Genomic DNA, 115,343 nt, shown 5'->3' on the forward strand with positions numbered 1-115,343 from the left:
AACAGGTTCTGTCCTCGATAACTAATGACATATCTTATATCAGTTTTTTCTGTTTACACAAAACTTGAAACGCTCTCGAACTGATAACAACTATCAGCCCTTTCATATTTGTTAATTCCATATATGTAATTTTTTTAAGATATCAGAAGTGATTTCAAATGCTTTTTTGCCAGTTGCATTAGAATCACTTTGGATATTGGTTGCAAAATAATAGCTGTTATCGGAAGTTTCTACATATCCGATAAACCAGCCGTTGATATCCTGTCCGTTGACACGACCGGTTCCAGTTTTTCCGTAGAAATTACCATTAGGTGTACTGGCAATTTTTATAGCATTTTTAACAGAAAATACATTTTGGAAATTTAGATGGAATTCATTTGTGTTAAATTTTTTTAATAATGTTACTTGCTCTAAAGGCGAGATTTTTAATGAAAAATCGGACCAGTATAAATCCAGATTTGAACTGGTTGTTTGGTTTCCATATTCTATTTTATTCAAAAATTCCTGGACTCTGTTAATTCCGAGCTGCGAATCAATTGCCTGGAAATACCAGTTAACGGAATTTTGCATAGCAGAGTTTAAATCCTGATCAGCTTCCCAGGATGGAAAAGGAAAGGCATCACCATTCCATGTCATGGAAGAGTGTTCTGGTGTGATGATTCCGGATTCCAACCCTAATAATGCATCGTATATTTTGTAGGTAGACTCTGGCGGAATACGTTTGGTGGCTTCTTCAAGATCGTATATTTTCCAGGAATCCAAATTATTGTCATACAAAACAAATGATCCATCATATGTTCCAAATGTTTCGGATATATCTAACAGGGAGATATTTTTGTCTGTATCACTAAAATGATATACGTTTTGAGTAGAGGCATCAATGGATAAAATGGGTGTACATCCAATAAAAACAGCACTAATGACCAGATAAATTATCAATGCTCTCATTTTTTGATAAAGAGTTTCTTTCCTAAAAACGGCGATGTTGAGAATACGTCGTTTCATCTGCCTGAAATTTCCGGACATTCCAACTGCCAGTGGAGAGGAAAAAGAGGATATTTTTTCTGCAAAATTAATCAGTGTAGTTCCATAAGCTTGGTATTCATCAGCAGAAATCATCTGCAATACAGCAGAATCACAGGCTATTTCACGGTCACAGAGAATTTCTTTTAAAGTGTACCAAACAAAAGGGTTAAACCAGTAGAGTATATTACTTATGACCATGAGGAAGCCAATAAATGTATCTTTGTGACGGTAATGCTGTAATTCGTGTAGCAGCATAAAACGCATATCATCAGGATTCAGTTCGGAAATTAAATGGATGGGAATGTAAATTCTGGGATGTATTATTCCGATTAAAACTGGTGATTTTAAAAATGCAGTACTGTAGACTGATACTGGGTGAGAGATTTTAAGTTCCTTTAAACAATTGTAATAAATAGTTTTTACCTGCTGATTTTGAAGCGGGAGAGCAGATCTTTTTATGGAACGTACATAGTTTAATGAATGAAGGGTGAGGACTGACATAATCATAACACCCGTTATCCATATTAGAAAGAGTATGGTATTCAAGCCTCCAGAAAATTGACTACTGATGGAAACTGAAAAATCATTCACCTGGTTTAACAAAATATTTTGTGTATTACTGGTAAGTTCGGATAGCGTGTCGGTACCAGAGTTAAGTCCTGAGTCAGTTTGAAAAAAATGTAACCATGAAAAAAGTTGTGAGCCATGAATCTGTACAGGAAAAAATGGCACGGCAAGTAATAAAAATAAAAGAAAACAGAGATGGTACTGTGTAGTCGCAGATAAATATTTTTTCAGAAGTTTTTTTGTTCCGATTATTACAAGTGTAAAAATACATATGAAGATATTACTGATTAAAAAGTGGATGATCCAGTTGCTCATTCAAAACCTCCTATTTCTGATGTTTTGATAATAAATGGCGTAAGTTATCAATTTCTGTTGAAGAGAGCTTATCGTCTTCAAGGTAAGAAGCCAGCATAGAAGAAAGATTTCCATTATAATATCGCTTTAAAAAAGAATTGCTTTCCTGGCGTATATATTCATCTTCTTGGACTAATGGAGTATAGACAAATACCCGGCTTTGTTTTTCGCAGGAAAGAGCTTTTTTGGAAACAAGTCTCTTGATAAGAGTTTGAATTGTTTTTGGACTCCAGCTGGTAGTTAGAGTAAGTTTTTCTGTAATTTCATTTGTATTGATGGGAGCATATTTCCATACAATTTTCATAACTTCAAATTCGGCTTCTGAAATCTGGGGTAGTGACATAATAAAATCCTCCTGCTAAATCCTACATATGTAATAAATATATTATATTACTTGTAGAAGAAAAAAGTCAAATGGCAGATGATATATAGAATATAAAATTAATAATGTAGAGGCAATAAAGGTGAAAAAGATAGAAATTATTGAGAGAATCACAGATGCTAATGGAAGCATAAGTGAAAACATATTGACTAGCTGGGAACATAAAAACCAATTCATACCGGAAATTATAAGGTTTGGAGAATTAAAAATATATCTACAGGAACGAATTGTTAAAAAGAATGATAGTGATGTTCATCTTTCAAAATATGAATATGATATTTTACTTTTTTTAGCGAAAAGTCCAGGTAGAATATTTGGAAAAGAAATGGTTTATGATCTGGTATGGAATGAACCTTATTCCGGTGATTATAATGTGGTTATGCGACATATCTGCAATATCAGAGAAAAAATAGAAGATGATCCTGGACAACCATTATATATACAAACAGTACGAGGTGTAGGATATCGGTTTAATGGGAATTTAGGCAGCGAGTGAAATCGCTGCCTATTATTATGGTTTTACAAAGAAGGGAGTTGGTTATGAGAAGATCTTTGTATTTCAGGAGCATCCTGTTTGAGATATTTGGACAGGTTTTGATGTATCAATTCCAACTCTTTTATTTCTTGCTTAAAAGAAACGTATTGAGTATTTAGAGATTCTTTTCTGGAAATAAGATCTGCAATTTGCTCTTGCAACTTATTGGAATTAAGATGTTTCAGGTTTATACCATTTTCCTGTAAAATATGTTCAGCACCCGCGAAAAGAATAATTTGAGATTCATATTTACGGAAATAACGATCTGGATCTTTGGAGCTTTTATAATGGTCGTCGTAAATTTTATTTTTCTGATATTGTTCGGCATATTTTAGCATTTCTCGAAGATGGCGTATCTGAGACTCGAGAGAAACAACAGAGGTATTTACCTCTTTTTGCTGCATATGTAACAAGGCTATGCGGTCTTCAAGTTCTGAAAAATTATGTAGATTATGTGTGAACATCTTGTTATATTCAGCAGAGACAATTTTTAAATTTTCCTTATTTGCCCATTTCTGAAGTCCAATGTTTCCTGCTATATTGGGAGTGTTGGTGTCTATTAACTTATTACGAACAGAAGGAACAGTAGTTCTGTGGAGCTTATTATTAATGCGTTCTTTGATACGTTCCTTAGTAAAATTTTTTCCTAAAGATTTAGCACTTCCACGCACTGGATGGGACATATCGGGAGAACGAAAGGTAATGTATTTTCTGCTGTTTTCGCCAAATTCTGCGTTTTTTATTTCATATCCTTTAGCTTCCATAAATGCAAGAAATTCTGAATAAGTGGAAACGATTCGGATTGTCTGGTTGATATCTTTTCGCAGCTGCGCTTTTTTACTGGATTCAGATTTATTTGCAGCCCATTCATTGTATTTCATTCCTTTTTTACCATCTGGCATAATTGTGGACAGGTTATGTTCCTGGCATAAAGTGTCGCTGAGATTTCGTATTTTCCAGTAATTCTTTTTACAGTCATGGTAATGAGAAAAAGTGATGTTATCTGCAGAACAGAAAATTAAATGGTTATGTACATGACCTTTATCAGTGTGTGTTGTCAGAACATAGGAGTATTTTCCCTCCAGTAAGCGATCCGCAAATTCTTTGCCAATTTGATGGGCTTCTTCATAGGAAACTTCACCAGGGGAAAATGCCTGAATCAGATGAAATGCCTTATTTGTATTGTGCGGATCTCTGCAGTCATGTGTATGATCCAAAGTGTATTTAAAGTCAAGAACGGCTGTTTCGGGAGAGCAGGCAAAGGAAGAAATATATAGATTCTGGTCAGTTTTATCTGGATTGCAGATGTATTCTATTGCTTTATCAACGGTTGTTTTGATACCATGGATTTTTGTAACTGCCATATTTTTTCCATTAACTCCTTTATATCGTCCAGGTCCTTTGGGTAAACTGTATTGGTACTGTTTATACGATGGGTGATCTGATTCAAATTGCTGCTGATATTGCCCAGCAGGGTATTCATTTTTCGGATATGAGAGTAGTCTACTTCATATACAAATCCATATAAGATCATTTTCCGTAGAAAGGCAGATTTGCTTTTCATCCTGGAAAGACGATATTTTTCTTCTAAAATGTATTGTTCGTCATCATTCAAATAAAATTGTACGGGATGAATTCTGGTACGTTTGCTCATTGAAATCCTCCAATTCGTTTTTTTCTATAAAAAAGAGTACAAAAAAACTGTCTAACCAGTTCGGCTATGACAGTTATGGTACTTGGTTTTTTGTTGGTTTGGACAGATGTATCTGTAAGTTATTTTAACAGGACTGGGTGAAAGCGTCAAATTAAGAAATTATAAAATATGAGAGGGCCAGGGATACTCCCTGATACATTTTGGTAGAATGAACCGGAAAGGGAATTTGACAAAATGAGCCAGGTGTCATGACACTGGCAGTGCTTGCTTCTTTTGGGGTGTAGCCTGCAAAGCAGGCTATGCAAAAGCTATAAAACATAAATAGAACTGTGAGAAGTGGTTGAGAATACAATCCTGATAGCGTATAATCAGAGAAAGAAATCGTAAGTGAGGGATAAATTTGAAACGTGAAGAAATTTTTCAATATGTAAAAGAGCAATATGGAACTGAACCGGAATATTTATGGAAAAAAGATCCTGATTCTGCGGTGCTTCGACATAAAAATGGAAAATGGTATGCTATAATTATGGTAGTGGAAAAGAAAATACTGGGATTAGAAGAAGATGGAAACATTGACATCCTGGATGTAAAATGTGATCCTGATCTGGTTGGGATGATTATTCAAACGTATGGATTTTTACCGGGGTATCATATGAATAAGCAACACTGGATTACGATTCTTTTGGATGATTCTGTCAGTGAAGCTAAGACGCTGGATTTTCTGGATATGAGTTATGATTTAATTGACAGTGGGAAGTAATAAAAAAGGAAGCCTTTCAGAAAAATCTCTGATCGGCTCCCAGGTATTCATTCTGGATATGTATAAGTTGATCTTTGCAACAGGATATTTTCCCAATCTCGTTCATGGCGCAACACTCGGAGAATATGAATCTCTTTTGTTTCTTCCATTATAATATAAAAAATAATAGATGGCGGAAAAGATCTTTTATGTATGGAATATCCTCTGTACAGAATTTGAGTTCGGGGAAAGGCAGTACTGAACTGGCCTAAATTCTGCATTTGTTCTTTCAGATCAGATTGAAAACGGTCAGCACGTTGCTGGCCGAATTCTTCTTCAATATAATCTGCAATGTCTGTGACATCGTAAATTGCTTCCCAGGTTAAAATAATTTTATATTCTTGCATTTCTTCGTGCATCCCTTAATTCTGTGATTTTGCGAAAAGCATCTTCTAGTGGCAATTCACGACCAGCTTCCATATCATCAATTCCCCGGTCTAACATGCGGAGAAGATGATTGTTTTCCTGGTTTTTATCGGTTGTAGGGACTTTTTTTGTTAATTCCATGAAATCACTCCAATCATACGGTTTATAAATAGTGTATGTTGTTCAGAAGTATCTATCCATAGTTTAGCATAGAATGGGCAGCAATACAATTGAATTATTTTGCAGGAGCGTCCGTCAGACCAAGAAGATATTCGCAGGAAACATTAAATACTTCGGCCAGTGCGACAACTTCGTAGTCGGGAACGAAACGTGTGCCTTGTTCAATTCGCAGGATTGCCAGATCATTAAAATCATATCCTGCAAGTTGTAATTTGGCAGCGAGTGTTTTCTGAGTAAGATTATGAGCCTTTCGTAATTCTTTTACCCGTTGTCCTATTCTGTTTTTACTGTTCGTTTTTTTATCCCAATAAATAATCATTCTGATCCTCAAAAGTTTCTAAAGATGAAGTATTATTATTGATTTTAAGGAAAAATATTGTTACTATACTTCTAAAGATGAAGTTTTTGGAAAGTTTATTTGATTTTTGAAATAAGAAAATGATAATGCTGCCTGTAATGAGAAATAATTCTAGTGAGAGGTGGAAAGAAGATGAATGAATTTTATGAAGCAGTATCGAATTTGTTTGAGGAATTGCGCTGTGACTCCGGAGAAAGAGAATATACAGTACAGCCGGAAGAATGGAAAGAAGCAGAGAAGAATTTGAAACAAATACAAAAGAAGCTGCCACTACATCTGGAAAAAATCCCAGAGCGTGAGCAGAATTTCTGGAATAAATATCTGGATCAGTTAGAACATTTCCATTATGAAGAGGAGCAGCGGGCTTATTATCAGGGAATGATGGATGTAGTTGAGTTTCTTATTAACATAGGGGCAATAAAGAAATCCACAAATGTTAAGAGAATGATAGAAAAATATGCACGTTAAGAGTGGCGGTATGGGAAACCATACCGCTTCTTCAGAATAATTCAGATAGAATTCAAATGAATTTCAGGGATCTTGTTTATCGTGATCTGTAGGAATTTTGTATGTGCGCAGGTATGCTTCTACGATGGCAAGGATAGCGGTAATTTGCTCATCGTTGCATTTTGACAGGTACATGAGCAGGCGTTGATAATCAAGATTATCTGTATGATTGTTTGGATAAAACAATGGTTCAGGAGGAACATTTAAAGCGCGTACCAGTTTTCTGATTTTATGAAAACTGGGAACTCGGCCCCCATTTTCAATTTCCTTTAAATATCGGCTGGACATTTCTGCTTTTTCAGCTAATTCTTCATAAGTCAATTTTTGCTCGTGTCGGGCGTTCTTAAAAAACAATCCCAGTTCTTTATCTGTTTGTTTTGGCATATGATACACCTCCATGTTTAGTGTATAGTTCCCTTTCTTGAAAGAAAATGAACTAATATTTCACTAAAAAAGAGGGTGATATTTCACTTTTTAAAAGACATATAAAATTCTGAATTTCCGTAAAACAGATCCGGAGGTATTGGAAAGATTAAGAATTTTATTGTCTGGTATCACATCCGTCATTACGTGACGGATGAAATAGATAAATAGTTCAAAAAAGCAAATAAATTTCTTTACCTCAAAAAGTGAATTATATACCACAAGAAATGATGGCAAAATATTATCTTTTGATATAAATAGCGTCCGATGGGCTAAAAACTACCCATTAGGACGTTTTTTATATACCTCAAAATACAGGAAAAACAATTTTCTCGTATTTATTAAGAAATTTTTTAAAAATTTCTTCCCACACCCCGACAAATGCACTCATCCGTTTGGGATATGTGTGAAGGGGAAGCAAGAACTTTGCTTATTGCCTACCGGCGGGGAAGGAGGTGAACTCTTATGGAGCAATCCTCTTTTCAAGATGAGCAGACAGTCAGACATCAGTTTGATTCTCTGTGCAAGCTGGCATTGAAAAGTGAAGTTATTAATTATGAAAAGCATATGGCATATCGCCAGAAGTATGAAGTGATGTTGTCAGAAGTATCAGAAAAGGAGTTGAGCAGACTTTTTATAATGGATGAGCATGAAATGGAAACACATCGTTTTCAGGTTCTGGGTTACGACATAGAAGTCAAAGATGCATTGATTGCTGAAGCACTGCAGACACTTACTGAAAAGAAAAGGAATGTTGTGTTATTATCATATTTTATGGATATGAGTGATGCAGACATTGCCAGAGAAATGAATCTTGTACGCAGCACAATTAATGAGCATCGTAGACGATCACTGGAACTGATGAGAAAAAATATGGAGGAATCTGCAAATGAAAAAAAGTAAAAAACAGAAATGCGCATTTGATTTGCTGCCATTCCATGTTATTGAGGCAGCATCAACTGGTGATACTGAGGCAATCCAGGCAGTGTTGAAGCATTATGAAGGGTACATAACAGTTTTGGCTACCAGAAAAATGTTTGACGAATTTGGACAGGTGCATTACTGTGTAGATGAAACTCTGCGTCAACGCCTGGAAGCAAAACTGATTACTAAGACCTTGGGATTTGATACGAAATCATATGTAAGGAAAAGTAATCAGTAAAGGGAGTATTTAATATAGATTCCTTTTCCCCTTCAGGAATTTTTGTACCTTGAAAATTGTATATTGTTTTACATACAGGACGTGAAGATATGTAGAGCCACTAGGTAAATCCGCCATGATATATCTGCTCTGTTAATGGAGTAAATACGAGGAAATGCTGAAATATAACATTGAAGTAAAGGTATGGAGCGAGAAGAATTTGACAAAATGTGCAGCAGCTGCACAGGGCGACGAAGCATATCTGTGATAATGATACTTCCAGAAAAAAGCTGGTCATATTTAATGACGGTGCAAAACCGATGTGGGCAGAGTACTGAACTGCCACCTGTATTGTAATTTTATCTGCCGATGACAGTGTATAAAATTGTAAATTGTCATGGGCAGATAAAAATGTTTTGTCCAAAGAGAAAAGGAGGAGAGAAGAGTGGCGATTAAAATTGAAAAAGGTAAGATTCCAATTTGGGAAAAATATATGCTTACGGTGGATGAAGCAGTGCAATATTTTGGAATAGGTGAAAAGAAAATAAGGATGCTTATTTCGGAACATCTAAATTCAGAATGTTGCTTTACAGTCCAGGTGGGGTGTAAGTCATTGATTAACCGTAAGAAATTTGAGGCCTTTCTGGATCAGACTACGTCTTTGTAAAAAATATACGAACAATTTAGCACTTTAAAGTGGAAATGCTAGCCCTGGTATGATATAATACCTATATCGTGCTAGGGCTTCTTCGTAGAAAGGGGCGAAGACGTTTGGGTAAAACAAAACGTGACCAAAAACGACGGGATAAAAAAGGTCGAATTTTACGAAACGGAGAAAGTCAGAGAAAAGATGGAAGATATGCGTTTGTATATACAGATTGTTATGGAAAGCAGAAGTTTTTGTATAGTTGGAAATTAGAGCCAACAGATTCTCTGCCAACTGGATGCAGACCATGCTTAGCGCTAAGGGAAAAAGAAAAGAATATCCAAAGAGATTTACATGATGGTATAGTACCTTACGGAGGAAATTTAACAGTTTTGGATTTGGTTCAAAAATACATTGGACAAAAAAAGGGGGTTCGTCATAACACTCAGGCGAACTATGATTTTGTGATCAATATAATAAAAAAAGAAGAATTCGGAACCAGAAGAATAGATAAAATAAAATTGTCGGATGCAAAAGCATGGTTTATTAAACTGCAAGCAGATGGAAGAGGATACAGTTCCATTCACAGTGTGCGTGGAATTGTAAGACCTGCATTTCAGATGGCAGTTGAAGATGATTTACTGCGCAAGAATCCTTTTGAATTTCAATTATGTACAGTTGTCGTAAATGACAGTGTTACAAGACAGGCAATTACAAAAGAACAAGAAGAGTTATTTCTGGAGTTTATCCGAAATGATGACCATTACTCAAAATACTATAATGGAATGTTTATTTTGTTTAAGACTGGACTTCGTATTTCTGAGTTTTGTGGATTGACAGTGAAAGATATTGATCTTCAGGAGAGAAAAATCAATGTGAATCATCAGCTTCAGAGAACCAGAGGAATGCAGTACGTCATTGAAGATACCAAAACTTCAAGTGGAACACGAATGTTACCGATGACAGATGAAGTTTATGAATGTTTTGAACAGATTGTGAAAAACCGTAAAAAAGTAAGGGTTGAGCCGATTATAGATGGATATAGTCGATTCTTATTTCTGGATAAAAAAGATATGCCTGAAGTAGCACTTCATTGGGAAAAACATTTTCAGTGGGCGTTAGGAAAGTATAATCGTACTCATGAGGAACAAATGCCAAAGATCACGCCTCATGTATGCAGGCATACATATTGTTCCAATATGGCGAAAGCTGGAATGAATCCGAAAGCACTCCAATATTTAATGGGACATTCTGATATAGGGGTTACGTTAAATGTATATACACATCTGGGATTAATTGATGCAAAAGAAGAGATGAATAGGATTGCAAAACTGGCATAGTATGATAAAATAATAGAAAAAAGAATTAAGAATAATCTGATTATAAGGTTCTTAGAAAGCCTGTTTTCCAGGCTGATTATTACTAAGAAGTTACTAAATTTGGATAAGAAAATATACGAATTTATGCTGTGATATACAGGAAAATGACAGGATTGAAGATTATCGGAAAATGCCTGTAAACAGCGTAAATACAGCATTTCAAGGAGTTTTAAGCAATGATAAGAGTGTTATTTGTCTGCCACGGCAATATCTGCAGATCAACCATGGCCGAGAGTGTTTTTACGCACAAGGTAAAAACGCTCGGCCTTTCAGATCAGTTTTTGATCGATAGTTTTGCAACAAGTACAGAGGAGATTGGGAATCCACCTCACAGAGGAACAGTGAACAAGCTGAGAGAAGTGGGAATACCACTGGTTCCGCACAGAGCGAAGCAGATTACGTGGGCAGATTATGAAAAATCCGATTATATTATTGGTATGGATTCTGCTAATATGCGTAATCTTAACAGGATGCTGAAGAATGACCCGGAAGAGAAGCTTTATAAGTTTCTGACTTTTGCCGGATCAGGACGGGATATTGCGGATCCTTGGTATACAGGAAATTTTGACGAAACTTATGAAGATATACAGGAAGGTTGTGAGGGATTTCTGGATTATCTGGAGAAACATGGAGAAATCCATTACTGATATTTCGGAATGAGACACAAATCTGAAACAATACAAAAGGTATGACAGCAAAAGGCAGCGGAAGCTGCTTTTTCTGTCGATGAAAACTTCTTTACAAATCTGAAAACTTCTATTATACTTGTCCATACAGCAAGCAACTCAAATTCAGCAGAGAAATCTGCTCTCTGCAATTCTACAGTGGAAGTTCTTTCCACAGAAATATCTAATCATGTTATCAGATCAGAATCATTTTGTGCGTCGTTGTGAGAGCGCACAGGATTTTGTCAGGACATTCGTCCGCTTTGTTTCGCAGAAAGGAAATTAAATATGGAAAAAAGTTATGAAACTTTTGTCACGGACCTGAGAAAGCTTCTTCTTGCGGCTATGGATCTGAAGGAAGAAGAAATTTATTTTTCAAACGATGGAGAGAAATATGGCTGTTTGGGAGATAGGCTATTTGTAGAGAGTGGTCATATGGAAAAGGCAAAAACAGTCTGCGGGTTGCATACAGAAGAACTTTATAAAAGGTACTGTCAGGAACATTCTTTTGAAAATATCGTTCATGATTGTGTTAGGGAGATAAAAAAAGTCAGTGAAAATTGTGTGCTATGTGATTTGGACGATCTGAAAGATTATGAGAAGGTAAAAAGCAGACTTTTTATTCGACTTCTGAATGCAGATAAAAACAGGACTATACTGAAGGAGTTGGTTCATCACGAAATCGGAGATATTGCTTTAGTGGTTTATTATCTTGCAGGAGAAAAAGAGGGATATGTTCTGAGTGCAAAGATCAAGAAAAGCTTTGTGGAGAAATGGGGAAAAGATGCGGATACTGTTTTCGAAGCTGCTCTAATAAATACATATTTTATCAGTCCACCAAGAATCTATCATTGGGAAAAAATGCTGTTTGATAAGACATATGAAGGAGATAATTTCATGGATATCCTTGGAACATACCATCCAAATAAAGGGATTGCCGGGAATTGCCTGAGTACAGAAAAGCGTACTAATGGAGCGGCAGCAATCTTTTTGCCCGGGGTAGCCAGACGTCTTTCTGAACTTCTGGGTTCAGACCTGTATCTGGTTTTTACCAGTGTTCATGAAGTAATGGTCCATAATGCGGATGTGGTTTATCCGGAAGATTTGAAAGAAGTTCTAAGTGATACGCTCGAGAAAGCAACTCCGGAAGAGGATTATCTGACATCTTCCATTTATCGATACAGCAGAAGGAGTGGTGAATTCTCTGTGGAATTGAAATGAGATAAAGAGAGGTGACATATGGAAGTGCTTTGAGTTTATCGTTATTTGGCATTAGAACAGAAATTAAGGCCGGAATCCATCATAAAGAATGAAATTCCGGCCAGGTTCTTTCCATGTGTTATGCTGTTTGTCTAACTATTATAAAAGTTCTTTTTTGTGGTTTAGCTGAGAAGTGCGGAATCGTTGGAAAATTCTTCACCGCTGGCTTCTTCGAATTTGTCCAGGAGATCTTTGACTGTAAGCTTTTTCTTTTCTTCGCCCTGGATATCCAGAATGATCTTTCCCTCCCACATCATGATCAGACGATTGCCGTGAGTGATTGCATCACGCATGTTATGGGTGATCATCATGGTTGTCAGATGATCGCGGTTTACGATCATGTCTGTGATCTCGAGAACCTTGGCTGCAGTCTTCGGATCAAGAGCAGCAGTGTGCTCATCCAGAAGAAGAAGCTGAGGCTTTTTTAAAGTTGCCATCAGAAGTGTCAATGCCTGACGCTGGCCACCGGAGAGGAGTCCGACTTTGGAAGTGAGCCGGTCCTCAAGACCAAGACCGAGAATCTTCAGGAGTTCGTGGTATTCTTCCCGTTCCTGGCGGGTAATGCCCGGACGGAGAAGGCGGGATTTTCCGCGGCGTTTGGCAAGAGCGAGATTTTCTTCAATTCCCATAGTTGCAGCAGTTCCGGTCATAGGATCCTGGAATACACGGCCAAGATACGCGGCTCTTTTATATTCGGAAAGTTTTGTGACATCGGTTCCACCGATAATGATCTTTCCGGAATCTACAGGCCAGGCACCTGCAACTGCATTCAGCATAGTAGATTTTCCGGCGCCGTTTCCTCCGATGACTGTAACAAAATCACCTTCGTTCAGATGAAGATCCACGCCGTTTAAAGCAACCTTTTCATTGATGGTGCCCGGATTAAATGTTTTATGTATATCGATCAGTTTCAGCATGATCATTTACCTCCCTGTTTGGCTTTTGTAAAGTATTTGCCCTTCCAGTATGGGAAAGCAAGGAAAAATGCAACGACGAGTGCGGAAAGCATTTTCAGAAGGTCTGTATCAATTCCCATCCAGATAACAATCTGAAGTACCAGATAATAAAGAATAGAACCAAATACAACGCTTAACAGCTTCAGTGCAAAGTTGCGGAAAATACGGCTGAAGATCGCTTCACCGATAATTACTGCAGCAAGACCGATAACGATAGAACCACGTCCCATGTTGATATCTGCAAATCCCTGGTACTGTGTGAGAAGAGCGCCGGAAAGAGCAACAAGTCCGTTGGAAAGCATCAGTCCCAGAACCTTATTGCGGTCTGTGTTGATACCCTGTGCACGGGACATGCTTGGATTACATCCGGTCGCACGCAGGGAACATCCGAGTTCAGTTCCGAAGAACCAGTAAAGGACTGCAATCAGAATGATGATCATAATTGCTACGATAAAAAGCGTATTCTGTGTTAGAGCAACACCCTTGACACGTCGAAGGGATACCAGAAGATTAAATTTATCAACATTGATCGCCTGGTTTGCTTTTCCCATGATCTTCAGGTTGACAGAGTAAAGGGAAAGCTGTGTCAGGATTCCGGCAAGGATAGCCGGGATGCCCATAAAGGTATGAAAAATACCGGTGGCAAGACCGGCCAGAAGTCCGGCTCCTGTTGCAACCAGCATGGACACCCATACATTGTGTCCGCTGAGCATCATCATGATACAAACAGCGCCGCCTGTACATAAAGTTCCGTCAACGGTAAGATCCGCAATATCAAGAATGCGGAATGTAATGTACACACCGATCGCCATGATTCCCCAGATAAGCCCCTGTGCGGCAGCTCCTGGAAGTGCGGTTATTAAACTCATAATCTGCATGTTAAATTATCCTCCTCTTTTTTATGCACGAACAGCGAGAAGGGGAACTCCCTTCTCGCTGTATCAGTGTATAATAGGTTTTTTACCGATTATTCAGCTGTTTTATCTGTTTCGATTGCTTCATATCCATCCGGAATTTTAATACCAAGCTCGTCACAGATGTCTTTGTTGTATTCTTTTGTGAATTTTGGTGCATATTCAATCGGCATTTTGGAGATATCTTTACCATCCTGAAGGATGCTGACTGCCATTTCGCCGGTTTTGTATCCAAGATCATAGTAGCTGATGGAAAGTGTTGCAACACCACATGCCTGGCAGATACCTTCTTCACCAGCGATTACCGGAACCTTTGCCGGAAGACAGATGTTGTTGATGATCTCAGTATTGGATGCTACAGTATTATCTGTAGGTGCATAGATCACATCACTGTCATTGGCAGCTGTGGTAACAACGGATGAAAGATCGTTGGAATCAGAGAATGCATAATCTTCACAGGTATAACCAAGCTTCTCAAGAGCATCTTTTACTGTATCTACCTGATACTGGGAGTTTGGCTCTGCTGAGCAGTAGAGAAGTCCGACATTTTTTGCATCCGGGAAAAGCTCATGGAGCATATCGGCCTGCTCATCAAGAGGAGCAAGATCGGAAGTACCGGAAATGTTCCCGCCTACTGTTCCGTCAAAGTCATCGATTCCAAGAGCGACACCATATTCGGTAACGGCTGTTCCAAGGATCGGGATATCGGAAGTTCCGGCAGCTGCAGCCTGAAGAGATGCGGTTGCGTTTGCAAGGATCAGGTCTGCCCCTTCTGAAACAAAGCTGTTGATAATGGTAGAACAGGTATTAGAATCACCCTGTGCATTTTGCTCGTCAAATTTTACGGAATCACCCATCTTTTCAGTGATGGCATCCTCAAAACCCTTAGTTGCGGCATCCAGTGCGTCATGCTGGACCAGCTGGCAGATACCTATTGTGTAAGTCTTTTCTTCTTTGGCGCTTACTGTGGCAGCACAGGTTCCTGTTACAAGAGCTGCTGCGAGTACAGCTGTTAAAATACGCTTTTTCATATTGTTTTCCTCCTCACGATGTTGCTGCATTTTTGGATTATTTAAAAATACAACACTGATTGTGTTAATATAACACTTTAACGCTTAAAAGTCAAGAAGAATTAACGTGAAAATATGTTGAATAAACAGATCCGGAAAACAAAATAAAGCATGAAATGAAATGCAGGCACAGGAAAAAACATACAGTCATATCATATTGTGAATGAAATTCTCAAGGAGAAAGAACATGGCATATAAAATCGTTCTGGATGCCGGACATGGTGGAGAAGATCCGGGTGCTGTTTATAAAGATCGCAAGGAAAAGGATGACAATCTGAAACTGACCCTTGCAGTAGGAAAGATCCTGGAAGAGAATGGCGTGGATGTGGTTTATACCAGGACTACAGATATTTATCAGACTCCTTTTGAAAAAGCGAAAGCTGCAAATGAAGCTGGAGCAGATTTTTTTATTTCTTTTCATCGCAACAGCAGTTCCAAGCCGGAACAATACAATGGAGTTGAAGTACTGATCTATGATAAGAAAGGCATTAAATATCAGATGGCACAGAATATCCTGGGAGCATTGGGAGAACTGGGGTTTCGGGAACTGGGCGTAAAAGAACGTCCGGGGCTGGTAGTGCTCCGGCGCACAAAAATGCCGGCACTTTTGATCGAGACCGGATTTATAAACTCGGAAAAGGATAATCAGCTTTTTGAAAAAAAATTCGAAGAGATTGCCAGAAGCATCGCAGATGCCATTCTGGGAACATTGAATGAGGAAACGGTGGAAGAGCCATTGTATTATCGGGTACAGACAGGAGCATTTCGAAATCGGGAAAATGCAGACAGGATGTTGTATCAGCTGACAGATCAGGGATTTCCGGCGTTTATCCTGAGAGAGAATGATCTTTACAAAGTTCAGGTAGGAGCATATATGCAGCTTGGAAATGCGGTCAATATGGAACAAAGGCTGAGGGACAGTGGATATAGCACAGTGATCGTTACAAAATAGAAAACAGATGATCTGTTAGTGCATCTGCCACGAAAGAGTGATATGATTAGGCAATACAGAAAGCTGGATAAGGGATACCTGTCAGATAAATATCTTTTGATCCGGGATTTAGCTGCAGATGGTAAAGAAAGGACATAGAAAATAATGTACGAAGAGTTTCTGAAACAGATAGAAGATTTCATGTTTATAGAAGATAAGCCGGAAAAAGCGGATGTGATCTTTGTTCCGGGAAACGGATATCCTCAAATGGCGGAAAAAGCAGCGGAGCTTTACAGGAATGGGTTTGCACCAAAGATCCTGCCCAGTGGAAGATACAGTATCACAGCAGGGAGATTTACAGGAGTTCTTGACAAGAAAGAATGTTATTGTGGGACATACAAAACGGAATGGGATTTTTTGAAAGATGTTCTGATGCAGAATGGTGTACCGGAAGAAGCGATTCTGAAAGAAGATCAGGCAACCTACACTTATGAGAACGCAATTTATTCCAGACAGGTAACAGACAGAGAATACCTGGATATCAAAAAGGCGATTCTCTGCTGTAAAACCTGTCATGCAAGACGTGCGTTGATGTATTACAAGTTGCTTTATCCGGATACGGAATTCTTTGTGAGTTCGTGTTGTGTGGATTCTATAGATAAAAATACGTGGATTATGACAAATGATGGAATTGATGAGGTAATGGGGGAAATAACTAGAATAATTAAACAATTTTCATTGATGCTCAAAAAAAATTAATTTAGGGGTGTCGTAAAAAAAAGAATTGTGTTATAATGCATTTGACGAAAAAAAGAAATATCTGTTACGAAAGATTAACAAGATATTAATTTTTGGAGAAATATTGGTTCGAGCGCATGTTACATGCGTTCGATATTTTATATAACTGAATTTTTTGACAAAAGGCAAATATGAATCTTAGATTTTGAATATAGAGGTGCAGATTATTATGAAAAAGAACACAAAGATTACATTTAGCAGAAGCTTTTCAATACTGGCAGCAGCGGCATTGTCCATGACACTGATCGGAGGACAGACCTTTCCGGCATATGCGGAGAACTCTTCAGGTATAGAATCCGGTGCTGTGATCCCGGATAATATAACTATTGACAGCCCTACAGCTCTTGCTAACATTGCGCTCCCATCTAATGCGTATGGAACTCTTTCCTGGGCAGATAGTTCTTATGTTCCGGACAAACGTGTGCAATCCTGTGGGGTAGTGTTCAAACCTGCTGCAGGTGCTGACCTTTCAGGCCTTCCGGGGTGGGACAGTAATTCAGGAACACTTACAGGTTCCGTGACAGTTGTGGTCAGCAGCATTGACAGTACAGAGGAAAATTCCGGAAGTGAGGAAAGCTCCGATTCTTCTGATTCAGATTCAGGAGAATCCTATGGAACCGATGATAAAGAGGAAAATGGAACCGACGTCAATGAGAATGATGCAGATACTTCTGTAAAAGAAACAGAGGACAGCACTGCAGAGAATGAGGAGAAGAACGAAGGTCTGCAGGATGACAGTGCTCAGGAAAATAAAGAAGATCCGGAGACAACAGGAAAAACGGAGCAGTCTTCTTCAGATTCTTCAGATACAACAGATGCAGCAGATGCCAGTGGAGAGGAAAAAAGGGATCCGGAGATAACAGAAGCTCCGGAGGTAACAGCTGCACCATCTGAGGATAATAAAACTCAGGATGGGGAAGAAGCAGAAGCTGTGGAAACTCCTGCTGTAACGATAACTCCGGCGGCAGAAGATGGTATGGATCCTGATGCAGCATCTGAGAATAGAGACGATGAGAATCATGAAAAAAATAACGATGCTGAAATTACCGCGATCCCGGAAATTACGGAGACTCCTGATACTGAAGAAAACAAGGATAATATTTTTGACAGGAAAGATGATACAGAGGATAAACGCCCTCAGAATGCAGCTACCGATCTGACAGAAACAGAAAAAGAGGAAATTGCGTCTCAAAATCATACTTGTGATGGAATAACTGTATCAGGAATCGATCTTCCGTGGTATGTACAGTTTCGTGTTTCTGGTGGTGAGGACTATCAGTTTACCAATGAAGAAGATGCAACAATCTTTAAATCCTATGAGTTTGAACTCTGGGATACACAGAATAATACAGAGTATAAAATTCCGGATGGGGAGTATATCAGTGTGACTGTACCTGTAAAGGCCGGCTATACATATTCGATTGAACACCTTCTTGATAATGGCGCAATGGAGACCATCATTCCAAGCATGGATGGTGATACAATGACTTTCAGTACACATTCATTCAGCCCATTTGGCATCGCTGGAAGTAAATCTCTGGTAGGCCCAGATGCTGAAAGCAATACAGGTGCAACGGTTACACCTGCAGCTGATGCTTCATCTTCGGATACTGCATCTTCAGGTACTGCAGATTCTGCAGAAACAGACAGTACAGACACCAATACGGCAGAGACATCTCAGAATCTGACTTCAGATAGCACAGATCAGGAACAGTCTTCTTCTCAGAACAGTGATACGGCGGAGAATGAGGCTGAAGAACAGTCTTCTGCAACAACATCTAAGAAACAGGTAAATACCGGAGATAACACTCAGATCCTTCCGTTTGTGATCTTGTTTGTGGCAGCGGCAGTTGTAGCTGGTGTAGCAGTGTTTTTTAAGAAAAGAAAGAAGTAATGAATACGAATAAGAGAAAAAGCTCTCCCATATAATGACTGTGGGAGGGCTTTTTTATGAAGGGAAAAGCAATATTACGATCATTGCTGCTAGCCTATGGAGTGACAGGACTTTTTCTTCTGATACTGGCGTTTCTGCTCTTTCAGTTTGAATTTGGAGGAGGAACGGCGGCGGTGGGGATCATTATTATTTATGTAGTATCCTGCCTGGTCGGAGGTTTTATGGCGGGAAAGATCATACGGAAAGACCGATATATATGGGGGATCGTTACCGGGCTTTCCTATTATGTTCTGCTGCTTCTGGTATCTTTTCTGGCACAGGGGAAATGGGATATGACCTTTGCCCATGCGTTGACTACTTTTTTCATGTGTCTTGGTGGCGGAGCCATTGGTGGGATGCTGTCGTAAAAGCTTACAAAAAAATGCTTTGAAAATCGATGATTTTATGCTATACTAGGCGAAGAATAGAATACATAAAGGAGGATATATCATGGAACATATCAAGACATTAAATACAAAGAACCTTCAGAACACGGTTAAGAAGGGTGGATGTGGCGAATGTCAGACATCCTGTCAGTCTGCTTGCAAGACTTCCTGTACAGTAGGAAACCAGAGCTGCGAGCATAAATAAGAAGCAGCCGTTGAATGAGTGGAAAGCAGCGGGAAATCCGCTGCTTCACTTGTTTTATCTGAAAGTAACAGGTATCCAGCAAAACGCGCCGGAGGGCGCGTTTTGTCGGGTTATAAAAGAATTTTAGAAAGGATTGCGGGAAGATGAGTCTGATTCACCGTTATCAAAGTAATGGATATAATATTGTGCTGGATATCAACAGCGGCTGTATCCACCTAGTAGATGAAGTAACCTATGAGGTGCTGCCGTATCTTGAAGAAGGCATGGAAGTGGCTGCCATTGCTGAGAAGCTTGGCGACCGTTTTAAGAAAGAGGATGTGGAAACCTCTGTAACTGAATGTAAGAAGCTTCAGGAACAGGGAATGCTTTTTACAAAAGATATTTATGAGAATATCATTGATGAATTTACCAAAAACCGCCAGACCGTTGTAAAGGCTCTTTGCCTTCATATTGCTCATGACTGTAATCTGGCATGCAGATATTGTTTTGCAGAAGAAGGAGAGTATCACGGAAGACGTGCGCTGATGTCTTTTGAGGTAGGAAAAAAAGCGTTGGATTTCTTGATCGCTAATTCCGGCTCCAGAAAGAATCTGGAAGTGGATTTCTTTGGCGGCGAGCCTCTTATGAACTGGCAGGTTGTAAAGGATCTTGTGAAATACGGAAGAGAACAGGAGAAACTTCATAACAAAAAATTCCGCTTCACATTGACAACCAACGGCGTTCTTTTAAATGATGAGGTGATGGAATTCTGCAATAAGGAAATGGGAAATGTTGTCTTAAGCGTGGACGGTAGAAAAGAAGTTCATGACTACATGCGCCCGTTCCGTAAGGGTGCAGGAAGCTATGATCTGATCATGCCGAAATTTGAGAAATTTGCGGAATCCAGAAATCAGGACAAGTATTATGTAAGAGGAACCTTTACTCATCATAATCTTGATTTCTCTCAGGATGTTCTGCATCTGGCAGATCTTGGCTTCAAGCAGATTTCTGTTGAGCCGGTCGTGGCAGCAGATACAGAAGAGTATGCGATCCGTGAGGAGGATATCCCACAGATCCTGGAACAGTATGATATTCTTGCAAAAGAAATGATCAAAAGAGAAAAAGAGGGAAAAGGATTCAACTTCTTCCACTTTATGATAGACCTTACCGGTGGTCCGTGTGTATACAAACGACTTTCCGGATGCGGCTCAGGAACCGAGTACCTGGCTGTTACTCCGTGGGGAGATTTTTATCCATGTCACCAGTTTGTGGGTGAGGAACAGTACCTTATGGGTAATGTAGACGAGGGAATCACAAAGCCTGAAATCGTAAAAGACTTTGGAAGATGTAACGTCTATACGAAACCGGACTGTAAAGACTGTTTTGCCAGATTCTACTGCAGCGGCGGCTGTGCGGCAAATGGTTACCATTTCGGCGGAGATATCCGGGGAAATTATAAGATCGGATGCGAACTCCAGAGGAAGCGTGTGGAGTGCGCTATCATGATAAAAGCCGCTTTGGCGGAATAAGAGAGGAAAAAGAAAATGAAGAAAAGTAGAGGAATTGCAGTGCTGCTTCTGACAGCAATTGTCACAGTATTCTTCTGCTATGTGGCTGCGGTAGGCATTGGTCCTACAGGAACAGGTTCGGCTAAGAATATCAACACCGGACTTGATCTTGCCGGCGGTGTCAGCATCACATACCAGGCTAAGGACAGCAATCCGAGCAAGGAAGACATGTCCGATACTGTTTACAAGATGCAGCAGCGTGTTTCTCAGTACAGTACTGAGGCACAGGCATATCAGGAAGGTTCCAACCGTATCACCATTGAGATTCCAGGAGTATCAGATGCAAATGCGATCCTGGAAGAACTTGGAAAGCCAGGTTCTCTGTATTTTATCGATCAGACAGATGCAGACGGAAACCAGAATTTTACAACAGGAAACAGTGAGAGTGGATATGTTCTTGCAAGAAGTATTGAGGATATCCAGAAAGCCGGATCTGTTGTGCTGGAAGGTACAGACGTTGCAGACGCTGAGGGAGGTGCTTATCAGGATTCATCCACAAGCTCCCAGAAATATGCAGTCAGTCTGACTCTTACAAAGAATGGAAAAACCAAATTTGCGGAAGCTACCAAGGCAAATGTTGGAAAGCAGATCGCAATCGTATATGACGATCAGGTTTTAAGCGCTCCGAATGTAAATGAGGAGATTTCCGGCGGAAAAGCTCAGATCACCGGAATGGCAAGTACAGAAGAGGCACAGAATCTTGCTTCTTACATAAGAATCGGTTCCTTAAGTCTTGAGCTTACCGAGCTTCGTTCCAGCGTAGTTGCTGCACAGCTTGGTGAAGAAGCCATCGCAACAAGTGTAAAAGCCGGAGCGATCGGTCTTGTGATCGTTATGCTGATCATGATCATCGCATACCGTATCCCAGGTCTGGTTGCATCTGTTGCACTGGTTCTTTATACAACCTTAATGCTGATCACACTGAATGCCTTTGATATCACCCTTACGCTTCCGGGTATTGCAGGTATCATCCTGGGCATTGGTATGGCAGTGGATGCCAATGTTATCATCTACGCCAGAATCCGTGAGGAGATCGCGGCAGGCCTTTCTGTCCATGCAGCGATCAAAAGTGGATTCGGCAAAGCGTTTTCCGCTATTTTTGATGGAAACATCACAACACTGATCGCGGCTTGTGTGCTGATGTGGCTTGGCTCCGGTTCTGTTAAGGGGTTTGCCTACACGCTGGCAATGGGTATCGTGATCTCTATGTTTACAGCACTGGTTATATCCAGGCTTGTTATTAATGCGGTATACGCAATTGGTGTTCGTGACCCGAAATTCTATGGCATTGCCAAGGAACGTAAGGTTGTGGATTTCGTTGGAAAGAGAAAAATCTTCTTTGCTGTTTCCATTATCCTGATCCTTTGCGGACCTGTAGGAATGCTGGTCCACAGTAATGTGATCGGTGACAAAGCCATGAATTACAGTCTGGAGTTTTCCGGCGGTACTTCTACCAATGTAACCTTCAATAAAGAGATGGATATCAAGGAGATCGATTCCGAGGTAACACCGATTGTTGAGGCAGTGACAGGTGATAAGAATGTACAGCCGACCAAGGTGCAGGGAACCAATCAGGTAGTGATCAAAACACGTTCTCTGGATCTTAAGGAACGAGAAGCACTGAATAAGGCATTGGAGGAAAATTTTGATGTAGATACAAGTCTGATCACATCGGAGAATATTTCCGCTACTGTCAGCAATGAGATGAGAAGAGACGCTATCGTAGCGGTTATCGTAGCTGCGATCTTCATGCTTCTTTACATCTGGTTCCGTTTCAAGGATATCCGCTTTGCAAGCAGTGCAGTACTTGCACTTCTTCATGATGTCCTGGTCGTACTTGCGTTTTATGTTATTTCCAGAACATCTGTGGGAAATACATTTATTGCGTGTATGCTGACGATCGTAGGTTATTCCATCAATGCTACTATTGTCATCTTCGACCGTATCCGTGAGAATATGAGAGGCAGAAAGAAAGTTGAGGATGAGAAACTGAAAGAGATCGTAAATACCAGTGTTACAGAAACTCTGACACGAAGCATTTACACATCCCTGACAACATTTGTAATGGTTGCAATTCTTTATGTGATGGGTGTTTCCTCAATTAAAGAATTTGCAGCACCGCTGATGGTAGGTATCATCGGTGGAGCATATTCTTCTGTATGCATCACTGGTGCTCTGTGGTACACCATGAAAACATTCAGAAAAAATCGTGTTGCAGCACCGGCAGCTGTAGCAGCTTCCGCAAAGATTTCTTCCGAGAAATCTGAGAAAAAGGTAAAACAGCCATCCGGACAGCAGACAACTCAGCAGCCGAAGAAGAAAAACCGTAAAAGAGTTGCTGAGCGCCTTGCAGCGCAGGAGGCAGCAAAGCAGCAGAATGATGAGGAGAAATCCGAATAAAATTGCTGAATAACAGAAACGTTCCGTACCGGGAAAGAATATTTCCTGGCGGAACGTTTTTTTGTGTGGCATAAAAAACTTGCAGCTATGCAGGAGTATGAGTTACAATACGGTTATTGTGTTGCTTTGAAGAAAGAAAGCGGCAAAGCATCAAGGAGGAAACAACATGGAACGATGGGTTGTTGCTGCAAAACGGGCGGATTTTGTGGCAATTGGAAAAGAGTTCGGAATTGATCCGGTGATCGCCAGACTGATCCGAAACCGGGATGTACAGGACAGGGATGAAATTCGCAGATATCTTTATGGAAAGGTGGACGAACTGGCTTCTCCGCATTTGATGAAGGATGTGGATAAGGCAGTGGAGATCCTGCGGAATAAAATAAAGGAAAAAAAACGCATCCGTATTATAGGCGATTATGACATTGATGGGGTAGTATCGACCTTCATTCTGATCAAAGGACTGAAGCGTGCAGGAGCTCTGGCAGATACATATATTCCGGACCGTGTGGCGGACGGATATGGAATCCATGAGCACCTGATCGAAAGAGCAGTGAATGATGGGATTGACGTAATTGTTACCTGTGATAATGGAATTGCGGCGTACAATGAAATCACTATGGCTAAAGAGAAGGGAATGACGGTGATAATAACCGATCATCATGAAATTCCCTATAAAGAAACGGAAGATGGAAGAGAACTGATCCTTCCGCCGGCTGATGCCATTGTAAATCCAAAACAGCCGGACTGTAATTATCCGGAGAAAAGATTGTGCGGAGCAGTTGTTGCGTTGAAGCTGGTGACAGCTCTCTATGAGGCATGCGGGATTCCGGAAAAAGAGCTGGAAGATTTTCTGGAATTAGGAGCCATTGCCACGGTGGGAGACGTGATGGATCTTCAGGGCGAAAACCGCATCCTTGTAAAGGAAGGCCTGAAACGACTTTCCCACACTTCTAACAAAGGTCTCCGTGAACTGATCCGTGCCAATGGCCTGGAGGATGGGCCGATCACTGCCTATCATGTAGGGTTTGTGCTGGGACCATGTATTAATGCCAGTGGAAGACTGGATACCGCTGCACGTTCCCTGAAACTGCTCTGTGCGGAGACGGAAGATGAAGCAGCAAAACTTGCCGGTGATCTGACTGCACTGAATCAAAGCAGAAAAGCTCTCACAGAAGAGGGAAAGGAAGCAGCGATCCGTATTGTGGAAGAGACAGAAATTGGACAGGACAGGGTTCTTGTGATCTATTTACCGGACTGTCACGAAAGCCTGGCCGGAATTATTGCGGGACGTATCCGGGAAAAGTACAATAAACCGGTCTTTGTTCTGACAAAAGGTGAAACAATGGTGAAAGGCAGCGGACGTTCTATAGAAAGCTATTCCATGTTTGAGGAACTGGTAAAATGCGGAGATCTGATGGAACAGTATGGCGGTCATCCTATGGCGGCAGGATTATCCATTAAAGAAGAAAATGTGGAAGAGTTCCGCAGACGGTTAAACGAAAACTGTACTCTGACAGAAAAGGATCTGGCTCCAAAGATCCTGATCGATGTGCCAATGCCGGTTTCCTATATAAATAAGGAACTTGTGGAAGAGATATCCCTGCTGGAGCCTTTTGGAAAGGGAAATACCAAACCGATTTTTGCACAGAAGGGACTTCGGGTTTTAAGCAGCCGTATTCTTGGCAAAAATAGGAATGTGGCGAAGCTTCAGCTGTCAGACAGTACCGGCTGTGTAGTGGAAGCAGTATATTTTGGCGAAGCAGATGAATTTGTTGATAGAATAAAAAACTGTGGAAGTATTGCGGTCACATATTATCCTGAGATCAACCGTTATCAGGGAAGAGAGACCTTACAGATCGTAATCCGAAATTATATTACAGAATAACAGGAGAAGGTATCACTAAAATGCAGATCCTGACAGTGAGTAATTGACTGCAAAACAGGAAAGAAGGCTCTGTACTGGGCAATATGCAGTCCAGGACCTGTCGTAATTCCACGAGTTCTGTCGGGTTGCACATTGATTCCCTACAGAAAAAGTGCTATACTATCTAACATCTGATTGACAAATTAAACCATTGGAGGTTATTATGAAAAAAATAGAAGAATATGTAAGAAGTATCCCGGACTTTCCAGAGCCAGGGATTATTTTCCGTGACGTTACCAGCGTCCTTCAGGATGCGGATGGATTACAGCTTGCCATTGATTCTATGCAGGATTGTCTGGAGGGTGAGGAGTTCGATGTGATCACAGGTCTTGAATCCAGAGGCTTTATCTTTGGTATGCCGATCGCATATAATCTTCACAAACCCTTTGTTCTGGTCCGCAAAGCAGGAAAACTTCCATGTGAGACCGTTTCCAGAACCTATGAGCTGGAGTATGGAAGTGCAACTATCGAGATGCATAAGGATTCCATCAAGCCGGGACAGAAGGTTGTTATTGTGGATGACCTGATCGCTACGGGCGGAAGCGTGGAAGCAGCCATCAAGCTTGTGGAGGAGCTTGGCGGCGAGGTTGTCAAGGTGGTTTTCCTTATGGAGCTTGCAGGTCTGAAGGGACGTGAGCGTCTCAAAGGTTATAATGTGGCATCTGTGATCTGTTACGACGGAAAATGATTTTTTGTCGGTGGAAGGGGATGTGAACTGTTGTAGTCATACGGCAGTATGAAATTGTGCACAGGCAGGTGGGATTTAATGGCAGAGACAAAAAATACGGAAAAACAAAACATTGAGATACAGAAGGAAGAAGAAAAAAGAGAGTCTGTCCGGAAGGCAGATGCGGCGGTGAAATCCATGCATGATTTTACAAGCCCTGAGGTTCTTTATCAGGAGCTGATAAAAAGTGTGAAGAAATATCATCCGTCTACAGATATTTCCATGATTGAAAAGGCCTATAAAGTGGCCAGTGAGGCACATAAGGATCAGAAACGTAAATCCGGTGAACCTTATATCATTCATCCTCTCTGTGTTGCAATCATCCTTGCGGATCTTGAGCTGGATAAGGAGACCATAGTGGCAGGGCTTCTTCATGATGCGGTGGAAGATACTTGGATGACGTATGAAGAAGTAGAAAAGGAATTTGGTTCTGAAGTAGCGCTTCTGGTAGATGGTGTTACCAAGCTGGGACAGCTGTCCTATTCCAAGGACAAGGTAGAGGTTCAGGCTGAGAATTTAAGAAAGATGTTCCTTGCAATGGCTAAGGATATCCGCGTTATCCTGATCAAGCTTGCGGACCGTCTTCATAATATGCGTACCCTGCAATATATGAGACCAGAGAAACAGCAGGAGAAAGCAAGAGAAACCATGGATATCTATGCTCCCATCGCGATGCGGCTTGGTATTTCCAAGATCAAGGTGGAACTGGATGATCTTTCTCTTAAGTATCTGAAGCCGGATGTTTACTATGATCTGGTAGAAAAGGTTGCTCTTCGCAAAAGTGCCCGTGAGGAATTTGTTAATTCTATCGTGAAACAGGTAAAGCAGCATATGGAGGATGCCAATATCAGGGCACAGGTGGATGGCCGTGTGAAGCATTTCTTCAGCATCTATAAGAAGATGGTCAATCAGGATAAAACCATTGATCAGATTTATGACCTGTTTGCTGTACGCATCATTGTAGATACTGTGAAGGACTGTTATGCAGCTCTTGGTGTTATCCATGAGATGTACAAGCCGATCCCCGGCAGATTTAAAGATTATATCGCAATGCCGAAGGCCAATATGTATCAGTCTCTGCATACAACACTGATCGGCCCTAACGGACAGCCTTTCGAAATCCAGATCCGTACATTTGAAATGCATAAAACCGCAGAATACGGTATTGCAGCTCATTGGAAATATAAGGAAACTTCCGATGGTAAGAAACCTGGAAAGAGTGAGGAAGAGAAGCTGAACTGGCTGCGCCAGATCCTGGAGTGGCAGCGCGACATGTCCGATAACCGGGAGTTCATGAGTCTTCTGAAAAATGATCTGGATCTTTTTGCGGACAGTGTTTACTGTTTCACTCCCCAGGGAGATGTAAAAACACTCCCAAACGGTTCTACACCTATTGATTTTGCATACAGCGTGCACAGTGCAGTAGGAAACAAGATGGTAGGTGCCAGGGTCAATGGCAAACTTGTTCCTATTGAATATAAGATCAAAAACGGTGATCGTATTGAGATCATAACATCCCAGAATTCTCAGGGTCCCAGCCGTGACTGGCTGAAGATCGTAAAGAGCACACAGGCTAAGAATAAGATCAACCAGTGGTTTAAGAAAGAACTGAAGGAAGATAATATTCTGAAGGGTAAGGACATGCTGAATCAGTATGCCAAGACCAAGGGCTTTAAACCAGGCATATATACTAAGCCACAGTATATGGAATCGGTAATGCATAAATATGGTTTCCGAGACTGGGATTCTGTGTTGGCAGCGATCGGACATGGCGGCCTGAAAGAAGGTCAGGTGTTTAACAAGCTGGTAGAAGCCTATGAGAGGGAGCATAAGAAGAATCTTACAGATGAACAGGTCCTGGAGGCAGCTTCCGAATCACAGGAGAAGCTTCACATTGCCAAGAGTAAGAGTGGCATTGTAGTAAAAGGCATTCATGATGTGGCAGTTCGTTTTTCCAAATGCTGTAGTCCGATCCCGGGAGATGAGATCGTAGGCTTTGTAACAAGAGGAAGAGGGATCACCATTCATCGTACAGACTGTGTGAATGTGCTCAACATGCCTGAGATTGACCGGAAACGTCTCATTGAAGCAGAGTGGCAGATGCCGGACAGAGTAGATTCCGAGAAATACGAAGCGGAGATCCAGGTTTATGCAAATAACCGTACCGGACTTCTGGTGGATATTTCCAAGATCTTTACAGAGAGGAAGATCGATCTTCGTTCCATTAACAGCCGTACCAACAAGCAGGAACGCGCCACGATTTCCATGTCCTTTAATGTATGCAGCAAACAGGAACTGAATTCTCTGATCGAAAAGATCCGTCAGGTTGAAAGTGTTCTTGATGTAGAGCGAACAACGGGCTGACCCGATAAACGGAGGAATTTTTATGAGTAAACTTGAAATGCAGCAGTGTGTGCTGGGCCAGGTGTTTACTAACTGCTATTTTCTGAAAAATAAAGAGACCGGAGAACTGCTGATCGTAGACCCGGGAGACTATGCAGAAAAAGTTTTTCAGAAAGTATCTCTTATGCAGGGAAAACCGGTGGGGATCCTTCTGACACATGGTCATTTTGATCACATCATGGCTGTAAAGGAAGTGAAGGAAAAATATCAGATCCCGGTTTATGCATGCAGGCAGGAAGAAGCAATGTTGGCAGAGCCCACGATAAATATGACTGCTGTTTATGGAAGTGCCTGTTCAATTAAGCCGGATGTTCTTCTGGATGACGGGCAGATTTTCGAAGCGGCAGGATTTTCCATCCAGATGTTCCACACACCGGGACATACCAAAGGAAGCTGCTGCTATTATATCAAAGACGAAGGTGTGCTTTTCAGCGGAGATACATTGTTTTACGGCTCTGTGGGAAGAACCGATTTTCCTGGCGGAAGTTCTGCTGAGATCGTAAGAAGCCTTCACAAGCTTGTGGATACTTTGCCAGAGGATACAGAAGTATTTCCGGGGCATGACGCATCCACAACCATTGGTTATGAAAAGAGGTATAATCCATTTGTATAAGATTGGCATTTTGTTTCAGAACAGAGATTTTGAGCATGATGTGTATGAACTGATCAAAGCGTTTTATCCCGGAAATGAGATCGTTTCTTTTTATGAAGAGGATGATGCGGATTATGATATCCGTTTCCGGGTCTCACGTGATGAAGAAGGTTATACCATCAGTTACAACAACGGAATAGAGAAAGAAACAGCTCATGGGGCTGTGATAGAAGGGCAATCCAGTGGAGAAGCTTCGGATGCCCTTATTTCTTGCAATGATGCCCATGATATCCGCAGAAAAAATAAAGACGCGATCAAATACGCTCTGTATCAGATGCTTTCCAAAGCTACAGGAAAGACACTTCCCTGGGGAAATCTTACAGGCATCCGTCCTGTGAAAATGGCTATGGGAATGCTGGAGTCCGGAATGAAGAATACAGAGATCGCCAGATATATGAGAGAACAGTATCTGGTAAGCCCGGAGAAAACAGCGCTTGCAGTTACCATTGCCAACCGTGAGCGGGATATCCTGAAGAATATTGACTATGAGAACGGTTACAGCCTTTATGTGGGAATCCCTTTTTGCCCAAGTATCTGTCTGTACTGTTCGTTCAGTTCCTATCCCCTGGAGAGATGGCGTAAATACGTAGAAGACTATCTGGATGCACTGATCAAAGAGATCCAGGCGGTTTCCAAGATGATGAAGAACCGGAAACTGGATACGGTTTATATTGGCGGCGGAACACCGACCACACTGGAGCCGGATCAGCTTCGGAGACTTCTTGGCGCGATCACGGAATATTTTCCCTGTGAGGAGCTGGAAGAATTTACGGTTGAGGCAGGAAGACCGGACAGTATAACCTTGGAAAAGCTTCAGGCGATCCGGGAGTTTCCGGTTACCAGGATTTCCGTAAATCCACAGACCATGAATCAGGAAACCCTGGATATCATTGGCAGACGTCATACAGTAGAACAGACAAAGAATGCGTTTCATCTGGCAAGAAAAGCCGGATTCGACAATATCAATATGGATCTGATCGTGGGTCTTCCCGGCGAAGATATCACAAAAGTGCAGCATACACTGGACGAGGTAAAAGCTCTCGGGCCGGACAGCCTGACCGTACATTCTCTTGCTGTGAAGCGTGCGGCAAGACTGAATATTTTCCGTGATAAATACCAGGAGATGACCTTTGAAAACAATCAGGAGATCATGGATCTGACTATGAAAACGGCCTACGAGATGGGAATGGGTCCCTATTATCTGTACAGACAGAAGAATATGAAGGGGAATTTTGAGAACGTCGGGTATTCTGAGGTTGACAAAGCAGGGATTTACAATATACTGATTATGGAGGAAAAGCAGCCGATCATCGCACTGGGTGCAGGTGGTTCCTCCAAACTTGTGTTTGATCACGGACAGCGCATTGAGCGTGTGGAGAATGTGAAGGATGTTGTCAATTATATCACACGTATCGATGAAATGATCGAGAGAAAACGCGAGGGCATTGCAAAATGGCTGTAGACGGAAAGGAGAGACGGATCCTTGAAAAGCGTACAGAAGATAAGTGAAACTACGCAGGACCGGATCCTGGAAATGGATCTTTCCGCAGAGCTGAAACATGGGGTTGTTGTCAGTAACCTTGCCTATGATGTGGCAAAGGAGCTTGGTCTTGGGGAGAAAGAATGTTATCAGCTGGCTATTGCCGGAATGCTCCATGATATAGGCAAGCTGAAACTGGAAGGATACATTAATGGCCAAGAGCAGAATCCGATGGTCATTGAAGAATTGAAGTATGTCCGCATGCACTCCACATTAGGTTATGAGATCCTGAAAGACCAGGGATATTCCGATTATGTTCTGGAAAGTATTCTTTATCATCATGAGAATTTTGACGGCAGCGGTTATCCCAGCAACAGAAGCGGAAAGGATATCCCTATGGGTGCAAGGATCCTGAGAGTATGTGATGTATATGCGGCTTTGAGTATGGACAGACCATATCGGAAAGCTCTGGAAAATGATGAAGTTTTAAGACTGATGATCGATGAGATTAAAAACTTTGACATGCAGGTGTTTCTTGCATTTCAGAGGGTGATTCATAAAGGAGGAAACTATGGCATTAAAAAAGAAACCAGTTACAGGAATGAAGGACATTTTACCGAAGGAAATGGCAATCCGTAACTATGTGATGAATATGATCAGAGAGACGTACGGAACCTTTGGTTTTTCCGCAATTGAGACTCCCTGTGTAGAACATATTGAGAATCTCTGCAGCAAGCAGGGCGGTGAAAATGAAAAGCTGATCTTCAAGATCATGAAGAGAGGCGAGAAACTGAAACTGGATACTACAAAAACAGAGAATGATCTGACAGATTCCGGACTTCGCTATGACCTGACCGTACCGCTTTCCAGATATTATTCCAATAATGCAAACGAGCTTCCGGCTCCGTTTAAGGCACTTCAGATGGGAAATGTATGGAGAGCTGACCGTCCGCAGAGAGGTCGTTTCCGTCAGTTTATGCAGTGTGATATCGATATCCTGGGTGAGCCGACCTATCTTGCTGAGATCGAGCTTGTACTTGCAACTACAACACTTCTTGGAAAACTGGATTTCCATAACTTTACGATCCGTATCAATGACAGAAGGATCCTGAAGGCAATGGCTCAGTACAGTGGATTCCCGGCAGAGAGCTTTGATACGGTCTTTATTATTCTTGACAAGATGGATAAGATCGGCATCGAGGGAGTTGCAGAGGAGCTTGAGAAAGAGGGCTTTGAGAAAGAGAGCATTGACACCTATCTTGGACTTTTCCGTGAGATCACCAACGATGTTGAGGGTGTTCGTTATATTAAAGAAAAACTTTCTGATGTTCTGGAAGCAGGTATTGCAGAGGATCTTGAAACGATCATCAATACTGTAGAATCTGTAAAAACAGCAGACTTCAAAATGTCCTTTGACCCTACACTGGTACGTGGAATGTCCTATTACACAGGTCCGATCTTTGAGATTTCCATGGATGAGTTCGGCGGAAGCGTCGGTGGAGGCGGACGTTACGATGAGATGATCGGCAAATTTACAGGAAATAATACCTGTGCTTGTGGTTTCTCCATTGGATTTGAGAGAATCGTTATGCTGCTTCTTGAGAGAGGCTATGAGATTCCAACCAAGAATGGCAAGAAAGCATATCTGATCGAGAAGAACATGCCGGCAGACAAGCTTCTGAACATCCTGAAACAGGCAACTGAGGAAAGAAGTGCAGGTACACAGATCAATATCTCTATTATGAAAAAGAACAAAAAATTCCAGAAAGACCAGCTGGCAGCAGATGGTTATACAGAGTATGTAGAATTTTTCAACAGAGACTGAAACTGCCCGTCTGAAAACGGAGATAGCAGAGTAAATTAAAACGACTATGAAAAAAATAGTCAGAGGAGGATAAAGAGATGGCTGAAAGCATGCAGGGACTGCACAGAACTTGCCGATGTGCAGAAGTGACCACAGAGATGGTTGGAAAAGAAGTAACATTAATGGGATGGGTGGCAAAAGCCAGAAATAAAGGAGGTCTTGTATTTGTGGATCTTCGTGACCGTTCCGGGATCATGCAGCTGATTTTTGAGAATGGCAGCATTGACGAGGAAGGCTTTACAAAAGCAGGTAAACTGCGTAGTGAGTTTGTTATTGCTGTAACCGGTACCGTAGAGAAACGTGGAGGAGCAGTAAACGAGAATCTTGCAACTGGCGAGATCGAGCTTCGTGTAAAATCCCTCCGTGTTCTTGCTGAGGCAGATGTTCCTCCATTCCCGATCGAGGAGAATAGCAAGACAAAAGATGAGATCCGACTTAAATATCGTTATCTTGATTTAAGAAGACCGGATCTTCAGAGAAATATCATGATGAAGAGCAAGGTTGCCCAGCTTACAAGACAGTTCTTTACAGAAGAGGGATTTCTTGAGATCGAGACACCGATGCTTGGAAAGAGTACTCCTGAGGGAGCCAGAGACTATCTGGTACCATCACGTGTTCATCCGGGAAGCTTCTATGGCCTTCCACAGTCTCCGCAGCTGTACAAGCAGCTTCTGATGTGCTCCGGATTTGATCGTTATATCCAGATCGCAAGATGTTTCCGTGATGAGGATCTTCGTGCTGACCGTCAGCCGGAGTTCACACAGATCGATATGGAGCTTTCCTTTGTTGATGTAGACGATGTTATCGATGTTAACGAGAGATATCTTGCATTCCTGTTCAAAGAAGTTCTGGATATCGATGTAAAACTCCCGATCCAGAGAATTACCTGGCAGGAAGCTATGGATCGTTTTGGTTCCGACAAGCCGGATATGCGTTTCGGTATGGAACTTCATGATGTCAGTGATATCGTAAAAGACTGCGGATTTGGTGTGTTCACAGGTGCGCTTGAGAACGGCGGAAGTGTTCGTGGTATCAATGCAGAAGGTCAGGGCGCAATGCCGAGAAAGAAGATCGATAAGCTTGTTGAGTTCGTAAAAGGTTATGGTGCAAAAGGTCTTGCATACATTGCCATTGCAGAGGACGGAACCAGAAAGTCTTCTTTCGCCAAGTTTATGACAGATGAAGAGATGGATGCTCTTGTAAAAGCTATGGACGGCAAGCCGGGAGATCTTCTTCTTTTTGCAGCAGATAAGACAAAATTGGTATACGATGTACTGGGAGCACTCCGTCTTGAGCTTGCAAAACAGATGGATCTTTTAGATAAAAATGAGTATCGTTTCGTATGGGTAACAGAGTTCCCGCTTCTTGAGTGGAGCGAGGAGGAGAACCGTTTTACAGCAATGCACCATCCGTTCACCATGCTTATGGAGGAGGATCTTCCGCTTCTTGATACAGATCCGGGAAAGGTTCGTGCAAAAGCATACGACATCGTTCTTAACGGAAATGAGATCGGCGGCGGCAGCGTGCGTATCCATCAGGATGATATTCAGGAAAGAATGTTTGAGGCACTTGGCTTCACAAAAGAAGCTGCACATGAGCAGTTCGGATTCCTTCTGGATGCCTTCAAATATGGAGTTCCGCCACACGCAGGACTTGCATATGGCCTTGACAGACTTGTTATGCTTATGGCAAAGGCAGATACGATCCGTGATGTTATTGCATTCCCGAAGGTTAAGGATGCCTCCTGTCTGATGACTCAGTCTCCTAGCCAGGTAAGTGAGGCACAGCTTCATGAGCTGGGACTTGACCTTGAGCCGCAGAAAGAAGAGGAAGAATAAAAGATCATGCAGCCGACAATCTATACATTTCTGATCGTTTGTCCACTTGTATTTCTTGCCGGATTTGTAGATGCTGTAGCAGGCGGGGGAGGACTGATCTCCCTGCCTGCTTATCTTTTGGCCGGAGTTCCTGTACATAATGCTGTTGCCACCAACAAGCTGTCATCAGCAACAGGAACATTGATCTCAACTGTCCGTCTGTGCAAAAATAAATTTGTGGACTGGATCCTGGTGCTTCCATGTATTCCAATGGCACTCCTGGGATCTTCCATAGGAGCTCACCTTGCGCTTATAGCCAGTGATAAGCTCCTGCGTTATATGCTGATCCCGGTTCTTCCGGTGGTTGCTTTTTATGTGCTGCGCAAGAAAAATATGGATGAGAAGGGTGGCGAGATCGCCAGAAAAAAACAGATCCTGCTCTGTGCCGTATGCTCTCTTGCTGTAGGATGCTACGATGGATTTTATGGACCAGGAACAGGAACTTTTCTCCTGCTTTTGTTTACAGGATTGGGAAAAATGAGTGTGGCAAAAGCTTCCGGTACCATGAAGGTTACCAACCTCTCTTCTAATGTAGCGGCTCTTGTTGTATTTCTGCTCAGCGGAAAGATTGTGATCATGCTTGGAATTGCAGCGTCAGTGTTCTCGATCGCAGGACATTATACCGGTGCAGGTATGGTTATGAAAAACGGAAGCCGGATCATACGGCCTATTATTCTTATAGTCCTTGCATTGCTTTTTATAAAGATCATATCCGGAATATAAAAAAGAAGAATATAAAAAACCCGTGAAGATCACGCTTTCCTGTCAGAGAAAGCAGATATTCACGGGTTTTCTAGCTTTTATTCTTTATTCGTTATCTTCGGTAGAATCTTCAGGAACCGGTGAAGCGGTAAGAGTTCCGAAGATGGCATTGCCTAGTTCGGTACCTGCATTCTCAAGCTTCCAGGATGCACCATCGTTTGTGAGATGGAAGGTAGCAGTGGCAGTTATGGTTGCCTGATTATTCCTGATACTGTCCAGAAGCAGTTCATGTGATTTGTTGTAACGCTTCTGGGAACCGTCGATCACTGCATCAGCAGAAGCCAGATAAGTATTCAATTCTTTTTCGTACTGTGTAAGAATGGAATTACTGTCAAATGTGGTAAGCTCTGCGTCCACTTCAGCAAGATATCCGGAAACAGAGGTGCTTGATATTTTGTAGTTAAAACAGGAGTGAAACTGTTCCATAAGGGCAGAGGCAATGGCGTTTTTTGCCGAATCTGAAGTGTTCAGAATGGAATCCAGCCCTAAATAATTAGCCATCTGCTTTACATCCATTTCCTGAAGCGTTTTCAGATAGACGGTAAGCGTTTCGGCAGGCGGCACAAGATCAGGATCGGACAGATAGGTGATAAGGCCACCGACCAGATCATTTTCGAGAGAGGAACTGTGCGTAATCTCCCAGTCAGGTTCTGAAGAAGATCCAAGATTGTTTAGTTGGATGGAAGTATTGCGTTCTACAGAACTGTACGTGTTATTCTTGAGAAGCTTGTACAGGAGCAGATAACGCTGCTCCAGGGAATTTCCGTTATCATTTTCTTTACCGGAGGCGGTTTCCAGTATTTCTTCCTGAAGGCTTGCAGAAACAAAATCACTGGCAAGAGCTTCAGCATCCAGAGTAGTAAGCTTAAGCTGCGCAGAAGCATTTTTTTCGTCGCTATCAACGGATATATCCAGGATTTTGTAATCGAAATTCTGAAAGAAGAGAGAAAATACTTCTTTTATGTCAGCAGAAAGCTTTGTGCTGTCATCAGAATCCGGAAACAGTTCCTGATAGGATATGTACTGCATGGTTGTTTCAGAGTCCAGATTTTTAAGAAGATCCAGATCTTTTTTGATCGCCTTCTCCGCATGAGCTTTGGCCGACTGGGAGCAGCTACATAAAAAAACTGAGAGAAGAATGATCATCAAGAAAGCCAGCAGATGTTTCACTGTCTTCATATTGTTCTTTCCTTTCAAAAAAGTTATATTACAACATTTTAGCAGATAAAGTACCGAAAGTCAAAATATCGCAAAAATGGAGAAAAAGGAGACTTTTTTATGAAAAATCTGTGAAATCTGCATCGTTTTCTTCAGGGACTTTTCTTTTTAGAGTGAATCTGCTATGATGTTTGAAGCAACAGATAGTTTCAGTACGATGCTGAGAAAAGGGGACAGATATGAAAAAACGTATTTTGATCGCACTTGGAGTCCTTGTACTTGCAGCCGGTATCGGAGCCGGTGGATGGTATTATTATACACATCATGCAGGGTCCGCAGGAGGCAGCGATATTGTATATGTAACAAAGATAAGCAAGCTTTCGGAAATGGATTCCGGAGTGGAAAACCGATATGCAGGTGTTGTGGAACCGCAGGAAACGGTTCAGGTAAAGATCGAAAGTGGCCGAAAGGTAAAAGAAGTTCAGGTAAAGACCGGTCAGGAAGTAAAGAAAGGGCAGCTTCTTTTTCAGTATGATCTTGGAAGTATCCAGCAAAGTCTTCAGGAAGCACAGCTGGCCTTGGACCGCCTGAAAAACGAACAGTTAAGTATATCTGATCAGATCACTACACTGGAAGCTGAGAAAAAGAAAGCTACAGCAGATAATCAGCTTTCCTATACAATAGAGATCGAAACACAGAAAATGAATCTCAAGAAGAATGAATATGATCAGAAAAGCAAACAGGCAGAGATCGATAAGCTTTCCCAGGCAACGCAGAATACCGAGGTGCGCAGTGAGATCGATGGAGTGATCCAGAAGATCGATACCTCCAAGATGGGCGGTGATGATTCTGAGGGCGTGGAGGATACGCTGACAGAAGGCACGACGGATTCCACAGATTCCAGTTCCGGAAACAGCTCCGGCAATGCATTTATCACGATCCTGAGTACAGGTGCTTATCGTGTAAAGGGAACGGTAAATGAAATAAACCGTGATTCGATCATAGAGGGAACTCCTGTGATCATTCGTTCCAGGGTGGATTCTTCAAAAACCTGGAAGGGCACCATGGGCTCTGTTGACTTGGATAATTCTACCAGCAACAGCAGTTCGGATATGGCAATGTTCGGAATGTCCAGTGCCAGTGATGATCAGACATCATCCAGTACCTATCCGTTTTATGTGAATCTGGATTCATCTGAGGGTCTGATGCTGGGGCAGCATGTGTATATTGAACCGGACGAAGGACAGGATGAGAAGAAGTCCGGTATCTGGCTGAACGATTATTTTATCGTGGATGCGGATACAGACAGCCCATATGTCTGGATCGCAAACGGTCAGAACAAGCTGGAGAAGAGAGAGGTCATATTAGGACAGTATGATGAAGATCTTGGGGAATATGAGATCGCAGACGGACTTTCTGAAAAAGATAAGATCGCATTTCCGACAGATGAGCTGAAAGAAGATATGTCTGTCACAGAAGGTACTGCAGATCAGACTACAGCGGCTATGTGGGATGATTCCGAGGATGATGAAAGCTCTGATGATTCTGCATACACGGAAAGTGATGGCTCAGAGCCCGAAATGATCGAAAATGGAGCTGTAGACAGTGATATGATGGATGCGACAGACGACATTTCTTCGGGAGATGACCTTGTTCCGATGGAAGGAGCGCCGACAGAATGATTTTGGATTTAAAAGGAATATATAAGGATTATCAGCAGGGGAAAATGACAGTACCTGTATTAAAAGATGTAGATTTTTCCATGGAGGAGGGAGAATATGTGGCGATCATGGGACCTTCCGGTTCCGGAAAGACTACACTGATGAATATTATCGGATGCCTGGACAAACCTACCAAGGGAACTTTTCTCCTGAATGGAGAAGATATTGCCAAATGTACAGAGAATGAGATGTCAGATATCCGTCTGAAAACGATCGGATTTGTATTTCAGAGCTTTCATCTCCTTCCAAGGCAGAGCGCGCTGACAAATGTGGAACTGCCGCTGAATTATGCAAGGGTTCCCAAAAAGGAGCGCCGGGAACGTGCACGAAAAGCTTTGGAGCGTGTAGGCCTTGCCGACAGGGTGGATTTTAAGCCCAACCAGCTTTCCGGAGGACAGATGCAGAGAGTGGCTATTGCAAGAGCGATCGTAAACAATCCCAAGCTTTTGCTGGCAGATGAGCCTACCGGGGCACTGGATACGAAATCGGGAGCACAGGTTATGGAACTGTTTCAGAAGCTGAACGATGAGGGAGTTTCTGTGCTGATGATCACACATGACCCGGAGATTGCGGCACATGCCAAACGGGTTGTTATGATCCGTGACGGTGAGCTGCAGGAAAAGAGGTGATAGAATGAAAGTGGTGAAGAGAGTGATCGTTGGTGTACTGGTTGCGGCATTGGCAGCCGGAGGAATCTACACAGGGCTTATGCATGTGAAAGAATCCAAGGTAACAGAGGTGCCGGTAACCAGCGTCAGCAATCTTCAGACGGACTGGTATTCGGAGACAACACTGGATGGAACCATCACCACGAATGTTTCTCAGAATGTAAATATGGATAAAGATATGATCATCGAGAAAATATATGTATCCCAGGGTGATGATGTAAAAAAAGGCGATAATCTGATCTCCTTTGATATGACACTTGTAGAGATGGAGCTGAATATTGCAAAGCTGAAACAGCAGAAGCAGGAGCAGGATCTGACCAAAGCACAGAACCGTCTGACAAGTCTTCAGAATGGAGGTCCCATCGAAGACGGTACAGACAGTACTGATGGTACGGACTTGAATCCTACAGGTGGTGATAAAGGAAATGACGGAGAAATGACAAATACGGATACACCTTCCGGAAGTGACGGAGACGAGGATATGCAGTCAACTACCGGTTCCGCGGCTACTGCAGATGGCAGCTATCTTGCAGCGGCTTCCTCCAGGCCATTACTTCTCAGTGCCCTTACAGATACAGAAGGAGATCTTGAAGATTCTGCAGAGAAAGTTACCGAAGAAATGCCGTCCGGAGAAACGACGGACAGTGAAACAGAGCAGATGACCGGAGATGACACAGCGGATATGGAAGAGGATACAACTGCATCCGATGAGGATCTGATCATGGATCCGACCTACCAGGATCCTACTGCCAATGATATTACAGACGGAGAGACTACGGACTGGGGTTCCGGAGAAGATGACACCCCAACGGTATCTCCGACACCGACTCCCACACTGGGACCCAATGAGCTTCCTGATCCCAATATAACAGAACCGGAAATTCCGGGGATCACAGATGGTGAACCGGAATTTTATCAGAAGCTGGATTATACTTCTCAGCCGTTTACAGGAACCGGTACGGAAGAAGATCCCTATGTTTTTCTTGTAAGCAGTGCCAAAGGCAAAGTTACGGTGATGGGATCCTTCTTTAACAGAATGGCGGGATACAGTGAGGATGGAACCAAAGTGGTCCAGAAAGGCGGCAGCTGGTTCCAGCTGGAGTTTCATGAGAATGATACCATTGCTGATTTTCAGGACAGAACACTTTCCTGTACAGGATATTATCTGATCGATGGAAGTCTTCTTGAAAATCCGGTATATATGTATGCGGAAACAGAATTTACACTGGACGAGGCTTCCAAATATGACAAAAATGATAATGAGATACCGGATGACAGCGGTGATGGAGATGACGGTACTGATGGCACAACCATGTCAAGAGAGGATGCGATCAAGATCCAGAAAAACAAGATCGCAAGTTTGAAACTGGATATTGAGGAAAATAATCTGAAAATCACTAAGCTGGAGAACAAAATAAAAAACAAGCTGATAACAAGCAAACTGGATGGAACGGTTGCTTACATCGGAGATGAAGTCACAGGTTCTTATAATGGAGATGCTTTTCTGAAAGTAAAAAGCAAAGATGGTTTTTATGTTACCGGAACGGTCAGCGAACTGATGCTGGATCAGATGAAGGAGGGAACACTTCTTCAGTGTACCAGTTATAATTCCGGCAGCTTTGAGGCGAAGGTACTGAATGTATCCGATTACCCGGTGGATTCTTCAAATGCTTATTATGGTGGAGATTCTAATCCCAATGTATCGTATTACACCTTTAATGCAGAGATCACAGATCGTTCATTGCAGTTTACCGACCAGGATTATGTGACGGTATCTCTGAAGTCAAATAAACTTGCCGAAGGCAGTATGGTTGTGATGAAGGCATTTATCCGTACGGAAAATGGAACCAGCTATGTATACAAAGACGTGAAGGGAACACTGAAAAAGCAGCAGATCACAGTGGGAAGCATTGTGAACAGCGGATATTATGCAGTTGTAACTTCAGGTCTGAAATCCGATGATCTTCTTGCTTTCCCATATGGTGATGCCGTGAAGGAGGGAGCCAAGACAAAAGAAGTGACTTTGGATGATATGTACAATGAATAAATAACAGGAAGGAGAAATTTCATGTTTGAAAATATACGCCTGGCTTTTCAGGGAATATGGTCACATAAGATGAGATCCTTTCTGACCATGCTGGGTATTATTATTGGTATTGCATCTATTATTGCAATTGTATCTACGATCAAAGGTACCAGTGAGCAGATCAAGGAAGATCTGATCGGGTCCGGAAACAATACCGTACAGGTTATGCTCTATGACGGAGACAGTACATACGATATGGATTATGGTTCTTACGGAAGCTCGGCCAAACCGCCGGTTATTTCTGATTCCCAGAAAACGGCGATCGGAGACTTGGATCATGTGATCAGTTCTACATTTTATTACAGCAGCCAGTCTGCCAGTGTTTATTATAAAAACACAAGCTTTCAGGGCGGAACCGTGTACGGGATCGACAGCAATTATCTGAAAACGAGGGGATACCTGGTCCAGTCCGGGCGGGGATTTGTACAAAAAGATTATGACAGCTACCGAAAGGTTGCTCTTGTGGATTCCAATGCTGCACAGAATATTTTCGGAAGTGAGAGCCCGGTAGGGAAAACCATTGAGGTGGGATCAGAACCGTATATCATTGTAGGTGTGATCACTCAGAGTGAGGACAGCATGCCGAAGATCAATACGATTTCTGAGTACGAGGAATATTCGCAGACGATCATGGGAAGCGTGATGATCCCGGATACTACCTGGCCTGTTGCATTTAAATTTGATCAGCCGCAAAATGTGACAGTCCGTGCAGACAGCACAGATAATATGAGTTCTGTAGGAAAAGCAGCAGAGGATATTCTGAATACAGGGATCCAGAATGAAAAAAACAAATCGAACTTTAAATATAAAGCGGAAGACATTATGGAGAAGGTCAAGAATCTCCAGAAGCTCAGCGAAAGTACCAATCAGCAGCTGATCTGGATTGCAAGTATCTCCCTGCTTGTTGGTGGTATCGGTGTTATGAATATCATGCTTGTATCTGTCACAGAACGTACCAGCGAGATCGGACTGAAAAAAGCTATCGGAGCAAGAAAAAAAGTGATCCTGGGACAGTTTCTGACGGAAGCTTCGGTGCTGACCAGTATTGGAGGAATCATTGGTGTGGTCCTTGGGATCATCCTGTCAAAAGTGGTGTCTCAGGTGTCAGGAGCACCAACAGCCATCAGCGTTCCGGCAATTATCGGTTCTGTGGTATTTTCCATGCTGATCGGTCTGATCTTCGGACTTCTCCCATCTGTAAAGGCAGCTAATCTTAATCCGATCGATGCCCTTCGCAGTGAATAAAAAGATATACATACATATAGCATCTGCAATTGCCGGAAGGATTCCGGTGGCAGATGCTTATTTTTATATCTGAAAGTATTGTTCAGGTTTTATGAAGCTCTGCGGTCTTTATTTTGTCACTTTTGCTGTATATATGATAAAAAAAGAAAGTATAAATAGAGTTTTTACAGGTTTTTTAGAGATCATAAAAAAATCGTGGCAGAATCTTTGGATAGTGTGATATAATACATCATAAGTGGGCAAATATAAAAACAGAAGGAGATAATTTCATGAAGGTTTTGGAAGGTAAATCTGTATTTTCCGGTATTGCGATCGGTAAGATCTCAATCCTCCAGAAAGTTGACGCCAGTGTTAAACGTGTTCACGTGGAGGATCCGGAAGAAGAGGTAAAGCGTGTGGAGGCAGCCAGAGAGCAGGCTGTGGCACAGCTTCAGAAGCTTTATGACAAGGCTCTTCAGGAAGTTGGAGAGTCCGGAGCGGCAATCTTTGAGGTTCATCAGATGATGCTGGATGATGATGACTATCTGGATTCCATCCACAACATTATCCGTACAGAGTCTGTAAATGCAGAATATGCGGTTGCAACAACTGGTGATAACTTCTCATCAATGTTCGCACAGATGGACGACGATTATATGAAAGCAAGAGCAGCTGATGTAAAGGATATCTCAGACCGTCTGGTACGTGTGCTTTCCGGCCATGGAGATGGAGAGCTTGAAGCATCCGAGCCGGTGATCGTAGTTGCAGAGGATCTTGCACCAAGTGAGACTGTACAGATGGATAAGAGCAAGGTTCTTGCTTTTGTCACAAGAAAAGGTTCTTCTAACTCACATACTGCGATTCTTGCGAGAACCATGAATATTCCGGCGCTGATCAATATTGAATACGATGAGTCCATGGACGGTAAGATGGCAGTCGTAGACGGAAAGAGCGGAAATCTGATCGTTGAGCCGGATGCAGAGACCCTTAAAAAATATGAGGATATGCGTGCCGATGAACTTGCACAGCGTGCAATGCTCAAAGAGCTGAAAGGTAAAGAAACTGTTACCAAGAGCGGTCGTAAGCTCCACCTTTATGCCAACATCGGAAGTACAGGTGATGTTGCGAATGTACTTGCCAATGATGCGGAAGGTATTGGACTTTTCCGAAGTGAGTTCGTATACCTGGAAAAAGAAGACTATCCTACAGAGGAAGAGCAGTTCCAGGTTTACAAGACCGTAGCTCAGAATATGGCCGGCAAAAAAGTTATCATTCGTACTCTGGATATCGGAGCGGACAAGCAGATCGATTATTTTAATATGGCGCATGAGGAAAACCCTGCAATGGGATATCGTGCGATCCGTATCTGTCTGGACCGTCCGGAAGTATTTAAGACACAGCTGAGAGCGCTTTTCCGTGCAAGCATGTTCGGAAATATTTCCATTATGTATCCGATGATCATCTCTGTAACTGAGGTGAAGCAGATCAAGGCTATTGTAGCAGAAGTAAAAGCAGAGCTTAAGGAACAGGGGATCCCGTTCCGTGATGACGTGGAGCAGGGTATCATGATCGAGACTCCGGCAGCTGTTATGATCAGTGATCTTCTTGCAAAAGAGGTTGATTTCTTTAGTATCGGAACCAATGATCTGACCCAGTATACACTGGCTATTGATCGTCAGAATGCAAAGCTGGATAATATCTATGATTCCCATCATGAGGCAGTTCTCCGTATGATCCAGATGGTTGTGGATAATGCACACAAAGAAGGTATCTGGGCCGGAATCTGTGGTGAGCTTGGTGCGGACACTACACTTACTGAGAGATTTGTAGAGATGGGACTGGATGAGTTGTCCGTATCTCCGACATTTGTTCTTCCGGTTCGAAAGATCGTAAGAGAAATGAAATAAGACACAGATCATAAATAGATAAGGATATTTTTGATAAATGGTGTGACAGCTGCTGTGCATAAATATTTGTATGGCAGCTGTTTTTTTAGTTACTGTTTGCGGTTACTGTTCACTGGTAATATTCCGCGAGGTGTTTTTTGTGAGCGAAGGTCACAGAAAATTTCCAATTGTGATATAGAAAAAAATATGATACACTAACATCATGGCTTTTTACAGCAGTTCAAAGAATTAGTTCATCAGGGGCTGATGCATTAATTCTTTGAACTGTGAGATAACAGACCAGGAGGAGAGAAAGAATGGGCAAAATTGCCATTGTAACAGACAGCAACAGTGGTATCACACAGGCCCAGGCCGAAGAGCTTGGCGTTTATGTGATACCGATGCCGTTTTATATTAATGAAAAAATGTATCTTGAAGGTGTAACTCTCACACAGGAAGAGTTTTATGAGAAGCTTAAGAAGGATGAACCGATCTCCACATCTCAGCCAAGTCCGGCTGATCTCTGTGATCTGTGGGACAAGCTTCTGAGAGATTATGAGGAAATCGTTCATATTCCGATGTCAAGCGGATTGAGTGCATCCTGTTCTACTGCAATGGGACTTGCTATTGATTATAATGGTCGTGTTCAGGTAGTGGATAATCAGCGGATTTCCGTAACACAGAGACAGTCTGTAATGGATGCTAAGATGCTTGCCGAGGCAGGAAAAAGTGCCGCAGAGATCAAGAAGATCCTTACGGATCAGAAACTCGATTCCAGTATTTATATCACACTTGACACCCTGAAATATCTGAAAAAAGGTGGCAGGATCACACCGGCAGCAGCAGCCATCGGAACGGTTCTGAACCTGAAGCCTGTACTTCAGATCCAGGGAGAGAAGCTGGATGCCTACGCCAAGGTCCGTGGCAAGAAGCAGGCCAAACGTGCCATGCTGAAGGCAATGAAGAATGATTGGGAAACACGTTTTAAGGAATACGCATCTGACGGTGAGATGTGTCTTCAGGCTGCTTATACAGGAAATCTGGAAGAAGCAGAAGAATTTAAAAAAGAGATCCAGGAGGTATTTCCGGGAATGGAGATACATATGGATCCCCTTTCCTTAAGTGTTGCCTGCCATATCGGTTATGGTGCCCTTGCAGTCGCATGTTCAAGAAAAGTGACGTTATAAGCATAAAATACAGAAACAAAGATATGAGGAGTTTGAAATATGAAGAAGATTATGGAACAGATGGCGGAAGAACTTTCCGCAGCATTTGAAAAAGCAGGTTATGATCCGTCCTACGGAAAAGTTACTGTTTCCAACAGACCGGACTTATGTGAGTATCAGTGTAACGGTGCTATGGCAGGAGCCAAAGCATATCACAAAGCACCGTTTATGATCGCTGATGATGTGGTAGCACAGCTGTCAGAGAGCCGGATCTTTTCCAGAGCAGAAGTTGTAAAGCCTGGATTTATCAACCTGGATGTGAACCCGGAATTTGTTGCAGAATACATGAATAAGATGGCAGAGGATGAGAAGCTTTCTGTTGAGACTGCCAAGAATCCGAAGACGATCATTATCGACTATGGCGGACCAAACGTTGCCAAGCCGCTTCACGTAGGACATCTCCGTTCTGCAATCATCGGTGAGAGCATCAAGCGTATCGGACGTTTTGTAGGACATAAGGTGATCGGTGATGTACATCTTGGAGACTGGGGCCTTCAGATGGGACTGATCATCACTGAGCTGAAACACCGAAAACCGGAGCTGGTATATTTTGATGACAGCTTTACCGGTGAATATCCGGCAGAAGCACCGTTTACTATCAGCGAGCTGGAAGAGATCTATCCATGTGCCAGTGGGAAGTCAAAAGAGGATGAGGCTTACCGTAATGAGGCACTGGAGGCAACCCATCTTCTTCAGCAGGGTAAACCCGGATACATGGCTCTCTGGAACCACATTATGAATGTATCTGTAACAGACCTTAAGAGAAACTACGCGAATCTGAACGTAGACTTTGACCTCTGGAAAAAAGAATCCGATGCACAGCCGTACATCCCGGATATGGTAGAAGACATGAAGAAGCGAGGATTTGCCTATGAGGACCAGGGTGCTCTTGTTGTAGATGTAAAAGAAGAGAGTGATACCAAGGAGATCCCTCCATGTATGCTTCTGAAATCAGACGGAGCTTCTCTCTATACGACCACAGACCTTGCTACTATCGTAGAGCGTATGAAACTCTTTCAGCCGGATGAGATCCTTTATGTTGTTGACAAGCGTCAGGAGCTGCATTTTATCCAGGTATTCCGCTGCGCAAGAAAAACCGGTCTTGTAAATCCGGAGACCAAGCTTTCCTTCCTTGGTTTCGGTACCATGAATGGAAAAGACGGTAAACCGTTTAAGACAAGAGAAGGCGGTGTTATGCGTCTGGAGAACCTGATCGCAGATATTGATGAGGAAATGTATCGTAAGATCGTGGAGAATCGCAGTGTAAAAGATAAAGATGCAAAGGATACTGCCAAGATCGTAGGACTTTCCGCAATCAAATACGGAGATCTTTCCAACCAGGCGACCAAGGATTACATCTTTGATGTTGACCGCTTTACATCCTTTGAGGGAAATACAGGTCCGTATATCCTTTATACTATCGTTCGTATTAAGTCGATCCTGAACCGTTATGTACAGGAGGGAGGAGATTTAAGTACAGGTAAGATCCTTCCGGCAGTCAATGCCAGTGAGAAGAACCTGATGCTTCAACTTTCCGGCTTTGCGGCAATGGTTGAGAACGCTTTTGAAGAAAAAGCACCACATAAGATCTGTGCATATATCTATGAGGTATCCAATGCATTTAACAGCTTTTACCATGAGACCAAGATCTTAAGCGAAGAGAATCAGGCACAGAAGGAATCCTTCCTTCAGCTACTCCAGCTTACAAGAAGAGTGCTTGAGACAAGCATCGATCTTCTTGGATTCTCTGCACCGGATCGTATGTAGGGTATAGTTTTACAGATACAAACACTATGAATAATGACAGACCGCCGGATAAAGAGACATTTTTTGTCTGCTATATCCGGCGGACTTTTTATATAGAAAGTTCTTTGCAAAAAGAACAGGACGTGCTATAATAGGACTTATCCTAAACGAGGGCAGATCACGAATTTCTGCCTGACTATAAGTTATCTGATTTTTTTCAAACCGGAATTCACCGGATTATCCCAAATCAATAAGAAACGTAATTATAAATATTGTCTGACAGAAATGAGAGGAAGGTGATCTGTCTGATCGGAAATGTTCTGAAAGAACGTTATTGCATTGTAGAACAAATTGGACATGGCGGAGGTGGAAGCCTTTATCTGGCAAAAGATATGGAGCTTGGTATCTGCCGTGCAGTGAAAGAGATACCGATCGCAAAGAAAAAAGAAGCCAGACTCATGCAGCATCTGGAATATCCTGCAATACCGAAGATTATCGATTATGTGGAAACAGGGGAGTACTGTTATCTGATCATGGAATATATCAAGGGTCAGTCGCTGGGAGAACTTCTCCGTTCAGGAAAACGGTTTTCTTTACGGGAAATCCTTGCTCTGGGAAAGGAGATTGCCAGAGTATTGGAATATCTTCACAGTCGGAAGCCATCGGTCTGTTACGGGGACCTGAAACCGGATAATCTTATGTTTTCAGAAACCGGGCATCTGTATCTGATAGATCTTGGAAGTGCCATGTTCGATCATGGAAAAAGAAAACAGATCTGTGAAGGAACGAAAGGCTATGCGGCGCCGGAGCAGTATCAGGGCTACTTAAGACCGGGAAGTGATATTTATGCTCTGGGGAAGACCCTGGAAAAGCTTTACGGAAAAAAGAAATGGCAGTGGATTTTATATCCGGATTTTTTCTGGCTTCTGTTCCGATGTACCAGAAAACAGGAAAAATACAGATATTCGGATATGTCAGTGGTTCAGAAGAAAATCCAAAAGCTGGAAAATAGATATCGGATGATCACCTGGAGAAAACGATTTTTGGAAGCGGCAGCTGCAGGGATTCTGATAGGAACACTGATCTTGATAGCAGGATTGCTGAAAACGGAAGAATTTTCTGTGGCGATCTCAGAAGTAACAGATTTGTATTACGAAGCCAGACAGTATCCGGAAGACTCAAAAGATCGGGAAAAGTGCTGTATGGCAGCGGAAAAGAGACTCCAGAGGTTAAGTAGAAATTATGGGGAAAAAGAACAGCAGCGTCGTATTGAGCTATTGCTGGCATGGAATGCGGAGCTTTTGTGTGAACCGGAAAAAGCGGCTTTATATTATGAAAATCTTCTTCTGTATGATGCAGAATATCCTGTGGCCTACGGGGAATATGGGATGTTTCTTATTCGGACCGGTCAGAAAGAGGCCAGCAGAAAGCTGTGGGAAGATTATAAAGAGAAAGAAAAAGCGGAATTACTGGATGACAGTGAAAGCAGAAATCTGCAGCTTTGGGAGGAGATCAATGAGAAAAAGAAGAGAAAGTGATCAGAAAAAACCAAAAGAAATGAAAATTCCTAGTAGGAAAACCTGTTTTATTGTTTTGTTTCTGCTGGTCTTATGCAGCTGGATGATCCCTTCCATTGCTGTCTATGGATTTGATGTGTCAGGAATGGATAGTTTTGATACCGGTGGATTTGATATGAATGTGGGAGAAGGAACCGGACAGCTGCCGGAAGACTGGGAAGAAAGCTATGCAGGAGAAGGAAGTGATGATAGTAATTGGAACAGAGAAGAAGAAAATACTGAGGAGTATTCCGCTGCCTGGGCAGAATCAGAGAATGATCAGGAGGAGTCTGCACAATGGAATTTAGATTTTCAGACAGATGAGGTACGTTCTCAGGAAGAAAGCTTTATGGAAAATGGAAATACTGCGGCAGAAGTAGAGATAGCTGATACACCTGCGGAAAAACTGACGGAAACGCCAATACCAACAAAACTGCCAATACTGACTGAACAACCAATCCCCATACAGACAGTGACAGCAAGTCCATCTGTAACGTTGACTCAAAAACCAGGTCGAAAGTCAGTGACAGATGCATCAAAGAGGGAGAAGAAGCAAAATCCGGCATTATCTTACTATCGGACAGAACCAACAGGAACGTCGGATAGGAAAAAAGAAAAAGAGCAAAAACCGGTGATCCGAATGAAAACAGACGGTAACAGGATCCGGATAGAGATCAGTCCGGATATTCCGTTCCAGATCCTTTCATTTCGGATCAATGGAAAAGAATGTGATTTTTACTGGCAAGGAAAAAAGCTTCTGGCGGAATTACCGAAAAAAAGCAGAAATCCCTGGAAAGCAGAACTCATGGGATTTGTGAAATCCGGGAAGCTGTACTATGAAACCATGGACTTACCAGAAAAACAGTGATACAATAGGCATACTTACTGATTATTTTATACAACAGGAGGAATTTATGTATAAGGCAATCTTTTTTGATCTGGACGGAACACTGACAGAATCCGGAGAGGGGATTACGAAATCTGTACAGTATGCACTGGAGAAACTTGGAGTTTCGGCACCGGAGCTGGAGCCATTGAAGGTTTTTGTGGGTCCGCCGCTTCTGGAACAGTTTATGAAATATGCGGGATTTGATAAAGAGACAGCACAGAAGGGAATTGAATATTACAGAGAGCGGTATTCAGAAAAAGGAATGTATGAGAACACCGTTTATCCCGGCATGGAAAACACTCTGGCAGAACTGAAACGTCGTGGCTACAGACTGGCTGTGGCGTCTGCGAAACCGACCTTTTACGTAACACAGATCATGGACCATTTTAATCTGAGCCGGTATTTTGAGGTGATCGCCGGGACGGACCTCAATGGACCGAAAGTAACCAAATCTCAGGTGATCGAGGAAGCTCTGGAAAGAATGAGCCTTTCTGACCACCGTGACCAGGTAATCATGGTGGGTGACAGAGAACATGACATTCTTGGAGCCAGACGATGCGGGATCCAGTGTGTGGCTGTATCTTACGGATATGGAAGCAGAGAAGAACTGGAAAAGGCACAGCCTCTTCAGATCGTAGCTTCCGCAGATGAACTTCTGAATTTTTTCGTCTGACCCCTCTGCACAGACAGAATATTTTTCAAATAGTGTGGAGGGAGCTTTATCCGGCAGGAATCCATTATCTTATCGGACAGATCCTCGGAAGTGCCGTGCTTCTCTGGCTGGCAGGGCATGTCGGCAACGCACAGGAAAGATACTATAGTTATACGCTGGTGATCACCGGACTTACCGGAGTGCTGGTTATGTTTCCAGCAGTATATTTTTATCGGAAGGATCGTATAGGAAGGCTGATCGGCGGTTTGACTTCCGTTGAGGAACAAAGGCTATCTATTCCTGAAATGTTGCTTCTTCTTGCTGCTGGAGCCGGATTTGCCCAATATGCCAATGTGCTGGTGGCAATCCTGCAGAACTGGATCTCATCCAGCTATGGAGAGACGATGACGAAGATCACATCAGGAAAGAGTTTATTTATGATGATCTTCTGGATGGGGATCATAGCGCCTGTTGCAGAAGAAATGATCTTTCGCTGGCTGATCTATCTGCGACTTCGGGATCACTTTTCTGTACTGTTTTCCGCTGTGATCTCTGCGGCGTTTTTCGGAATTTATCACGGAAATGTCCTGCAGGCTGTGTATGCGTTTGTTCTGGGAGGGATTTTTGCGTGGTTTCTGGAGATGGGTGGTAATAAGTGGACCAGTGTGCTGATGCACATCGGAGCCAATACCTGGATACTTATTTTCAGTGAATATGCCCAGACTCTGGTGGAAAAAGCCGGAGCAGGAAGCCTTCTGATGATCTATGGTGTTTTTGCGGCAGCGATGATCGGAGGATATCAGTATTTTGCACGCCGGGGAGAAAAACGTGGCTACCGGGCTGTCTGATCCAATGTGGAACACGAATGTCTGCCTGCTACTGGATCAGGCAGAGTGATAGATGAATATTTGCTTTACAGAGAATCTGTAGTGGAATCATAGTATAAGGATGCCATTACAGATTTTTTTATAAAAATATGCCGGAATCTTTTGCTGCCGGTAAATTTATATAGATTTTATATTTATTTAAGAGACCATTTCTTGCGTACCTTTGTATCATGTGCTATCATAAGTGTATTAAAAGAATTAATACACTTAATACACAGATTACAGAGAAAGGAGCGTCGTATGTTATTCTTGGACTATCAGGACAGACGTCCCATTTACGAGCAGATCGTAGAGAAATTCCGGATGCTGATCCTGTCAGGAGCTGTGGAGCCATCTTCCAAGATGCCGTCTGTGCGGCAGCTGGCCGTGGAATTATCCATCAATCCCAATACCATCCAGCGGGCATATATGGAACTGGAGCAGCAGGGGCTGATCTGTCCGGTGAAGGGAAAAGGTAGTTTTGTCACAGACAGCAGCAGGATCAGGCAGATCGGTATGGAAGAAACCTTAAGTGAGCTGAAAAAGATCACAGAAAAGGGAATGGCTCTGGGAGTAGGGGAGGAAGAAATGATCGGTGTGATCCGCTTATGCTATAAGGAGGGAAACAATGATTGAGATAAAAAACTGCAGCAAAGCTTTTGGTAAGATACAGGCAGTAAATAAGGTTACCATGGATATCGGGGAACGGGAGGTTTTTGGACTGATCGGCTCCAACGGTGCGGGAAAAAGTACTCTGCTCCGTATCATGGCCGGGATCATCCGTCAGGACAGAGGAGAGGTGCTGATGGATGAAGAACCGGTTTTTGAAAATGAAAAGATCAAAGAGCATTTTTTCTACATCCCGGACGATGCATATATTCCGGCAAATTACAATGCTCTGGACATGGCAGAATTTTACCGTTGTATTTATCCGGGATTTCAGCAGGCGCGTTTTGAGACAATGATGAAGCAGTTTCATCTGGATGGAAAACGAAAAATCAGCACTTTTTCCAAGGGAATGAAGAAACAGCTTCTGGTGATCCTGGGAATCAGTACAGGAACGAAATATCTGTTTTGTGATGAAACCTTTGATGGCCTGGACCCGGTAATGCGCCAGGCAGTAAAAAGTATTTTTGCATCGGAGATCATGAGTCGTGAATTTACGCCGGTGATCGCTTCCCACAATCTTCGTGAGCTGGAAGATATCTGCGATCACATCGGGCTTCTTCATCAGGGAGGAATTCTCCTTTCCAGAGATCTGGAGGATATGAAATTCCACATCCATAAGATCCAGTGTGTACTTACTGACAAAAAGAAAGAAGAAGAATTAAAGAAAGAGCTGGATATTTTAAAAACAGAGCATCAGGGCTCCCTGCTGCTTATTACTGCAAGGGGAACAAGAAGAGAGATCATGGAGAAGATACAGGCAAAAAATCCTCTTTTCTGCGAAGTGCTCCCACTGACTCTGGAAGAAATATTTATCAGCGAAACGGAGGTGGCAGGCTATGAAGTCAAAAATTTATTCCAGTGAGTATATGAAATCCTCTTCTAAAGGACAAAGATGGATCCCGGCATTTGCCATGATCGCATTTCTCCTTGCATTTCCGGTAGCGGAACTTATTCTGATGGGAAAATGGAATGAGCGCAGTTATACTCAGAGTCAGCTTTCCTATCTGTATTCCAGCCTGTGGAGCAGTGACTTTCTCACAATGGGAGCAGCTGTGGCTGCGGTAACCGCATTTTTTGCAGCAGTAAGCGGCTTCTGGTATCTGTATTCCCCGAGAAAAGTGGATTTCTATCACAGCCTTCCGGTAAAGCGAAGTGCACTGTTTCTGCACAGAGTATTGTTGGCTGTTCTTTATTATCTGGTGCCATATGTGATCATGGAATTTGCTGCGGTATGCATCGGGGCAGCCAGAGGATATTACAGCCTTTCCATTATGAAAAAGGCACTGATCCTGCTGGTGCTCCATCTCCTGATGTATCTTCTGGTGTATTTTTCCACAGTGCTGGTGATCGCCTGCACCGGTACCATGTTGATGGGAGCACTTGCATGGGCAGGGCTGTTTACCTACAGTATCGTTCTGGCAGTGATGCTGCAGTTAAGCGGACATTTATTTTTTGATACCTGGTACGAGGGCAGTTACGGAATTCTGGCAGCAGTGCGGAATCTGGGATCTCCTCTTATGGTGATCGTAAGCTTTATAGATAGATACAGCAGCGGAAGCTTTGGAAAGCAGTTGCTGATACTGATCCTTACGCTGTTTATCATGGCAGCACTTTCCTGGATGGCATTTTGTAGACGAAGGTCAGAGAATACCGGAAAAGCTCTGGTATATACCTGGATGGAGCCGGTCTTAAGTGCCCTGATCACAATACCATCCGGACTGGGGATCGGTCTGATCTTTTATATGATTCCGGAAGATTCATCCAAAACAGCATGGTGGATCTTCGGAATGATACTGGGAACGATCCTGGTCCATGGAATTCTGGAAGTGATCTATGAAATGGATTTTCGCAGATTTTTCCGCAGAAAAGTGCAGCTTATGATCCTTGGAGGTGTTGTGGCAATCTGTGCGCTGACCATGAAAATGGATCTTCTGGGATATGACAGTTATTTTCCGGCTTATGACAATCTTCAGGGAGTTGTGATAAATGTAAGCAATCTTTCATATACAGAGCAGCTTTGCAATGTGGAAAAAAAAGAAAACGGAATCTATAAGATCCGGTATACTGCCACCTCAGACAATAGTTCCGGTCTGCTGGATCAGCCGGTGATGAAAAGTAAAGCATTATATAACAGTCTGAAGGATATCAGGCTTCAGAATGAAAAAGGAAAAAAATCAGGAAGGCGCATGTATGTGCGCTATATAAATAAACAGGGATTCAGTGTATGCAGAGGCTATATTGTATCCTCTGCACAGGCACAGAATCTTATGGAAGCCCTGTATGATGAGCAGACATGGAAAGAAGACAGATATTCATTTTTTCAGCTGGACAAACAGTATCTGAAAGAGGTCACCGGTATTTTCTGTGACGGAGATATTCAAACATTATTTGAGAAAAATGCAGAGAAGCGTCAGGCGCTGGCAGAGGCGTTGAGAAAGGACATTCTGGAAAACGGCGGTCAGACAGTAAAAGATCAGCCATGTGCAATGCTGATGTTCGATTATGCGGGAATTCCGTCAGAAGGCTACATGGATGAATGGGGAATGAATGTACCGGCTGTTCAGGAAGGAGAGAGTGTGTCTACCTCCGTTCTGGTGTATCCGGCATATAAGAGAACACTTGCAATTTTGGAAGAAACAGGATATCCTCTTTCTATGGATGAGCTGTCTGTTGAGTATATTGATGTTTATTACTTCAGCTCCGAAGCTGCCGGCGAAGATGATGAAGCTTTTTCCGACACTGAGCCTATTTCGGATCTTGAAGAAACAGATAACGGTTATAAAGTCCGTTACGATAAAAAGGAACAGCTGGAAGCCCTGAAAAAATGTATCCGTCCATCACAGCTGGTAAACGGATGGACTATCTGGAATGCAGATGCCACAATGGAAGTGGTTCTGGAAGGACAAGAGAGCACCGGCGGGGATTCCGGACTTTATATGACATTTGTCGGTGAGATCCCGGATTTTATCAGAGCAGATGCAAAGGCAGCCCATGTAACAGAATGGGAGGTAAATGATTAATGGAAAAACCAGTCCGGTTAGATAAATTTCTGGCAGATGCCGGCGCAGGTACAAGAAGCGAGGTAAAAAAATATATACAGAAGGGTCAGGTGCAGGTTAACGGGAAATCTGTGAAGAAACCGGAGCTGAAGGTAACAGAAGAAGATCAGGTGGTTATGAACGGGCAGGAGATCCATGCTGCACCGGAATATGTATATTATCTTTTTAATAAGCCGGCAGGCTGTGTCAGCGCAACGGAGGACTCCAGAGATAAAACGGTTCTCGACTACATTGAAGAGAAAGACAGAAGAAAGGGCCTTTTTCCGGTGGGACGCTTGGATAAAGATACAGAAGGCTTTCTTCTGATCACAGATGACGGTCCTCTGGCACACGAGCTTCTTTCTCCGAAAAAGCATGTGGATAAGACCTACTATGCAAAAGTATCCGGGAAAGTGACAGAAGAAGATGTCGTGAAGCTGGCAGAAGGCGTGGATATCGGGGAAAAAGATCTCACACGACCGGCAAGGCTGGAGATCCTTTCTACCTGGGAGTTCGGTACAGAATCTGCAGAAGCCGGTAAGAACTGGGAATCTGAGATCCGACTTACCATCCACGAGGGAAAATTCCATCAGGTAAAACGGATGATGGAGGCACTGGGAAAAAAAGTAACTTATTTGAAAAGACTATCCATGGGGCCGCTGGCGCTTCCTTCAGATCTTCCGACAGGAAAATATCGTTCTCTCACCGAAAAAGAGCTGGAGCTTCTGAAGTCTGCCGGAAACCGCTGAAAAACAGAAAAAAATTGGAAAAATCCCCTTTACATAAGGGGATTTTCTATGCTATAATTCAGAAGTTGCAAAAATAAGCACGCACGGCGATTCTATAAGGATGGTGCCCTACGGTGTGAGGATGGGTCCAGAGAGAAGGCGACCTGTGCGGAAGAATTTAACCAAAAAGGAGAAAAGACATGAGCGTTATTTCAATGAAGCAGCTTTTAGAGGCAGGTGTTCATTTCGGACATCAGACAAGAAGATGGAACCCTAAAATGGCTCCGTACATCTACACAGAGAGAAATGGTATCTATATCATCGATCTTCAGCAGTCTGTAGGAATGGTTGACGATGCTTACAATGCAGTAGCAGATATCGTTGCCAACGGTGGACACATCCTTTTCGTAGGAACTAAGAAACAGGCTCAGGATGCTATCCGTACAGAGGCAGAGCGTTGTGGAGAGTTCTTCGTAAATGAGAGATGGCTTGGTGGTATGCTTACAAACTTCAAGACAATCCAGAGCCGTATTGCAAGACTGAAAGAGATCGAGACAATGGAAGCTGACGGAACATTCGACGTACTTCCTAAGAAAGAAGTTATCGAGCTTCGCAAAGAGCTTGTTAAGCTTCAGAAGAACCTTGGCGGAATCAAAGAGATGAAGAGAATCCCGGATGCTATCTTTATCGTAGATCCTAAGAAAGAGAGAATCTGCGTACAGGAGGCTCATACACTTGGAATCCCGCTTATCGGTATCTGCGATACTAACTGTGATCCGGAAGAGCTTGACTATGTGATCCCGGGAAATGACGATGCTATCCGTGCAGTAAAACTCATCGTTTCCAAGATGGCTGACGCTGTTATCGAGGCTAAGCAGGGAACTGCTGAGGCAGATGGCGAGATCGAGGCTGAGTCTGAGGAGTTTGCAGCTACAGAGGAATAATTCGTATAAACAGAATATTTCAGGAGGAAACGAACAATGGCTATTACAGCAGCACAGGTAAAAGAGTTAAGAGAGATGACCGGCGCCGGAATGATGGATTGTAAGAAAGCTCTTACATCTACAGATGGTGATATGGATAAAGCAGTTGAGTTCCTGCGTGAGAAGGGTCTTGCTACAGCACAGAAGAAAGCAAGCCGTATCGCAGCAGAGGGTCTTTGCAAAACTCTGGTAACAGAGGATGGAAAGAAAGCAGTCGTTGTTGAGGTTAATGCTGAGACAGACTTCGTTGCAAAGAATGAGAAATTCCAGGGCTATGTTGCAGATGTTGCAGCACAGGCACTTAACACAACAGCAGCTGATATCGATGCTTTCCTTGCTGAGGCATGGGCACTTGATACAACTAAGACTGTAAAAGAGGCTCTTGCAGCTCAGATCGCAGTAATCGGCGAGAACATGAACATCCGTAGATTTGCTCAGGTTGAGGAACAGAACGGATTCATCGCTTCCTACACTCATATGGGTGGAAAGATCGGCGTTCTTGTAGACGTTGAGACAGATGTTGTTAACGATGCTGTTAAAGAGATGGCTAAGAACGTAGCTATGCAGATCGCAGCTCTGAAACCGCAGTACACAAGCGACAAGGAAGTAAGCGCTGACTATATCGAGCATGAGAAAGAGATCCTTATGGCTCAGATTCAGAACGACCCGAAGGAGTCCCAGAAACCGGCTAAGGTTATCGAGGGAATGATCACAGGACGTATCAAGAAAGAGCTCAAAGAGATCTGCCTTCTTGACCAGACATACGTAAAAGCAGAGGACGGAAAACAGTCCGTTGCTAAATACGTAGAGCAGGTAGCAAAAGAGAACGGCGCTAAGATCCAGATCAAAGGCTTCGTTCGCTACGAGACAGGCGATGGTCTTGAGAAAAAAGAAGAGAACTTCGCTGAGGAAGTTGCAAAGCAGATGGGTAAATAATCTGATATCTGCAGATCTTTAATAAGATCCATAAAACCCTTGAAAATCCAGTATTTTCAAGGGTTTTTCTTATATTATCCACTTCATATACTACATTATAAAATATGGATAGACTATAGTAACAGGAAGTTGCTTTTCAGAACATGGATCTATCTTTATAATAGGATAATGGAGGTGACGGCTATGGAAACAAAAAATGTAATCTTAAAACTTAGAACGGAAAGAGGAATGTCACAAGACGAGCTGGCAGATAAAATCATGGTAACAAGGCAGGCAGTATCACGTTGGGAAAATGGAGATACCGTTCCGAATACTGATACACTTAAGCTCTTATCGAGAGAATTTGATGTCTCGATCAATACGCTTTTGGGAGAACCGAGAAAGCTGATCTGTCAGTGCTGCGGGATGCCAATTGATGATGATTCCATATTGGGACGTGATAAGGATGGCGCATTAAATGAGGAGTATTGTAAATGGTGCTATGCAGATGGAACATATACATATAATGATATGGATGAATTGATTGATGTTTGTGTAAAGAATATGGTAAATGAAAGCTTTACCGAAGAACAGGCACGCACTTATCTGAAAGAAATGCTTCCAAAGTTAGATTACTGGAAAAGGTATGATGAACTTAGTGACAATGGGCAGTTTGAAGAGTTTAAAAAGCAATTGATAAATGAAATAAATGATTTACATATAGATGGACTTCCAAAGGTAGACAGACTGAATGCACTTGTAGGTAAATATGTAAATCTGGAATATGCACTACCAAATGGACAAAAAGTGAAATTTCTGGATGACCAGAAAACTTATCTGGGAAATCAAATGGAATCTGAATTCGGAGGGGACAGATACTTCGGTATTCTGGCAAATATGGATTTTATTATGATATGTACATATGAGAAAGACGGTGAAAATCCTGAATTGGTTATATACAAAAAAAGATGAGTATAGTATGCGGATTAGTGATTAGTTTCGTTACCGTTCACTGATAATATTCCGCATGGAATGAGTAAAATAAAAATTCCGCTTTACAAATAACAGATAAAGTATTAAAATAAACAAAAAGATATCTTCAGGGCAGGGTGTGATTCCCTACCGGCGGTAGAGCCCGCGAGCCGAAAGGCATGATCCGGTGAGATTCCGGGGCCGACAGTACAGTCTGGATGGAAGAAGATGATAGTACAGTTGATTTTTGTATGAATGAATGTAGTATCAGAGCTCTGAGATGGTGATCCATTTCAGAGCTTTTTATGTAGGAAATAATCAGACATTCATTTATCGATCATATGTAACAGATCAATTCCACCCTGCAGATATTTCTGCAGGCTTTTTTTGTATCTGGTATATCGTTTTCGAAATAACTATACCATTCACTTGTCGGTGAATCCGATTGCACAGGGTTAAAAGTCTCGGTGTACCAGACAAAGAACAGGAATAAGAAAGAAGGAATAAAAATGACGGATCAGGAATATATGCTTCGGGCGATCCAGCTGGCCAAAAAAGGAGAAGGCTGGACGAATCCCAATCCGATGGTAGGGGCAGTGATCGTAAAAGACGGAAGGATCATTGGGGAAGGCTATCATAAAAAGTATGGAGAACTTCATGCGGAACGTAATGCAATTGCTTCCCTCACAGAATCAGCAGAAGGTGCGGTGATTTATGTTACGCTGGAGCCTTGCTGTCATCATGGAAAAACACCTCCATGTACGGAAGCGATCATTGAACAGAAGATCAGAAAAGTGGTGATCGGTTCCCGGGATCCGAATCCGAAAGTGGCAGGAAAAGGTGTACAGATGTTAAGGGAAGCCGGTGTAACAGTAGTTGAAGATTTTATGAGAGAAGAATGTGATCAGCTGAATCCGGTGTTTTTCCATTATATTACTACGAAAACCCCATACGTGGTGATGAAGTATGCCATGACACTGGATGGGAAGATTGCAACGAAGACAGGAGCATCAAAATGGATCACCGGAGAAGCGGCAAGAAAAGAAGTACAGCATATGCGGCATCAGTACATGGGGATCATGGCAGGTATTGGAACTGTGCTTGCAGATGATCCGATGTTAAACGTCCGGGTAGAAGGCTGGAAAAGTCCTGTCAGGATTGTGTGCGACAGTAAGCTCAGGATCCCGCCGGACAGTCAGATCGTAAAAAGTGCGGAAAAGTACCGGACGATCGTGGCTTATGCAGATCAGAAAAATACAGAAGAAAAAATAAAAATATTACATACTATGGGAGTTGAGACCATTTACTGTCCGGATGAAAAGGATCAGATAGACCTTAAAAAGTTGATGACAGATCTTGGAAACAGGGGTATTGACAGCATCCTCCTGGAGGGAGGCGGTACGTTAAATGACAGTGCCCTGCGAGCCGGAATTGTAAAGGAAGTACAGGCTTTTGTGGCACCAAAGCTGTTTGGTGGTGTGGCCGGGAAGACACCGGTAGAAGGTATCGGAGTTGAATTCCCGTCTGAAGCAGTAGAATTGAAATATACAGATATCTGCCAGATTGGTGAGGACATCCGGATAAGATGTCAGGTGTGTGAGAAAAAACAGGAGGAATCATGTTTACAGGAATCGTAGAAGAGAAAGGAAAAGTCCGTTATATACAGCTGACAGGAGAATCAGGGATCCTGGCAGTGAAAGCCAGGAAAGTCCTGGAAGGGACAAGGATCGGTGACAGTATTGCTGTGAATGGTGTGTGTCTGACAGTTACGTCGATCCAGCCGGACGGATTTACTGCCGATGTGATGGCAGAGACGATCAGAAGAAGCAGTCTTGGCAGTTGTAAAGCTGGAAGCCAGGTAAACCTGGAACGTGCAATGGCTGCAGATGGTAGGTTCGGGGGACACATAGTAAGCGGCCATATTGATGGGACTGGAGTGATACGTTCCATGCTCCGGGAAGAAAATGCCATCTGGGTATCAATTGAGACATCGCCACAGATCTTGCATCTGATCGTGGAAAAAGGATCCGTTTGTATTGATGGGATCAGCCTGACAGTTGCAAGGGTTGATGAAGCTGGTTTTCAGGTGTCGGTCATTCCACATACAGGAGAAGAAACCACCCTTTTGGAAAAGGTGCCGGGGGATCTGGTTAATCTGGAAAATGATGTGATCGGAAAATATGTAGAAAAATTGCTTGGCATCAGAAAAAATGAAGAAGAGAAAAAAGAATCCGGAATTACGATGGAGTTTCTTGAAGAATTCGGGTTTTAGAACAGGAGGATATACACTATGTCACAAAATTATCAGTACAACACAATTGAAGAGGCACTTAGGGATCTTAAGGAAGGAAAAATAATTCTGGTCACAGATGATCCGGACAGAGAAAATGAGGGAGATCTGATATGTGCGGCAGAGTTTGCAACCCGGGAAAATATTAATTTCATGGCGACTTATGCAAAGGGTCTTATCTGTACACCGATGAGTGCAGAAATTGCGGCGAGATTGAACTTTCCGCCGATGGTTGCTGAGAACACGGACAATCACAGTACAGCATTTACCGTGGCAGTGGATCACGCAGATACAACCACTGGTATCTCTGCGGCAGAACGCTCCTATACCATTATGAAGTGTGTGGATGATCAGTCAAAACCGGAGGATTTCAGAAGACCGGGACATGTATTTCCGCTTATTTCCAGAAAAGGCGGGGTTCTGGTACGAAATGGCCATACGGAGGCAACAACAGATCTTATGAGACTTGCCGGACTGAAAGAATGCGGCGTGTGCTGTGAAGTTATGAAAGAAGATGGCACTATGATGCGTACATCACAGCTATGGGAAATGGCAAAAGAGCATAACCTTACATTTATTACGATCCGTGATCTGCAGGATTATATAAGAATACATGAAAAGCATGTAAAGGAGGAAGCAGCTGCAAACCTCCCAACGCAGTACGGTGATTTTAAAATGTATGGCTATATCAATGACATTACAGGAGAGCATCATCTGGCACTGGTAAAAGGTGATCTAGGAGATGGTGAGGATGTGCTTTGCCGTGTACATTCGGAGTGCCTGACAGGAGATGCATTCGGATCGCTCAGATGTGACTGCGGCCTGCAGCTGCAGACAGCGATGCGCCAGGTAGAGGCGGAAGGCAGAGGGATCATTCTGTATATGAGACAGGAAGGCAGAGGGATCGGACTGATCAATAAGATCAAAGCCTATGCGCTTCAGGAACAGGGATATGATACCGTGGAGGCTAATGTGAAGTTAGGGTTTGCACCGGATCTCAGAGAGTACTGGGTTGGGGCACAGATACTGTCAGACCTTGGTGTGAAATCATTAAGATTACTGACCAATAACCCGGATAAAGTCTATGGGCTTGGCGAATTCGGGTTGAAGATCAATGAGAGAGTACCATTGGAGATTCCGGTACAAAAGTATGACCGGAAGTATATGAAGACGAAGCAGGAAAAGATGGGTCATATTTTTAAAGAAATAAATTTATAAAAAACAGCAAATAGCAGGAGGAAGAAAAAATGAGACAGATCAATTTAGTAGAAGGAAAAGTAGTAGCACCGGAGGGAATGAAGGTTGGTATCGTGGCAGCGAGATTCAATGAGATCATTGTGAATAAATTATTGGGAGGGGCAGTCGACGGACTGGTAAGACATGGAGTAGAAGAAGAGAATATTACTGCAGCATGGGTGCCGGGAGCATTTGAGATTCCGCTTACAGCACAGAAAATGGCACAGTCAGGAAAATATGATGCAGTTATCTGCGTGGGAGCTGTCATTCGTGGAGATACTTCACATTATGATCTGGTGTGCAATGAATCTGCCAAGGGGATCGCACAGGTTGAACTTGCAACAGGGATCCCGGTCTTATTCGGAGTGATCACGACTGAGAATATCGAGCAGGCTATTGCGCGTGCAGGAAGCAAAGCGGGAAATAAAGGCTATGACTGTGCGTTATCTGCGATCGAGATGGTCAATCTGATGAAGCAGCTCTAATAGATAGGGAAATAAATGATGACAAAAACAATCATATTCGATTATGATGGAACGATCCATCATACCATTGGAATCTATGAACCGGCATTTCGTGAAACCTATCAGTGGCTGACAGAACAGAAGGCTGCAGAAGAACGGGAGATAGGCTCGGCGGAAATTGCCGGCTGGCTGGGATTTAACAGTAAGGAGATGTGGAATACATTTTTGCCGGAGCTGGATCAGAGCTATAAAGAGCAGGCGAGCAGGATGGTAGGAGAACTGATGGTCAGACAGATCAGGAAGCATAAGGCAGTGTGGTATCCGGGAGCAGAGGAGATGCTTACAGCCCTGAAGAACCGGGGATATCATCTTGTGATCTTAAGTAACTGTAAAGCTTCCTATCGTGAGGCGCACTGGAAGGAATTTGGGATAGAACGATGGTTCGATCATTTTTATGACTGCGAATCGTATGGATTCCGTCCAAAGACAGAAATTGTGCAGGAAATCATCCGGGAATATACAGGCCCTTATCTGGTGGTCGGAGACAGGAGGCAGGATCTGGAATGTGCCAGAGCCTGCAAAAGCCCATTTATAGGATGCCTATATGGATATGGTGAGAGCGGGGAGCTGAACGGGGCAGATCATCTTGCAGAACATATAGAGGAAATACCACAGTTGGTGATATGAGGATGAGTTCAGCTTTATCCGAAAGCAGAAGCTGTACACTGACAGAAGGCATAGGACTGACGGGAACGGCATAAATATTATAAAAATCCGAAGGATCCTAAAATATGATTTCCCTCAGTCTATGTATGATCGTAAAAAATGAAGAAGCAGTTCTTGAGAGGATCTTGAAGCCGGTTTCTCAGGTGATGGATGCGATCCTGATCGCAGATACCGGTTCTTCAGACAGAACAAAAGAGATCGCGGAGCAGTATACGTCGCAGGTGTTTGATTTTCCCTGGTGTGATGATTTTTCTGCTCCGCGTAATTTTCTTCTGGAAAAAGTCCGCACCGATTACTGGATGTGGCTGGATGCGGATGATGTCCTGGATGAAGAAAATCTGGAAAAACTGAAGAGTCTTAAAGAAACTCTGAATCCCGGAACAGATGTTGTAATGATGGAATATGCGGCAGGGTTTGACCAGAGCGGGAGAACAACATTTTCATATTTTCGGGAGCGGATAATGAAAACATCCAGAAATTTCAGATGGAATGGGGCAGTTCATGAAACTGTGATTCCGGAGGGAAATATCATTTATTCAGATGTGGTGATCCGGCACCGGAAATGTGGAAAAGGTGATCCGGACCGTAATCTTCGCATTTATGAAAAAATGCTGGCAGGAGGAGAAACGCTGGAACCCAGACATCAGCTTTATTATGGGAGAGAACTGTATTATCATCAGCGTTATCCGGAGACAGAGGCTGTGTTGGTGGAGTTCCTGAAAAATCCGTCCGGATGGCTGGAAAATAAGATCGATGCCTGTTTTGTACTTGGACAGTGCTACCGGAAAATGGGAGAAAAAAAGTACGCACTGGAAGCTTTTCTGTACAGTCTGACTATGGATGTGCCGAGGGCGGAAATCTGCTGTGAGGTCGGTAAGATCTTTCTGGAAAGAGAGCTGCCCAGACAGGCTGCCTACTGGTACGGGCAGGCGCTCACTGTGCCTTCAGATAAGAAAAAGGGTGGATTTTTTATGGCTGAGTATCATGGGGTTGTGCCATATATGCAGCTTTGCGTTTGTTATGATAAAATGGGATGCCCGGAGCAGGCATTCTTTTTTCATAAGAAAGCGATGGAACTGAAGCCGGAAGATCCGGGAGTATTGTATGACCAGAAATATTTCCGGGAAAAATATGGTCTGTCATAAAATGAAAGACATATTTATTATATTTTCCTGGCAGGGTACAGGCTTGCGGGAATCCTATGCACAGGTAAAAGCTGTTGTCATATACTGTAGGGAAAGTTATTTTCCTATGAGGTGATCGCAGAATGCTGTTCAGGCATCGAAAACGTAAGGAAATGGAAATGCAGCAGGACAGTCATGAGGATTTGTCCTGTATGTCCTGTTATGGGAATCATAGTTCCTGTGGATGTGACAGATGTGGAACAAGAGGCTGCCCAGGCCCTGTGGGACCTACAGGACCAACCGGTCCCAGAGGCTGTCCGGGAGTTCCGGGTCCTATGGGTCCTCAGGGACCGCAGGGGGAACCGGGAATACAGGGATATACGGGAGCCACGGGTCCGGCTGGAGCCACTGGTCCAGCGGGAGTCATCGGTCCGACGGGAGCAACAGGAGCCACCGGTCCGGCAGGAGTAACAGGTCCGACGGGAGCAACGGGAGCCACGGGTCCAGCGGGAGCAATGGGAGCGACAGGAGCAACAGGAGCCACTGGTCCTGCAGGAGCAGCCGGAGCCACCGGCCCTGCCGGAACGGTAACCCCGGCAGCTGCTGTTGGAAATGCAACAACAGTAGATGATATTGTGGAGGATTTTAATGCACTTCTTGCAAACCTTCGTGATGCAGGACTCCTGGAAAGATAGTGAAATGATAAACACACGTTACTGTGCGGCTGCGTATTTTATGCAGCCGCTGCATATTCTCCATAAAAATATTTCATTGTAGCTTTCCGACGAAAGGTGCTATAATATTCTTATGTAAGTATGAACATGGGGGATGAAATCGTGAAAAAAAACAAGTATGAGATCGATATGTGTAATGGGTCGATCATGGACAAGCTGATCTCGTTTTCACTGCCGCTGATGCTGTCCGGTATCCTGCAGCTGATGTTCAATGCAGTGGATATCGTGGTAGTGGGACGTTTCAGCGGAAGTGAGGCGCTGGCGGCAGTAGGCTCCACTACCGCACTGATCAATGTGTTTACCAACCTTTTTATCGGGATCTCTCTTGGTGCCAATGTGCTGGCAGCCAGATTTTATGCTACCGGTAAGGATGAAGAAATGTCAGAAACAGTACATACATCGATCCTGCTGGCTCTGATCAGCGGGATCATCATGGCAGTTCTGGGAGTGATCTTTGCCAGGATCTGCCTGGAACTGATGGATACACCGGACGATGTGATCGATCTTTCTACTCTTTATATGCGTATTTATTTCCTGGGAATGCCGTTTTTTATGCTGTATAACTATGGTGCGGCGATCCTGCGTGCTGTGGGAGATACCAAGCGGCCGCTGGTCTTTCTGATCATTTCCGGCTGTGCCAATGCGCTTTTGAATCTGTTTTTCGTGATCGTGTGTCATTTAAGCGTGGCCGGTGTGGGAATCGGAACGGTGATCTCTCAGCTGATCTCCTGCATTCTTGTCCTTCGGTGTCTGTATCAGACAGAGGGAAGCTATCAGCTGCGTTTTTCAAAACTGTCCATAAAGGGAGAGTACCTGAAGCAGATCTTCCAGGTGGGACTGCCTGCCGGGATCCAGAGTACAGTGATCAATTTTTCCAATGTACTTCTTCAGTCTTCTGTAAACTCCTTTGGTTCCATTGCTATGGCAGGATATACAGCAGCCAATAATATTTTTGGATTTCTGTATGTGTCCGTGAATTCGGTTACCCAGGCCTGCATGAGCTTTACCAGTCAGAATTATGGTGTGCGAAAACCGAAACGTATGGACCGGGTGCTTGTTGACTGTATGATCCTGTCCTTTGTCGTATCCTTTGCCATGGGCTGTGGTGCATACTTTTTCGGTCCGCAGCTTCTGAAGATCTATACGGAAGACCCTAAGGTTATCCAATGCGGAATGGAGATTCTTGTCTATACCACAGTTACCTATTTCCTTTGCGGACAGATGGATCTGTTTCCGGGAGCACTGCGCGGAATGGGACGCTCTGGTGTGCCGATGATCCTGTCTATTATCGGAACGGTCGGCCTTCGAATTGTGTGGATTTTCGGAATTTTCCCGGCTCACAGATCACTGAAAGTACTGTTTATTTCTTATCCGGCATCCTGGATCCTTACGATCATCATGCAGGTGACCTGTTTCTGGTTTGTAAGGCGGAAAGTTCACAGGCAGCTTCTGGGAGAGACTGCAGAATAAAAACGAATACACAGAATATCAGAAAAAGCGGATAGAATTCCGCTTTTCTGTGTTTACGGGGAAAATAAAACAGGTCAACTCATGTCCATTTTGCAAACAGGAGACATTGGAGCTGGAAAATAAAGAATATGGAGGAAACATGGAATTATTAAAACCTGATTATTACGACGAATTTACCTGTATTGCAGACAAATGCACCATCAGCTGCTGCAGGGAATGGAAGATCAACATAGATGATGAAACCTACAGAAACTGGAAAACCATCCAGCCGCCGTCAGAGGTGCCCGGACACAGAAGCTGCCTGCAGGCCTATACCATGAAAAAGGACGGCAGCCGGATCATGAAGATGACGGAAGAGCACGACTGTCCTTTTCTTGCAAAGAACAGACTGTGCTATCTGGTAAGTGCTTATGGGGATTCGATGCTTTCAGAGACCTGCCAGATTTTTCCAAGGGAGATCCATGAATTTCAGGATCATAAGGAAGCGACCATGATGCCCTGTTGCCCGGCTGTCCTGGACATCTGGAAGGAGAAGAAAAGAATCGCTTTTCCGGAAACTCCAAAAGAAAAGGAACAGCCGCTTTTTCTTGTGCGCCGGAAGGTTATGGATCTTATAATGGATCCTGAAAAAACACCGGAGGAAATCCTTCTTGAAAGTTTTTATGTTCTGAAGGAACTTCACTGGAACATGCCGCTTACCACAGAGCTTGTGGAAGATTATTTTTCAGAGAAAACGATTCGCCAACTGGAACATGCTATTAATGAAATAGAGCTGCCTGTTCTGGATACCATGGACGAATGCAATGAACTTTTGCAGGACCTGGCTGTAAATTACCGGAAAGAGGGACTTTACCGGAAATATCTGGAGCCGGTGATGGAACTTGCGGAGGAATTGTCCGAAGAATATGAGGAAGAGGAACTGGTGGAAGCCCGGGAGGATTTTTATCGGAAATTTCGTGTATATGAAGACCTTCTCCGGAGCTTTCTTGCCAACGAAGTATATTCAGATCTTCTGACACCGGAGGGAGATTTGGAAGATGCCCTGGTCCATATGCAGTGGATCGGTATGGAATATGCCACCATCCGCCAGGCTGTTTTTCTTCGGTGGCAGAAAGATGGACGGGGATCTCTTCCCTACGAAACACTCCGGGATTATATGGTAGTGATCTCCAGAATGACCGGATATGAGGAAGACGATATCCGGGAATATCTTGAGAACAGTTTTGAAGAGCTTCTGTGGGAGTGGGGATATTTTGCGCTGATCACAGGGAAATGACTTTATAACTTAAAGTTATATTAAGTATTAAAAATATACATTTTAATTATATGACGTTTTGTGTTAGAATATAGGACGAAAAGGGTAACAGAGGAATGTTAACCCGGAAATGGATAACGATCAGAAAGGAACTTGTTTTATGGATAAGGGAACAATTTTTAAATTTCATAATGACCTTGATACCGATCAGATCATTGCATCCCAGTATCTGCTTCTGCCGAATCTGGATGAAATGAAGGGACACACATTTGAATCACTGGATCCGGATTTTTCCAAAAAGGTTAAACCGGGAGATTTTGTAGTTGGAGGAGAGAACTTTGGATGCGGATCCTCCAGAGAGCAGGCACCGGGTGTTCTTAAGGCACTTGGAGTAAAGGCAGTTATTGCGAAATCTTTTGCCCGTATTTTTTTCCGCAATGCCATTAATATCGGACTTCCGGCAATTGTCTGTAAGGATCTTCCGGATGCTGTGAAGACAGGAGATACCTTGGAGCTTCATATGTCCGAGGGAACTGCTGTTGCCAATGGTAAGACTTATTCCTGCACAAAACTGCCGGAATACATGCAGAATATACTGAATCAGGGCGGCCTTATCGCTTCTCTGAACCGTGAGGAGGAATAAGAGATGGGAATGACGATCGCAGAAAAAATCATCGCGGCAGCGGCTGGAGTGGACAGTGTAAAACCCGGAGATATCTATACAGTTTCACTGGATCATCTGATGAGTAATGACGGAACCACACATCTGACTGTTGATATGTACAACAATAAATTAAAAAATCCTCATATTGCAGATACAAAGAAGCTGGTATTTATCGTAGACCATAACGTACCGTCTGACAGCCCGAAAACAGCGGCATCCCAGAAAAAGATGAGAGATTTTGCAAGAGAAAATAATATTGATTTCTGGGAAGGAAAGGGTGTCTGCCACCAGATCATGATCGAGAATTATGTCCGTCCGGGACAGTTGATCTTCGGTGCTGACAGCCATACCTGTTCCTACGGAGCACTTGGTGCTTTCGGTACCGGTGTAGGATGTACAGATTTCCTTTACGGAATGGTAACCGGAACTTCCTGGGTCATGGTTCCGGAAACCGTAAAATTTAACCTGACAGGGAAGCTTCCTGAGGGTGTTTACGCAAGAGATCTGATCCTTACCATTATCGGTGAGATCGGGGCAAACGGCTGCAACTATCAGGCAATGGAGTTTACCGGTGAGGGCGCCAGAACCTTAAGCATCAGCGACCGTATGGCACTTTGCAACATGGCTGTTGAGGCCGGTGCGAAGACAGGAATCTTTGAGGCTGATGATAAAGCTCTGGAATATTTGAAAGAGCATGGACGTGAGCCAAAAGCGGTATATCACAGCGATCCGGATGCTGTTTACGCAAGAGAGTATACCTTTGATCTTTCAAAAGTCCGTCCGGTTGTAGCGAAGCCAGACTTTGTTGACAATGTGGTTCCGGCTGAGGAGACCTGCGGCATCAAGATCAACGAAGCGTTCCTTGGCTCCTGCAATAACGGCCGTATTGAAGATCTCCGTGTAGGCGCAGAGGTGATCAAAGGCAAAAAAGTTGCAGAGGGAGTTCGTTTCCTGGTTGTTCCTGCAAGCCAGACCATCTATCGTCAGGCATTAAAGGAGGGGCTTATCGATATCTTCATGGAAGCAGGGGCTATTGTTATGAACCCGAACTGCAGTGTATGCTGGGGAAGCTGCCAGGGTGTTATCGGCGAGAATGAGGTTCTGATCAGCACAGGAACCCGTAATTTCAAGGGACGTGCAGGGCATCCGAGCTCCAAGGTTTACCTGGGATCTGCGGCAACAGTTACTGCATCTGCCGTTGCAGGTGAGATCGCAACTGCTGACAGAGTATAAGAGTTTTAGAAAAGATTTAAATAATATATTCAGAAATTATCAGAGGATGATCCGTTTCGGCGTGGGTTCTTATAACAGGGCAGACAGAAAACATTTGCCTGATGATACGGAACGGAATAAACAGGAGATATACATATGGAAGCATTTACAGGAAAAGTGTGGGTACTTGGTGACGATATTGATACGGATATCATTATCCCGACGGAGTACCTTGCACTGAAAACCATTGACGATATGAAACAATACGGATTCAGTCCCCTTCGTCCGGAGCTGGCCGGACAGATCCAAAAGGGCGACATTATTGTAGCAGGAAAGAACTTCGGATGCGGATCCTCCAGAGAGCAGGCACCGGAGATCATCAAGGCACTGGGTGTGCAGTGTGTCATTGCGAAATCTTTTGCCCGGATCTTTTTCCGCAACTCCATTAACAACGGCCTTCTTCTTATTGAGCAGCCGGATCTTCATGACAATGTAAAAGAGGGAGATCAGGTTACGGTAGTAATGAATGAGCATGTAGAGCACAATGGAAAACAGTACCCGATCGCTTCTCTTCCAGAGAATCTGATGGATATCATCCAGGCTGGCGGACTGGTAAAAGCCATGCGTAAGCTGAACGGCCTGGACTAAAAAACGGAGAGGAGAGAAATAATGGGCGAGACGATCATTGAAAAAATTATCAGACATAATACAGGTAAGGCAGTAAAGCCTGGTGATATCGTGACGGTCAATGTGGACAGAGTGATGATCCATGATATCTTTATTCCGTTTGTAGCGGAAAAATTTGAGGAGATGGGCTTTCAGAAGCTGTGGGATCCGGACAAGGTTGTTCTGATCTATGACCATCTTGTACCGGCAAGTCAGCAGGATGATACCAGACATTTCCATGTGGGAGATGCTTTTGCAGCTAAATATGGCATGAAAAACGTACACAGAAGTGACGGTATCTGTCATCAGCTTATGACTGAGGCAGGTTATGTTAAACCCGGTAATATTGTATTTGGCACAGACAGCCATACCACGACTTATGGATGTGTCGGTGCGTTTTCTTCCGGCATCGGTTACACAGAGATGGCCAGCATCCTGGGAACAGGAACCATGTGGATCAAGGTTCCGGAAACCATAAAGGTTGTGATCGACGGAGAACTTCCGGAGAATGTCATGTCCAAGGATATTATCCTCCGCCTGATCGGTGACCTTCGTGCAGATGGAGCTACTTACCGTGCTTTAGAATTTTCCGGAAGCACCATTGAAAATATGTCTGTGGCAAGCCGTATGACTATGGCGAATATGGCAATTGAGGCCGGTGCGAAATGTGCACTTTTCACACCGGATGAGAAGACAGCTGCTTACTGCAACGTAGAGCTTGATGATTATCAGAAGAGTCTTGTGGGAGATGAGGATGCTGTCTACATGAAGACCATAACTTATAAAGCAGAGGATTTTGTGCCGGTAATGGCATGTCCGTCTCAGGTGGACAAGATCCGTGATGTCAGTGAGCTTCAGGGTGAGACCATCGACCAGGTATTCATCGGTTCCTGTACCAACGGACGTCTGGAGGATCTTATGGCGGCAGCAGAGGTGCTGAAGGGCAAAAAGGTTGCAGACTTTGTAAAGCTGATCGTGACTCCTGCCAGCCGCAAAATTTACCGTCAGGCTATTGAGCTTGGCATTCTGGATACTCTTGCGGAAGCAGGGGCTATCATTACACATCCGGGCTGCGGACTTTGCTGCGGAAGAACCGGCGGAATCCTGACAGACGGGGAGAAGGTTGTGGCAACCAACAACCGTAATTTCCTGGGACGTATGGGAACTTCCAAGGTTCAGATCTATCTGGCATCTCCGAAAACTGCAGCAGCCTGTGCGATCGCAGGTAAGATCGTAATGCCGGAATAAGCAGCAGAAGATCCGTTCGGAAATACTGCTGACAGAAACATAAAAAAGAAACGTATGAAAGGACAGATTTTCGCGAGGAGTGGCAGTCTGTCTTTTTTTACCGGATCAGAAGGATCCGGGATAAGTCATTTTTACAGAAAATGGGATTTATTGTATTATAATAACAGCCAGTGTGACAACATAACATATATTACATAAGACTCGAGGGATAAGGGTATGGAGAAAAGATCAACCATCAGTAAAAAGACACTGAAGATCATACTTGGGATCTGCATTGGCGTAACAATCCTGGCAGTGGCAGGGTTATTTGTCTATACATACTTGGCAGATCACAATACGCTGGGACGGAAGATTTCCATATGGGGAGTGGATGTTTCCGGACTGGATGCAAAGCAGGCAGAAGAAAAGATCACTGCGGAATTTGCAGATCGTCCGGTATCCTTTCAGGAAAATGATCAGGAAGTTTACAGTACTACTTTGAAAGAGCTGGGCTACAGTCTCAATGAAGAAGCCCTTCTGAGTAAGCTTACAGAAATTCAGAAACAGCGGGAAGAGAGCCGGAAGCTTTTTCCAAAGGAAGAAAATATAGAACCGGAATGTCAGATCGAGGAAGATGAGGAGCAGGAAAAGCAGGCTCTCGATCTTTCAAATTTCGGTACGGAAGAAAGAAAAGCTTCTGTTGATGCAGCCATTCAGTACGATAAGGAGAAAAAAGAATTCACCCTTGTGAAACAGGTACAGGGGACGGAAATCGATCCGGATAAGCTGGAGACTACCGTGGACACAAATCTGAACGCAGCATTTGATACGGCTCTGCTTGGGGATACCATCACAGTACCGATCAACAAGCATGTGTATGTAAGCCCGACGGTCACTGTAACAGAGGATATGAAAAATAAGATTACAGACCTGAACAGCCAGCTGAAGAAATACCGCAGCAGTACAGTAACTTATACATTCGGAAGTGAAACGGCTGTTCTGGATTCCGATACGATCACATCCTGGCTGAAGGCTGAGGGGGAGACGCTGACTTTAGATGAAGAAGCCATTAAAGCCTACATCAGTGAGCTTGCCAACAAATACAATACCATTTATGTTCCCCGCACCTTTCATACATCTGCGGGAACGGATGTGACCATTGAGGGAAATGAGTACGGATACCGGATCGATCAGGACGGAGAATATGCGCAGCTTCTGGAAGACCTGAAAAGTGGTACTGCTGTAACAAGAGAGCCTGTTTACAGCAAAAAAGGATACCAGAGAAACGGAACAGACGATCTGGCAGGCAGTTACATAGAGGTCAGTCTGGATGCACAGCATTTGTGGCTGTATAAGGACGGAAGCCTTGTGACGGAAACAGATATTGTCAGTGGTAAGCCGGTGAAGGGGCGTGAAACATATCGTGGTGCATGGCCGATCGCATACAAAGCAAGTCCCTATAATCTGTCAAGCTCTGAGTATGGATACAACGTAAAGGTTAATTACTGGATGCCTTTTGTCTACGGGCAGGGACTTCATGATGCATCCTGGCAGTCATCCTTTGGCGGGAACCGTTATAAAACCAACGGAAGCCACGGCTGCATCAATCTGCCTAAGGATCAGGCAGCACTGATCTATAACACCATTGATGCAGGTTATCCGATCATTATTTACTGATAGGAGCAAAAAAGCTTCGGAGAGATCCGGAGCTTTTTTTATGCCCGAAAATGAAAATTATCATGGAAGCAGGATCGTAAATGATAAGGTTTTTCAAAAGTACGTTAAAAAAAACACAAAAAAATATCGAAAAAGCCTTGTCGAAACAGAAATAACGTGATATGATGATTTCGGAAATCGAGCTAATACACTTCTTAATTGCGGAGGAAGAGTGTTTTTCTCTTTTATTTGGGTGCAAATTGATAAAAAAACTCAAATAAGTGTTAGTTGAGATTTCATTTTTTTATTCATGTATCGTTAAAAAAAAGACAATATATGAACAAGAATATCTACTATAAACGTCAGATTTTAGACTAAGAAAGGATAATGAAAGGTATGAAGTACAGTTATTATCCGGGTTGCACCCTGAGAACAAAGGCCAAAGATCTGGATGAGTATGCCAGAGCCAGTGCCACAGCCCTTGGGTTTGAGCTTGAGGAGATCGAGGACTGGCAGTGTTGTGGTGGTGTTTATCCGCTTGGCACAGACGAGATCGCCACAAAGCTTTCTTCCGTCCGTGCGTTAAACCAGGCAAAAGAAAAAGGCCAGGATCTGGTGACGATCTGTTCAGCCTGTCATCATGTGATCAAGCGTGTCAATGATGATATGAAAAATGTGGAAGATATCCGGACCAGAGCCAACAATTATATGCAGTTGGAAGCTCCCTATGAAGGAGAGACAACCGTTCTCCATTATCTGGAGGTTCTCCGGGACAGAGTCGGTTTTGATAAACTGAAAGAAAAAGTAGTAAATCCTTTTACCGGAAAGAAGATCGGAGCCTATTACGGATGTCTGCTTCTGAGACCTGGAAAGATCATGGCATTTGATGATCCGGAAAATCCAAGGATCATGGAGGATTTTATCCGTGCCCTTGGCGCTGAGCCTGTGATCTATCCTTACAGAAATGAATGCTGTGGAGGATATATATCCTTGAAAGAAAAAGAAATGTCACAGAATATGTGTGAAAAGATTGAAGAAAGCGCAGCCGGATTTGGCGCAGATATGCTGATCACTGCTTGTCCACTGTGCAAATATAATCTGAATAAAAATGCCGGAAACAGACTGCCGGTTTACTATTTTACAGAGCTTCTGGCAGAAGCCCTTGGCGTCAAAGAGGAGGTGGCAAAATGAGAGATAACCATTCTGCTGCGGAAAAAATAAAGGAGATCAGTGGAACCAATCCTTTAAAATGCATGAAATGCGGCAAATGTTCCGCAACCTGCCCTTCTTTTGACGAGATGGATATCAAACCTCATCAGTTTGTATCCTATGTGATCAATGAAAATATCGAAGCACTTGTAAATTCAGCATCCCTTTGGAAATGCCTTTCCTGTTTTGCCTGTGTGGAGCGCTGTCCGAGAGACGTAAAACCCGGAAAGATCATTGACGGGGCAAGACAGCTTGTTGTCCGGGAAAAAGGTGGCAACTATCTTTCACCAGATGAGATCCCGGAACTTCTTGATCCGGATCTTCCTCAGCAGCTGCTGGTAAGTGCATTCAGAAGATACAGGAGGTGAGAAAGTGCAGAGAATCGGTGTATTTGTCTGTCATTGCGGAAGTAATATTGCCGCTACGGTAGACGTGAAAAAGGTTGTGGAGATCATTGCAAAAGAGCCAGGAGTTGTCCATGCAGAAGATTATCAGTATATGTGTTCCGAAGCAGGACAGTCCAGGATCCAGGAAGCCATCCGTGAAAAAAATCTCACAGGAGTGGTTGTCTGTTCCTGTTCTCCGCGTATGCATGAGGCAACTTTCCGTAAAGCAGCGGAAAAGGCCGGCCTGAATCCATATATGGTGGAGATCGCAAATATCCGTGAGCACTGTTCCTGGATCCACAAGGATATGCAGGAGGCTACGGAGAAGGCCGTGATCCTTGCAAGAGCAGCAGTAGCAAAAGTTAATTTAAATGCTCCTCTTCAGCCGGGAGAAAGCCAGGTTACAAAGAGAGCCCTGATCATCGGAGGCGGTATCGCCGGAATCCAGACGGCTCTTGATATTGCCGATGCAGGCTATGAAGTTGATATTGTGGAAAAAACACCAAGTATCGGCGGAAGAATGTCACAGCTTGACAAAACCTTCCCTACTTTGGATTGCTCCGCATGTATCCTTACTCCAAAAATGGTGGAGGCTGCAGCTCACGAAAAGATCAATATCTATACATACAGTGAAGTAGAAAAAGTTGCAGGTTTTGTAGGAGATTTTACTGTTGATATCCGCAAAAAAGCGCGAAGTGTCAACATGGACAAATGTACAGGCTGTGGAGTCTGCCAGGAAAAATGTCCTTCCAAAAAGATTCCAAATGAGTTCAACAGAGGGCTGAACAACCGGTCAGCTATTTATACTCCGTTTGCACAGGCGATTCCAAATGTTCCTGTGATCGACAGAGAGCATTGCCTGAAATTTAAGACAGGCAAATGTGGTGTCTGCTCCAAAGTATGTCAGGCAGGAGCCATTGATTACGACCAGCAGGATGAGATCGTAACACAGAAATACGGAGCGATCGTGGTGGCAACCGGATTTGATACCATCAAGCTTGACAAATATGATGAATACGCATATAGCCAGAGCAAGGATGTGATCACATCTCTGGAGCTGGAGCGTATCATGAATGCTGCAGGACCTACAAAAGGACATCTTGAGCGCCTTTCCGATGGAAAAGCACCGAAGGAGATCGTATTTATCCAGTGTGTTGGAAGCCGTTGCTCCGATGACCGCGGGAAGCCATACTGTTCCAAGATCTGCTGTATGTACACAGCTAAGCATGCCATGCTGATCCGTGATAAATATCCGGATACCAATGTGACGGTATTTTATATTGATGTCCGTACACCTGGTAAAAACTTCGATGAGTTTTACAGAAGAGCAGTTGAGCAGTATAACGTAAACTACATCAAAGGTCAGGTAGGAAAAGTAATTCCGCAGCCGGATGGAACACTTCTTGTTCAGGGCTCGGATCTTCTTGATAATAAGCAGATCTTTAAGAAAGCAGATATGGTAGTTCTTGCAACAGCTATTGAGCCAAATCCGGATGTACGTAAGATCGCTACTATGCTTACTGCAAGTATTGACACCAACAATTTCCTTACAGAAGCTCATGCAAAGCTTCGTCCTGTAGAATCACCGACAGCAGGAATTTTCCTTTCCGGTGTATGCCAGGGACCAAAGGATATACCGGAGACAGTTGCCCAGGCAGGAGCTGCGGCTGTAAAGGCCATAGGGCTTCTTGCAAAGGACAAGCTGACAACCAATCCATGTACGGCAAGATCCGACGAGCTTCTCTGTAACGGATGCTCTACCTGTGCAAATGTATGTCCTTACGGAGCGATTTCCTATGAGGAGAAACAGGTCAACGATCACGGTATCCGTGAGACAAGAAGAGTTGCGGTTGTCAATACAGCACTTTGCCAGGGCTGCGGTGCCTGCACAGTAGCCTGCCCGTCAGGAGCCATGGACCTTCAGGGCTTCTCCAACAGACAGATTATCGCGGAGGTGGATGCAATATGTCGATAGAAACAAAGGAAGAATTCAGACCAAAGATCGTGGCATTCTGCTGTAACTGGTGTAGCTACGCCGGAGCAGACCTTGCCGGAAGCAGCCGTTTAAGCTATCCGGCGGATGTAAAGATCATCCGTGTTCCATGTTCCTGCCGTGTCAATCCCATGTTCATCCTCCGTGCCTTTGAAAAAGGAGCCGATGGTGTGATCATGTGCGGATGCCATCCGGGAGATTGCCATTACAGTACCGGAAACTATTATGCAAGAAGACGTATGACACTTCTGTTTTCAATGCTGGATTATATTGGGGTGGAAAACGGAAGAACACGTGTGGAATGGGTATCTGCCGCAGAAGGCGTGAAATTTTCACAGACTATGAATGAGTTTGTTGAGAAGATCCATTCACTTGGTAAAAACGTGAGATTGGAGGATATAAGATGCAGGAGCTGATAAAACGTGCAAAAGAACTGCTTGCAGATGGCACGGTAGTCCGGGTTCTTGGGTGGAAAGCCGGAGATCTTGCCTTTAATCCGGAACCAGCCTATTTTGAAACACCGGAATCTCTGGAGGATTTTGTTTATGATGGATTCTGCGGTGCCAATTTAAGCAAGTATATGATCGAAGCTTCCAAGCTGGAAGGAAAAACCATGGTCTGTCTGAAGCCCTGCGATACATATAGCTTTAACCAGCTTTTGAAAGAGCATCGTGTAGACAGAGAAAAAGCCTATATCGTAGGTGTTGGCTGTAAAGGAAAGCTGGATATTGAAAAGATCCGCAAAATGGGGATCAAGGGTATCCGGGGAATTTCCGGAGCAGAGATTACCGGAGATGCAGAGACATTGACTGTGGATACTGTTTACGGAGAAAAAACCTGTGCATACAAAGATGCCATGCTGGAACGCTGCCATGTATGTAAAGGAAAAGAGCATAAAATTTACGATGAACTGATCGGTGAGTCAAAGGAGACAAAGGACGCTGACCGTTTCGCAGAAGTTGAGCGGATCGAGGCAATGAGTCCGGAAGAAAAATTTGCATTCTGGCAGAGCGAGCTGAGTAAATGTATCCGCTGTAATGCCTGCCGTAATGTATGTCCGGCCTGCAGCTGCCGCAAATGCGTTTTTGACAGCAACAAGTTCGACAGCGCCCAGAAGGCAAATGTGGATTCCTTTGAGGAAAAGATGTTCCATGTGATCCGTGCCTTCCATGTAGCCGGAAGATGTACGGACTGTGGCGAGTGCAGCAGAGTCTGCCCGCAGGGAATTCCCCTTCATCTGTTTAACCGTAAGTTTATCAAGGATATTGATGCGTTTTACGGTGAGTATCAGGCAGGCGAGGATGCGGAGTCAAAGGGTCCGCTTACCAGCTTTACCTTTGAGGATGTAGAGCCAGGGATCGTGGCAGAAAGGGGATAATGTATGTATAAGATCGCAGTAGAAAATCTGCCGGCATTATTCCGGAAAATTGCCGCAGACCAGGAATTATATTTACCGGTAAAGGTAAGTGAACAGGTGAACTTCAAGGCATGGAGCGAGGATGCAGAAGTTTCCCTTGAAACACTGAAAACCGTGAAATCACCGAAGGATGCTTTCTTTCCGCAGAGTGAAAATCTCTATACCTGTAAAAAGGACGGAAAAAATATCAGCATTGAGCCTCAGGCGCTGAAAGACCAGAATTTTGTCGTATTCGGAATGAGAGCCTGTGATGTACAGGGCGTGAAGGTCCTCGACAAGGTGTTTCTTGGGGATCCGGTGGATACTTTTTACCAGGCAAGAAGAGAACATGGAACTATCGTAGCTCTTGCCTGTCATGAACCGGAGGAAAGCTGCTTCTGTAAAGTATTTGGCATTGATGCCGCAGATCCGGAAGCAGATGTTGCAGCCTGGATCATCGAGGGAGAACTTTTCTGGAAGCCTCTCACAGAAAAAGGAAATGCTCTGACAGAAGCTGTGAAGGAGCTTTTGGCAGATGCTGATGAGACAAAGGTAGAAGAGGAGAAGAAGGCGATCCGTGGTATTATCGAGCTTCTTCCATATACACATCTTTCACTGGAAGGATGGGCGCAGAAAGAATACATGGACCGTTTCAATTCTCCTGTATGGGAGAAACTGTACAAGCCTTGTCTTGCCTGCGGAACCTGTACCTTCGTATGTCCGACCTGTCAGTGCTATGACATTAAGGATTACGACACAGGGCACGGTGTTCACCGTTACCGCTGCTGGGATTCCTGCATGTACTCTGATTTTACCATGATGGCTCACGGAAACAACCGTACCAGCCAGATGCAGAGATTCCGTCAGAGATTTATGCATAAGCTTGTTTATTATCCGTTAAATAATGACGGCATGTTCTCCTGTGTTGGCTGCGGCCGCTGCGTGGAGAAATGTCCGGAATCTTTAAATATCGTAAAAGTCATCAAGGCCTTTGAAAAACAGGGAGGTGAAAAGAATGAGTGAATGTACCTGTCATAAAAATTATACACTGGATACGCTGATCCCCAAGGTTGGCGTGATCACAGATATCCGTCAGGAGACACCGGATGTAAAAACCTTCCGTGTGGAAGCTCCGGAGGGTGGAAAGCTTTTCGAGCATATGCCAGGACAGTGTGCCATGGTCTGTGCACCGGGAGTCAGTGAAGGTATGTTTTCCATTACTTCTTCTCCTACTGTAAAAGATTATCAGGAATTCAGCATCAAAAAATGCGGATCCCTTACCGATTATCTCCACAGCCTTCAGGTTGGAGATGAGATCGCAGTCCGCGGACCATACGGAAATCATTTTCCGGTGGAAGATAAGTTAAAGGGAAAAAATCTCCTGTTCATCGCAGGTGGAATCGGTCTGGCACCTCTTCGTTCCGTGATCAATTATGTGCTGGATAACCGTGAGGATTACGGAACAGTAGATATTCTCTATGGTTCCCGTTCCGCAGATGATCTGGTGCAGCTTAAGGAAATCCAGGAAGTATGGATGAAAACAGAAGGTGTAAATGTATATCTTACCATTGACCGCGAGCAGGAAGGCTGGGACGGTCATGTAGGATTTGTTCCGAATTATCTGAAGGAGATTGGTTTTGATACCAATAAGACCGCTCTGGTCTGCGGTCCGCCGATCATGATCAAATTCGTTCTGGCAGGACTGGAAGAGCTGGGCTTCTCCAGAGATCAGGTATATACCACACTGGAGCTTCGTATGAAATGCGGTGTCGGAAAATGCGGCCGCTGCAACATCGGAGACAAATACGTCTGCAAAGACGGCCCAGTATTCCGATGTGATGAGGTGGATGAATTACCTAATGAGTACTAAGTTATAGATTGCACCTTAAGAAACTTTCAAATATATGCGCTGGTTATAGCCAGTACACAGCCATGTGGAACAGCCATCTCGCTAAGATGCCCATTTTAGGAGCGGTTTTAGCGGCGCTGAAATCCAGTACTTACGAAGACTTAGGAGTGAAGGCTCTCCTGAACTCCTTAGTCGCAGTTAGTACTTAGTTCAGCAGAGCGTTGCGACGGGCACGTGTGAGATGGCTGTTCCACATGGCGTACGATTTGGATAAAAGAAAGGACACCAACATGGAAAATAATATGGTAAACGTATATTTTTTCGGTAAAAAATACAGCGTTCCCGGTGATCTGACCATTATGACAGCTATGGAATATGCCGGTTATACATTAAAAAGAGGATGCGGCTGCAGACACGGATTCTGCGGTGCCTGCGCGACCATCTACAGGATCAAGGGACAGAATGAGCTGAAAACCTGTCTCGCCTGTCAGACACAGGTGCAGGAGGGAATGTATGTGGCAAGTATCCCGTTCTTCCCTACAGACAAGAGACTTTATAATATAGAAGATCTTAAGCCGAACCAGCAGGTAATGATGGAGCTTTATCCGGAGATCTACAGCTGCATCGGATGCAATGCCTGCACAAAGGCCTGTACACAGGACTTAAATGTCATGCAGTATATTGCATATGCTCAGAGAGGCGAGCTTGAAAAATGTGCAGAGGAATCCTTTGACTGCGTAAGCTGCGGCTGCTGTTCCGTAAGATGTCCGGCAGGAATTTCCCATCCGATGGTAGGCCTTCTGGCAAGACGTCTCACCGGAAAATATATTGCGCCGAAAAGCGAGCATCTGGAGAAACGTGTGGAAGAGATCCACGAGGGCAAATTTGACGATATGATCGAGAAGATCATGCAGAAGCCGATCACAGAGATGCAGGAACTTTACAACAGCAGAGAAATCGAGAAGTAGGAGGGCGTAAAACATGTATGCACCATATCCAGAAAATATGATGGAATCCATCAAAAAGGTAGAGGCTACAAGAGCGGAGCGTATGGCAACAGAGCCAAGACGTCTGAGTGCAGATGAGAAAGATGCTCTTCTCAAAAAATTCCATCCGGATTATAACCCGGATGCATTTGCAGAGATCAAGGTAGGACCGAACAAGGGACAGAAAGCACCACTGGAACTGACAAAAATGCTCCATTCAGAAAGCCGTCTGCTCAACGAAAAAATCGATCTTACAAAAATCGATTATGATGTAGATGTACTGATCATCGGCGGTGGCGGAGCAGGCTCTTCCTGTGCCATCGAGGCCCACAACGCAGGTGCCAACGTTATGATCGTTACAAAACTCCGTATCGGTGATGCCAACACCATGATGGCAGAAGGCGGGATCCAGGCAGCAGATAAAGAAAATGATTCCCCGGTACAGCATTATCTGGACTGCTTTGGAGGCGGACATTTTGCCGCAAAACCGGAGCTTGTAAAAAGACTGGTAATGGAAGCACCGGATGCGATCAAATGGCTCAACGACCTTGGTGTTGAGTTTGATAAAGCAGAAGACGGAACCATGGTCACTACACATGGCGGCGGTACCTCCAGAAAGAGAATGCATGCTGCAAAGGATTATTCCGGATCAGAGATCATGCGTACTATCCGTGATGAGGTCTTAAATCTTAAGATTCCGGTAGTGGAATTTACCTCCGCTGTAGAACTTTTGAAGGATGAAAAAGGTCAGACTGCCGGTGCAGTCCTTCTCAACATGGAAACCGGAGACTATTCCGTTGCAAGAGCAAAAACAGTTGTAATTGCAACTGGTGGTGCAGGAAGAATGCATTATCAGGGATTCCCGACCTCCAATCACTACGGAGCAACTGCTGACGGACTCGTACTTGGATACAGAGCAGGCGCTTCCCTTCTTTACCAGGATTCTATCCAGTATCATCCAACAGGTGCGATCTATCCGTCACAGATCCTTGGTGCCCTGGTAACAGAGAAGGTTCGTTCCGTTGGTGCACAGCTTGTAAATGCAAACGGAGAAGCTTATATCCATCCGCTGGAAACCCGTGACGTAAATGCTTCCGGTGTTATCCGCGAGTGTGAGGAAGGCCGTGGCGTGGAAGTTCCAGGTGGACGAAAAGGTGTATGGTTGGATACTCCGATGATCGAGATCCTGGGCGGTGAGGGAACTATCGAAAAGAGGATCCCTGCCATGTTCCGTATGTACATGAATTACGGCATTGATATGAGAAAAGTTCCGATCGTGATCTACCCGACCCTTCATTATCAGAACGGCGGACTTGAGATCAACGGAGACGGCTTTACAAAAGAAATCCCGAACCTTCTGGTTGCAGGAGAGGCAGCAGGCGGAATCCACGGAAGAAACCGACTGATGGGAAATTCTCTTCTTGACGTAATTGTATTTGGAAGAAATGCAGGTAAAAAAGCAGCTGCCAAATGCAAAGAGGTAGAGCTTGGCACCATGAATCTGGATCATATCAGAAAATATGAAGAGGAACTGAAAAATGCAGGCGTTGATACAGGAGACGTATCTCCTATGCTTCTGCCGAAATATGCCCGCCACGAACGTTAAGTTAAAAATATGTTATGATAATAAAAACATATGAGATAAGCGAAAGGAGTCTATTATGAGAGAAATCGAAGTAAGCAGACTTACAGAGGTTATCGAAAAACTCTGTATCGAAGCCAATGAACATCTCCCGGAAGATGTGAAGGATGCTATCAAAACCTGCCGTGCCTGCGAGGACGGCGAGATCGCAAAAGGTGTCCTTGATAACATTATCGAGAATTTTGATATTGCGGACAGTGAGAATGTTCCGATCTGTCAGGATACCGGAATGGCATGCGTATTCCTTGAAATTGGTCAGGATGTCCACTTTACAGGCGGAGATTTAAATGATGCCATCAATGAAGGTGTACGCCGCGGATACGATAAAGGTTACCTGAGAAAATCCGTTGTCAAGGATCCGGTACGCCGTGGAAACACAGGTGACAATACACCGGCTATGATCTATACAGAGATCGTTCCTGGAGATCAGGTGAAAGTAACTGTAGGACCAAAAGGCTTCGGAAGCGAGAATATGAGCCAGATCCGTATGTTCAAGCCATCTGCAGGCCTTCAAGGAATCAAGGATTTCATTCTTGAGGCTGTAGAAACTGCAGGTCCGAACCCATGTCCGCCTATGGTAGTTGGTGTTGGTATCGGAGGAACTTTTGACAAATGTGCACTTCTTGCAAAGAAAGCGCTGATGCGTCCTCTGAATACAGAGAACCCGGATCCTTACTATGCAGATCTTGAGAAAGAGATGCTGGAGAAGATCAACAAGCTTGGTATCGGACCTCAGGGCTTTGGCGGAAAGACCACAGCTATCGGTCTGAACATTGAGACTATGCCTACTCATATCGCAGGTATGCCATGTGCAGTTAACATCAACTGCCATGTAACACGTCATAAAACGGAGGTGCTTTAATATGGAAAGAAGAAAGATCACACTGCCTCTGACAAGAGAGCTGGCAAGAACTCTCCATGCAGGCGACCAGGTTTTACTGACAGGAACCATCTATACATCCCGTGATGCAGGTCACAAGAGAATGTGCGAGGCCCTTGCAAAAGGAGAAAAAATTCCTTTTGACCCTACAGATGCTACCATTTACTATGTAGGTCCGACTCCGGCAAAACCAGGCGAAGTCATCGGCTCCGCAGGCCCTACAACCAGCGGCCGTATGGATGCTTATGCACCGACCATGATGTCCGTAGGCGCCAGAGGAATGATCGGAAAAGGTGCCCGCCTTCCGGAAGTCGTAGATGCAATGAAAAAATATGACGGCGTATATTTCGGAGCCATCGGCGGTGCAGGTGCACTTCTTGCAAAATGCATCAAAAAAGCAGAGCTTATTGCTTACGAAGACCTTGGAGCAGAAGCACTCCGCAAGCTTTATGTGGAAGACATGCCGCTTGTAGTCATCATTGACAGCGAGGGAAATAACCTCTACGAAGAGGGACGTGCAGAGTACTTGAAAGACCACGCAGAATAATCTTTTGCTCTACAATATGATATTGTGATATATTTCAAAAAGGAATAAAAAGGATAAAAGTCCGACAGTAAATGCTGAAGATCCGTGCAGAAGCATTTGTTGTTGGACTTTTTAATTTTATTATTTCACTTTCAATTTAATCATTTTTACAAAAATGATTAAATTAAAGTTGACAATGATAAAATTGATTTATATACTTGAAGTAAATAAAATCGAAAAAAGAGTGATAAAGAAGGTGATGGAAAATATATGAGACGGTTTGATTATCAGGAAAAGTGGAAAAATCTGTTGACTCCTGAAATTGTATCTTATCTGACACAGATACATGAATTTAAGGGAGAACAAACTCTTTTTATTGAGGCCAAAGCAGATACTCTTACACAATTAGTTGAAATCGCTAAAATTCAAAGTACGGAAAGTTCCAACAAAATAGAAGGTATTTATACATCAGACAGCAGATTGCGGGAATTGGTAAAAGACAAAACAAGGCCAAGGACAAGAAATGAACAGGAAATTGCCGGATACAGAGATGTATTGAATACAATTCATGAAAGCCATGACCATATCCCACCAAAGTCTGCGATTATTTTACAGCTTCACAGAGATTTGTATAAATTTGAAAGTTACAATATTGGAGGGAAATATAAAACTGCAGATAATGTCATTGAGGAAGAAGATTCTCAGGGAATAAAAAAAATACGGTTTAAACCAGTACCGGCATGGGAAACACCGGAAGCAATGGAAGAATTATGCAGAGCATTTGAAGAGGCAATGGCAACAGGAGAAATAGATCCACTTCTTTTGATTCCGATGTTTATTCTGGATTTCCTATGCATACATCCGTTTAATGACGGCAATGGAAGAATGAGCCGTTTACTTACACTGTTACTTTTGTACAGATCCGGCTATATTGTGGGAAAATATATCAGTATCGAGAGAATGATAGAAAATTCAAAGGAATTATACTATGAATGTTTAAGGGAAAGTTCTGAGAACTGGTATGAGAATAAGAATGATTATGTACCATTTGTAAAATATATGCTTGGCGTTATCGTAGGAGCATACAGAGAGTTTTCTTCAAGAATAAAATTGCTGATAACGCAGAATATATCAAAACCGGAGCGAATAGAAGAGATTATAAAAAACACTCTGGGAACAATTACAAAAAAGGAAATCGCAGAAAAGTGTCCGGATATTAGTGTGGTAACGATACAGAGAACACTGGCAGAATTACTGACAGCAGAAAAAATTTTAAAAATCGGCGGCGGAAGGTATACGAAATATACCTGGAATAATGAGTAATAGATGGGAGATAAAAAATGATCACTGGTGAATTAAAAAACAAAATAGATGGTTTATGGGATATATTTGCGGCAGGAGGACTTGTCAATCCACTGGAAGTAATCGAACAGATTACATACCTGATGTTTATTCATGATCTGGATGATTCCGATAATATGCGTGCAAGAGAAAGTGCAATGCTTGGCTTGCCATTTCAGAGTATTTTTTCTGGAGAAGTAAAAATAGGTGAGAGAACAATTGACGGAAGTCAGCTGAAATGGTCCGTATTCCATGATTTTCCGGCAGACAGAATGTATATGATCATGCAGGAATGGGTATTTCCGTTTATAAAAAATCTTCATAATGATAAAAACAGTGCATATTCCAAATATATGGACGATGCGATATTTAAGCTTCCGACACCACTCCTTTTATCCAAAGTGGTGGATTCTCTGGATGAAATTTACAAACTTATGAATGAAATCCAGACAGCAGATGTCAGAGGAGATGTATATGAATATCTTCTTTCAAAAATAGCTCAGTCCGGACGGAATGGACAGTTCCGTACACCAAGACATATTATCCGGATGATGGTTGAGATGATGGATCCGTCCAGTGATGAGATTATCTGTGATCCGGCATGTGGAACCTCCGGATTTCTGGTTGCAGCAGGAGAATATCTGAAAGAAAAAAGAAAAGAAGAAATTTTTTATGATAAGCAGAAAAAAAATCATTACATGAATCATATGTTCCATGGATACGATATGGACCGCACCATGCTTCGTATTGGAGCCATGAATATGATGACTCACGGAATAGAAAATCCTTATATTGAGTATCGGGACAGCTTATCTGATCAGAATGCAGATAAAGATCAGTATTCTCTTGTGCTGGCAAACCCACCTTTTAAAGGAAGCCTGGATGCAGAATCTGTTTCCGGAGATCTTCTTAAAGTTTGCAAGACAAAGAAAACAGAACTTTTATTTCTTGCTTTGTTCCTGAGGATTATGAAAATTGGAGGAAGATGCGCCTGTATTGTACCAGATGGTGTACTTTTCGGATCATCACGAGCACATAAATCCATCCGAAAAGAAATCGTTGAGAATCAAAGACTGGAAGCTGTAATATCCATGCCTTCCGGTGTATTTAAACCCTATGCAGGAGTATCCACAGCGATCGTCATTTTTACAAAAACAGAACACGGTGGAACAGATCAGGTATGGTTCTACGATATGAAAGCAGATGGATTCAGTCTGGACGATAAACGTACTCCGGTCACAGAGAATGACATTCCGGATATTATAGAGCGTTTCAAAAACCTTGATAAAGAAGCAGAACGGAAACGAACAGACCAGTCATTTATGGTACCGAAAAAAGATATTGTGGAAAATGATTATGATCTCAGTATCAATAAATACAAAGAAATTGAATACACCCCGGTGGAATATCCGCCAACATCAGAAATCATGGCCAATATCCGGGAGTTGGAGCTGGAAATCGGAAAAGAAATGGATGAGCTGGAACGGTTGTTGGGTTTATAGAAGAAAGGATGGCAGATTCGAAAATTCGGATTTGTGTGGAATGATGTAGATGGAAAAATGTAAACTTGGTGATATATGTGAGATTGTATCAGGGAGTACACCTAAAACTACTATAGAAGAATATTGGGATGGTGATGTCAAATGGATAACACCGGCGGAGCTCAATGAGAATGTATATATAATTAATGATAGTGTACGGAAAATTACGAAATTGGCGGTTGAAAAAACAGGCTTATCTTCATTTCCAGAGGGAACAGTGATTCTTTCGACAAGAGCGCCTATTGGCAAAGTTGCTATTGCTGGATGCGAAATGTATTGTAATCAAGGGTTTAAAAATTTGATATGTTCGGAGAAAATATTTAATAAATATTTATATTGGTTCTTAAAAGGAAATACTATGTTTTTGAATTCGCTTGGTAGAGGTGCAACATTTAAAGAAATATCAAAGGCAATAGTTTCAGAAATCGAAATAAATGTTCCTGAAATAGAAGAGCAACATGAAATAGTAAAAATTTTGGAAAAAGTAAATACCATTATTAGGTTTAGAAAACAAGAATTATCGGTGTTAGATACTTTAGTCAAAGCCCGATTTGTCGAGATGTTTGGTGATCCGGTTTCTAATCCGTATGGGTACGATAAAGTTGCACTTTCTGATTTAGCAGATATAAAAATAGGTCCTTTTGGTTCGTTGTTACACAAGGAAGATTATATAGTAGGCGGACATCCGCTACTTAATCCATCTCATATTGTCGATGGTAGGATTTCTCCAAATAATAAACTGACAATTTCGGATGAAAAATATAAAGAATTGTCGGCGTATCAGTTAAAAACGGGAGATGTAGTAATGGGAAGAAGAGGTGAGATGGGCAGGTGTGCTGTTGTTTCAGAAGAAGGTTTTTTGTGTGGAACTGGAAGCATTCTTATAAGGACTAAAGGAGAAGTTACTGCAGATTACATTCAAAAAACAATATCGTTCCCATCATTTAAGAAAACAATAGAAGATATGGCTGTAGGACAAACAATGCCAAATCTTAATGTTCCGATAGTATCTAGTTTTGAGATTATTAAACCACCGATAGAAGTACAAGATAGATATTATGCACTTGTAGAACAAGTCGACAAATCAAAAGTTAAAGTACAAAAAGCACTCGATGAAACACAAAAGTTATTCGATAGTCTGATGCAACAATACTTTGGCTAGAAAGGGGAGAAGCTGAATGGCGATAATGACGGTGTATCATGGTGGATATCAGACTGTAGAGAAACCGGAAATCAGAAAAGGTCGTAATACAAAAGATTTTGGAACTGGTTTTTACTGTACGATTATAAAAGAACAAGCTCAAAGATGGGCCAGGAGATATGATACGAAGGTTGTATCTGTCTATGATGTGCGTTTAAAATCGAATCTGAAAATAAAAGAATTCAAAGATATGACAGAAGAATGGTTGGATTTTATAATTGCATGTCGGAGTGGGAAAGACCATGAATATGATATTGTAATCGGTGCAATGGCAGACGATCAGATTTATAATTTTGTTTCTGATTACATGGACGGTACGATTACCAGAGAACAGTTCTGGGTTCTGGCAAAGTTCAAGTATCCAACTCATCAGATAGCATTTTGTTCCAAAGAATCATTGAAATGCCTGAATTATAGAGATTGTGAGGTGCTATAAATGGCAGGAGAAGGACGTGAAAGAAAAAAAGATAATGATTTATTTTACACATGCAGCCTGATCGATTACATTGCCAGGAAAACAAAGAATACACGGGCAGATGTTGTAAATAAGCTTGGAAAGCAGAGGATTGATAAAATTTATGACCTGGCAGATGTCTATCATTGTGATAACATTGACAGAGTCAGTGATGATTTTATCGAAGAAGCAGGAATAAAAGAAGGAGATTTTGACAATGTGGGTGATTGTAAATACAGCATTCCATCACATTGGGACATTGGAAAAGTATATAAGCGGCTGATAAAAATGGTCGCTGCAGATGAGGGTATTGGAATTATAGAAGCTTTAATAAAAGTATACAATTCCTTTATCAGTGCAAAGATTGATGACTACAACAGCAGTGTATATTACGAAAATCCGTCATATATATTTGAATCGTATCGGGAAAACAAAATGCTATAAACAAAATGGTTGAAGGATGCTGGTATATTTTGAAAGGAGTATGCCAGTATGGAAGAAAAAGTAGTAAAAATATTAAATGAAATGTCAGAATATCTGTCAATTACACAGATGAAAAAGCTTCAGGAAGTAATTTTGAAGGTGTGTGCAGAGAAGGAAACTGATAAAGTGGAAATATCCAATACAGATTTTCTTAAAATGTTTTTGGATGCAAAGAAAATAGAAGGCTGTTCAGAAAGAACCATTCAATATTATAAAGTTACGGTAGAACATTTGCTATCCCATATTGAAACATCTGTAAGGAAGATCACAACAGAGGAAATACGGACATATCTGGCAGAATATCAGAAGAATAATAAATGTTCAAATGTTACGGTGGATAACATTCGAAGAAACATTTCCAGCTTTTTCTCCTGGTTGGAGGAAGAAGATTATATTTTAAAAAGTCCTATGAAACGGATTCATAAGATTAAAACTAAAACGGTAGTAAAAAGCGTTATTACAGATGAAGGGATTGAACGACTCAGAGATAACTGCAAAGAAATCAGGGATTTGGCAATTATAGATTTGCTATATTCTACAGGAATACGAGTAGGTGAACTGGTAAATCTGAATGTTGATGACATTGATTTGGAAGGGCGTGAGTGCATTGTATACGGAAAGGGAGACAAAGAGCGGCGTGTATATTTTGATGCAAAAGCGAAGGTGCATTTAAAAAAATATATTGATTACCGAAAAGATAATAATTCTGCATTGTTTGTAACCCTGGATGCACCACATGACAGGCTAAAAATAAGCGGAGTGGAAATTCGTTTAAGGGAATTAGGAAGACGAATTGATTTGGAACGCATTCATCCCCATAAATTTCGAAGAACCATGGCAACCAGAGCAATAGATAAAGGAATGCCAATAGAACAGGTGCAAAAAATATTAGGACATTCACAAATTGATACAACGATGCAGTATGCGATGGTGAATCAAAACAATGTTAAAACATCTCATCAGAAATATATGAGCTGACTTTTATTCAAATTCGGATTTGTAGGGATGAGGTAGATGATAAAAACGATAGATGAGTGCTTTTCTTTAATACAGAATGGAGCGAATATAAAACAGGGAGATGTAGATGGTGGCTTTCCTATTACAAGAATTGAAACTATAACAAATGATAAATTTAGCAGAGATAGGATGGGATATGCTGGAATAACTGATATTTCGAAATATACATCATATTTACTTGAAGATGGAGATCTATTAATGTCACACATTAATAGTGTTCAGTATCTAGGCCGAACAGTGTTATATGTTAAACAATCAGATGAAACTATTATCCATGGAATGAATTTATTAAGACTTAAAGCTAGACGAGATGTGATAAATCCTGCATATGCAAAATATTGTTTTTATGGACATCCATTTAGAAGTCAAATCAGGAAGATAACAAAAAAATCTGTTAACCAGGCAAGCTTTGCTGTAAAAGATTTAAAGCAGATAAAATTAAACATTCCCGCATTATCTGAACAAAATGAAATAGTAATGATTCTTGACAAAATTCAGCAAGTACTTGCCCATCGAATAGATGAATTGTCAAAGCTAGATGATCTTATAAAAGCCCGATTTGTCGAGATGTTTGGTGATGCTGTAGATAATCCTATGGGATGGGAAAAGAAGCAACTTCAAGAGATTGTTACTGATGATTGTACTATATCATATGGCATTGTACAGACCGGAAATGACCAAGAAGAGGGAGTGCCAGTATTCAGACCTGTTGATATTGTCAATAGAATTCCCAAGTTGGAAGAGTTAAAAAGAACTACTGAGGAAATATCCAATAAATACAAGAGAACGATATTAAAAGGTCATGAAATGCTTATAACAGTTCGAGCTAATATCGCTGATACTTGTATTGTTGGAAAAGAATTCAAAGGATGCAATGTTGGAAGAGGTATTGTCCCTATTAGAACTCAAGAGAACATTATGGTGTTAGAATTCTTAAAATATCTTATGGATAGCAAGCATTTGAATGACGATATTAAAAGTAAAGCCAAGGGCATTACTTTGATTCAGTTGAATATGGAAGATTTGAGAGAGGTAGAGCTTATTGTTCCACCTATTGAACAGCAAAAGGCATTTGTGGAGTTTGCGGAACAAGTCGACAAATCAAAAGTTATCAATCAGCTTTTACAGAAATGGAATTATATGTGTCACGTTACAATCGAGAAAGTAAAATAAAGCAAAAGAAATGTTTTACGGAGATACGTGAGAGAAATTACTTACTACGAGGGGGATGAAATTTACAATGGTATATTTTCAGAAGAGGGTTAAATATGCAAAATGAAATAATTTTATTTGAAACTGCTGATAAGGAAATAAAATTAACTGTGTCTGTCAAAAATAATACCGTATGGCTTAATAGGAATCAGCTAGCTAAATTATTTGGAAGAGACGTAAAGACAATTGGTAAACATATTAATAATGCATTAAAAGAAGAACTGGATAATTCAGTTGTCGCAAATTTTGCGACAACTGCTTCAGATGGAAAAGTGTATCAAGTAGAACATTATAATTTAGATATGATTATTTCTATAGGCTATAGAGTCAAATCTAACAGAGGTGTAGAATTTAGAAAATGGGCAAATAATGTTCTGAAACAGTATATCCTACAAGGCTATGCAATCAATAAAAAAAGATTAGAAGCCTTACAGAGAACAGTAAATATTCAAACCAAAATGCTTGCATGTACTTTGGAAATAGATGAAGCAGAGGTGCTAAAAGCTGTTGATTTATATACAAATGCCTTGATGTTATTAGACCAGTATGATCACCAGTCGATTAAAAAGCCTGCAGGAAATAAAGCCATATACAGAATTACATACGAGGATTGTAGAAATATGGTGAATGCAATGGAAGATTCATTTCATTCGGATGTCTTTGGTGTTGAAAAAGAAACGGGGAAAGTTGAAGGTATTCTTGCAGCAATTTACCAAAATGTTTTCGGAGGAGAGGTTTATCCTTCTTTAGAAGAGAAAGCCGCTAATCTTTTGTATTTTATGATAAAAGATCATCCCTATGCTGATGGATGTAAGAGAATTGCTGCATCGTTATTTTTGGAATTTTTAGCTCGCAATGATGTACTCTACAAAGATGGACAGAAAAGGATAAGTGATGGTGCATTAGTAGCAATTACATTGATGATTGCAGAGTCAGATCCAAAAGAAAAAGATATTATGGTTAATTTGGTAATGAATTTATTGTCAATGTAAAGTGAAAGTAAAAGAGGGAGATTTCACAATGGTAACAAACTTTGATTATTTAAAAAATGAATCAAAATTCTCTGCATTTGCAAATGTTGCCATATCTGCGGAGAAGATCATATTGGCAGATCCGGATGCGAGTATTCTTAACAGCCGGCGGGCTATGGAATTTGCTGTGAAATGGTTGTATTCTGTGGAGAATAGTTTGCAGATTCCGTACCAGGATAACCTTCACACTTTGATGAATACAGAGGAATTCAGACAGTTAGTGGGACCGGATCTTTGGAAACGGATGGATTATATCCGCAGATGTGGAAATAGTGTGGCGCATAGCAATAAAAAACCTGGCAGAGATGCAGCGATACTCTGTCTTGAAAATCTGTCGATTTTTTTAGATTACATTGCATATTGTTATGGAGAACAGTATCAGGAACATCCATTTGATAAATCGATTATTGATGGCAGAATTGAGAAGGCAAAGGCATCCAGGGAAACAGCCAGAAAAGCAAGAGAAACACTTCTGAAAGAACAAGAAAAAACTGCTCAGCAGGAACTGGATCTACAAAAACTGATGGCAGAAAATACTTTTCTTAGGGAAGAACTGTCCGCACGCCACGAGAAAAAGCAGCAGACATATGTTCCGAAACCTCTGGATCTGTCTGAATATGAAACCAGAAAACTTTACATAGATTCCATGCTTATTGATGCAGGATGGGCACAGGGAAAAGACTGGTTAAATGAGATGACTGTGACAGGAATGCCGAATAAATCAGGGATTGGACGTATTGATTATGTTCTCTATGATGATATGAATAAACCTCTGGCAATTATAGAAGCAAAACGTACCTGCAAGGATATTGCTGAGGGCAGGCAGCAGGCGAAACTTTACGCAGATCTGCTGGAAAAGAAATATGAACGGCGTCCGGTAATTTTCCTTACCAATGGTTTTGAAACCCGGATCATAGACGGACAATATCCAGAAAGAAAATGTTCAGTTATTTATTCCAAACGGGATCTGGAGAAATGGTTTAACCTTTTGAGTATGCGGACAAGCCTCCAAAATATTTCTGTAGATAAAAAGATAGCAGACCGCTATTATCAGGAAGCCGCGATAAAAGCAGTATGCCAGAGCTTTGATGAAAAGAATCGGAGAAAAGCCCTGCTTGTTATGGCCACAGGTTCCGGAAAAACCAGAACAGTAATGGCTTTGTGCAAGGTACTGGTTGATGCGGGCTGGGTAAAGAATATACTTTTTCTGGCGGACAGAAATTCACTGGTAACACAGGCGAAAAGAAGTTTTGTAAACTGGATGCAGGATTTTTCCTGTACAAATCTGGTTGAAGAAAAGAATAATTATATGTCGCGATGTGTTTTCTCCACATATCAGACCATGATAAACTGTATTGATACGATAAATGACAAAGAAGGAAAAGTTTTTACCAGTGGTCATTTTGATCTGATCATTTGTGATGAAGCGCACAGATCCATTTATAATAAATATAAAGATATTTTTACATATTTTGATGCACTGCTTGTAGGACTTACCGCAACACCGAAAGATGAGATTGACAAAAATACATATGAAGTGTTTGAACTGGCAAACGGAGATCCCACTTATGGATATGATCTGGCGCAGGCGGTTAAGGATGGATATCTGGTTGATTATCTTTCGGTGGAATCCAGGGTGAAATTTATTGATCAGGGAATTGTATATGATGAACTTTCAGAAGCAGATAAAGAAATCTATGAAAATACTTTTGAAGACGAAAATGGAAAGCTTCCGGAAGCGATAAATTCGGCTGCATTGAATACCTGGATTTTTAACGAAGATACCATTAAAAAAATTCTTCATGTCCTGATGAGAGATGGAATTAAAATTGAATACGGACAGAAGATTGGAAAAACAATTATTTTTGCGAAAAATCATGATCATGCGGAAAAGATCCTTGAGATTTTTAATAAGGAATATCCGCATTTAAAGAATTATGCTATGGTGATCGATAACAGAATGAAATATGCACAGAGTGCAATTGATGAGTTTTCAGATCCGAAAAAACTACCGCAGATCGCAATTTCTGTAGATATGTTAGATACCGGAATTGATGTACCTGAAGTTCTTAATCTTGTATTCTTTAAGAAAGTTATGAGTAAAGCAAAATTCTGGCAGATGATCGGACGAGGAACAAGACTATGCCCGGGATTGTTGGATGGGGAAGATAAGAAAAAGTTTTACATTTTTGATTTTTGTGGAAATTTTGAGTTTTTCCGAATGAATAAAGGAAAAGCAAGCGCAAATCTGATGGCGTTGCAAAGTGCAGTTTTTAATCTTCAGTTTGAGATTTCGTATAAGCTTCAGGATATTAAATATCAGACAGATAAATTAACTGCGTACAGGACTGCACTTGTAAAGCACATGACTGAAAAAGTAAAAGAGCTCCCAAGAGATAGTTTTACAGTTCGCCAACATTTGAAATATGTAGAATTATATTCAGAAGAGTCGAACTATCAGATGCTTACTTATGAAGATACTTTACTTGTACGGGAAGAGGTTGCACCCTTGATTTTGCCTGAAAGTGATGAAGTAACAGCAGTACGTTTTGATGCACTTATGTATGGAATAGAACTTGCATCTCTGGTTGGAAAGAAATATACAAGTGCGCGAAAAGATCTTTTAAAAAAGGTTTCCGGAATTGCCGGAGTGGCAAATATACCGGAGATTCAGGCACAGACAGAGCTGATCGATCAGATTTTGCATACAGATTATGTGGAAAATGCAGGAATTGATGAATTTGAAAATATCAGGAAAAATCTGAGAGATCTTATGAAGTATATTCCGGATAAGAGCAGGAATAAATATATGACCAATTTTACAGACGAAATTCTTTCAACGGAATGGAAAGAAGCGGAATTGGAAAACGATGATCTGGAAAATTATAAAGTACGAGTAGAATATTATGTCCGACAGCATCAGGATAACCATGTAATAGCTAAGCTGAAAAAGAATCAGTCACTTACAGAAAAAGATGTAGCTGAACTGGAAAAAATTCTCTGGAGCGAGCTTGGTACAAAAGAGGATTATGAAGCAGAATTTGGCAGAAAGCCATTGGGAGAATTTGTCAGAGAAATGGTAGGTCTTGATATGAATGCAGCAAAGGAAGCTTTTTCAAAGTATCTTGAGGATGTAAATCTGGACAGCAGGCAGATTTATTTTGTAAATCAGATCATTGAGTATATTGTTCATAATGGAATGATGAAGGATCTTTCTGTTTTGCTGGAATCTCCGTTTACGGATCGTGGGAGCATTTCGGAAATCTTTACAGATATGGGTGTTTGGCTTGGAATAAAAAAAGTCATTGATACGATCAACGCAAATGCTGCTGCATAAACATCCACCTCTGTAAAACATAAAATTTCAACCGGATTTACAATAAATTTAACCATAAATCCGGTTGACAAAACCCGGCCGGGAACGTTATAATGGCCGGGTTGATAAAAAAATTTAAGAAAAAAAGGCAGGTGAACAGAATGGACAGTTGTGATTCTCATGGGCGAAGTTGTAGCTCTCGGAGTGAAAGATGGAAAGAACAGAGAGGGATGAGAATGTTCCATTCTGTTTTAAGCGTACAGAATATTATGTCTGTATATCAAAAGGATATATATGACAGGATATATAGGTGACACCAGAATCTGTACGGTATTATTACATTATAATTGTAGCAGGATTATAATAGATATCTTTTTCATTCTTCTCATTCTGAGAATCTTACAGTAAGGCGATCATGTATAAATTCATTTCGCTTTATACTCAAATCCCAAGGAAACACAATCGAAAATCAAACAGCACATAGACATGCTTTAACATGTCTGTTTTTGGTGTGCGTGTTTTGTGCGAAACTATGTGAGGAGGATGAGAAAATGACAAAAAGAAATCAGGATTTTTCAAAAGATATTCTGAGTCTGATCCGAAGCAGTGTTTCTCCGGCAGTTCTAAGTGAAAGGCTGCAGGATTTCCACGAAAACGATCTGGCGGAAGTATTAAGAGAATTAAGCACTGCGGAGCGCAGCAGACTATACCGTATCCTGGAAAGCGGTATGCTGGCAGATGTTTTTGAATATCTGGAGGAAGAAGAAACTGTACAATATCTGGAAGAAATGGATGTAAAAAAAGCAGCAGCCATTCTTTCCAAAATGGAAACCGATGCCCTGGCAGATGTTTTAAAGCAGATCGATAAAGAAAAACGCAAGCTTCTGATCCAGCTTCTGGATGAACAGGTGCGGAAAGATATCGAAATGATCCGTTCCTTTGATGAGGATGAGATTGGAAGCAGAATGACAACGAACTGCATTGTGATCCGTGAAAACCTGACCGTAAAGCAGGCCATGAGTGAGCTGGTTTCCCAGGCAGCAGATAATGATAATATTTCTACGATCTTTGCAGTGACGGACAGAGGGGAGTTTTATGGAGCGCTGGATCTGAAGGACCTGATCACAGCAAGACAGGACCACCCTATGGAAGAGCTGATCGTAACTTCCTATCCATATGTGTATGGTACTGAGCAGATCGACGACTGTATGGAACGGCTGAAGGATTATTCTGAAGATTCCATTCCTGTACTGGACGATGACAATCGTTTCCTTGGAGTAATCACATCCGCAGGGATCATCGATCTGGTAGACGATGAGATGGGAGAGGATTATGCAAAGCTGGCTGGTCTGACTGCAGAGGAAGATCTGAAAGAACCTCTTTTTGAGAGCATGAAAAAAAGAATGCCCTGGCTGATCGTTCTTCTGGGCCTTGGTATGGTGGTATCTTCTGTTGTGGGAATATTTGAAAAAGTAGTTACCTGTCTGCCAATCATCATGTGCTTCCAGTCTCTGATCTTGGATATGGCAGGAAATGTTGGAACCCAGTCCCTGGCTGTAACCATCCGTGTACTGATGGATGAGACACTGACGGGCAGACAGAAAGCAGAGCTTGTGCTGAAGGAAATGCGGATCGGTCTTTGCAACGGTGGTCTGCTCGGTATTCTGTCTTTTGTACTGATCGGATTGTATATTTTCTTATGCAAAGGAAAAACACTCGTATTTGCCTATGCGGTATCCGGCTGTATCGGATTATCCCTGCTGGTGGCCATGCTGGTATCCAGTGCAGTAGGAACCTGCATACCGCTGTTTTTCAAAAAGGTTGGTGTGGACCCGGCAGTAGCCTCAGGTCCTCTGATCACTACGGTGAATGACCTTGTAGCCGTGATAACATACTATGGAATGAGCTGGATATTCCTGATCGAGATGTTCCACCTGGCTGGCTGAGAGTAAAATGCAGCTATGCTCATAAAAACAGACAGATATCAGAAATCTGTCGAATAACAGAAAAGTTACCAATACAAAAAAATTCCGGATCGAAAGATTCGGGATTTTTCTTTACATACAAACAGAAAGCTATTATAATAAAAGATACGCTTTGCCCGTTTAAAACGTTGCAGAAATAAATACAAACAACGGGCAGAAAAAGAGAACAAAACGATCACATGGGGTGATTGGGGAAAGGAAACAGTAACATGATAGTAACAATGATCGAAAAGGTCTATACATTTCTTTGGGGAGATCTGATAAAGATCCCGCTTCCGGGAGGAAGTACGCTGGGAATCTCACTTCTGATCCTGCTTCTGATTCCGACCGGTATCTATTTTACCATCAGGACAAAGCTTCTGCCGATCCGTCTTTTTCCGGATATGGTACGAGCCCTGTCAGAAAAGAAAAGTGACAAAAATAATCTTTCAGCATTTCAGACGCTGATCGTATCTACAGCTACCCGTGTGGGAATGGGAAACCTGGTCGGTGTGGTAGCTGCGATCTCGGCAGGAGGTGCAGGAGCGGTATTCTGGATGTGGATCACGGCGCTGATCGGTTCCTCCACTGCTTTTATCGAAGCAACCCTGGCACAGCTCTATAAAGAAAAGGATCCTCTTTATGGTGGCTACAGGGGCGGTCCTGCCTACTATATCCATCGCTACTGGGAAGAAAAACAGGGCAGAAAACGAAAAAAGGTTCTGCTTTCCGTTCTGTTTGCCATTTCCGGCCTGATCTGCTGGTGTGGAATCAGTCAGGTTATCAGCAATTCCGTCACGGCGTCTTTCAAAAATGCTTTTGATATTCCGCCGCTGTATACTACCATCGTGCTGGTAGTGATCGCAGCTGTGATCGTGCTTCGGAAGAATGCAACGGTTAAAGTTCTGGATCTTCTGGTGCCGGTGATGGCAGTGCTTTATTTTGTGATCACGCTGTTTATTATATTTACAAATCTCGGAAGTATGCCGGGAGTATTTAAACGGATTTTTGAAGAAGCTTTCGGATTTCGTCAGGCTGTTGCCGGCGGATTTGGCGTCGTGCTGATGAACGGAGTAAAAAGAGGCCTTTTTTCCAATGAGGCGGGAAGCGGCTCCGCTCCCTGTGCAGCAGCGGCAGCAGAATGTGACAGTCCGGTAAAAGCCGGATTTGTCCAGGCCCTGGGTGTATTTGTGGATACGATCGTGATCTGCAGCTGTACAGCTATGATCATGCTTCTGGCCCCGGAAGATCTGGTACAGGGGCTTTCCGGAATGGAACTTCTTCAGACTGCCATGCATTATCATATGGGACAGTTTGGAGTGATCTTTATTGCTGCAACACTGTTTATGTTCAGCTTTTCCACATTTCTGGGAATCCTGTTTTATGCAAGAGGCAATGTGGCTTATCTTTTTGGTGATAACTGGGGTTCACAGACAGGATATAAGGTGCTGGCACTGGTGATGCTGTTTATCGGTGGGATCGCGGCTTACACGTTTGTATGGGATCTGGGAGATGTAGGAATCGGCCTGATGACGATCTTTAATATTTTCATGCTGTATCCTCTTGGGGAAAAAGCACTGAAAGAGCTGAAGATCTATGAATCGGAAAAGAAGAAAAAATAAAACTGTTTACAGACCTTGAGAGCATATGGTAATATCAGGGTAAAGCGCTAAAAGATTAAAGAGTTCTGACAGCCGGAAGGAGTCAGACTCTGTGAAATATCAACGGTAAGTTGGATCAAGAGGAGGATATGAAAGATGTATATTACATGTCTGGACGTAGAAGGTGTACTGGTACCGGAGATCTGGATCGCATTTGCAGAGGCAAGCGGAATCCCGGAGCTCAAGAGAACAACCCGTGATGAGCCGGATTATGATAAGCTGATGAACTGGAGACTTGGAATTTTGAAAGAACATGGTCTGGGACTGAAAGAGATCCAGGAGACTATTGCAAAGATCGATCCCCTTCCGGGAGCAAAGGAATTTCTGGATGAGCTGAGATCTTTTTCCCAGGTGATACTGATCAGTGATACCTTTACACAGTTTGCAACTCCGCTGATGGAGAAGCTTGGACGGCCGACACTTTTCTGTAATTCCCTGGAAGTAGCAGAGAACGGAGAGATCACAGGCTTTAAGATGCGCTGTGAGAAATCCAAGCTGACAACTGTGAAGGCACTGCAGTCCATGGGATTTGAGACTATCGCAAGCGGAGATTCCTACAATGATCTCGGAATGATCCAGGCAAGCAAAGCAGGCTTCCTCTTCCGCAGTACAGAACAGATCCGTGCAGATCATCCGGAAATTCCTGCTTACGAAGAGTACGATGAACTTCTTGCAGCGATCAGAGAAGCAATGAAATGAAGAAGGGAAAGTCGGAATGATCAACGAAAGAATTGTGATCGAAGAAAAAACAAAGGACTATAATGAGGCATGGATAGAGACCTATTTCTGGCAGGAGTCGGAAGAACTCTATCCGGGGCAGAAGCGTCCGGTCATAGTGATCTGTCCGGGCGGAGCTTATGGCATGACTTCAGACAGAGAGGCAGAAGCCATTGCTGTCCGGTTTATGGGAATGGGCTATCACGCAGTGGTGCTTCGTTACAGTGTGGCACCTGCCAGATATCCGGTGGCCCTCCGTCAGCTGGCAAAAACAGTAGCTCTTCTCAGAGAGAACAGCGATAAGTGGCATATTGAAAAGAATAAGATCATTGTGTCCGGTTTTTCGGCAGGTGGCCATCTGGCAGCTTCTCTGGGAGTATTCTGGAATACGGAGGAGCTTGCTGGGATCACGGGAATGGAAAACGAGAGGATCCGTCCCAATGGCATGATCCTGAATTATCCGGTGATCACTTCAGGGGTAGCTGGTCATGAAGAAAGCTTCCGAAATCTTCTGGGAGATCGTTATGAGGAGCTGAAAGATCGGATGTCTCTGGAATTTCAGGTTACGGAAGATACACCCAGAACCTTTATCTGGCATACCTTTGAGGATCAGACGGTGCTGCTGGATAATACACTTCTCTTTGTTCAGGCACTCTATAAAAAGGGCATTCCAGTGGAGTATCATGTTTTTCCGCAGGGACCCCATGGGATCGGCCTGGCAAATGAGCTGACTGCCAACGAAAACGGCAGAGGAATCGCAAGAGCCTGTGAACCATGGAGTGAGCTTGCAGGAAAATGGCTGAACCGAGAATTCCCATGGTGGAACGGGGCAAAGATCGAAAGATAATACGAGACTGCTGTGTCGGATAAAATATCCTTTTTACCGGGAAACCGGTAGAGAGGGTATTTTTTATGATTGTGATGCATGTGATGACTGCTGTATTTGTCGGCTGTTTTGTCTGGCTCATCTGATGATAAAAGCTTTGCAGGGCTTTGGTGTGGATCTGGATCAACATTCACATTGCAGAAAGAAAGGAATTTTGATAATTATGGATAAAAATCAGATTTTTATTACCAGTGGTACGGAATATAAAAGAATGACAAAGGAGCTTCTGGAAAAAGCGGATCTTCAGTCCCATATCGGGGATAGAAAGAAAAAGATCGGGATCAAGCCGAATCTGGTTTCTCCTTCAGAGGCTTCCTGGGGTGCAACGACTCATCCGGAAGTGGTTGCAGGAATTATCGAGTATCTGAAGGAGCATGGCTTCCGGGATATGGTGATGCTGGAGGGATCCTGGGTAGGAGATAAGACAAGGGAGGCCTTTGAGACCTGTGGCTTTGACAGGCTTGAGGAAGAGTATCAGGTGCCGTTCTGGGATATGCAGAAGGATAAGGGTATTTCTGTGGACTGCGGTGGAATGGAGCTGAATGTCTGTGAGCGGGTAAAGGAGATTGATTTTCTGATCAATGTGCCGGTTCTGAAAGGCCATTGTCAGACAAAGATCACCTGTGCCCTTAAGAATATGAAGGGGTTGATCCCAAATAAGGAAAAGAGACGGTTTCATTCTCTGGGGCTTCATAAACCCATTGCTCATCTGAATATGGGGATACAGCAGGACTTTATTGTTGTGGATAATATCTGCGGGGATCTGGATTTTGAGGATGGCGGAAATCCTGTCGTGATGAACCGGGTGATGGCTGCCTGTGATCCGGTTCTTGTGGATGCATATGTGTGTCAGATGATGCATTATGAGGTAGCTGAGGTTCCTTATGTGAAGCTGGCAGGTGATCTTGGCGTGGGCTGTTCAGATATTTCCAAAGCAGATGTCAGATTTCTGGAGGATGGTGCGGATCAGAGGATGCCGGTATCCAGAAAGGTTGTGGAGCTTGCAGATGCCGTGGAGGAGGTGGAATCCTGCAGTGCCTGCTACGGGTATCTGATCCCGGCATTGGAGATGCTGAAGGAAGAGGGGCTTTTTGAGAAGCTGGATGAAAAGATCTGCATCGGGCAGGGGTATCGTGGTAAGACGGGAGTGCTTGGTGTGGGACACTGTACCTGTAAGTTTCAGAATTATGTGGAGGGGTGTCCGCCGTTGGAGGGGGATATATATGAGTTTTTGAAGGGGTATATTGGCGAACGGACGCCTGGGAAGTGACAGTCCTCCGGGCCGGACTCCGTCGGGGGATGCTGCTAAGGTTCCGTGAGCCGGCTAAAACCATTGCGGAAGGGCCCAGAACTCGCCTTCGGCTCAAACAGCTGGGCCCTTCCGCAATAACGCCGTCTCCCGCAACCTAACCATCATCACCCCTCCTCCGTAGCAGCCCGGAGGACTGTCACTTCCCCGGCTGGCGTTTTAGCCGGAGAGGTGGAAGCGGACGCGTGGTGTCCTGTCCTTACGTTTTGATGAGTTGAGCGTCCGCAGTTGGAGGTGTGGGAAGGATATGTTGCTTGTTGAAAAATTAATAGTTAATATTTCAGTGTTGTACAATGAGTTGGAAGTGTGGGAAGGATAGCGTCTGGTCAATAAATATTTTGGTGTTGCTCAATGTGTTGGAATAGTGGGAAGGATACGTCTTCTTGTTGAAAGGTGTTATGCCGATGAGATCGGCACAGCCTGGCGTTTTAAACAAACGCAGAATCCATCACCCTGTCAACAGCGTAACATAACCAAAACGTACGGTTCATAGCGGGGCCAGAGGGAAGGGGTGCAGGGGAGGGGAAACGGCCTTTCGCAACTACGAGTGCTTCCCCTCCCCTGCGGTTTCACTTACGCTTCCAAAGCGTAAAAACATTTTTCAGAAAAAAATTTTCAGAAAAAAGAATCCTAAAGACATCTCTTTACAATCTCAATAATCTGCTCCATAGAAAACCGGCTGCTGTCAATACAGAGATCATACTGTGTCATATCCAGCCATTTGCTGTCTGTAAAGTATTCATAGTAAGCTTTTCTCTCTTTATCCATTTTTTTGACCAGCTTCCGTGCGCTGGCTTCTTCTCTGCCGGTACGGCGTATCACATTCTGAACTCTTTCCTCAAAAGGTGCATGGATAAAAAGTTTAAGTGATTTATCCTTCAGGATATTGGTCGCACAGCGGCCGACAATTACGCAGTCCTCTCTCTGCGGAAGGGACAGGATGATCTTTCTCTGGAGATCATAGAGCACATCGTTCATTGGTACAAAAGAGAAATTATCTGTAAACTGCAACTCACTGTCAACGGGAAATACCCACTGACTGGCTTTTTTCTCGTCTACCTTTGCCAGGGTGTCGAAGGGGATATTGTTTTTCTTGGCAGCCATGTCGATCAGTTCTTTATCATAAAAACCGATGTCCAGGTTTTCAGCCAGAGTCTTGCCGATAAGGCGTCCGTTGCTTCCAAACATACGATTGATGGTGATAATACGTTTTGCCATAAAGATACCTCCTTTATTTCGGACCGAAAGCAGGAATATCTGATTTTCGGTAGTTTTTCTTACTTCTTTTATAACATATTTCAGTAAAAAATACCAGAAAATAATATATAATTTTTGAAATAATATTTAATATATACAAAAAATAATGGCAACAGACAGAAAATATAATTAATTATTTGTATTTGCATATGAAAAATATCATACCTTTTTCACCGGGTTTTCACAGATCACACAAAGACTTTACACATTTTTTTAAAAATATTTTTAAAACAGAGAGAACATACACAGCATATTTGGAGGTTAAGGAAAATGAAACGACGGCATAAAAGGCTTATGGTGATCATCCCGTTTTCTACTATGACCAGGCTTGCGGATAATGTACTGGATGTGACCATGTTTTACGCATCCGGAGCAGATGAGGATAGCCTGGAGCCGGCAGAAAATGCGTTTACAGAGCTCCTGATGGAACGCTTTGAGCAGGACGAAGACGCTTTTTCCATTGTGGATCAGTCAGAGATCATGGAAGCCATGTTCGGTGTCACCAACACCATGTCTTTGATGATCGGTGTGCTTTTTGGCCTGTATCCGGCTAACAAGGCAGCATCCAGGAAGCCTATTGATGCGCTTCGGTATTCCGGCTAAAAAGAAATTATAATAACGTGATTTGTGAGATGGATTTTTTGTCAGAACAAATCGCGTTTTTTTATCTGGAAATCCGCACATTGATAAGGTATAATCTATAACAGTTAGAGGAATATCTCTGCCGGGAGGACGGAACTGCCGGCAGGGAACTGCCGAGAAAGGGATGACAGTAAATTTGAACATCGTGGAGAAATGTGTTTCATGCCTGAATATAAAAGAATCTTATGATCTGGCCAGGCGCATGGAACAGGAAAAAACAAATCCGGTTCTGGGATACCGTACAGCAGGCTCCCTGGCAGAGCGAAAAACCGGAGATATGCTTTTGGAAGAAATGAAAAAAGCCGGTCTCACACAGGTAGAAAAAGATAAGATCCGTGTGGATGCATGGGAATTTAAAAAAGCGGTGATGCGCTGCCATGACAGAGAGGGAACCTGCCGGGAGATCCAGCTTGGCGCATATCAGACGGATTTTAAGACCAATGGCTTTCAGAGGTTTGATCTTGTATATCTTGGAAAGGGTACAGCTGACGAATATAAGGATATCGATGTGAAAGGAAAGCTGGTTCTTATCGAGATCAATCAGAGAGAAGAATGGTGGATCAACTACCCGGTGTATCAGGCACACCTGAAGGGTGCAGCAGCTCTGATCGCCGTACAGAGCAGAGGATACGCACAGATCGATGATACGGCTTTGAATGCACAGGATATCGCAGGACCTTCCTGTGCGCCTGCATTTTCCATGTCACGGGCAGATTTTCTTATGATCCGTCAGCTGATGGAGGAAAAAAATGAGAATGGGAATCGTGTTCCGGAGCTTTCCGTGGAATTTGATGCGGACACAGAGGTGATCAAAGACCAGTATACCTACAATATCGTTGGCAAAATCCCGGGAACCGATTCGGATTCCATGATTCTGTTAAGTGCTCACTATGATTCCTATTTTGAGGGATTTCAGGACGATAATGCGGCAGTGGCCATGATCATTGGAATTGCCAGGGCGCTGCTCCGTGGTGGCTATAAACCTCGCCATACTATTGTGGTATGTGCTCTTGCAGCAGAAGAATGGGGGATTTCCGACACAAAATATGACTGGTCCACAGGTGCTTACCGCCAGGTATTTGAAGCGAGACCGGAGTGGCAGGGGCACGTGATCGCAGATCTGAATTTTGAGCTTCCGGCTCATGCACACAGTACCAGAGATGCAGTACGATGTACCTATGAGTATGCGGATTTTGTGCGCAGCTTCGTGGATGCTGTGCAGATGCCGGAGGGGATTTATCCGGAGGGCATGACCACGTTGTATCCCATTGAAACCTGGTCTGATGATTTTACCATGGCTATTTCCGGGATCCCGTCCATGGTCAATGATTTCAGCGGTGGCCCGTTTATGGAAAATTATTATCATTCCCAATACGATAACCAGGATGTTTATGAGGAAGAGGTATACAGATTCCATCATGAATTTTATCTGAAACTTCTTCTGGCTATTGACAGCCTTGCTCTGCCGCCAATGGATTTCGGGCGGGTACTGGACCAAAGTATTAAGACCCTGGATACGGATCTGTGTATGCAGACCGGCGCCGACAGTACACTCCTTCTGAAAAAAACAGAAGAGGCAAAAAAAGCGGCTGCCATCCTTGCAGAGCAGGTACGGCGCTTCAACAGCCTTCCGGAAGAAAAACGTGACTGGAAAAAAGCGGATGCCATTACCGAAAAGCTTCTCGGTGTATTCCGAAAATCCCAAGATTATCTGGTACGTCTGGACTGGGATGACAATGTGATCTTTCCGCAGCAGGCAGTGCAGAACAATCTTTATGCACTGAAGAAAGCGATGGGATATCTGGAAAAAGGAGAGATCGCACCTGCGCTGGAGGCTTTTTACAGTATTGACAACAACTGTTATGCCTTTCAGTTTGAGCGGGAAGTCTTTTATCATTTTACGGAATATATCTTGAAGCAGTCCCCGGATCGCCTGATGTGGGGGAAGGGCAGGATCATCCACCATGAGAACCTTTATGATCTTGTGGAAAGCCTGAAGGAAAAGAAGCCGGGTGACAGCCTGGAGGCAGAAAAGCAGAGCCTCAAGGAAGCCTGGGAAAGACAGAAGTGTTATTATGCGGATGATATTGAATATCTGATCCGTGCAGTGGAAAAGCTCAGGAATCTGATCTGCGAGGTCAGTGATATGTTTGAAAAAGGAACAGAATAAAACCATACCTGGAGGAAAGAATGGAAAGCCATAATTTATACCGAGTGAAAGAAGAAGATCTGGATAAGCTGATCCGGATATTGACCGTATGTTTTTCGGAGGATCCTCTGTATCATGCACTGATCCCGGACAGGGATACCAGAGAACGGCTGATGCCGGAGCTTTTTACCTGTGATCTTACGGAGTTTTTTGAGACCTGCGAGATCTATGCAGACAGCAGTGAGCTGAACAGTATCCTGGTAGTATCCGACGGAACGGAGCATGAAGCAGCCTTACATAATCTGATGGTGGATTTTTTTGCCCTTCTGAAAACAGATGGCTATCTGATCAAAGAGGATCCAAGTCTTGCGACCCTGCGGAAATTCATCCAGGGAAAAGACTATCTGAATTCCAGCTGGACTTCCCAGCTTCATACAGCAGAAAGGCTTCATGTGATCTATCTGGCAGTGGCGCCGAAGATGCAGCATCACGGTCTTGCTGAAAAGCTGATGGATGAGGTGATCGATTATGCGGACAGGCATAAGCTGATGATCTCTCTGGAAACCCATAATCCGGCAAATGTTTCCATGTATGAGAAATTCGGATTTAAATTATACGGCATTGTACAGAAAAAAGGATTTGATCTGAAGCAGTACTGCATGATCAAACAGGCATAGGAGGAATTACGATGAAACGAAAATGGTGGCATGACAAAGTGGTATATCAGATATACCCCAAGAGCTTTTATGATTCCAACGGAGACGGGATCGGAGACATCCCGGGAATCATCAGCAAGCTTGATTATCTTAAGGAACTGGGAGCAGATATCCTCTGGCTTTCCCCAATCTATAAATCTCCCCTTGCAGACCAGGGATATGACATTGCAGATTATTATGCGATTGATCCGAGGTTTGGGACCATGGAGGATATGGATCGTCTGATCGCAGAAGCAAAAAAAAGAGAAATGTACATCCTTATGGATCTGGTGGTAAATCACTGCTCCGATGAGCATGAGTGGTTTCAGCAGGCCATTAAGGATCCGGACGGAAAGTATGGAAATTTCTTTTATATCCGGGACAAAAAGGATGATAAAGCTCCCTGCAACTGGAGAAGCTATTTCGGTGGTCCGGTATGGGAAGAGCTTCCGGGACATCCTGATAAACAGTATCTCCATGTATTCCACAAGAAGCAGCCGGATCTCAACTGGGAGAATCCTGAAGTAAGAGAGGAAGTCTACAAAAACATCCGCTGGTGGATGGAAAAAGGGCTTGGCGGATTCCGTATTGATGCCATTATCAATATCAAGAAGAAGCTTCCGTTTTCCGATTATCCTGCCGATCGTGCAGATGGGCTCTGCAGCGTCGGGAGGATGCTGGAGGAGGCAGAAGGGATTGGAGAATTTCTGGGAGAGATGGCTGAGAAGTGCTTTCATCCCTATGATGCTTTTACTGTAGGAGAGGTCTTCAATGAAAAGGAAGATGAGATCAAAGATTTTATCGGAGAAAACGGATATTTTTCATCCATGTTTGATTTTGAAGAAACCTGTTACGGAAAGAGCGAGGATGGCTGGTATGCATCCAAACCGTACCTGACTCCGGAAGAGTACAAGAAGTGTATTTTCCATACGCAGAAAAAGATTGGGGATACCGGCATGATCTCCAACATTATTGAGAATCATGATGAGCCAAGAGGTGTCTGTCACTATATTTCTCCGGAAGACCGCTGTCCGGATTCAAGGAAGCTCCTGGCAGGTGTTTATTTTCTGCTGAAGGGAATTCCGTTTATTTATCAGGGTCAGGAGATCGGTATGGAAAATATGGAGTTTACTTCTATGGATCAGATCGATGACATCAGTACCATCGATGAATACCAGGTAGCGCTCCGTGCCGGATGCAGTGAAAAAGAAGCGCTTGATGCTGCTTCCGCATTTTCCAGAGACAATGCCAGAACTCCGGTACAGTGGAGCGCAGAGAAAAATGCGGGATTTTCAGAAGGAGAGCCGTGGCTTGGGGTCAATCCCAATTATAAGGAGATCAATGTAAAGTCCCAGTTAACGGACAGTGATTCCCTCCTTTCTTTCTACAAAAAGCTGACTGCACTGAGAAAAGCTCCGGAATATAAAGAAACGCTTGTATACGGAACATTCGCTCCATATCAGGAAGAACAGAAGAATCTGATCGCATATACAAGAAACGGTGAGAAAAATCTTCTGATCCTGGGAAATATGCAGGCACAGTCACAGAAGGTATCTTTGCCGGGAGAAGTAAAAGAGGTGCTTCTGAATAATCAGAAAGCTGTGGAGATCACAGAAAAAGAGATCATTTTGAAACCGTATCAGTTTATCGTTCTGGAGACCGCTGTCTAATGCGGCGTCAGAACAGCAGAGAAAAAAACAATAGCTATTTAGCTGACAGTCTGTTAAAATAAATGTTCGGCTGAAAAAACAGCCGTAAAGAAAGAGAATGAGAATTCAGAAGGGAATAAAGTATGCTGAAGATAAAGAATTACGTAAAGGCAGAAAGCCTTGAACAGGCATATGAACTGAACCAGAAAAGAACAGCCTGTGTGCTGGGCGGTATGGTCTGGCTGAAAATGGGAAACCGGAACATCATGACAGCCATTGATCTGTCAGGTCTTGGGCTGGATACTATTACAGAAACAGAAGAAGCATTTGTGATCGGCTGTATGACACCACTTCATGCGCTGGAAACCCACAAAGAGCTGAATGCCTATACAAACAGTGCTATCCGTGAAAGTGTACGGCACATTGTGGGTGTGCAGTTTCGAAACTGTGCCACAGTGGGCGGAAGTATTTTCGGAAGATTCGGATTTTCCGATGTACTGACCATGTTTCTGGCACTGGATACCTGGGTGGAGCTGTACAATGGCGGAACCATTCCGCTGGCACAGTTTGCATCCATGGAAAAGGATAACGATATCCTGGTAAATATCATTGTAAAAAAACAGCCGCTGAACAGTGTGTACTTAAGTCAGCGGAACAATTCCACAGATTTTCCTGTGCTCACCTGTGCGGCCGCTCTTATTGACGGAAAAGCAAGAACTGTCATTGGGGCCAGACCCGGAAAAGCAATGATCGTGGAAGATGAAGAGGAAATTTTAAAAGATTTTGTACAGATGAATGCACAGCAGAAAAAGGATGCAGCAGCATCTTTTGCCGCATATGCGGCGGAACATGTTCCTACAGACAAGAACATGCGTGCTTCAAAAGAATACAGAAGTCTTCTTGTGAAAGTCCTTACAAGAAGGGCCTGGGAAGAGATCGGAGGGAGAGCAGAATGAATATCACTTTCTGGCTGAATGGTGTAAAACGGCAGGCAGAGGTACCTCCGGATGAACTGCTTCTGGATTTCCTGCGGAAAAACAGCTGTTACAGCGTAAAACGTGGCTGTGAGACTGCAAACTGTGGTCTCTGTACTGTGCTGATGGATGAACGTCCGGTACTGTCCTGCTCCATGCTGGCTGCCCGCGCAGACGGGAAACGGATCGTGACTCTGGAGGGAATGCAGGAGGAAGCAAAGGAATTCGGCGCTTTTATGGCAAATGAGGGAGCAGAGCAGTGCGGCTTCTGCAATCCGGGATTTATCATGAATGTATTTGCCATGTTAAAGGAACTGGAAGATCCCACAGAAGAGGATATCCTGGAATATCTTTCCGGAAATCTGTGCCGTTGCTCGGGATTTGTGGGACAGACCAGAAGTATCCTGAAATTTCTCGACTATAAAAAAGGACAGGAGGAAGGAAAATGAAATACGTAAACAAGCCGGTGCCAAAAACAGATGCAATGTCGCTGGTAACCGGAAAACCGGTCTATACCGATGATCTTGCACCTTCTGACTGCCTGATCGTCAAGATCTTAAGAAGTCCTCATGCCAATGCCTGGGTGGAAGAGATCAAGACAGATGCTGCAAAGAAGATCGAGAGAATTGCCTGTGTTCTGACCTATGAGGATGTTTCCCACAAAAGATTTACTCTGGCCGGGCAGACAGCGCCTGAGATCAGTCCATGGGATCGTTATATCATAGATAAGCATGTGCGTTTTGTAGGGGATCCGGTTGCCATCGTAGCCGGTGAGACAGAAGAGGCAGTAGATAAAGCCCTGAAGCGCATTAAGGTAAAATATCGTGTGGAGGAAGCGGTTCTGGATATCCACACAGCCAAGGATAATCCCATTCTGGTGCACCCGGAGGATGACTGGTATATGCCGATCCCGGCCGGCGGAGATAATAAGCGTAATCTCTGTTCCTCCAATGTAGAAGAAGTGGGTGATGTGGATGCCATGCTGGAAAAATGTGCGTATACAGTAGACCAGGTTTACCACACAAAGGCAAATCAGCAGACCATGATGGAGACCTTCCGTACCTACTGTTATATGGACCATTTTCAGAGACTGACGGTGGTTTCTTCCACCCAGATCCCGTTCCATATCCGAAGGATCGTAGGAAATGCGCTGAACATTCCGTCTTCCAAAGTTCGTGTGATCAAGCCTCGTATCGGCGGGGGCTTTGGTGCAAAACAGTCTTCTGTCAGTGAGGTTTTCCCGGCACTGGTAACATGGGTTACCGGGCGTCCGTCCAAGATCGTTTTTTCCAGAAAGGAATCCATGATCGCGTCTTCTCCGCGTCATGAGATGGAAGTCCATATCCGTATGGGTGCAGACGAAAACGGTATTGTAAAGGCGATCGATCTTTATACTCTTTCCAACACCGGTGCCTATGGAGAGCATGGGCCTACAACCGTAGGACTTTCAGGCCATAAATCCATTGCGCTGTATCGTCATACGGAAGCCTACCGTTTTGCCTATGATGTTGTTTACACCAATATGCAGGCAGCTGGCGCTTATCGTGGCTATGGTGCCACACAGGGTATTTTTGCTGTGGAGTCCGCAGCAGATGAGCTGGCTCATAAGATGGGGATGGATCCGGTAAAATTCCGCGAGCTGAACATGCCTATGGAGGGAGAGGCACTTCCGGGATATCCGGATGTACCGATCAACGGCAGCTGTACCATGGATAAATGCCTCGCCCGTGCAAAGGAAATGATCGGATGGGATGAGAAATATCCGTTCCGTGATATGGGTAACGGCAAAGTACGGGGTGTCGGTATCGCTATGGCCATGCAGGGCTCATCTATTGCAGGGATCGATGTCGGCGGAGCAGACATTAAATTAAATGAGGATGGTTCCTATACCCTGGCACTTGGATGTTCTGATATGGGAACCGGCTGTGATACCATTCTTGCTCAGATGGCAGCAGACTGTCTGGATACAGATATGAAAAATATCGTGGTATTCAGTGTGGATACAGATATTTCTCCCTATGATTCCGGTTCTTATGCATCTTCTACAACCTATGCAACCGGAAATGCCGTGATCCAGGCCTGCGGAGAACTCAGAAAGAGAATCCACGCTTTTGGCGCACAGATGCTTGGAGTATCTGCAGAGGATTCTGATTTTGACGGAGAAAAAGTCCGCACAGAAGACGGAAAAGAGGTAACGCTGCAGCAGATCGCAGGAAAAGCGACCTGTGGAGTCTGCAGTGAGCTTCAGGTTGTAAAAGAATATTCTTCTCCGATCTCTCCGCCACCGTTTATGGTAGGTGCTGCTGAAGTGGAGGTCGATAAAGAGACCGGACAGATCGATGTCATTGATTATGTGGGCGTGATCGACTGTGGAACCCCGATCAATCCAAATCTTGCCAGAGTGCAGGCAGAAGGCGGTATCGGTCAGGGAATCGGAATGGTTCTGTATGAGGATGTGCAGTATACAGATAAGGGAAAGATCCGTAACAATTCTTTTATGCAGTATAAGATCCCCAACCGTATGGATATTCCGAAGGTGCGGATCGAGTTTGAGAGCAGCTACGAGAAGACAGGTCCTTTCGGTGCAAAATCCATTGGTGAACTTGTGATCGATACACCTTGTCCGGCTATTGCCAATGCGGTTTATAATGCAACAGGTGTACGTGTCAGAGAGCTCCCGATCACTCCGGAGAAGGTTGCAATGGGAATCCTTGCCAGAGAAGCCGGAGAGAAGGTGTGAAATGCAGGAGCTGATACTGGCAATTGCCGGACTGATCCTGGAGCTGCTGGTATTTTTCTGTGCAGGAAGTCTGCTGACACGGATACTGAAAATGAAGGCGGAAGTAACCATGGAACTGGTCTTGGGATATCTTCTGTATTTTGCGGTTTTTGAGATACTTGCAGTTCCTATGACACTGAAATGGGTAAAACTGAGTACCTTTTCGTATCTGTGGATGGTGATCATGGCAGCTTGTGTACTGGCAGCATGTCTGTTTGCGCATAAACTTTGGAAGGGACAGCTGGACCGGATAGGAGAAACATTTCGGAAGCATTCACTGCTGCTTTTGACCGCTGCGGCAGTGATCCTGCAGTGTTTTCTGGTGGCTGCATATCAGGACGTTACTGCAGATGCAACACATTATATTGGTGCAGTAAGCACTTCCGTGTATACAGACACTCTTGCCCGATACAGTCCGCTTACCGGTGTTATCCAGAGAAATTTTAATCTCCGCTATGATCTTTCTGCATATCCGATGAACAATGCGGTGTGGTGTGTCCTTCTGGGCATCCACCCGATCGTTCAGTCCAAGGTCGTGATGTCTGTGATCAACATGCTGATGATCAATCTTCTGATCTACCAGATCGGAAAAAGCTTTTTTCGTGGAGATGAAAAAAAAGCAGATCTGATGGTTCTTTTTGTGTGTCTGATGCAATTGTTTTCTTTTTCTATCTATACAACAGGAACCTTTGCGTTTATGCGGATTTATGAAGGGAAGGCCCTGCTGGCAAATATTTCCATTCCGGCAGCGCTTCTGGTAAGTATACGGATCTGGCTCAACAAAGATGGCAGAAATAAAGAGAGCTGGGTGCTGCTTTTCATTGCTGCAGTCAGTGCGTTGACGTTTTCAGGATCCTCCCTTATTTATCCTGCAGTAGTCAGTACGGCGATCCTTCCGGTGATGGTGCTGAAGAAAAAGCTTTCCTACGCGATTCCCTATGCGCTTTGTATGCTGCCGGGATTTTTGTATGCCCTGGTTTATTTTTCGGCGAAGCTTGGATGGATCGCATTTCCGGCATCATAAGAAACTGGGAAGATACCATAGATAGGAGAAGAAAATGGCGGGAGTAACGATCGAAGAACTGGGATTGCGTTTTGTGCAGATTTGTATGGAAAATTACTGGAGCGGCTGTCTGCTGCCTGTATTTTTTCTGGCAGGTGTACTCTGGGATATTTTTTACCGCAGGAGAAAAGAATCCAGAGTGTTTCTGTATTATCTGGTCTTTCTGGCACTTACGGTATATAATCCGGTTCTTGTAAAATATGTGATACCAAAGGTACATTTTGAAAATGAATATTATCGTTTTATCTGGATCCTTCCGGTGATCCCGGGTGCTGCCTATTATGCTGTACGGATCGTAGAAGCGGTAAGGTTTCGATGGCTGAAGGCTGTAACAGCGCTGATCCTTGCGGCAGTGATCGTCACTACGGGGACACCTGTTCCCGGCATTGCAAAAGATTATGTGATGGCGGAAAACATCTATAAAGTCCCGAATGAGCTGCGCTCAGTATGCGATGTGATTCATCAGGACTGCGATAAAGAACAACCCAAGGTTGTTTTTGACAATGAGCTGAATCTGGTGGCTAGACAGTATGATCCGTCACTGATCCTTGTTCTGGATCGTAATTTTATCCTGTATCGTGCAGGAAGTACTGTGGTAGGAAACTACGAAAACAGCAAGGCCTACCAGATCCAGAAAGTGATCATGGATGTGATTAGTTATCAGATGGATGTAGGAATCGATAAGTTCCGGCAGGTATTGAAAAGAACGGAAACCGATTATCTCGTTCTTCCGGTAGATCTTACAAATCATGACTATATCCGTCAGGCAGGATGTACCCCTATTGCACAGACAGAAAAATATGTGGTATACAGGTTTGAAGGGTGAATGTGTTCGCCCTTCTGGCCTGGAAAAATGACTAAAGTGCGTAAAATGATACGGAGAACGGAGTGAACAGCAACCATAAAATGTGTGATGAATATGTACTGTTTAAAAAAATCTTTACAATTTCATGGATTTGTGTTAAAATCATAAACAGTGTAAACCTACTTTGATAATTTCATACCTGAATTTAGAAGTTATGTTTTTCATTATGCACCTGTAGCTCAGTGGATAGAGCAGTGGTTTCCGGTACCATGTGCGGGGGTTCGATTCCCTTCAGGTGTGTTACCCGGAACAGTGGGAATTGTTCCGGCGTGTTGTTATGATAAGGAGGACAAGAACTTGGATGATTTCAGAGAATGGTTATCAGATAACCTTCGCTATTTTATGTTAGGCGGAGCCATTCTGGTGATCGTGCTTGTTCTGATCTTTGGCGTCCGCGCCTGTGTTGGAGGTAAGAAGGGGAATTCCAATAAAGATCAGACAACAGCCCAAAGTAACCAGGAAAATGATCCTTCTTCTCCGGCAAATGATGGGGAGACAGACGAGAAGAAAGACGCCAGTTCCGCGGCAGATACGGATGCGGAGACAACCATGGAAAAAGCCAGCACGGAAGTAACCGAGCTGATTCAGAGCTATTATAAAGCTTTTGGGGAAAAAGACATTGCAACACTTAAGACGATTGAGGACGGATTTACGCCGGCTGACGAGTCGCAGATTAATTCAAGGGATTATATTGATGGGTATGAGGTACAGAATGTTTACGCTAAGAAGGGACTGACGGACGATTCGTATGTCGTTTATGTAGTCTTTAATTATATCTGTACTGGAATTGAGACTCCGGTTCCGGCACTGAGCCAGTTTTATGTGGAGACGGGCAGTGACGGCAATCTGAAGATCAAAGGTGGTGCTGATGACGATGCAGATATCAGTGCCTATGTGAAAAAACTGGAATCTGAGAAGGATGTGCAGGAGCTTATCACAAAGGTAAAGACGGACTATGAAGCTGCGCAGGAGAGTGATCCCTCTCTGGCAGAATTCCTTCAGGGCCTTGGTGAAGATGCCAGTGCTTCCGCAGATGCAGGAACAATGCTTACAGTTACAGAGGATTGTAATGTTCGTGCTTCCGCAGATTCAGAGGGTGAGGTTATCGGTGGTTTTTCTGCAGGAACGGAAGTTGAAAAGAAAGGGCAGGAAGGCGACTGGATACAGGTTGATTATGATGGACAGACCGGTTATGTCTATAGTGGTCTGTTAGAATAATAAGGGTTAATAAAATGCAGGTTCCGGAAGAACCTGCATTTTTGTTGCTCTGATATAACGAAAGATCATTTTTTGAGTGAACCGTCTGCTGCCAATGTGTATTTTTTTCCATTTACGGTGATGGTTCCGGTCTGCATGATTCCGTCTTCGTCCAGATAATAACGTTTTTTGCCTAGGGTGATCCAGCCGGTCTGCATGATTCCGTCCTTATTGAAATAATATCGATGACCATCTGTGTCGGTAAGCCATCCGGTATAGGCGGTTCCGTCAACCA

106 protein-coding genes, 1 tRNA gene and 1 riboswitch (1 of these 108 running past the window's edge) are annotated in these 115,343 nt (G+C 43.2%); of the genes, 93 read left to right on the forward strand and 14 right to left on the reverse strand.

All coding sequences use genetic code 11. From position 1 onward, the window contains the following. Positions 1 to 111 precede the first annotated feature (111 nt). Together ABCM67_RS02765 and ABCM67_RS02770 are read right to left on the reverse strand one after the other, a co-directional pair. Entirely contained in the window at positions 112 to 1,908 is a 1,797-nt protein-coding gene (locus ABCM67_RS02765; protein ID WP_015541271.1) for a BlaR1 family beta-lactam sensor/signal transducer, read from the reverse strand. A 10-nt stretch (positions 1,909 to 1,918) separates the two neighbouring features. Further along, positions 1,919 to 2,293, reverse strand: coding sequence for a BlaI/MecI/CopY family transcriptional regulator (locus ABCM67_RS02770; protein ID WP_026077000.1), 375 nt, complete (start codon positions 2,291 to 2,293; stop codon positions 1,919 to 1,921). A gap of 118 nt (positions 2,294 to 2,411) precedes the next feature. On the opposite strand from ABCM67_RS02770, the gene ABCM67_RS02775 reads away from it, so the two are divergent. After that, complete coding sequence (locus ABCM67_RS02775; RefSeq protein ID WP_019162151.1) at positions 2,412 to 2,825, forward strand: response regulator transcription factor; 414 nt, start codon at positions 2,412 to 2,414, stop codon at positions 2,823 to 2,825. Positions 2,826 to 2,848: 23 nt separating this feature from the next. Here the strand turns inward: ABCM67_RS02775 and ABCM67_RS02780 are convergent, their stop codons facing one another. Then, a complete protein-coding gene (locus ABCM67_RS02780; RefSeq protein WP_138344407.1) occupies positions 2,849 to 4,228 on the reverse strand; it encodes a relaxase/mobilization nuclease domain-containing protein in 1,380 nt (459 codons plus the stop codon). Further along, positions 4,177 to 4,518 (reverse strand): plasmid mobilization relaxosome protein MobC, encoded by a 342-nt coding sequence (gene mobC / locus ABCM67_RS02785; protein WP_005426517.1) that lies wholly within the window; start codon positions 4,516 to 4,518, stop codon positions 4,177 to 4,179. Before mobC ends, ABCM67_RS02780 begins: the two co-directional genes overlap by 52 nt. A gap of 400 nt (positions 4,519 to 4,918) precedes the next feature. Between mobC and ABCM67_RS02790 the strand changes: the two genes are divergently transcribed. Then, the gene (locus tag ABCM67_RS02790) at positions 4,919 to 5,278 is read left to right on the forward strand and encodes an MmcQ/YjbR family DNA-binding protein (RefSeq protein ID WP_019162150.1); all 360 of its coding nucleotides are present in this window, start codon (positions 4,919 to 4,921) and stop codon (positions 5,276 to 5,278) included. 47 nt (positions 5,279 to 5,325) lie between these two features. Here ABCM67_RS02790 and ABCM67_RS02795 read toward each other — a convergent pair whose 3' ends face one another. From ABCM67_RS02795 to ABCM67_RS02805, 3 genes are all read right to left on the reverse strand, one after another. Beyond that, entirely contained in the window at positions 5,326 to 5,664 is a 339-nt protein-coding gene (locus tag ABCM67_RS02795; RefSeq protein ID WP_019162149.1) for a type II toxin-antitoxin system RelE/ParE family toxin, read from the reverse strand. Beyond that, on the reverse strand, positions 5,651 to 5,824 hold the full coding sequence (locus tag ABCM67_RS02800) for a hypothetical protein (protein ID WP_005426514.1): 174 nt from the start codon (positions 5,822 to 5,824) through the stop codon (positions 5,651 to 5,653). The genes ABCM67_RS02795 and ABCM67_RS02800 overlap by 14 nt, the downstream gene beginning before the upstream one ends. Positions 5,825 to 5,918: 94 nt before the next feature. After that, on the reverse strand, positions 5,919 to 6,182 hold the full coding sequence (locus ABCM67_RS02805; RefSeq protein ID WP_015541275.1) for a helix-turn-helix transcriptional regulator: 264 nt from the start codon (positions 6,180 to 6,182) through the stop codon (positions 5,919 to 5,921). Positions 6,183 to 6,353: 171 nt separating this feature from the next. On the opposite strand from ABCM67_RS02805, the gene ABCM67_RS02810 reads away from it, so the two are divergent. Then, positions 6,354 to 6,689, forward strand: a complete 336-nt coding sequence (locus ABCM67_RS02810) for a hypothetical protein (RefSeq protein ID WP_005426510.1) — start codon at positions 6,354 to 6,356, stop codon at positions 6,687 to 6,689. A gap of 63 nt (positions 6,690 to 6,752) precedes the next feature. On the opposite strand, the gene ABCM67_RS02815 is transcribed toward ABCM67_RS02810, so the two are convergent. Further along, positions 6,753 to 7,112: a helix-turn-helix transcriptional regulator gene (locus ABCM67_RS02815; protein WP_015524620.1), complete on the reverse strand. Its 360-nt coding sequence runs from the start codon at positions 7,110 to 7,112 to the stop codon at positions 6,753 to 6,755. Positions 7,113 to 7,616: 504 nt separating this feature from the next. On the opposite strand from ABCM67_RS02815, the gene ABCM67_RS02820 reads away from it, so the two are divergent. From ABCM67_RS02820 to ABCM67_RS02845, 6 genes are all read left to right on the forward strand, one after another. Beyond that, positions 7,617 to 8,054, forward strand: a complete 438-nt coding sequence (locus tag ABCM67_RS02820) for a sigma factor-like helix-turn-helix DNA-binding protein (RefSeq protein WP_342992472.1) — start codon at positions 7,617 to 7,619, stop codon at positions 8,052 to 8,054. Then, positions 8,041 to 8,313, forward strand: a complete 273-nt coding sequence (locus tag ABCM67_RS02825; protein WP_015541278.1) for a helix-turn-helix domain-containing protein — start codon at positions 8,041 to 8,043, stop codon at positions 8,311 to 8,313. The genes ABCM67_RS02820 and ABCM67_RS02825 overlap by 14 nt, the downstream gene beginning before the upstream one ends. A 424-nt stretch (positions 8,314 to 8,737) precedes the next feature. After that, positions 8,738 to 8,959 carry an excisionase gene (locus ABCM67_RS02830; protein WP_021650362.1) on the forward strand — a complete coding sequence of 74 codons (222 nt, stop codon included), beginning with the start codon at positions 8,738 to 8,740 and terminating at the stop codon, positions 8,957 to 8,959. 104 nt (positions 8,960 to 9,063) lie between these two features. Beyond that, on the forward strand, positions 9,064 to 10,278 hold the full coding sequence (locus ABCM67_RS02835) for a site-specific integrase (RefSeq protein ID WP_044960653.1): 1,215 nt from the start codon (positions 9,064 to 9,066) through the stop codon (positions 10,276 to 10,278). A gap of 215 nt (positions 10,279 to 10,493) precedes the next feature. Further along, a complete protein-coding gene (locus ABCM67_RS02840; protein WP_044960656.1) occupies positions 10,494 to 10,964 on the forward strand; it encodes a low molecular weight protein-tyrosine-phosphatase in 471 nt (156 codons plus the stop codon). 306 nt (positions 10,965 to 11,270) lie between these two features. Continuing rightward, positions 11,271 to 12,203, forward strand: coding sequence for a DUF5688 family protein (locus ABCM67_RS02845; RefSeq protein ID WP_021650366.1), 933 nt, complete (start codon positions 11,271 to 11,273; stop codon positions 12,201 to 12,203). A 161-nt stretch (positions 12,204 to 12,364) separates the two neighbouring features. Here ABCM67_RS02845 and ABCM67_RS02850 read toward each other — a convergent pair whose 3' ends face one another. From ABCM67_RS02850 to ABCM67_RS02860, 3 genes are all read right to left on the reverse strand, one after another. Beyond that, positions 12,365 to 13,159: an ABC transporter ATP-binding protein gene (locus ABCM67_RS02850; RefSeq protein ID WP_021977269.1), complete on the reverse strand. Its 795-nt coding sequence runs from the start codon at positions 13,157 to 13,159 to the stop codon at positions 12,365 to 12,367. 2 nt (positions 13,160 to 13,161) lie between these two features. Beyond that, a complete protein-coding gene (locus tag ABCM67_RS02855; RefSeq protein WP_021650367.1) occupies positions 13,162 to 14,076 on the reverse strand; it encodes a branched-chain amino acid ABC transporter permease in 915 nt (304 codons plus the stop codon). Positions 14,077 to 14,165: 89 nt separating this feature from the next. Then, on the reverse strand, positions 14,166 to 15,143 hold the full coding sequence (locus tag ABCM67_RS02860) for an ABC transporter substrate-binding protein (RefSeq protein ID WP_044960660.1): 978 nt from the start codon (positions 15,141 to 15,143) through the stop codon (positions 14,166 to 14,168). Between the two features lie 226 nt (positions 15,144 to 15,369). Between ABCM67_RS02860 and ABCM67_RS02865 the strand changes: the two genes are divergently transcribed. The 16 genes from ABCM67_RS02865 to ABCM67_RS02940 all read left to right on the forward strand — a co-directional run bounded on the left by ABCM67_RS02865 (position 15,370) and on the right by ABCM67_RS02940 (position 35,032). Then, positions 15,370 to 16,134 (forward strand): N-acetylmuramoyl-L-alanine amidase, encoded by a 765-nt coding sequence (locus ABCM67_RS02865; protein ID WP_044960663.1) that lies wholly within the window; start codon positions 15,370 to 15,372, stop codon positions 16,132 to 16,134. 144 nt (positions 16,135 to 16,278) lie between these two features. Further along, positions 16,279 to 16,872 carry a YdcF family protein gene (locus tag ABCM67_RS02870; RefSeq protein WP_021650371.1) on the forward strand — a complete coding sequence of 198 codons (594 nt, stop codon included), beginning with the start codon at positions 16,279 to 16,281 and terminating at the stop codon, positions 16,870 to 16,872. Positions 16,873 to 17,080: 208 nt separating this feature from the next. Then, positions 17,081 to 18,805 carry a hypothetical protein gene (locus ABCM67_RS02875; RefSeq protein WP_021650372.1) on the forward strand — a complete coding sequence of 575 codons (1,725 nt, stop codon included), beginning with the start codon at positions 17,081 to 17,083 and terminating at the stop codon, positions 18,803 to 18,805. Between the two features lie 56 nt (positions 18,806 to 18,861). Beyond that, complete coding sequence (locus ABCM67_RS02880; RefSeq protein WP_021650373.1) at positions 18,862 to 19,212, forward strand: TIGR04086 family membrane protein; 351 nt, start codon at positions 18,862 to 18,864, stop codon at positions 19,210 to 19,212. An 82-nt stretch (positions 19,213 to 19,294) separates the two neighbouring features. Continuing rightward, positions 19,295 to 19,435, forward strand: coding sequence for a six-cysteine ranthipeptide SCIFF (gene scfA, locus ABCM67_RS02885; protein ID WP_015524633.1), 141 nt, complete (start codon positions 19,295 to 19,297; stop codon positions 19,433 to 19,435). Between the two features lie 143 nt (positions 19,436 to 19,578). After that, positions 19,579 to 20,943 (forward strand): thioether cross-link-forming SCIFF peptide maturase, encoded by a 1,365-nt coding sequence (gene scfB, locus ABCM67_RS02890; protein ID WP_021650374.1) that lies wholly within the window; start codon positions 19,579 to 19,581, stop codon positions 20,941 to 20,943. Between the two features lie 15 nt (positions 20,944 to 20,958). Next, on the forward strand, positions 20,959 to 23,382 hold the full coding sequence (secD, locus tag ABCM67_RS02895) for a protein translocase subunit SecD (protein WP_342992473.1): 2,424 nt from the start codon (positions 20,959 to 20,961) through the stop codon (positions 23,380 to 23,382). 166 nt (positions 23,383 to 23,548) lie between these two features. Continuing rightward, positions 23,549 to 25,267: a single-stranded-DNA-specific exonuclease RecJ gene (recJ, locus tag ABCM67_RS02900; protein ID WP_342992474.1), complete on the forward strand. Its 1,719-nt coding sequence runs from the start codon at positions 23,549 to 23,551 to the stop codon at positions 25,265 to 25,267. Between the two features lie 202 nt (positions 25,268 to 25,469). Beyond that, complete coding sequence (locus ABCM67_RS02905; protein WP_021650378.1) at positions 25,470 to 25,994, forward strand: adenine phosphoribosyltransferase; 525 nt, start codon at positions 25,470 to 25,472, stop codon at positions 25,992 to 25,994. A 78-nt stretch (positions 25,995 to 26,072) separates the two neighbouring features. Continuing rightward, on the forward strand, positions 26,073 to 28,397 hold the full coding sequence (locus ABCM67_RS02910) for a bifunctional (p)ppGpp synthetase/guanosine-3',5'-bis(diphosphate) 3'-pyrophosphohydrolase (RefSeq protein WP_303005635.1): 2,325 nt from the start codon (positions 26,073 to 26,075) through the stop codon (positions 28,395 to 28,397). A 22-nt stretch (positions 28,398 to 28,419) separates the two neighbouring features. Beyond that, the gene (locus ABCM67_RS02915) at positions 28,420 to 29,049 is read left to right on the forward strand and encodes an MBL fold metallo-hydrolase (RefSeq protein WP_303005637.1); all 630 of its coding nucleotides are present in this window, start codon (positions 28,420 to 28,422) and stop codon (positions 29,047 to 29,049) included. Continuing rightward, positions 29,021 to 30,550 carry a coproporphyrinogen dehydrogenase HemZ gene (hemZ, locus tag ABCM67_RS02920; RefSeq protein WP_342992476.1) on the forward strand — a complete coding sequence of 510 codons (1,530 nt, stop codon included), beginning with the start codon at positions 29,021 to 29,023 and terminating at the stop codon, positions 30,548 to 30,550. The genes ABCM67_RS02915 and hemZ overlap by 29 nt, the downstream gene beginning before the upstream one ends. Before the next feature lie 21 nt (positions 30,551 to 30,571). Further along, entirely contained in the window at positions 30,572 to 31,207 is a 636-nt protein-coding gene (locus ABCM67_RS02925) for an HD domain-containing phosphohydrolase (protein ID WP_227588522.1), read from the forward strand. Further along, complete coding sequence (gene hisS, locus ABCM67_RS02930) at positions 31,140 to 32,393, forward strand: histidine--tRNA ligase (protein ID WP_342992477.1); 1,254 nt, start codon at positions 31,140 to 31,142, stop codon at positions 32,391 to 32,393. Before ABCM67_RS02925 ends, hisS begins: the two co-directional genes overlap by 68 nt. Positions 32,394 to 32,470: 77 nt before the next feature. Beyond that, positions 32,471 to 34,270, forward strand: a complete 1,800-nt coding sequence (aspS, locus tag ABCM67_RS02935) for an aspartate--tRNA ligase (RefSeq protein WP_015524642.1) — start codon at positions 32,471 to 32,473, stop codon at positions 34,268 to 34,270. Positions 34,271 to 34,276: 6 nt separating this feature from the next. Beyond that, on the forward strand, positions 34,277 to 35,032 hold the full coding sequence (locus ABCM67_RS02940; RefSeq protein ID WP_021650384.1) for a TSUP family transporter: 756 nt from the start codon (positions 34,277 to 34,279) through the stop codon (positions 35,030 to 35,032). Between the two features lie 84 nt (positions 35,033 to 35,116). On the opposite strand, the gene ABCM67_RS02945 is transcribed toward ABCM67_RS02940, so the two are convergent. Then, positions 35,117 to 36,250, reverse strand: coding sequence for a hypothetical protein (locus ABCM67_RS02945; protein WP_021650385.1), 1,134 nt, complete (start codon positions 36,248 to 36,250; stop codon positions 35,117 to 35,119). Positions 36,251 to 36,468: 218 nt separating this feature from the next. On the opposite strand from ABCM67_RS02945, the gene ABCM67_RS02950 reads away from it, so the two are divergent. The 57 genes from ABCM67_RS02950 (at position 36,469) to ABCM67_RS03230 (ending at position 101,739) form a co-directional block, all read left to right on the forward strand. After that, on the forward strand, positions 36,469 to 37,911 hold the full coding sequence (locus ABCM67_RS02950; protein ID WP_147603077.1) for an efflux RND transporter periplasmic adaptor subunit: 1,443 nt from the start codon (positions 36,469 to 36,471) through the stop codon (positions 37,909 to 37,911). Then, entirely contained in the window at positions 37,908 to 38,579 is a 672-nt protein-coding gene (locus ABCM67_RS02955) for an ABC transporter ATP-binding protein (protein ID WP_015524653.1), read from the forward strand. The genes ABCM67_RS02950 and ABCM67_RS02955 overlap by 4 nt, the downstream gene beginning before the upstream one ends. A gap of 4 nt (positions 38,580 to 38,583) precedes the next feature. Further along, entirely contained in the window at positions 38,584 to 40,665 is a 2,082-nt protein-coding gene (locus ABCM67_RS02960) for a hypothetical protein (RefSeq protein ID WP_147603076.1), read from the forward strand. 21 nt (positions 40,666 to 40,686) lie between these two features. After that, on the forward strand, positions 40,687 to 41,949 hold the full coding sequence (locus tag ABCM67_RS02965) for an ABC transporter permease (RefSeq protein ID WP_147603075.1): 1,263 nt from the start codon (positions 40,687 to 40,689) through the stop codon (positions 41,947 to 41,949). Positions 41,950 to 42,218: 269 nt separating this feature from the next. Continuing rightward, positions 42,219 to 43,835 carry a phosphoenolpyruvate--protein phosphotransferase gene (gene ptsP, locus ABCM67_RS02970; protein WP_015524657.1) on the forward strand — a complete coding sequence of 539 codons (1,617 nt, stop codon included), beginning with the start codon at positions 42,219 to 42,221 and terminating at the stop codon, positions 43,833 to 43,835. Positions 43,836 to 44,131: 296 nt separating this feature from the next. After that, entirely contained in the window at positions 44,132 to 45,001 is an 870-nt protein-coding gene (locus tag ABCM67_RS02975) for a DegV family protein (RefSeq protein ID WP_015524658.1), read from the forward strand. Between the two features lie 39 nt (positions 45,002 to 45,040). Further along, positions 45,041 to 46,807, forward strand: coding sequence for an arginine--tRNA ligase (argS, locus tag ABCM67_RS02980; RefSeq protein WP_147603074.1), 1,767 nt, complete (start codon positions 45,041 to 45,043; stop codon positions 46,805 to 46,807). Between the two features lie 275 nt (positions 46,808 to 47,082). Next, positions 47,083 to 48,324 (forward strand): protein kinase, encoded by a 1,242-nt coding sequence (locus tag ABCM67_RS02985; protein ID WP_178016103.1) that lies wholly within the window; start codon positions 47,083 to 47,085, stop codon positions 48,322 to 48,324. Next, positions 48,302 to 49,210 carry a hypothetical protein gene (locus ABCM67_RS02990; protein ID WP_147603072.1) on the forward strand — a complete coding sequence of 303 codons (909 nt, stop codon included), beginning with the start codon at positions 48,302 to 48,304 and terminating at the stop codon, positions 49,208 to 49,210. Before ABCM67_RS02985 ends, ABCM67_RS02990 begins: the two co-directional genes overlap by 23 nt. 46 nt (positions 49,211 to 49,256) lie before the next feature. After that, complete coding sequence (locus ABCM67_RS02995) at positions 49,257 to 49,904, forward strand: HAD family hydrolase (protein WP_114002610.1); 648 nt, start codon at positions 49,257 to 49,259, stop codon at positions 49,902 to 49,904. A gap of 32 nt (positions 49,905 to 49,936) precedes the next feature. Beyond that, positions 49,937 to 50,731 (forward strand): CPBP family intramembrane glutamic endopeptidase, encoded by a 795-nt coding sequence (locus ABCM67_RS03000; RefSeq protein WP_256163518.1) that lies wholly within the window; start codon positions 49,937 to 49,939, stop codon positions 50,729 to 50,731. A 279-nt stretch (positions 50,732 to 51,010) separates the two neighbouring features. Next, the gene (locus ABCM67_RS03005; RefSeq protein WP_015524662.1) at positions 51,011 to 51,385 is read left to right on the forward strand and encodes a GntR family transcriptional regulator; all 375 of its coding nucleotides are present in this window, start codon (positions 51,011 to 51,013) and stop codon (positions 51,383 to 51,385) included. After that, positions 51,378 to 52,280 carry an ABC transporter ATP-binding protein gene (locus ABCM67_RS03010; protein WP_147603071.1) on the forward strand — a complete coding sequence of 301 codons (903 nt, stop codon included), beginning with the start codon at positions 51,378 to 51,380 and terminating at the stop codon, positions 52,278 to 52,280. The genes ABCM67_RS03005 and ABCM67_RS03010 overlap by 8 nt, the downstream gene beginning before the upstream one ends. Continuing rightward, positions 52,255 to 54,438, forward strand: a complete 2,184-nt coding sequence (locus ABCM67_RS03015; RefSeq protein ID WP_147603070.1) for a DUF6449 domain-containing protein — start codon at positions 52,255 to 52,257, stop codon at positions 54,436 to 54,438. Before ABCM67_RS03010 ends, ABCM67_RS03015 begins: the two co-directional genes overlap by 26 nt. Continuing rightward, on the forward strand, positions 54,438 to 55,205 hold the full coding sequence (locus tag ABCM67_RS03020) for a pseudouridine synthase (protein WP_147603069.1): 768 nt from the start codon (positions 54,438 to 54,440) through the stop codon (positions 55,203 to 55,205). Before ABCM67_RS03015 ends, ABCM67_RS03020 begins: the two co-directional genes overlap by 1 nt. A gap of 179 nt (positions 55,206 to 55,384) precedes the next feature. Continuing rightward, the gene (gene rpsB / locus ABCM67_RS03025) at positions 55,385 to 56,128 is read left to right on the forward strand and encodes a 30S ribosomal protein S2 (RefSeq protein WP_044960678.1); all 744 of its coding nucleotides are present in this window, start codon (positions 55,385 to 55,387) and stop codon (positions 56,126 to 56,128) included. Positions 56,129 to 56,164: 36 nt separating this feature from the next. After that, the gene (gene tsf / locus ABCM67_RS03030) at positions 56,165 to 57,103 is read left to right on the forward strand and encodes a translation elongation factor Ts (RefSeq protein ID WP_021650399.1); all 939 of its coding nucleotides are present in this window, start codon (positions 56,165 to 56,167) and stop codon (positions 57,101 to 57,103) included. A gap of 183 nt (positions 57,104 to 57,286) precedes the next feature. Next, on the forward strand, positions 57,287 to 58,054 hold the full coding sequence (locus tag ABCM67_RS03035) for a zinc ribbon domain-containing protein (RefSeq protein ID WP_147603068.1): 768 nt from the start codon (positions 57,287 to 57,289) through the stop codon (positions 58,052 to 58,054). Between the two features lie 119 nt (positions 58,055 to 58,173). Then, a riboswitch (FMN riboswitch) is annotated at positions 58,174 to 58,288 on the forward strand. A 275-nt stretch (positions 58,289 to 58,563) separates the two neighbouring features. Continuing rightward, complete coding sequence (gene ribD / locus ABCM67_RS03040; RefSeq protein ID WP_110102469.1) at positions 58,564 to 59,691, forward strand: bifunctional diaminohydroxyphosphoribosylaminopyrimidine deaminase/5-amino-6-(5-phosphoribosylamino)uracil reductase RibD; 1,128 nt, start codon at positions 58,564 to 58,566, stop codon at positions 59,689 to 59,691. Beyond that, entirely contained in the window at positions 59,673 to 60,326 is a 654-nt protein-coding gene (gene ribE / locus ABCM67_RS03045) for a riboflavin synthase (RefSeq protein ID WP_004844978.1), read from the forward strand. The genes ribD and ribE (ABCM67_RS03045) overlap by 19 nt, the downstream gene beginning before the upstream one ends. Before the next feature lie 18 nt (positions 60,327 to 60,344). Continuing rightward, the gene (locus tag ABCM67_RS03050; RefSeq protein WP_015524672.1) at positions 60,345 to 61,562 is read left to right on the forward strand and encodes a bifunctional 3,4-dihydroxy-2-butanone-4-phosphate synthase/GTP cyclohydrolase II; all 1,218 of its coding nucleotides are present in this window, start codon (positions 60,345 to 60,347) and stop codon (positions 61,560 to 61,562) included. A gap of 29 nt (positions 61,563 to 61,591) precedes the next feature. Continuing rightward, positions 61,592 to 62,065, forward strand: a complete 474-nt coding sequence (ribE, locus tag ABCM67_RS03055) for a 6,7-dimethyl-8-ribityllumazine synthase (RefSeq protein WP_006427673.1) — start codon at positions 61,592 to 61,594, stop codon at positions 62,063 to 62,065. 15 nt (positions 62,066 to 62,080) lie between these two features. After that, on the forward strand, positions 62,081 to 62,731 hold the full coding sequence (locus tag ABCM67_RS03060; RefSeq protein WP_147603067.1) for an HAD family hydrolase: 651 nt from the start codon (positions 62,081 to 62,083) through the stop codon (positions 62,729 to 62,731). A 104-nt stretch (positions 62,732 to 62,835) separates the two neighbouring features. Beyond that, the gene (locus ABCM67_RS03065) at positions 62,836 to 63,915 is read left to right on the forward strand and encodes a glycosyltransferase (protein ID WP_147603066.1); all 1,080 of its coding nucleotides are present in this window, start codon (positions 62,836 to 62,838) and stop codon (positions 63,913 to 63,915) included. A 122-nt stretch (positions 63,916 to 64,037) separates the two neighbouring features. Further along, positions 64,038 to 64,589 (forward strand): collagen-like protein, encoded by a 552-nt coding sequence (locus tag ABCM67_RS03070; protein WP_342992488.1) that lies wholly within the window; start codon positions 64,038 to 64,040, stop codon positions 64,587 to 64,589. 126 nt (positions 64,590 to 64,715) lie between these two features. Next, the gene (locus ABCM67_RS03075) at positions 64,716 to 66,098 is read left to right on the forward strand and encodes an MATE family efflux transporter (RefSeq protein ID WP_342992489.1); all 1,383 of its coding nucleotides are present in this window, start codon (positions 64,716 to 64,718) and stop codon (positions 66,096 to 66,098) included. A 139-nt stretch (positions 66,099 to 66,237) separates the two neighbouring features. Then, a complete protein-coding gene (gene fliB, locus ABCM67_RS03080) occupies positions 66,238 to 67,374 on the forward strand; it encodes a flagellin lysine-N-methylase (RefSeq protein WP_059086870.1) in 1,137 nt (378 codons plus the stop codon). A 139-nt stretch (positions 67,375 to 67,513) separates the two neighbouring features. After that, positions 67,514 to 67,996, forward strand: a complete 483-nt coding sequence (gene leuD / locus ABCM67_RS03085) for a 3-isopropylmalate dehydratase small subunit 2 (RefSeq protein ID WP_022426042.1) — start codon at positions 67,514 to 67,516, stop codon at positions 67,994 to 67,996. A 3-nt stretch (positions 67,997 to 67,999) separates the two neighbouring features. Then, a complete protein-coding gene (locus tag ABCM67_RS03090) occupies positions 68,000 to 69,250 on the forward strand; it encodes an aconitase/3-isopropylmalate dehydratase large subunit family protein (protein WP_138277378.1) in 1,251 nt (416 codons plus the stop codon). A 135-nt stretch (positions 69,251 to 69,385) separates the two neighbouring features. After that, positions 69,386 to 69,877, forward strand: a complete 492-nt coding sequence (locus tag ABCM67_RS03095) for a 3-isopropylmalate dehydratase small subunit (RefSeq protein WP_015524680.1) — start codon at positions 69,386 to 69,388, stop codon at positions 69,875 to 69,877. A 21-nt stretch (positions 69,878 to 69,898) separates the two neighbouring features. Continuing rightward, positions 69,899 to 71,143, forward strand: a complete 1,245-nt coding sequence (locus ABCM67_RS03100; RefSeq protein ID WP_147603062.1) for a 3-isopropylmalate dehydratase large subunit — start codon at positions 69,899 to 69,901, stop codon at positions 71,141 to 71,143. A gap of 216 nt (positions 71,144 to 71,359) precedes the next feature. After that, entirely contained in the window at positions 71,360 to 72,799 is a 1,440-nt protein-coding gene (locus tag ABCM67_RS03105; protein WP_147603061.1) for a L,D-transpeptidase family protein, read from the forward strand. A 375-nt stretch (positions 72,800 to 73,174) separates the two neighbouring features. Further along, positions 73,175 to 73,969 (forward strand): CoB--CoM heterodisulfide reductase iron-sulfur subunit B family protein, encoded by a 795-nt coding sequence (locus tag ABCM67_RS03110; protein WP_044962411.1) that lies wholly within the window; start codon positions 73,175 to 73,177, stop codon positions 73,967 to 73,969. Further along, a complete protein-coding gene (locus tag ABCM67_RS03115) occupies positions 73,966 to 74,355 on the forward strand; it encodes a 4Fe-4S dicluster domain-containing protein (protein WP_118063559.1) in 390 nt (129 codons plus the stop codon). Before ABCM67_RS03110 ends, ABCM67_RS03115 begins: the two co-directional genes overlap by 4 nt. A gap of 4 nt (positions 74,356 to 74,359) precedes the next feature. Further along, positions 74,360 to 76,348 (forward strand): CoB--CoM heterodisulfide reductase iron-sulfur subunit A family protein, encoded by a 1,989-nt coding sequence (locus ABCM67_RS03120; protein ID WP_022426048.1) that lies wholly within the window; start codon positions 74,360 to 74,362, stop codon positions 76,346 to 76,348. Continuing rightward, a complete protein-coding gene (locus ABCM67_RS03125) occupies positions 76,339 to 76,782 on the forward strand; it encodes a hydrogenase iron-sulfur subunit (protein ID WP_015524686.1) in 444 nt (147 codons plus the stop codon). The genes ABCM67_RS03120 and ABCM67_RS03125 overlap by 10 nt, the downstream gene beginning before the upstream one ends. After that, positions 76,770 to 77,744, forward strand: coding sequence for a 4Fe-4S dicluster domain-containing protein (locus tag ABCM67_RS03130; RefSeq protein WP_015524687.1), 975 nt, complete (start codon positions 76,770 to 76,772; stop codon positions 77,742 to 77,744). The genes ABCM67_RS03125 and ABCM67_RS03130 overlap by 13 nt, the downstream gene beginning before the upstream one ends. A 3-nt stretch (positions 77,745 to 77,747) precedes the next feature. After that, positions 77,748 to 78,785: a 4Fe-4S dicluster domain-containing protein gene (locus ABCM67_RS03135; protein WP_147603060.1), complete on the forward strand. Its 1,038-nt coding sequence runs from the start codon at positions 77,748 to 77,750 to the stop codon at positions 78,783 to 78,785. Continuing rightward, on the forward strand, positions 78,778 to 79,632 hold the full coding sequence (locus ABCM67_RS03140; protein ID WP_015524689.1) for an FAD/NAD(P)-binding protein: 855 nt from the start codon (positions 78,778 to 78,780) through the stop codon (positions 79,630 to 79,632). The genes ABCM67_RS03135 and ABCM67_RS03140 overlap by 8 nt, the downstream gene beginning before the upstream one ends. Before the next feature lie 269 nt (positions 79,633 to 79,901). Then, positions 79,902 to 80,579: a 4Fe-4S dicluster domain-containing protein gene (locus ABCM67_RS03145; RefSeq protein WP_021652990.1), complete on the forward strand. Its 678-nt coding sequence runs from the start codon at positions 79,902 to 79,904 to the stop codon at positions 80,577 to 80,579. 13 nt (positions 80,580 to 80,592) lie between these two features. Beyond that, the gene (locus ABCM67_RS03150; RefSeq protein WP_022426050.1) at positions 80,593 to 82,203 is read left to right on the forward strand and encodes an FAD-dependent oxidoreductase; all 1,611 of its coding nucleotides are present in this window, start codon (positions 80,593 to 80,595) and stop codon (positions 82,201 to 82,203) included. Between the two features lie 55 nt (positions 82,204 to 82,258). After that, entirely contained in the window at positions 82,259 to 83,101 is an 843-nt protein-coding gene (locus tag ABCM67_RS03155) for a fumarate hydratase (RefSeq protein ID WP_021652988.1), read from the forward strand. Between the two features lies 1 nt (position 83,102). Further along, the gene (locus ABCM67_RS03160; RefSeq protein ID WP_022426051.1) at positions 83,103 to 83,666 is read left to right on the forward strand and encodes a Fe-S-containing hydro-lyase; all 564 of its coding nucleotides are present in this window, start codon (positions 83,103 to 83,105) and stop codon (positions 83,664 to 83,666) included. Between the two features lie 249 nt (positions 83,667 to 83,915). Then, positions 83,916 to 84,968, forward strand: coding sequence for a Fic family protein (locus tag ABCM67_RS03165; protein ID WP_147603059.1), 1,053 nt, complete (start codon positions 83,916 to 83,918; stop codon positions 84,966 to 84,968). Positions 84,969 to 84,985: 17 nt separating this feature from the next. Continuing rightward, positions 84,986 to 86,488: a class I SAM-dependent DNA methyltransferase gene (locus ABCM67_RS03170; RefSeq protein WP_147603058.1), complete on the forward strand. Its 1,503-nt coding sequence runs from the start codon at positions 84,986 to 84,988 to the stop codon at positions 86,486 to 86,488. A 49-nt stretch (positions 86,489 to 86,537) separates the two neighbouring features. Further along, on the forward strand, positions 86,538 to 87,689 hold the full coding sequence (locus tag ABCM67_RS03175) for a restriction endonuclease subunit S (RefSeq protein WP_147603057.1): 1,152 nt from the start codon (positions 86,538 to 86,540) through the stop codon (positions 87,687 to 87,689). Positions 87,690 to 87,705: 16 nt separating this feature from the next. Continuing rightward, on the forward strand, positions 87,706 to 88,164 hold the full coding sequence (locus ABCM67_RS03180; protein ID WP_147603056.1) for a DUF3990 domain-containing protein: 459 nt from the start codon (positions 87,706 to 87,708) through the stop codon (positions 88,162 to 88,164). Then, positions 88,165 to 88,626, forward strand: a complete 462-nt coding sequence (locus ABCM67_RS03185; protein ID WP_147603055.1) for a hypothetical protein — start codon at positions 88,165 to 88,167, stop codon at positions 88,624 to 88,626. Between the two features lie 48 nt (positions 88,627 to 88,674). Beyond that, complete coding sequence (gene xerA, locus ABCM67_RS03190) at positions 88,675 to 89,643, forward strand: site-specific tyrosine recombinase/integron integrase (protein WP_147603054.1); 969 nt, start codon at positions 88,675 to 88,677, stop codon at positions 89,641 to 89,643. Positions 89,644 to 89,679: 36 nt separating this feature from the next. Continuing rightward, positions 89,680 to 90,855 carry a restriction endonuclease subunit S gene (locus ABCM67_RS03195; protein WP_147603053.1) on the forward strand — a complete coding sequence of 392 codons (1,176 nt, stop codon included), beginning with the start codon at positions 89,680 to 89,682 and terminating at the stop codon, positions 90,853 to 90,855. A gap of 95 nt (positions 90,856 to 90,950) precedes the next feature. After that, complete coding sequence (rhuM, locus tag ABCM67_RS03200) at positions 90,951 to 91,886, forward strand: RhuM family protein (protein ID WP_021651421.1); 936 nt, start codon at positions 90,951 to 90,953, stop codon at positions 91,884 to 91,886. Positions 91,887 to 91,914: 28 nt separating this feature from the next. Further along, entirely contained in the window at positions 91,915 to 95,262 is a 3,348-nt protein-coding gene (locus ABCM67_RS03205; protein ID WP_147603052.1) for a DEAD/DEAH box helicase family protein, read from the forward strand. A gap of 530 nt (positions 95,263 to 95,792) precedes the next feature. Further along, positions 95,793 to 97,187, forward strand: coding sequence for a magnesium transporter (mgtE, locus tag ABCM67_RS03210; RefSeq protein WP_147603051.1), 1,395 nt, complete (start codon positions 95,793 to 95,795; stop codon positions 97,185 to 97,187). A 248-nt stretch (positions 97,188 to 97,435) separates the two neighbouring features. Continuing rightward, on the forward strand, positions 97,436 to 98,827 hold the full coding sequence (locus tag ABCM67_RS03215) for an alanine/glycine:cation symporter family protein (protein ID WP_059085580.1): 1,392 nt from the start codon (positions 97,436 to 97,438) through the stop codon (positions 98,825 to 98,827). 135 nt (positions 98,828 to 98,962) lie between these two features. Beyond that, positions 98,963 to 99,565, forward strand: a complete 603-nt coding sequence (gene thrH / locus ABCM67_RS03220) for a bifunctional phosphoserine phosphatase/homoserine phosphotransferase ThrH (protein ID WP_015524708.1) — start codon at positions 98,963 to 98,965, stop codon at positions 99,563 to 99,565. A 16-nt stretch (positions 99,566 to 99,581) separates the two neighbouring features. Further along, a complete protein-coding gene (locus ABCM67_RS03225; protein WP_147603050.1) occupies positions 99,582 to 100,430 on the forward strand; it encodes an alpha/beta hydrolase in 849 nt (282 codons plus the stop codon). A gap of 202 nt (positions 100,431 to 100,632) precedes the next feature. Next, positions 100,633 to 101,739, forward strand: coding sequence for a DUF362 domain-containing protein (locus ABCM67_RS03230; protein WP_342992491.1), 1,107 nt, complete (start codon positions 100,633 to 100,635; stop codon positions 101,737 to 101,739). A 669-nt stretch (positions 101,740 to 102,408) separates the two neighbouring features. Here ABCM67_RS03230 and ABCM67_RS03235 read toward each other — a convergent pair. Then, positions 102,409 to 102,996 carry a cytidylate kinase-like family protein gene (locus ABCM67_RS03235; protein ID WP_021650917.1) on the reverse strand — a complete coding sequence of 196 codons (588 nt, stop codon included), beginning with the start codon at positions 102,994 to 102,996 and terminating at the stop codon, positions 102,409 to 102,411. 309 nt (positions 102,997 to 103,305) lie between these two features. Between ABCM67_RS03235 and ABCM67_RS03240 the strand changes: the two genes are divergently transcribed. The 11 genes from ABCM67_RS03240 (at position 103,306) to ABCM67_RS03290 (ending at position 115,069) form a co-directional block, all read left to right on the forward strand. Continuing rightward, a complete protein-coding gene (locus tag ABCM67_RS03240) occupies positions 103,306 to 103,638 on the forward strand; it encodes an ABC transporter permease (RefSeq protein ID WP_110102169.1) in 333 nt (110 codons plus the stop codon). 163 nt (positions 103,639 to 103,801) lie between these two features. Beyond that, positions 103,802 to 105,847, forward strand: a complete 2,046-nt coding sequence (locus tag ABCM67_RS03245) for a M28 family peptidase (protein WP_342992492.1) — start codon at positions 103,802 to 103,804, stop codon at positions 105,845 to 105,847. 20 nt (positions 105,848 to 105,867) lie between these two features. After that, positions 105,868 to 106,503, forward strand: a complete 636-nt coding sequence (locus tag ABCM67_RS03250) for a GNAT family N-acetyltransferase (RefSeq protein ID WP_015524714.1) — start codon at positions 105,868 to 105,870, stop codon at positions 106,501 to 106,503. Between the two features lie 11 nt (positions 106,504 to 106,514). Further along, positions 106,515 to 108,191, forward strand: a complete 1,677-nt coding sequence (locus tag ABCM67_RS03255; protein ID WP_022426070.1) for an alpha-glucosidase — start codon at positions 106,515 to 106,517, stop codon at positions 108,189 to 108,191. 122 nt (positions 108,192 to 108,313) lie between these two features. After that, positions 108,314 to 109,126, forward strand: a complete 813-nt coding sequence (locus tag ABCM67_RS03260) for an FAD binding domain-containing protein (RefSeq protein WP_173754264.1) — start codon at positions 108,314 to 108,316, stop codon at positions 109,124 to 109,126. Further along, positions 109,123 to 109,593: a (2Fe-2S)-binding protein gene (locus tag ABCM67_RS03265; RefSeq protein WP_342992494.1), complete on the forward strand. Its 471-nt coding sequence runs from the start codon at positions 109,123 to 109,125 to the stop codon at positions 109,591 to 109,593. The genes ABCM67_RS03260 and ABCM67_RS03265 overlap by 4 nt, the downstream gene beginning before the upstream one ends. Then, the gene (locus ABCM67_RS03270; protein ID WP_342992495.1) at positions 109,590 to 111,884 is read left to right on the forward strand and encodes a molybdopterin cofactor-binding domain-containing protein; all 2,295 of its coding nucleotides are present in this window, start codon (positions 109,590 to 109,592) and stop codon (positions 111,882 to 111,884) included. The genes ABCM67_RS03265 and ABCM67_RS03270 overlap by 4 nt, the downstream gene beginning before the upstream one ends. Position 111,885: 1 nt before the next feature. Further along, positions 111,886 to 112,947, forward strand: coding sequence for a DUF6077 domain-containing protein (locus ABCM67_RS03275; protein ID WP_147603044.1), 1,062 nt, complete (start codon positions 111,886 to 111,888; stop codon positions 112,945 to 112,947). 34 nt (positions 112,948 to 112,981) lie between these two features. Continuing rightward, positions 112,982 to 113,812, forward strand: a complete 831-nt coding sequence (locus tag ABCM67_RS03280; protein ID WP_147603043.1) for a hypothetical protein — start codon at positions 112,982 to 112,984, stop codon at positions 113,810 to 113,812. Between the two features lie 207 nt (positions 113,813 to 114,019). Further along, positions 114,020 to 114,091 (forward strand) — tRNA-Arg (locus ABCM67_RS03285). A gap of 57 nt (positions 114,092 to 114,148) precedes the next feature. Then, positions 114,149 to 115,069: an SH3 domain-containing protein gene (locus ABCM67_RS03290; RefSeq protein WP_022426066.1), complete on the forward strand. Its 921-nt coding sequence runs from the start codon at positions 114,149 to 114,151 to the stop codon at positions 115,067 to 115,069. A 65-nt stretch (positions 115,070 to 115,134) separates the two neighbouring features. Here ABCM67_RS03290 and ABCM67_RS03295 read toward each other — a convergent pair whose 3' ends face one another. After that, a protein-coding gene (locus tag ABCM67_RS03295) for a cell wall-binding protein (RefSeq protein ID WP_147603042.1) crosses the window boundary here: on the reverse strand, positions 115,135 to 115,343 show its 3' end. Its footprint extends 328 nt past the window's final position; the window shows 209 of its 537 coding nt (coding positions 329-537); its start codon lies beyond the right edge, outside the window — the gene reads right to left on this strand; its stop codon occupies positions 115,135 to 115,137.

The sequence above is a fragment of the Blautia sp. 2227st1_G12_2227SCRN_220401 genome, from assembly GCF_039062885.1.
Taxonomy (GTDB): Bacteria; Bacillota; Clostridia; order Lachnospirales; family Lachnospiraceae; genus Blautia_A; species Blautia_A fusiformis.

What these genes read in the sequence shown, in the direction of transcription:
- ABCM67_RS02765 (WP_015541271.1), bottom strand. Translation starts at nt 1,908, where the DNA reads ATGAGCAACTGGATCATCCACTTTTTAATCAGTAATATCTTCATATGT.
- ABCM67_RS02780 (WP_138344407.1), bottom strand. Translation starts at nt 4,228, where the DNA reads ATGGCAGTTACAAAAATCCATGGTATCAAAACAACCGTTGATAAAGCA.
- mobC (WP_005426517.1), bottom strand. Translation starts at nt 4,518, where the DNA reads ATGAGCAAACGTACCAGAATTCATCCCGTACAATTTTATTTGAATGAT.
- ABCM67_RS02795 (WP_019162149.1), bottom strand. Translation starts at nt 5,664, where the DNA reads ATGCAAGAATATAAAATTATTTTAACCTGGGAAGCAATTTACGATGTC.
- ABCM67_RS02800 (WP_005426514.1), bottom strand. Translation starts at nt 5,824, where the DNA reads ATGGAATTAACAAAAAAAGTCCCTACAACCGATAAAAACCAGGAAAAC.
- ABCM67_RS02805 (WP_015541275.1), bottom strand. Translation starts at nt 6,182, where the DNA reads ATGATTATTTATTGGGATAAAAAAACGAACAGTAAAAACAGAATAGGA.
- ABCM67_RS02810 (WP_005426510.1), top strand. Translation starts at nt 6,354, where the DNA reads ATGAATGAATTTTATGAAGCAGTATCGAATTTGTTTGAGGAATTGCGC.
- ABCM67_RS02815 (WP_015524620.1), bottom strand. Translation starts at nt 7,112, where the DNA reads ATGCCAAAACAAACAGATAAAGAACTGGGATTGTTTTTTAAGAACGCC.
- ABCM67_RS02820 (WP_342992472.1), top strand. Translation starts at nt 7,617, where the DNA reads ATGGAGCAATCCTCTTTTCAAGATGAGCAGACAGTCAGACATCAGTTT.
- ABCM67_RS02825 (WP_015541278.1), top strand. Translation starts at nt 8,041, where the DNA reads ATGAAAAAAAGTAAAAAACAGAAATGCGCATTTGATTTGCTGCCATTC.
- ABCM67_RS02840 (WP_044960656.1), top strand. Translation starts at nt 10,494, where the DNA reads ATGATAAGAGTGTTATTTGTCTGCCACGGCAATATCTGCAGATCAACC.
- ABCM67_RS02845 (WP_021650366.1), top strand. Translation starts at nt 11,271, where the DNA reads ATGGAAAAAAGTTATGAAACTTTTGTCACGGACCTGAGAAAGCTTCTT.
- ABCM67_RS02850 (WP_021977269.1), bottom strand. Translation starts at nt 13,159, where the DNA reads ATGCTGAAACTGATCGATATACATAAAACATTTAATCCGGGCACCATC.
- ABCM67_RS02855 (WP_021650367.1), bottom strand. Translation starts at nt 14,076, where the DNA reads ATGCAGATTATGAGTTTAATAACCGCACTTCCAGGAGCTGCCGCACAG.
- ABCM67_RS02860 (WP_044960660.1), bottom strand. Translation starts at nt 15,143, where the DNA reads ATGAAAAAGCGTATTTTAACAGCTGTACTCGCAGCAGCTCTTGTAACA.
- ABCM67_RS02865 (WP_044960663.1), top strand. Translation starts at nt 15,370, where the DNA reads ATGGCATATAAAATCGTTCTGGATGCCGGACATGGTGGAGAAGATCCG.
- ABCM67_RS02870 (WP_021650371.1), top strand. Translation starts at nt 16,279, where the DNA reads ATGTACGAAGAGTTTCTGAAACAGATAGAAGATTTCATGTTTATAGAA.
- ABCM67_RS02875 (WP_021650372.1), top strand. Translation starts at nt 17,081, where the DNA reads ATGAAAAAGAACACAAAGATTACATTTAGCAGAAGCTTTTCAATACTG.
- ABCM67_RS02880 (WP_021650373.1), top strand. Translation starts at nt 18,862, where the DNA reads ATGAAGGGAAAAGCAATATTACGATCATTGCTGCTAGCCTATGGAGTG.
- scfA (WP_015524633.1), top strand. Translation starts at nt 19,295, where the DNA reads ATGGAACATATCAAGACATTAAATACAAAGAACCTTCAGAACACGGTT.
- scfB (WP_021650374.1), top strand. Translation starts at nt 19,579, where the DNA reads ATGAGTCTGATTCACCGTTATCAAAGTAATGGATATAATATTGTGCTG.
- secD (WP_342992473.1), top strand. Translation starts at nt 20,959, where the DNA reads ATGAAGAAAAGTAGAGGAATTGCAGTGCTGCTTCTGACAGCAATTGTC.
- recJ (WP_342992474.1), top strand. Translation starts at nt 23,549, where the DNA reads ATGGAACGATGGGTTGTTGCTGCAAAACGGGCGGATTTTGTGGCAATT.
- ABCM67_RS02905 (WP_021650378.1), top strand. Translation starts at nt 25,470, where the DNA reads ATGAAAAAAATAGAAGAATATGTAAGAAGTATCCCGGACTTTCCAGAG.
- ABCM67_RS02910 (WP_303005635.1), top strand. Translation starts at nt 26,073, where the DNA reads ATGGCAGAGACAAAAAATACGGAAAAACAAAACATTGAGATACAGAAG.
- ABCM67_RS02915 (WP_303005637.1), top strand. Translation starts at nt 28,420, where the DNA reads ATGAGTAAACTTGAAATGCAGCAGTGTGTGCTGGGCCAGGTGTTTACT.
- hemZ (WP_342992476.1), top strand. Translation starts at nt 29,021, where the DNA reads ATGAAAAGAGGTATAATCCATTTGTATAAGATTGGCATTTTGTTTCAG.
- hisS (WP_342992477.1), top strand. Translation starts at nt 31,140, where the DNA reads ATGGCATTAAAAAAGAAACCAGTTACAGGAATGAAGGACATTTTACCG.
- aspS (WP_015524642.1), top strand. Translation starts at nt 32,471, where the DNA reads ATGGCTGAAAGCATGCAGGGACTGCACAGAACTTGCCGATGTGCAGAA.
- ABCM67_RS02940 (WP_021650384.1), top strand. Translation starts at nt 34,277, where the DNA reads ATGCAGCCGACAATCTATACATTTCTGATCGTTTGTCCACTTGTATTT.
- ABCM67_RS02945 (WP_021650385.1), bottom strand. Translation starts at nt 36,250, where the DNA reads ATGAAGACAGTGAAACATCTGCTGGCTTTCTTGATGATCATTCTTCTC.
- ABCM67_RS02950 (WP_147603077.1), top strand. Translation starts at nt 36,469, where the DNA reads ATGAAAAAACGTATTTTGATCGCACTTGGAGTCCTTGTACTTGCAGCC.
- ABCM67_RS02955 (WP_015524653.1), top strand. Translation starts at nt 37,908, where the DNA reads ATGATTTTGGATTTAAAAGGAATATATAAGGATTATCAGCAGGGGAAA.
- ABCM67_RS02960 (WP_147603076.1), top strand. Translation starts at nt 38,584, where the DNA reads ATGAAAGTGGTGAAGAGAGTGATCGTTGGTGTACTGGTTGCGGCATTG.
- ABCM67_RS02965 (WP_147603075.1), top strand. Translation starts at nt 40,687, where the DNA reads ATGTTTGAAAATATACGCCTGGCTTTTCAGGGAATATGGTCACATAAG.
- ptsP (WP_015524657.1), top strand. Translation starts at nt 42,219, where the DNA reads ATGAAGGTTTTGGAAGGTAAATCTGTATTTTCCGGTATTGCGATCGGT.
- ABCM67_RS02975 (WP_015524658.1), top strand. Translation starts at nt 44,132, where the DNA reads ATGGGCAAAATTGCCATTGTAACAGACAGCAACAGTGGTATCACACAG.
- argS (WP_147603074.1), top strand. Translation starts at nt 45,041, where the DNA reads ATGAAGAAGATTATGGAACAGATGGCGGAAGAACTTTCCGCAGCATTT.
- ABCM67_RS02990 (WP_147603072.1), top strand. Translation starts at nt 48,302, where the DNA reads ATGAGAAAAAGAAGAGAAAGTGATCAGAAAAAACCAAAAGAAATGAAA.
- ABCM67_RS02995 (WP_114002610.1), top strand. Translation starts at nt 49,257, where the DNA reads ATGTATAAGGCAATCTTTTTTGATCTGGACGGAACACTGACAGAATCC.
- ABCM67_RS03005 (WP_015524662.1), top strand. Translation starts at nt 51,011, where the DNA reads ATGTTATTCTTGGACTATCAGGACAGACGTCCCATTTACGAGCAGATC.
- ABCM67_RS03010 (WP_147603071.1), top strand. Translation starts at nt 51,378, where the DNA reads ATGATTGAGATAAAAAACTGCAGCAAAGCTTTTGGTAAGATACAGGCA.
- ABCM67_RS03015 (WP_147603070.1), top strand. Translation starts at nt 52,255, where the DNA reads ATGAAGTCAAAAATTTATTCCAGTGAGTATATGAAATCCTCTTCTAAA.
- ABCM67_RS03020 (WP_147603069.1), top strand. Translation starts at nt 54,438, where the DNA reads ATGGAAAAACCAGTCCGGTTAGATAAATTTCTGGCAGATGCCGGCGCA.
- rpsB (WP_044960678.1), top strand. Translation starts at nt 55,385, where the DNA reads ATGAGCGTTATTTCAATGAAGCAGCTTTTAGAGGCAGGTGTTCATTTC.
- tsf (WP_021650399.1), top strand. Translation starts at nt 56,165, where the DNA reads ATGGCTATTACAGCAGCACAGGTAAAAGAGTTAAGAGAGATGACCGGC.
- ABCM67_RS03035 (WP_147603068.1), top strand. Translation starts at nt 57,287, where the DNA reads ATGGAAACAAAAAATGTAATCTTAAAACTTAGAACGGAAAGAGGAATG.
- ribD (WP_110102469.1), top strand. Translation starts at nt 58,564, where the DNA reads ATGACGGATCAGGAATATATGCTTCGGGCGATCCAGCTGGCCAAAAAA.
- ribE (WP_004844978.1), top strand. Translation starts at nt 59,673, where the DNA reads ATGTTTACAGGAATCGTAGAAGAGAAAGGAAAAGTCCGTTATATACAG.
- ABCM67_RS03050 (WP_015524672.1), top strand. Translation starts at nt 60,345, where the DNA reads ATGTCACAAAATTATCAGTACAACACAATTGAAGAGGCACTTAGGGAT.
- ribE (WP_006427673.1), top strand. Translation starts at nt 61,592, where the DNA reads ATGAGACAGATCAATTTAGTAGAAGGAAAAGTAGTAGCACCGGAGGGA.
- ABCM67_RS03060 (WP_147603067.1), top strand. Translation starts at nt 62,081, where the DNA reads ATGATGACAAAAACAATCATATTCGATTATGATGGAACGATCCATCAT.
- ABCM67_RS03065 (WP_147603066.1), top strand. Translation starts at nt 62,836, where the DNA reads ATGATTTCCCTCAGTCTATGTATGATCGTAAAAAATGAAGAAGCAGTT.
- ABCM67_RS03070 (WP_342992488.1), top strand. Translation starts at nt 64,038, where the DNA reads ATGCTGTTCAGGCATCGAAAACGTAAGGAAATGGAAATGCAGCAGGAC.
- ABCM67_RS03075 (WP_342992489.1), top strand. Translation starts at nt 64,716, where the DNA reads ATGGGGGATGAAATCGTGAAAAAAAACAAGTATGAGATCGATATGTGT.
- fliB (WP_059086870.1), top strand. Translation starts at nt 66,238, where the DNA reads ATGGAATTATTAAAACCTGATTATTACGACGAATTTACCTGTATTGCA.
- leuD (WP_022426042.1), top strand. Translation starts at nt 67,514, where the DNA reads ATGGATAAGGGAACAATTTTTAAATTTCATAATGACCTTGATACCGAT.
- ABCM67_RS03090 (WP_138277378.1), top strand. Translation starts at nt 68,000, where the DNA reads ATGGGAATGACGATCGCAGAAAAAATCATCGCGGCAGCGGCTGGAGTG.
- ABCM67_RS03095 (WP_015524680.1), top strand. Translation starts at nt 69,386, where the DNA reads ATGGAAGCATTTACAGGAAAAGTGTGGGTACTTGGTGACGATATTGAT.
- ABCM67_RS03100 (WP_147603062.1), top strand. Translation starts at nt 69,899, where the DNA reads ATGGGCGAGACGATCATTGAAAAAATTATCAGACATAATACAGGTAAG.
- ABCM67_RS03105 (WP_147603061.1), top strand. Translation starts at nt 71,360, where the DNA reads ATGGAGAAAAGATCAACCATCAGTAAAAAGACACTGAAGATCATACTT.
- ABCM67_RS03110 (WP_044962411.1), top strand. Translation starts at nt 73,175, where the DNA reads ATGAAGTACAGTTATTATCCGGGTTGCACCCTGAGAACAAAGGCCAAA.
- ABCM67_RS03115 (WP_118063559.1), top strand. Translation starts at nt 73,966, where the DNA reads ATGAGAGATAACCATTCTGCTGCGGAAAAAATAAAGGAGATCAGTGGA.
- ABCM67_RS03125 (WP_015524686.1), top strand. Translation starts at nt 76,339, where the DNA reads ATGTCGATAGAAACAAAGGAAGAATTCAGACCAAAGATCGTGGCATTC.
- ABCM67_RS03130 (WP_015524687.1), top strand. Translation starts at nt 76,770, where the DNA reads ATGCAGGAGCTGATAAAACGTGCAAAAGAACTGCTTGCAGATGGCACG.
- ABCM67_RS03135 (WP_147603060.1), top strand. Translation starts at nt 77,748, where the DNA reads ATGTATAAGATCGCAGTAGAAAATCTGCCGGCATTATTCCGGAAAATT.
- ABCM67_RS03140 (WP_015524689.1), top strand. Translation starts at nt 78,778, where the DNA reads ATGAGTGAATGTACCTGTCATAAAAATTATACACTGGATACGCTGATC.
- ABCM67_RS03145 (WP_021652990.1), top strand. Translation starts at nt 79,902, where the DNA reads ATGGAAAATAATATGGTAAACGTATATTTTTTCGGTAAAAAATACAGC.
- ABCM67_RS03150 (WP_022426050.1), top strand. Translation starts at nt 80,593, where the DNA reads ATGTATGCACCATATCCAGAAAATATGATGGAATCCATCAAAAAGGTA.
- ABCM67_RS03155 (WP_021652988.1), top strand. Translation starts at nt 82,259, where the DNA reads ATGAGAGAAATCGAAGTAAGCAGACTTACAGAGGTTATCGAAAAACTC.
- ABCM67_RS03160 (WP_022426051.1), top strand. Translation starts at nt 83,103, where the DNA reads ATGGAAAGAAGAAAGATCACACTGCCTCTGACAAGAGAGCTGGCAAGA.
- ABCM67_RS03165 (WP_147603059.1), top strand. Translation starts at nt 83,916, where the DNA reads ATGAGACGGTTTGATTATCAGGAAAAGTGGAAAAATCTGTTGACTCCT.
- ABCM67_RS03170 (WP_147603058.1), top strand. Translation starts at nt 84,986, where the DNA reads ATGATCACTGGTGAATTAAAAAACAAAATAGATGGTTTATGGGATATA.
- ABCM67_RS03175 (WP_147603057.1), top strand. Translation starts at nt 86,538, where the DNA reads ATGGAAAAATGTAAACTTGGTGATATATGTGAGATTGTATCAGGGAGT.
- ABCM67_RS03180 (WP_147603056.1), top strand. Translation starts at nt 87,706, where the DNA reads ATGGCGATAATGACGGTGTATCATGGTGGATATCAGACTGTAGAGAAA.
- ABCM67_RS03185 (WP_147603055.1), top strand. Translation starts at nt 88,165, where the DNA reads ATGGCAGGAGAAGGACGTGAAAGAAAAAAAGATAATGATTTATTTTAC.
- xerA (WP_147603054.1), top strand. Translation starts at nt 88,675, where the DNA reads ATGGAAGAAAAAGTAGTAAAAATATTAAATGAAATGTCAGAATATCTG.
- ABCM67_RS03195 (WP_147603053.1), top strand. Translation starts at nt 89,680, where the DNA reads ATGATAAAAACGATAGATGAGTGCTTTTCTTTAATACAGAATGGAGCG.
- rhuM (WP_021651421.1), top strand. Translation starts at nt 90,951, where the DNA reads ATGCAAAATGAAATAATTTTATTTGAAACTGCTGATAAGGAAATAAAA.
- ABCM67_RS03205 (WP_147603052.1), top strand. Translation starts at nt 91,915, where the DNA reads ATGGTAACAAACTTTGATTATTTAAAAAATGAATCAAAATTCTCTGCA.
- mgtE (WP_147603051.1), top strand. Translation starts at nt 95,793, where the DNA reads ATGACAAAAAGAAATCAGGATTTTTCAAAAGATATTCTGAGTCTGATC.
- ABCM67_RS03215 (WP_059085580.1), top strand. Translation starts at nt 97,436, where the DNA reads ATGATAGTAACAATGATCGAAAAGGTCTATACATTTCTTTGGGGAGAT.
- thrH (WP_015524708.1), top strand. Translation starts at nt 98,963, where the DNA reads ATGTATATTACATGTCTGGACGTAGAAGGTGTACTGGTACCGGAGATC.
- ABCM67_RS03225 (WP_147603050.1), top strand. Translation starts at nt 99,582, where the DNA reads ATGATCAACGAAAGAATTGTGATCGAAGAAAAAACAAAGGACTATAAT.
- ABCM67_RS03230 (WP_342992491.1), top strand. Translation starts at nt 100,633, where the DNA reads ATGGATAAAAATCAGATTTTTATTACCAGTGGTACGGAATATAAAAGA.
- ABCM67_RS03235 (WP_021650917.1), bottom strand. Translation starts at nt 102,996, where the DNA reads ATGGCAAAACGTATTATCACCATCAATCGTATGTTTGGAAGCAACGGA.
- ABCM67_RS03240 (WP_110102169.1), top strand. Translation starts at nt 103,306, where the DNA reads ATGAAACGACGGCATAAAAGGCTTATGGTGATCATCCCGTTTTCTACT.
- ABCM67_RS03245 (WP_342992492.1), top strand. Translation starts at nt 103,802, where the DNA reads ATGACAGTAAATTTGAACATCGTGGAGAAATGTGTTTCATGCCTGAAT.
- ABCM67_RS03250 (WP_015524714.1), top strand. Translation starts at nt 105,868, where the DNA reads ATGGAAAGCCATAATTTATACCGAGTGAAAGAAGAAGATCTGGATAAG.
- ABCM67_RS03255 (WP_022426070.1), top strand. Translation starts at nt 106,515, where the DNA reads ATGAAACGAAAATGGTGGCATGACAAAGTGGTATATCAGATATACCCC.
- ABCM67_RS03260 (WP_173754264.1), top strand. Translation starts at nt 108,314, where the DNA reads ATGCTGAAGATAAAGAATTACGTAAAGGCAGAAAGCCTTGAACAGGCA.
- ABCM67_RS03265 (WP_342992494.1), top strand. Translation starts at nt 109,123, where the DNA reads ATGAATATCACTTTCTGGCTGAATGGTGTAAAACGGCAGGCAGAGGTA.
- ABCM67_RS03270 (WP_342992495.1), top strand. Translation starts at nt 109,590, where the DNA reads ATGAAATACGTAAACAAGCCGGTGCCAAAAACAGATGCAATGTCGCTG.
- ABCM67_RS03275 (WP_147603044.1), top strand. Translation starts at nt 111,886, where the DNA reads ATGCAGGAGCTGATACTGGCAATTGCCGGACTGATCCTGGAGCTGCTG.
- ABCM67_RS03280 (WP_147603043.1), top strand. Translation starts at nt 112,982, where the DNA reads ATGGCGGGAGTAACGATCGAAGAACTGGGATTGCGTTTTGTGCAGATT.